This is a genomic window from Rhodococcoides fascians A44A (genome assembly GCF_000760735.1).
Taxonomy (GTDB): domain Bacteria; phylum Actinomycetota; class Actinomycetes; order Mycobacteriales; family Mycobacteriaceae; genus Rhodococcoides; species Rhodococcoides fascians_E.
The window spans coordinates 801716-917058 of record NZ_JMEX01000008.1 but is presented as its reverse complement, the minus strand read 5'-3'; the positions used below and the strand labels follow the sequence as shown (position 1 = coordinate 917058).

Genomic DNA, 115343 nt, shown 5'->3' with positions numbered 1-115343 from the left:
AATGGGGAGGTGGAAGTCGGACAGGTCCGTTCCCGGCCCGACCATCCCGCGGGGCGTCTGTGGATTCTTGAAGTTGACCAGTCCGGCTTCGCGCAACGGGTTGATCGACAGAATCTTGGCGCCGTTCTGCTTCGCCTTCTCCAGCGCGGACAGCATGCGTGGATGGTTGGTGCCGGGGTTCTGGCCTGCGAGGACGATCAGCTCGGCGTCGTACACGTCCTGGAGGGTGACGCTGGCCTTGCCGATACCGATGGTCTCCTGCAGAGCGATCGACGTCGACTCGTGGCACATGTTGGAACAGTCGGGCAGGTTGTTGGTGCCGAACGCACGGGCGAAAAGCTGGTACACGAAGGCGGATTCGTTCGACGCGCGGCCCGAGGTGTAGAAGATCGCCTCGTCGGGGGAGTTCAGGGACCTGAGTTGCTCGCCGATGAGTCGGAACGCGTCGTCCCAGTCGATCGGCTCGTAGAACCGCCCGCCGGGAAGTTTGACCATCGGGTGGGTGATGCGACCTTGCTGGCCGAGCCAGTGTTCGCTCTTGGAGTCGAGCTCGGCGATACTGTGGGCCGCGAAGAACTCTGGCGTCGCGCGGGTCGTCGTCGCCTCTTCGGCAACTGCTTTCGCGCCGTTCTCGCAGAACTCTGCCGCGTGGCGGTGGCCGGGATCAGGGTCCGGCCACGCGCAGCTCATGCAGTCGAAGCCCTCGGCCTGATTGAGGTCGAGGAGGGTCTTGGCGGTGCGCACCGGCCCCATGTGTCCGAGTGCGCGTTTCATCGACACCGCAACGGCGACGGGTCCGGCCGCGTGTGTCTTGGGCTTGTCGATCTTCAGGTCGGCTTCGTCGTAGTCGCGCACGCGGTCCCTTTCCTCGCCGGTGACCGCGACGCCCGCCGGGTCAGCCGAGAAGCTTTCCGACCAGGTCGACGTAGGACTGCTTCGCCGAATCCTGGCTGGTGCCCTCGAGCTTCGCCCAGGCGTCATACTTGGCGCGGTTCACCATGTCCAGTCTTCCCGGACGCTTACCCGTGACGTCGCCGTTCGAACCTTGCTTGTACAACGAATACAGGCTCAGCAGGTCGTCGTTGCTCGGCTTGGAGGTGAGGGTCTTGACGTCGACTTGAGCTTGCTGGAACGACTGATCGAGATCGGACATCTTCACTCCTGGGGCATGTGCGTCGGTGGTGCGGTCGGGTCGATCATGGCACGAGGGTGGAAGCGTCGGAAACCAGTCGGACGCAATGGGCTACGAACTTCTCTCGCGGTGTGCGGACGGTCCCGTCCAGGTATCCGACGAACAGTGCGGTGAGCGCGCCGACGACACCCACGGCAACCAGATGCCTGTCGTCCTCGGAGAGTCCCTTCAGCTGCGCTTCGACCAGGGAGACGAACGTCGGTGCGAGCGCGAGGCCGCTGCCGCTGATGGCGGACTCGGACATCGGTGCCAGCAGCAGGACGCGACCGACGCTGGGCTGGTCGAGGACCAGTTCGACGAACGCGCGCACCGGGGCCTCCGGACTGGTGGCTGGTACCGCGCCGGCGATGGCGGCGCGCGCGAGCTCGCCGACGTGGCCGTACACCGCGCGGATGAACGTGTCGCGGTCGGTGAAGCTCTCGTAGAAGTACCGCTCGGTGAGTCCCGCCGTGCGGCAGACCGCCCGGACGGTGACCGACGGAGCCTTCGGGTCTCCCAGCATCTCGATCCCTGCGTCGAGCAGGGCGTGATAGCGCTGGTACTGCCTGTCCGCGAGGGATTGACTACGCATGTTGTCAATCATAAGCTGACAACATGCGTAGTCAGAATGAGCCGCTCGGACCTGACTCACTCACCTGGAAGTACTTCGGGGACTGGCGGGGCCTGCTCCAAGGCGTCTGGGCGGGGTCGATGCAGAACATGCACCCGGGTCTCGGGGCTGGCGTCGAGCAACACTCCAAGTTCTTCGACGAACGGTGGGAGCGGCTCTACCGATCGCTCTACCCCATCGGCGGCGTGGTGTTCGACGGCGACCGGGCGGAACAGACCGCGCTGCAGGTGCGCGGCTACCACACCGACATCAAGGGCATCGACTCACAGGGCAGGCGGTACCACGCACTCGACCCGGAGACGTTCTACTGGGCGCATGCGACGTTCTTCATGGGCACTGTCCTGACTGCCCAGCACTTCATGGGCGGGGTCAGCGAGGACCAGAAGCGGCAACTTTTCACCGAACACGTTCAGTGGTACCGGCTGTACGGCATGAGCATGAAACCTGTGCCGGAGACCTGGGAGGACTTTCAGCTCTACTGGAAGCGCATGTGCACCGAGGTTCTCGAGGACAACAGGGCAACCCGAGGAGTACTCGATCTGTCGCAGATCGAGCAGCCGCCCCTTGCGACCTGGATCCCCGACGCAGTGTGGGCGGTCATGCGGGTGCCGATCGCACGCGGTGTCGTGTGGATGACGGTGGGAATGTACGACGAGCCGGTGCGTCAGCTCTTGGGCTATACGTGGAACGACCGTGACGAGAAGTTGTTCGAGTTGGTGGGGCGGGGAGTGAATGCGGCGTTCTCGCTGGTTCCGCGCAGGCGCCGCATGCATCCGCGGGCCAGGGCCGGATGGGACCGGGCAACCGGGCGGATCGCGCCGGACAGTCCGCTGGTGCAGACTCCGGCGCGCAACCTACCGCCGGCCAGCGCCGCGGGCGATCCGAGGCACTACCACGGTTAGCCCTCCCACCAGGGGCGCAGGGGTACGTCGGCAGCGCCCTTCGGTCCGAGCTTGACGCCGAGGACCTGGTGCAGCTGAACGACATTGCGCTCGAAGCCGAGACGTGAGCCGGCCATGTACAGGCCCCATACGCGTGCGGTTCCCTCGCCGGCTTCGGCGACGCAGGCATCCCAGTTGTCCACCAGGTTCTTGCACCACGCCTTCAGGGTCAGCGCGTAGTGCTCACGTAGGTTCTCCTCGTGCCGGACCTCGAGGCCCACGTCCTGCATTTCGGTGATGATGCGGCCGGAGCCGGTCAGTTCACCGTCGGGGAAGACGTATCGGTCGATGAAGGATCCGGCGCGGGCGTGACTCCGGTTGTCCGGGCGGGTGATGCAGTGGTTCAACACCCGGCCGCCGACGCGCAGTTTCGACTTGATCGCTTCGAAGTACGCCGGGTAGTTCTGCACGCCGATGTGTTCGGTCAGGCCGATCGAGGACACCGCGTCGAAGTTCGATTCCGGAATGTCGCGGTAGTCGGAGAAGCGAACCTCCGCGAGGTCGGACAGTCCTTCCTCGGCAATCGCCTTCTGCGCCCATGCCGCCTGTTCCTTCGACAACGTCGCGCCGATGGTCTTGACGCCACGGCGTGCGGCGTATCGCACCATTCCGCCCCAGCCGCAACCGATGTCGAGCAGTCGGTCGCCTTCCTTCAGGCCGAGCTTCTCGAACACGAGTCGGTACTTGTTCTCCTGCGCGGCCTCGAGCGAATCGTCCTCCGAGGTGTACGCGGCGCAGGTGTACGTCATCGACGGCCCGAGGACGTACTCGTAGAACGTGTTCGACACGTCGTAGTGGTGGGAGATCGAGTCGGCGTCGCGCGTCTTCGAGTGGCGAAGGCCTTCGGCGATTCGACGCCACCTCGGCACCACTTCCTGCGGAGGAGGTGCGATGGGTCGCAACAGATCCCAGCCGAGCGAGCGAGTGATCGACGCCAGGGTCAGCGCGCCGGGGCGCCGGAAATGCAGTTCGTCGCCCATGACGCGGAGGATGTCGTACGGGTCTCCGGGATGGACGCCGACGGCTTCGAGGTCACCGGAGACGTAGGCGCGTGCCATTCCGAGGTCGCCGGGAGCTGTTGCCAGGTAGGTGGTTCCGCGGGGACTCTTGAGGTTGAGGCCGAGGGTCGCGTCCTCGGGGCCTGCGGCGCTTCCGTCGTACGCGGTGAAGCGCAGTGGGATGTTTCCGTCGGACAGAAGCTCGAGGATCTGAGAGATGGTAAGCTTGTTCGCTCGGTGCGCGTCCTGCGCCGTGGGTTCCTTGAACGTTGTCATTTTCCTTGCACCGCCTTCGAATACAGATCCAGCAATCGGGAATCGGGGTCGTATCGTTTCTTCAGTTCTGCGAGCCTCTCGCCGCCGTAGAGCTCGGAGAACTCGGCTTCGGAGTAGAACGCATCGGAGTAGAGCGACTTGTGGCCGTCGAAATCGGTGACCTTCTTCTCGATGGCGCGGTTGGCCGCACCGTCGGGCTCACCGGGGACGATGGGGACCGAGGACCAGAAGCCGACGTTGACGTAGGTTCGTTTCGGTTCGAGGGGGTAGAGGGGCCACGGGCGCGCAGCGTCGGCGCCGGGAGGGGCCGGCTCGCGAAGTCGCAACGGGCACAACCACAGTGGCTCGATGGGGATTTCCTTCAGGAACCACCGCAGGAACGAGGCCGTGTTCTCGATCGGGACCTCGATGTCCTGAACCACCCGTTCGCGCGGCGGGTTTCCCTTGCGGGCTTCGAGTCGATCGGCGATGTCGTACTTACGGTCGAGCGCGATCAATTTCCAGTAGAAGCTGGACCGGCGGTACTTCTTGGGCCAGAAACGCCTGATCCTGGGGTTCTGAGTTCCGAACGCACGGGAGCACCAGAACCAGTCGGTGTCCCAACGCCACAGGTAATCGGCGATGGTCAGGCGGTCGGTGGTCTTCTGCTGTATCGAACGGTAGTAGATCTCGGACCCGGCGTGGTACTCGCTGACCGGACCGGGAGCGGAAGTCTGGACGCCGAGGGTCAGGTAACTCTCCTCCGGCGTGAACACGACGCCGTCGAGGTACTGCACTCCGATGCCCTCGTAGGAGCGGTCCCGCACGATGTCGTCCATCGTGGCCTGCATGACGTCGAGGTCGTGGAAACGGAGGTGGCGCAACTCCACGTACGGCAGCACGGGCTCGAGCTGGATTTTCAGGCGGGTCGAGTATCCGAGCGTTCCGTAGGAGTTGGGGAAACCCCAGAACAGGTCGGAATTCTCGCCGTCGGGAGTGGCGGTGACGACGGTCCCGCTGCCGGTGAGGATGTCGATCTCCAGGACCGATTCGTGAGGCAGCCCGTTACGGAACGACGTGCTCTCGATGCCGAGGCCGGTGACCGCGCCACCGAGGGTGATGGTCTTGAGCTGCGGTACGACGAACGGTGCCAGACCGTACGGAAGCGTCGCGGCGACGAGGTCCTCGTACGTGCACATTCCGGCGACGTCGGCCGTCCGGTCCTGTGGGTTGACCGTGATGACGCTCGTCAGGCCCGATACGTCGAGGCCGGGGGCCGTCGATGCCGCGCGGGCGCGGAAGAGGTTCGAGGTCTTCTTCGCCAGGCGCACGGTTGCGGAAGCGGGGATGGCGCGGTAACTCTCGAGCAGCAGTTCCACGCCGGCACGATGTGCGGCGAATCCGCTTTCTCGCGGGGCGGGCCTACGTCGGGGAAGAGCAATCGCAGATGGCACATGAAGACGCTATATCCAGGCGTGCCGCGGAGCCACCGAGTATGCGGCCTCGACTGCGAAATTTCACGTAAATGTTGTCGTCGAACGAGGCATTACGGACAAATGTATGCAGCATGCATGTCGTTTGTGCAGCTAAATAAATCCCGGTGAACCCTGTCACACACACTGACATCCTGTTCCCGTCCGGGTCATCGGGAAGGGCAGGATGGAGCGCCAGGACTCACAATTCGCGTCGACCCGAGGAGACACCACGTGGCACAGGTAAGCGCCAGCAGTTCCATCACCATCGCTCAGGCACCCGAGCAGGTGTTGGCGGCACTCGTCGACTACGAGACGGTACGCCCGCGGATCCTCCCCGAGCAGTACCTCGACTACACCGTCGTCGAGGGCGGTCAGGGCAACGGCACCGTCGCGCAGTGGACACTGCAGGCCACCTCGAAGCGGTCGCGCAACGTGAAGGCGACCGTCGCGGTCGACGGCTCCACCATCGTCGAACGCGACGCCAACTCCTCGATGGTCACCACCTGGACCGTTGCCCCGTCGGGAGCTGGCAGCGAGGTCACCACCACGACCGAGTGGAAAGGCGCCGGTGGCATCGGTGGCTTCTTCGAGAAGACCTTCGCGCCGCTCGGTCTGAAGAAGATCCAGGCACAGACTTTGGCCAATCTCGAGCGCGAGGTCCGCTAGTAGGTCGAGAACCGCGGGTGGTCGATGACGACCGATGCGCCCATGATGAGGGCGCGCATCGACCACTCGTAGTTCGAGTCGTCGTCACGCTTCTTTCCGTCGATGGTGCGCGGAATCAGCTTCAGATCCGACCTCGCGAGGACTGCCGCGTCGTCCTCCCGCTCACGTCCCTCGACGTGCACCATCTCCGACAACGCCACCGCGTGCTCCGCGACCACCGTCACGATGAAGTTCGCTTGCTTGGGCGTCAGCTCGTACAACGTCGAATATTCCATCTGCACCTCGTCGATCCGCGCCAGCGCGCCCGGCGATGACGTCCCGATGTCGAGGAGATACCGAGCGATACCTGGATTACGGTGGACCAGGGAGCGCAAACGCAGGCTGAGGTCCATCAGCGATTCCTCGAGCGTGGCGTCCGCGTCAGGGATGGGGAACTCCCATCGAGCGAGGATCTCTTCCGCCACCGCGGTTCTGAGTGCATCCAGGCTGTCGATGTTGTTGTACACGGCGACGATGCTGACACCCAATTCTTCCGCCAATGCCTTGACGGTCAGGTTCGGCAACGTCAGCGAGATGCCCGTCTCGATCAATTTTTCGAGGGTCACGCGGCGACGGCTGGGTCGAGACTCTTGCATATCTGCAGCTTAAGGCGTGTTCACGTGTCGACAGGGGCCGACGTGTGGCAAACTTCGAGCAAAGTTTAGCCTTACTCAAGTCACGGTCGGGGTGAAGGGAGCGGGCTGTGGAGTATCCGCACGGCGTCATCGACGCCGCGGTGCCGACGATGCACACGTTGGCGATCGGCAGGCCACGACCAGGCACGATGCGAATGACGTCGCTTCTGTCGGCCGGGAGCTACCAGCGTGATTGGGACGAGGACGCGATAGCCGAACAGTTGCGATTCCCCGGCGTCGACGAGCGGGATTTTCGTGTCCGACGGTTCGACGCGGCGCACGGCATCGTCGACATCGAGTACACGCCGTCGCACGAGAGCACGATGATGTCGCGGTGGCTGGATTCGGTCGAGGTCGGCACGCGCACGCGAATCGCGCCGATAGGCGCTGGATTCGGACCTCGTTTCGGCGACGGTCGACGTGTGCACATGTTCGTCGACGAACCGTCCATCCCCGCCGCCCGCGCCGTTCTTCGCTCGTGGCCCGCAGGAACGCTCGGCACGCTGTGGGTGGACACCCCTCGGCCGGAGGATGTCGCCGACCTGCCCGACGTGGACGGTGTCAGCGTGATGAGTTTCCACACCGAACTCGGATTCGACCCGCTGGTCACCGCCGCGAGGCGGATGAGGCTGGACAGCTCGGTCACGGTGTGGGGAACCGGCGAGTCCGGTCGGATGGACGAGATCCGAGCCGCGTGTCTGGCCGCTGGGCTGGCGGACGATCACGTCCGCGTGTTCGGCTACTACTCTCGTAGGTGACGTACCCGAACCGAGAGGACATCACTGTGCAACCCGGTGAGCAGCCAGACATCGCCTCGATCATGCAGCAGGCCCAGCAGATGCAGCAGCAGTTGATGGCGGCCCAGGCGGAGATCGCCGACGCAGAAGTGACCGGTCAGGCGGGCGGCGGGCTCGTCACCGCGACGGTGAAGGGAACCGGCGAACTCGTCGGCTTGGTGATCGACCCCAAGATCGTCGACCCGGAGGACGTCGAAACGCTGCAGGACCTCGTCATCGGAGCCATCGCCGACGCGTCGAAGTCGGCGTCCGCGGTCGCAGCGGAGAAGCTCGGCCCTCTGGCGGGTGGCCTCGGCGGTGGGTCGCTCGGCCTACCTGGATTCTGAGGTGTACGAAGGTCCTGTACAGGATCTGATCGACGAGCTCGGCAAAATGCCCGGCGTCGGGCCGAAGAGCGCTCAGCGGATAGCTTTTCACCTCCTCGGCGTCGAACCGCCCGAGGTGGACCGGCTGATCAAAGCGTTGGCGCGTGTACGTGACGGAGTTCAGTTCTGCACCGTGTGCGGCACCGTCTCGGACAAGGAACTGTGTCGTATCTGTGCCGACCCGCGGCGGGATCGGTCGATTATCTGCGTCGTCGAAGAGCCGAAAGACGTTCAGGCCGTGGAGCGTACGCGCGAATTCAAGGGCCGATACCATGTCCTCGGCGGTGCGCTCGATCCACTCAACGGCATCGGTCCGGACCAGCTCAGGATCCGAGAACTTCTGGTGCGCATCGGAAATCAGGACGACGGCGTGGACGTCTCCGAGGTGATCATCGCCACCGACCCCAACACCGAAGGAGAGGCGACGGCGACCTACCTGGCGCGCATGATGCGCGATTTCCCCGGTCTGGCCATCAGCCGGCTGGCCTCGGGTCTCCCCATGGGTGGGGACCTGGAATTCGCCGACGAATTGACTCTGGGCAGGGCGCTGACCGGTAGGAGGTCGCTCCGCGACACGTGAGTGGAGCGGAGCCTGCGCGTCACTCCGCAGGCTCCGTTCTGCTCACGTGCGGCGGAGCCGCTCCCGACGCAACTGTGTGACCTCCGCCAGATCGAGGGGGGCCAGGATGGTCCCGGTCGCCCGCTCGAGCAGGTAATCGGCCAGTTGGGGGTTTCGGGCGAGGACCGGACCGTGCATGTAGGTCCCGATCACGGACCCCTGTACGACGCCTTCGCGGCCGTCGCCGACGCCGTTGCCGACGCCGTGGGTGACCGTCGCCAGTGGACTTGCATCGGGTCCCAGAGTTGTTCCACCACGGTGGTTTTCGAATCCGGAGAGCTTCTCGGTGAGACCGGTGACGACGGGTTCGGTGATGACTTCACCGATGGATCGTGTTTCCTGGGGTGCCGTCGTGACGTCGAACAGGGATATGCCGTCGACCTTTTCGCCGGACGAGGTCTCGTACCAGTGACCGAGTACCTGGATGGCGGCGCAGATCGCGAGCACCGGGACCCCGCGCGCCGCGGCGTTCTGCAGGCCGGGGTACTGCGTCAAATGCCGCGTCGCGAGGCGCTGAGCGGAATCCTCGGCGCCGCCCAGGGTGTAGACGTCCAGCGACTCGGGAACGGGATCGCCCAGGGTGACCTGGACGATCTCGGCGTCGATGTCCCGCATCCTGAGCCGTTGCCGCAGGATCAAAGCGTTTCCGTTGTCGCCGTACGTCCCCATGACATCGGGGAGTACCAGGCCTATGCGGACGGTGGATTCAGACATTGCCGTGCTCCCGTGCGAGTGCGCGCCCGAGGTCGCGGAACGCGGTGTAGTTGGCCAGCACCTCGACTCGCCCTGGTGGGCAGGATGCGATGGCCTTCAGCGGATCTGCGACGGTGGTGTGCTTCGACCCCGCGTACAGCAGGCGCACGCCGAGATCGGTTGCGCGCTCCCCCGATGCGACGACGGCAACGTTCTCGAAGTGTTCGAACCGCACGTCCCACAGCCAGGACAGGTCCTCGCCGTCCGGAACCTGCCCGTTGACGGCGATGACGAGTCCGTCGACGGTCGGGTCGATCATCGACAGTGCCTCCTGCCAGCCTGCTGGGTTCTTCGCGAGAAGCATTCGGACGGAATGAGATCCGTACTGGACCGTGGAGTAGCGACCGGCCACTTCGTCGACTCCCGACGCGGCGGCCACTGCGTCCTGGGGATCCGCGCCCAGCGTCACTGCTGCAGCGACGGCCTGAGCTGCGTTGCCTCGGTTGGCTTTTCCGGGAAGGGACAACGACATCGGTACGACGAGGCCGTCGGGGCCGTACAGGTTGTTCTCGTCGAGCCACCAATCCGGTGTGGGTCGGGCGAAGTCGCTTCCGGTCGAGTACCAGTGTTCGCCGTCTCGGATGATCGGTTCTCCGGTGCGGGGCCACGACACCGAGTCGCCCGCCCAGCCGCCTCCGGCGGCGACCCACACGACGTTCGGGGCGTCGAACGCAGCCGAAGTGACCAACACGTCGTCGCAGTTGGCGATCACGACGGTTTCCGGGTGTCGTGCGAGACCCGCACGCAGTTTGCGTTCGATCATGTTGATCTCGCCGACGCGATCGAGTTGGTCGCGGCTGAGATTGAGAAGTACCACCGCGGCGGGAGATACGGCGTCGCAGACGTGCGGGACGTGCAGTTCGTCCACCTCGAGGGCTGCGAGCGGGGCATCGAAATGTGCGTGCAGTGCAGCGACGATTCCTGCGTCCATGTTGGCGCCGTCGGCTTGAGTCGCCACGTCGCCGAGCGTCCCCAGCGCGGCGGCGGTCATCCGCGTCGTCGTCGATTTTCCGTTCGTTCCCGTGACGACGACGGTGCGACGCCCGGACCCGAGTCCGGTCAGAATGTCCGGGTCGATCTTGAGGGCGACGAGCCCGCCGATCATCGACCCTTTGCCGCGTCCTGCCTTGCGTGACGCCCACGTTGCAGCCTCGGCTGCCCGGAGTGCCAGCCGGCCGCGCGCTCCGATAGCCGCTCTGCGCTCGTCTGCTCGAACCATGCGCCGAGTCTGGCACAAACCTGCCGGTGGATTCTCGTCGGCGTCGACGGTGGCGCGGCCCCCTCGGCGCGGTTGTGAGGCCCACCACGTCTCACACGCGTAAGGGTTCCACGGTGGTCGCGGCGGTCCGTGTCCTTCGCCTGGTCGACATTCCGCCGAGGCACCCGGCGATGACGACGGCTGCTCCCACCATCGACAGGACGCTGGGGGTCTCGTCGAGGAAGATCCAGGCGCCCGCGATGCCGACGACGGGGACCATCAGTGAGAACGGTGCGACGACGCCTGCAGGGTGGCGGCTGATCAGGACCGTCCACAATCCGGATCCGGCGATCGTCCCCAGCAGCACGATGTAGGCGAGTCCGGCGAGCGCAGGCCAACCGTCCCAGCTGAACGCGGTGGCGAGAGCGTGCCATCCGGTGGTCGGACCTTCGACCACAGTGGAGAGGGCGAGCATCGGGATCGGTGGAACGACGCACATCCACAGCATCGAGCGCATCGGTTCTTCCCCGCGGGCGAGGCGGTTGCCGAGGTTGCCGAACGCCCATCCGAGCCCGGCGAGAAGAGTGAGTACGACGGGTATCAGGGACGCGGCTTGGGCGCGGTCGTACCCGATGAGGCACATTCCGGCGACGGCGACGGTGATGCCCAGAATCTGACGCCTGCTGACCTTCTCGCGCAACAGCAGAGCACCGAGGATGATCGTGAACGGTGCGGAGGACTGCAGCACCAGGGAGGCAAGGCCTGTCGGCATTCCGGCGTTCATCGCGGCGAACAGGAACGCGAACTGAAGGAAGCCGAACCCGAATCCGTAGAGCAGGAGCCACTTCACGGGGACGTCCGGGCGGCGGACGAACAGGATCACCGGTACGGCGATGACCAGGAACCGGAGTGCAGCGAAGAAGAACGGTGGGAAATGGTCGAGGCCGATGCGGATGGCGAGAAAGTTCAAGCCCCAGAGCACGGCCACGGTCACTCCGAGGAGGCGGTCACGAGTGGGCACGGGTCCATGGTGGCGGAGTTCAATGCATCAGCACAATCGAATTATTCAGCACTGACAGTTAAGATTCCCTACATGAACGTGGAGCGGTTGCGGATACTCCGGGAGTTCGCCGATCGAGGGACGGCCGGGGCAGTGGCCGACGCCCTGTCGATGACCCCGTCCGCGGTGTCGCAGCAACTGAAGATCCTTGCTCGCGAGGCCGGTGTGCCGCTCCTCGAGCCCGACGGTCGACGCCTCCGACTCACGGATGCGGGTGCCGCACTGGTTCTGCGGGCCGACGAGGTGCTCGGCGCACTGGACCGGGCGAGCGCGGAGATGGCGTCGTACGGTGCATCGCCGCGGGGACGCGTGCGCGTGGCGTTGTTTCCCTCGGGTGCTGGGCTGCTGCTGCCGGGTGTGCTGAATCGGTTGCACGACAGCGGAACACAGGTCGATGCACGCGACGAGGACGTTCCTGCATCGTCGGTGCCTGCGCTGCTGGCCGACTACGACGTCGTACTGACCCATCGCGACGACAGTGCACCCGCCACGGCCGCGCCCCGCCTCGAAGTGCGAACGCTGATGCGAGAGCCCATCGATCTACTTCTACCCCTGACACATCGATTGGCCTCCGAGGAGTCCGTCGACGTGCGCCGGCTCGTGGACGAGGAGTGGATCAGCGTCCGCGACGGGTTCCCGGTGGACGACGTGTTGCTGTCGGTCGCCGCTGCCACGGGCGTTCGGCCACGAGTGATTCAGCGCATCAACGACTTCCGGGTCACCGAGGAACTCGTTGCCCGAGGCCACGGAGTCGCACTGATGCCGCGCTACGCCGTCGGGCACCCGGGTGTGATCACCCGACCGCTGGCAGGTGTGCGTGCGGGCAGGATCTACGAACTCGCGACGAGGCCGAATGCGACGACGCTGCCGGCCATCGCCGCGACAGTGGATGCATTCGAGAAGGAAGCCGCCGCTGTGAGTAGAAACGTATAGCAGGGGCGGCAGGAGCGGAGCGACCCGAAAGCAGGCGAACGCTCACGTGAGGGCTTTGGCTTTGAGCTGCGCGAATTCCTCCTCGGTGATAGTGCCGGCATCCAGGAGTTCCTTCGCGTGCGCGATTTCCTCGGCAGAGGTGCGCCCCGCGACCTGCTTGATGTACTGCTCCTGCTCGTCCTTGGCGTGCTGGAGGGCCCGCACCTGACGCTTGGTCATGTCGCCGCCCTTGACGATGATGTAGACGAGAGCGGTCAGGAACGGCGCGATGATGAGGAACAGCACCCACACAGCCTTGGCCCATCCGGAGCTCTTGTGGTCGCGGAACAGGTCGCCGATGATCGAGAACAGCACCATCAGGTAGGCGACGAAGGCAAAGCTGACGACGATCAACCACAGAAAATCCCAGAAGGAATCCACGATTCGGTGCTCCATTCGGCAGAAGGTCCCCGAATGGTCTCAGGCAGCACCGAACAAGATCATCATCCTCAGCGGGTGAATTGGTCCCGTTCCGCTCCAGCTCACCTGCATCGGCAGGTACAGATGGAGTCATCGGAGCCGGGGGCGGTGGGAAACCACGAGAGCCCCTGCTCCGCCCGAACGGCGGAACAGGGGCCCTCGTGGGTAACAGATGCCGGGTCAGCCGGTGAGCGACGGTGCCGCCAGGCTGGAGCGCACTTCATCGGCGAAATGGCAGGCGGATCGGGATCCGTTGTCACGGGTCTCGAGTGCCGGTTCGTCTGTCGTGCAGATCTTTCGTGCGTGCGGGCATCGCGATGCGAACGCGCACCCCGCGGGCGGGTGTGCGGGATCGGGTGCGTCACCGTCGAGGACCGTTTTCGGGCGGGCACGTTGGATCGCGGGATCGGGTACGGGAATCGCCGAGAGCAACGCGTAGGTGTACGGATGTCGTGGTGACTCGTACACCTGTGCGGCGGTACCGATCTCGACGATTCGGCCCAGATACATCACGGCGATTCGGTCGCTGATGTGGCGGACCACGCCGAGGTTGTGCGAGATGAACAGGCAGGTCAGTTCGAATTCCTTGGTGAGGTGCACGAGCAGGTTGATCACCTCGGACTGCGTGGACACGTCCAGCGCCGACACTGCCTCGTCCGCGACGATGATCTTGGGGTCGAGCGCGAGCGCGCGGGCGATCGCGACGCGTTGCCTCTGGCCGCCGGACATCTCGCCCGGATAGCGAGCGGCGAACTCGGTTCGGAGGCCGACCTTGGTCAGCAACGACGCGACTCGGTCCTCGTAGTCGGACCGGCTGCGCCGATCGAAGATGCGCATGGGCTCCGCGATCGCATTGCCGACGGTCTTGGTCGGGTCCAGCGACGCATACGGGTCCTGGAAGATCATCTGCAGTTCTCGACGCTTGCGACGTAGTGCTCCGCGTCGGAGGTCGAGAAGGTTCTCACCCTGGTAGAGCACTTCGCCCTGTTCGGGTTCTTCCAAGCGCAGGATCGACCTACCGAGTGTGGATTTGCCGGATCCCGATTCGCCGACGATGCCGAGTGTCTCACCGGTCCGAACGCTGACGCTGATGTTGCGCACGGCCTGGACCGTCTCGCGTGGCCGGCCGAAGACGTCCCGCGAACGAACGAACGACTTGGACAGGTTTCGCACGTCCAGGAGGACCTGCTTCTCGGGTGCGGTCATCGGATCTCCTCCAGATCGCCGGGGTCGATGGCGGTGGCCGCCGGGACGGCTTCGATAGGAAGTGCAGGCAGGAGGTCTCCGATCTCGCCGTCGACGACCCGCACGCACCGTGTGCTTCTTCCGTCGCGGATCTCGATCGACTCCGGATGCTTGCTGTCGCATGTTCCTGCCCGAGAATGGCTGCAGCGAGGAGCGAAGCGGCATCCGACGGGCATGTTCTCCGGGCGCGGCACCATGCCGGGAATGGCAACGAGGTCGTCGCCGGGTTTGATTCGCTGCGGCAGAGACGCCAACAGTCCCGCGGTGTAGGGATGCAGTGGTTCGTCGAACACCTCGTCCGCGTGACCGGTTTCCACGGGTTCACCCGCGTACATCACGGTCACCTCGTCGCAGAAGTCCGCCACCACGCCGAGGTCGTGCGTGACCAACAGCACCGCTGTACCGAGGTCGGCCTGCAGCCGTCGGAGAAGCTGGAGTACGCCGGCCTGGACCGTGACGTCCAGCGCAGTCGTCGGCTCGTCGGCGATCAGGAGTTTGGGATCGCAGGCGATGGACATCGCTATCATGGCCCGTTGACGCATGCCGCCGCTGAAGCTGTGCGGATAGTCCTTCGCACGGCGTGCGGCAGCGGGGATGCCGACGAGGTCCAGAACCTCGACTGCTCGTGCCCATGCCTGTTTGCGTGATCTGCCCATGTGCGCGCGCACTGTCTCGGCGATCTGTTCGCCGACGGTGAAGACGGGGTTGAGGCTCGTCATCGGCTCCTGGAAGATCATCGCGATCTCGCGGCCCCTGATGCGGCGCATCTGAGATTCGGTCTTGCCCAGCAGGTCGGTACCGTCGAATTCGATTGTTCCGCCGGTGATCCGGCTGTTGTGCTTGGGGAGCAGTCCGAGCACCGACAACGCGGTGACCGTCTTGCCGGAGCCTGATTCGCCGACGAGCGCCCGCGTACCGCCCGGCTCCAGATCGAGCTGAGCTCCGGTGACGACGGGCGTCCACCCGGAGTCCGTTCTGAACTCCACCTGGAGGTCTCGGATGCTGAGCAACCCGTGGCCGGTCCGTTCGGGCTTTCGTAGCGTGTGGGAAGAGGTCATGACTTCCTCCGTTCCTGGCCGACGGCATCGCGGATCCCGTCGCCGAGCATGTTCAGGGACAAGATGGTGAGCATGATCGCGAGACCGGGGGGAACAACCATCCATGGGCTTTGAAAGCGGTTGTCGAATGCGCTACGCAGCATGGAACCCCAACTTGCAGTCGGCGGTTGAACGCCGAGGCCGAGGAAGCTCAGGCCGGCTTCCGCGAGCAACGCCAGCGAGAGCATCAGCGTGATCTGAACCAGCAGCGGGCTCCTGACGTTCGGCAGTACGTGCATCAGAACCGTTCGAGGAGTGGAGCATCCGACGACCTTGCTCGCCTCGATGTAGGTTTCCTCGCGTACGTTGATGGTGGAACCACGCACCACACGGAACAGTCGGGGCGCCGATGCGGCGCCGACCGCGAGCATCGCGTTGACCAGGCCTGGACCGAAGATGGCAATGATGGCCAGTGCGAGGACCAGTGCGGGAAGAGCGATGAGCGCGTCGGCGATGCGGCCGGTGATCCAATCGAACTTTCCGCCGAGGTAGCCCGCGAGCAGCCCGAGGGGCAGGCCGGTGGCGGCGGCGAACCCGACGGCGATGAGCGGAGCGACCAGCGAGATCTGGGTTGCGTAGATGAGCCGACTCAAGGTGTCGCGTCCCAATTGATCCGTCCCGAGAATGTGACCGTCGGAGAACAGCGGCAGGAATGCCGAAGCCAACTTCTGATAAGCCGGGTCGTACGGGGCGATCCAGGGCGCTGCCACGGCGATCACACCGAGAAGGCCGAGGAACGTCAGGCAGACGACGTTCGTACGCGAACGCAGGATTCGACGGACGAAGATCCTGCCCGGCGACGGGGGTGCGGGCCTCGATTTCGTGCCGGCCGACGAACCGAGACGCCGTCGTGCACCGCTCAGGGGCGCGGAGAGTGGTGTGCTCGTCATGATTGCCTGGCTTTCGGGTTGAAGTACGCGTACGAGATGTCGACGGCGAGGTTGATGACGAGCACGAACAGGGTGATCACGACGACGAACGCTTGGATCACCGGGAAGTCGCGCTCGAGAATGGCCTTCAGTGCCACGGATCCGAGGCCGGGCATCCCGAACACCTGCTCGATGATGACGGCGCCTCCGATGAGCGCAGCCGCCTGAAGCCCGAACACGGTGACGACAGGAACCGCAGCGTTCTTGGACGTGTGCTTGACGATGACCTTCCACCTGGGCAGCCCTTTGGCCGTGGCGGTACGGATGTAGTCCCGTTCGAGCACATCGATGACGCCGGCGCGGGCCTGTCGTGCGATCTCCGCGGCGGTGACGGTTCCCAAGGCGAACGCCGGCAGCGCGAGGTGGGAGAACCATGCCACCACACCTTCGCTGAGCGGTGCGTATCCGGTCGCGGGGAAGAGTCGCAACTGCAGGGAGAAGAAAGTGACGAACAGAAGGCCGAGCCAGAAGCTCGGCATGGAGATTCCCAACGTCGTCAGTCCGGTCAGTGTGCGGTCGATCCACGTCCCTCGGCGCAACCCCGCCATGACACCCGCGAGTACACCGACGACCAGCGACCAGGACAGGGCGACGAACGCGAGAGACAGCGTCACGGGCAGTGCTTCGAGTATCGCGTCGATGTTCTTGTGGCTGCTCAGCAGTGACGTTCCGAAGTCGCCGGACATCAGGTTGCCGACCCAGCTGAAGTACTGCACCACGATGTTCTGGTCGAGGCCGAGTTGAGCTCTGGTCTCGGCGATCTGTTCTGCCGTGGCGTTCTCGCCCGCCGCGACCACTGCGGCGTCGCCGGGAATGAGGTGAATCATCGAGAAGCTCAGAACGGTCACGAGAATCAGCACGGGAATGGCGGCGAGTAGTCGTTTGATCATGAATATCAACACAATTGGAACACCTCGTTCGGATCGAAGGTGGATGTCACTTGCTTACGTCCAAGGTCCGCAGACCGGTGCCACCGGTCTTGTAGAACACGTAGTTTCCGATGTTGCCCTGGCTGGCGACCGATGCCACCGAGTGGCAGAGAACGATCTGCGCCGGCCCCATGTCGAATGCCTCGGCAAGAAGGTCTTCGTATGCGGATTTGCGCTCGTCGACGTCGGTGGAGCGGGCCGTTGCGTCGTACAGCTCCGCCATCCGGTCGGTAGTGAGCCTGCCGGGATTGTCACCGCCACCGGGGAGGTACGCCGACTGTGCGTAGAGGCCGGGATCGGTCCCTCCGCCGTACTGGCCGACGAGTGCATCCGCCTCGCCCGTGACGAACCGGGCACGTGCCTGCGTCGCGTCCATCACCTCGATCCGCATGTCGATACCGACATCGGCCAGATTCTGCTGGACCACCTGGGCGTTGTTCTGGTAGATGGACAAGCTCGGCACTGCTGCGGTGAAGGTGAATCCGTCGGGCAGTCCGGCGTCGTCGAGAAGAGCGCGGGCACGGTCGGGGTCGTAGGAGGACCAGCCGCTGTCGTCCAGTGCGTCGCTGTGCGCGAAGTATCCTTCGGGGTACGGCTGGGCGCCGGGAATGCAGTCACCGGAGTACAGAACTCGCGAGATGGCTGCGCGGTCGATCGCCAGATTCATCGCTTGTCGCACCTGTTTGTTGCCGAACTCGCTCCTGGCGGAGTTCAGGGAGATCCGGGCCATGCTGGTGCTCGCGCCCTCGGAGGTGAAGACCTGCAGTCCGCCGGCCTTCGCTTCCTCCTTCTGCGGGCCCACCACTCCTGTCATCGTGGACTCTCCCGCCTGGAGCGAGTTCATGCGAGTCGCGGTGTCGAGTTGGATGAGAAAGGTGAGCTTGCTGTACCGATAGGCGTCGTCGTCCCAGTAGTCGGGGCGACGCTCGAAGTGGTAAGCGGTACCGGGAATGCTGCTCGTCATCCTGAAAGCGCCTGCGCCGACCGGATTCTGATCCAGGTCGGTGTTTCCGAGCGCCGCGGGTGAGATGAGCATTCCGGGTCGTGACGCCAGAAGCGTCGGCAATGCTCCACCCGGGCCCACCAGGTCGAAGCGGACCGTCGAATCGTCGACCACATCGACGGATCCGATCGTCTTGTCGATCTGTCCCTTGATGGTGGTCTGGGGATCGTTCAGGATTCGGTCGATGTTGACCTTCACGGCTGCAGCATCTACCGGCGTACCGTCCGAGAATGTAGCTCCCGCACGCATTTTCAGGGTGAAAGTAGCGTTCTCCTCGTCCAACTCCCAACTCTCGGCCAGCATGGGTACCGGGTTGCCGTCGGTGTCGACGTCGGTGATCCGATCGTAGATGACGGCAAGTAACGGTAGGTCGTTTTCAGTAACTCCGCGATGCGGATCGAGACTGCTCGGGACGACGATCTGTCCGTACACGACGGTGGCGTCGCGGTCGAGCGCGTTCGCGTCGAATGTCCGCTGGTCGATACCGGCGCACGCCGTCGACACGGCGCACACGGTGAGGATCGCGAGGGCTCGACCGAGAATCGATCTGCGCGACATGTGGAACCTCCGTTTTTCGTAGAGGTGGCCATTCCCCCGGGCTGGGGAGGAAGTGTTCTCGGAAGTTCAGATCGACTGCGAGCCTGAGCTGCCGGGTACTTCGTCGATGTGCCACGCCCCGGGCTGCAGGGCGATTTCTAGAAGGATGTTCTAAAACCTATCCAGTGTCAAGGCTTGGCCCGATCGAGCGATTCGGTCTTGACAAACCGGGCGTGGATACTTCAGGGTCGCACTAGATCGAAGTTCTAGAATGAGATTCGATCCTCCTACGAATCGTAGCTCCGAACTCCTGGAAGGGAAGTCAGGTCATGGTCGATTTCGCCCTGAACGAAGAAGAAGAATTGATGCGCAAGTCGGTGCGCGCATTCCTCGAGAAGGAGGTCATTCCGCTCGAGAGCGAAGTGCTGCGCAACGAGCGCGAAGGTAGGCCGGGCCTCGAGGACGGCGTCGTGAAGGAGCTACGCGCGAAGGCCAAGAAGTCGGGATTCTGGGGGATCAACACACCCGAGGAGTACGGCGGAGCGAACCTCGGACCGGTGATGAGCGCCATCATCGCTGCGGAGGCAGGCAGGACCTTCGTGCCGTTCTCGTTCGGTGGTTCCGCCGACAACATTCTGTACGGCGCGAACGACGATCAAAAGCAGCGGTATCTGATCCCGACGATCGAAGGTGAGCGGCGATCGTGTTTCGCGATAACCGAGCCAGGCGCCGGCTCCGATGCACGAAACATCAAGACCCGCGCGGTCAAGGACGGATCCGACTGGATCATCAACGGTGAGAAGATCTTCATCACCGGAGGTAACGAGGCCGACTTCGTCATGGTGTTCGCGGTGACCGACAAGGAGAAGGGCGCGAACGGGGGAGTCACGTGTTTCATCGTCGATCGCGACATGGGATGGACGTCCACTCCTATCCCGACGATGGGGCAGTGGGGACCGGCTGCATTGTCCTTCGTCGATGTGCGTGTGCCGGAATCGAACGTCCTCGGCGAGGTCGGCAAAGGATTCGACCTTGCGATGAGTTGGATCGGGCAGGGGCGGTACATGATCCCCGCCCGTGCCATCGGTTCGGCGGAACGGCTTCTCCAGATGGCGATCGAGCACTCGAAGAATCGAGTGTCGATGGGGCACCCGATCGCCGAGTACCAGGCAATCCAGTGGCAGATCGCAGACTCGCACGTCGAGATCGAATCCACGAAACTGCTCACGCTTCGCGCAGCGTGGGCGGTGGCGCAGGGCGTCGATGCACGGCATGTCTCGTCGGTCGCCAAACTTCACGGGTCGATCACCGCCAACAACGTCGTCGACCGAGTGCTGCAGATCCACGGCGGGATGGGATACACGAAGGAACTCCCCATCGAACGGTGGTATCGCGAACTGAGGTTGCTTCGAATCTTCGAAGGAACGGACGAGATTCAGCGCCGGACGATCGCGCGGAATCTCATCAAGGGATATGTCAATTCCGACGGCTTCGGGCACTGACGCCGGTGATGCTGGTAATCGAACGCCTCAGTCGAAGACAGGAACTCGTCACATGACCAACCCGACCATCGAAGGCATCGACCTGCGTGCGCTCTTCGAACCCCGATCCATTGCGCTGATCGGGGCGACGGACAAGTCGCCGTGGTCCCTCAACACCTTTCGAAACATCAAGGACAGCGAGTTCGAGGGGAACGTGTACCTCGTCAATCGCCGCAGTGCCGTCGTGCACGGCGAGAAGACCTACTCCGCGCTCGCAGAGTTGCCGGAGGTGGTCGACCTCGTCTTCGTCATGGTTCCCACGACGGTGGTGCTGCCGACGCTGCGCGACGCCGTCGACCAGGGCGTCCGCGCGGCAGTGATCCTGACGTCGGGATTCGGCGAAACGGGTCAGGAAGGCAAGGCGCTCGAAGACGAGATAGTGGCGTTCTCGCGGGCGAGCGGGTTGACGGTGCTGGGTCCGAACGGGAACGGTTTCATCAACGCGGCCGAGGGAATCACTCCCTACGGTCTGCCCATCGGACGCCCGCTCCTGACCGGGTCCGTCGGGTTCGTCCTGCAGAGCGGTGCATTGGCCAGCTCGGTTCTACAGTTCGCGCAGACCAGGAACGTCGGCTTGAGCTTCCTGACCGCCATGGGCAACGAGTCGATGATGTCCGTGACCGACGTGATGGAGTACCTCGTCGACGATCCGGCCACCTCCGTCATCGCGTTGTTCCTGGAATCGGTACGGGATCCGGTCGAGTTCCGTCGGATAGCGCACCGGGCCCTGCACGCAGGCAAGCCCATCGTCGCGCTGAAGATCGGCCGAAGCGCACTGGGCGCGCGGGCTGCACTCGCGCACACCGGGGCACTCGTCGGGGACAACTCCGTCATCGACGCCGCGTTCGAGCAGATGGGCGTCATTCGGGTCAGGTCGTTGGAAGATCTCATCCTCACGGCCGGTCTGATGGCAAGTCTCGGCGGTGGACTGCCCGGACCGCGAATGGGGGTCGTCACGCCCTCCGGTGGGGCCTCGGAAATCATCGCCGATCGCGCCGAGGACGAGGGACTGCAACTACCGACGTTCTCGGCCGACACCACTCACAGGCTGCACGAGATCGTGCCGGACTTCGCCACCGTGCAGAATCCGCTCGATGTGACCGGTTACGTCGTGATCGACCGGACGTTGATGCGCCGCTCGCTCGCGGTGGTCGCCGAGGACGACGACGTCGACTTCGCTGTTCTCCTGTCGGAACTGCCGCGAGTTCCCGGTCCGGACCCGGATGCGGCGTTGACCGCATACGGTGAGTCCGCGAAGAACATTCGCACCACGGCCGTGCCGACGGTCGTGCTCAGCACTGTTCTCACCGACGTCACGGATTACGGCCGGTCGGTGTCGAACTCCGTCGACTTTCCGCATGTGCTCGGCGGCATAGAACACGGTATGACTGCGCTGAGCAACGCTGTCCGCTGGGGAGCGTTGCATCGGGCGACGACGGCCGAGAACGCCGACGTGGCAGTCGATCCCGTGCCGCTGACGTTCGATCGTGAACCGACGGGAATGTGGACCGAGTATTCGGCAGGCAGACTCCTTGCCGAGCAGGGAGTTCCGGTGGTCCCGACGACGCTGGCGTCGACGGCGGAGGAGGCCGTGACCGCGGCAGCCGAGTTCGGTTATCCCGTCGTGCTCAAAGCCGTGGCCGACGGTCTGGGTCACAAGAGCGACATCGGCGGAGTGCGGCTGAACCTGCACGGTCCGGACGCGGTGCGCGACGCTTTCGACTCGGTGACGTCGGCATTGACCGAACTGGGCTCCCGCGGCGTCGCAACCGTCGTCCAACCCCAACGCAGCATGGACGGAATCGAGATGCTCGTGGGTGTCGTCAGGGACCCGGTGTGGGGGTTGACGCTCGCCGTCGGGTTGGGCGGCGTGTGGGTCGAAGTACTTGCGGACGCCGCGGTCAAGGTGCTGCCGGTAACGGAGAACGACGTTCGTCAGGCCATCGAGGGCCTACGCGGAATCACCCTGCTGAAGGGTGCACGCGGCACGACCCCGGTCGACCTCGATGCGCTCGCTCGCACGGTCAAGACGGTCGCCGACGTCGCGGCCGGGCTAGGCGACCGACTGCAGGCGCTCGAGATCAATCCGCTGATGGTGAACGGTTCGCACTGCGAGGCGCTCGATGCACTCATCACCTGGACGGCGACAGACGACGAGAAGGACGAGGAGTTTCGATGACAGGGATCTGTGAAGGCAGAGTAGTGATCGTCACCGGGGCCGGACGTGGCATCGGCCGCGGGCATGCGCTCGAGTTCGCGCGTGAAGGGGCGACTGTCGTCGTCAACGACATCGGAGCCGACGTCGACGGAACCGGCAGTGCGGACGGTCCGGCGGGCGACGTGGTCGAGATGATTCGAGCCGAGGGTGGTCGCGCCCGCGTCGACGGTTCCGACGTGTCGGACGAGGAAGGCGCTCGCCGGCTGATAACCGACACCATCGAGGAATACGGTGACCTCCACGTACTCGTCAACAATGCAGGCATCCTGCGAGATCGAATGTTGACCAACATGACTGCGGCGGAGTGGGACGACGTCATCCGGGTGCATCTGCGCGGAACGTTTCTGCCCCTCCACCATGCCGCGCAGTACTGGAAGCGCCAGTCCAAATCGGGCGCGGCAGTGGACGCTCGGGTGATCAACACCTCGTCGTCGTCCGGGATATACGGGAACGTCGGGCAGGGCAACTACGGGGCGGCCAAGGCCGGTATCGCCAGCTTGTCGATCATCGCTTCGATGGAGCTGGCCCGGTACGGCGTCACCGTCAATGCCATCGCACCCGCGGCGCTCACTCGCATGACCGAGAACCTCGGAGGAAATGCCCGACGGGAGAAGCCCGCACCCGGTGAATTCGATCCGTCCGCGGCGGACAACATCGCTCCCCTCGTCGTCTGGTTGGGCAGCGAGCAGTCGAGTGGCATCACCGGGCGAGTGTTCAACGTTCGAGGCGGCCACATCAGCGTCGCCGAAGGCTGGCATGCGGGACCGAGCGAGGACAAGGGCGCGAAGTGGCAACCAGGCGAACTCGGCGAGGTGATTCCTCGGTTGGTCGCCGAGGCCGCGCCGAACGCGGGCATGAACGGGTCGATACCCGAAGGAGTGCGCTGATGCCGCTCGACGAATCCCTTGTCGGCGTACCGAGCGATCCGGCACGGAGGACCTGGGGATCCAAGGATGCCCTCCTGTACGCGGTGGGCGTCGGCGCCGGGCAGGACCACACCCTGCACGAGCTGCCGTTCGTCACCGAGAACTCGGCCCAGGTCGACCAACGCGTGCTCCCCACGTTCGCGGTCCTGGCTACACAGGCCCCGTCCGGACGTAAGCTGGGGAACTTCGATCCCGCCATGCTGGTCCACGCCGAACAGTCGTTCCACATCGACGGGTTGCTACCGGTCGACGGGGACGTACAGGTCACCTCGCGGGTGGTATCCATGCAGGACAAGGGGAGCGGCGCGCTCGTCGTGGTCGAAGCAGATGCCGTCGACAGCGTGACGGGCGCCCCCGTCGCGTCCACTCGCTCGTCGATGTTCATCAGAGGCGAGACGGTCGGCGGTGGACGGGCCTCGAGTCCGGAGGTGGCGCCCATGCCGTCGGGTGCGCCCGACGCGAAGGTGACCTATGCGACGCGGCCGGAACAAGCGCTCGTCTACCGCCTTTCGGGCGATCGGAATCCGCTGCATTCCGATCCGTCGTTCGCGGCACGCGCCGGATTCGACCGGCCGATCCTGCACGGGTTGTGCACGTACGGAATCACCGGTCGTGCCCTGTTGCACGAACTCTGCGGATCCGATCCAGCTAGGCTGCGCTCGATGGAGGGCCGCTTCACCAAGCCGGTTCGCCCCGGTCAGGATCTGACGGTGTCGATCTGGAACACCGCCGACGGCACGCGCTTTCGAACCGAACTGTCGGACGGAACGGTCGTGATCGACCGGGGAACGGTAGTGGTCGCATGACTGCCGGAACCGACGCGGGCCCGACGCCGGCGCCCGCACCGGAACACGATGTCGGCGACGGCGCCGCATTCTTCGACGGCGACGAGGGACGGTACGTGCCGCGACCACATGCGCGTAGTCCCTGGTCGGAGAACCTCGTGCACGGACGACTCGTGTCGGGTCTGATGGCGAGGGAAGTGGAACGTTCGGATCTGGCCGGCCTGCATCCCGCGCGCATGACCACCGACCTGTTCCGGCCGATCCCGATGCAGCCGATAGACATCACCACCTCGGTCCGCCGATCGGGACGACGGGTGCGCATCGTCGAGGTGCTGGCGTCCGTGGACGGAACGCCGGTGGCGCTCGCCAGCGTGCAAGCGCTGCGGTCCGGAGGTGAGGCAGCCCAGGTGGCGTGGGTGCCGGAGCTGTACAAGGCACCGGCACCCGACTTGCTGCCACCTCCCGAGCGTCGGGCACCACGGCACTTCGGTGAAGTTCGCCGAAGCGGCGACGGTGCACCCACACGGAAGTTCTCGTGGTTCCGCGAGACATGCCCGCTGCTGGAGGGTTCGGCGGATTCTCCGTTCGAGATCGCCTCGATGGCGGCGGACTGGGTCAGCCCGTTCACCAACATGGGTACCGACAGCCTGCAGTTCATCAATGCCGACGTGACGTTGTATCTCAGCCGCCTTCCGATCGGGCCGTGGATCGGTTTCGAGAACCTGGACCACAAGGCGGACAACGGTATAGCGGTGTCGGTGTGCGCTCTGCACGACGTGCACGGCCGCATCGGCACGGCGGCATCGGCTGCAGTTCCTTACTGACCTCACGAACGTACGACGACCGAGAAAAGAGAAACCGATGACCAGTTCCACGGTCCATACTCGGCGCATCTCCGCACCCGCTGCGGCCGCGCGCCCCAAAATGGCGCCGAAACCGACGCCCGAGACCGCCCACTTCTGGGCGTGCGCCACCGAGGAACGACTCGTGGTGCAGCGCTGCTCGAAGTGCCACACGACGTACTTCTATCCGCGCGACCTGTGCCCGTCGTGCAGTTCGGAACGGGTCGAGTGGATCGACTGTTCGGGCCGCGCGACCCTGCACACGTACGTCATCGAACACCGGCCGGGACCGGGGTTCGAGAACGATGGTCCGTACGTGGTGGCCGTCGTCGAACTGGAGGAAGGTCCCCGGATGATGACCAACATCGTCGGCGTGGACCCGGACCCGGACTTGCTGCCGCTCGACCTGCCTCTCGTCGTGCAATTCGAGGACCGCGGCGACGTCAAGGTACCGGTGTTCCGGCCCGAAGGGAGCAACGCATGAGCTCGGGAACGGTCATCGTCGGCGCCGCCGAAACCGATGAAATCGGCGTTCTACCGGACCATTCGACGCTGAAGCTGCATACCGAGGCTGCCCGGAACGCGCTCGCGGACTGCGGCCTGACGATCGGCGACGTCGACGGCATCGCTGGAGTATCCATGCCGGGGCCGTTGTCCGTCGCGCACAGCCTGGGCATCACGCCGCGCTGGATGGACACGACCAGTGTGGGCGGTACGTCCTTTCTGACGCATGTACGCCATGCGGTGGCCGCGCTCGAATCAGGTCAGTGTTCGGTCGTGCTGATCACCCACGGCGAATCGGGGCGGTCACGAGTCGGTGCACCCGCGTACGCACCGGACCCCGCGTCGCTACCGGGACAGTTCGAGGCGCCCTACGGCGTGACCGGGCCGCCGAGTCGGTTCACCCTCCCCTTCCTGCGTTTCATGAAGGAGACGGGTACCGAGGCGCGTCATCTCGCAGATGTGGCAGTGGCACAACGGAAATGGGCAGGCTTGAACCCCCGTGCGAAGTTCCGTGACCCCATCACCGTCGACGACGTCCAGAATTCTCCGGTCATCGCCTGGCCGTTCCACCTCCTCGAGTGTTGCCTGGTCACCGACGGCGGCGGTGCTCTGGTGTTGACGACCGCGGAGAGAGCGAGGGATCTCGAGGTACGACCCGTGCACGTCCTCGGAACCGGTGAGGGGTACGAAGGACCGGGTATCTCGATGATGGAGGATTTCACGTCGTTCAAGGGTTTCAAGAACTCCGGAGCCGACGCGTTCCGATCCGCCGGCCTGTCGACGTCCGACATAGACCACGTCATGATCTACGACGCCTTCGCCCATCTGCCGCTCTACGGGCTCGAGGACCTGGGATTCGTAGGGCGTGGGGATGCCGGAGAATTCGTGCGAGAGGGGAACACCGCTCCCGGAGGAACGTTGCCCGTCAACACCAATGGCGGAGGACTGTCCTACACGCACACCGGAATGTACGGGATGTTCGCGATTCTGGAGTCCGTGCGTCAGTTGCGAGGAACCGCCGCCGCCCAGGTCGACGGCGTACGGACGTCGCTCGTGCAGGGCAACGGAGGTATGTTCGCGGCCGGTGCCACTCTGATACTGGGGGCCGCCTGAGGACATGATCAGTCCGCTTCGACTTGACCGTCCGCCAATTCTAGAATTACGCTCTCCTGACGCAGAAGCGAGACGATGCTGGGGGGACACGATGACCGACAGGGCGGCTTCGGCGACGACGTGGCAGTGGAGCAAGACGGGGGAGACCCAGCGCAAGCTTCTCGACGCCGCGCTGGACGTGTTCGCCGAAGCGGGATTCCTCAACGCCAACATCTCCGACATCGTCGAGCGTGCAGGATCGAGTACCGGCAGTTTGTACCATCACTTCGGCGGCAAGGCCGAGTTGTTCAGTGCCCTGTGGGACAGGCACAATTCGGCGCATCTGGAGCAGGTTCGCTCGTCGGTTCTGGCCGAGCGCAGATCGGGTACGGCAGATCCGTTGGAGTTGTTCTGTATCGGCGCTCGCGCGTTCCTCGCGGGAAGTTGGCAACGCCGGGATGTCGCGCTGGTCTTCCTCGATACCGACGGGCCCCCCGGGTTCGAGAAATTGAGGCGTGACAGGAGGATCGAGTGGATTCGACAGAACTCGGCACTTCTCGGCCCGGGCGACGACAGTGAGCACAGGATCGCCCTGGGGGTGTTGACCGACATCATCGTGGAGTCTTCTCGCGAAGTGGTGTTGAACTGCAAAACCAAGAAGCAGGCGAACGCAGTGGCGGACATCATGTGCGACATGATTCGAAGGATTGCCGCACCCTGACACAGCTCGACAACCAGTACGGCCGGCTTGCCTGTTCTTCAGGCGGGCCGGCCGTATTCGTGTATGTCGTGAATTCTCCTTCGCTGTAGCAATTTTGGCTTTCGTGGCGCTCGAATTCGGATAGATTTTCGAGTACGATTCTAGAAGTTACTTCTGAAAGAGGCCGCGATGTGGATCTCGAACGATGCAGTGTCGAAAGAATCGGTATCGAAGAATGCCGTGCCGGTTCCTGGTGTGGCAACACGGGTGGCGCCGAGGGTCGAGTGGCTTCTCGCCCCGAATGCGGGAGCATGGACCTTCGAGGGCACCAATACGTGGATAGTCGGCGAACCGGACGCCGATGCCTGTGCGGTGATCGACCCCGGACCGAAGGATGCAGACCACATCGAGTCGTTACTTCGGGTCATCGGACGCCGCTCGGTGTCCTACGTGGTGCTGACACACGGTCACAACGATCACGAGGGTGCCGCGCGGGGCATCGTGGATGCCACGGGCGCTCGAATCGTGAAAGCCAGAAAAGAGATGTCTCACAGCAACTTTCCCGACGAACTGGATGACGGGATCGAAGTCCGGTTGCTCCCGACGCCCGGCCACACACGGGATTCACTGTGCGTCTACTTGCCTGCCGACAGAATAGTGTTCACCGGAGACACCCTGCTGGGCAGCGGATCCCCTGTGGTGCACCCGGAACTGCTGCGAGAGATGCTCGACAGTCTGCGAACGTTGCGAGCGCTCGGAGCGTCGACCGCCGTGACCGCACTACCCGGGCACGGTCCCGTTGTCGCGGACTTGGCTGCGTCGGCAGATCGCCGACTGAACGCGCGCAACAGGAGGATTCGACAGGTGCGTGACCTGTTGTCCGAGCGGGAGATGTCCATCGACGAGCTCGTCACCCGGATGTACCCGGAGGTCGAGCACCCCGACGTCCTCTCGGCTGCCCGCAGCTCGATCCTCGCCATGGTCACCTATCTGAACGAGGAATCGGCGCTCGGCCGTACCGTCCTGCAGGACGATGCCCGATGACGGCACGTTCCGATACCGGCGAGGCCGACGCTCGGTGTGAAGCGGAGCAGGACAAGCGCCCGGAACGTGAGGTCATGCGCGATGCATGGCGGACGTTGAGTGTGGTCGCCTTCGCGAGCATGGTGATAGGAATGTCCGGCAGCGCACTGAACGTCGCTCTGCCAACGGTCGCACGACATTTCGACGCCAGTAGTCTTGCCGCCAGCTGGATACTCCTCGCCTACATGCTCACCAACACGGTGTTGCTCGTGGCGTTCGGTCGCATGGCGGACATGTTCGGTCGTAGAACGATGTATCTCACCGGGCTCGCGTTCTACACCGTCGGAAGCATCGCGTGCGGGCTCGCTCCCAATGCCTGGTGGTTGGTGGGTTTCCGGGTGATCCAGGCTGCGGGCGGCGCAATGCTGTTGACCAACAGCGCAGCTCTCGTCACTGCGGCATTTCCGCGCCGTCGCCTCGGCGAGGGAATGGGCATCTATCTTGCATCGTTTTCCATCGCTCAGCTCTGCGGACCGACGCTCGGCGGACTGCTCGCTCAACAGGCAGGTTGGCAGTGGGTCTTCTGGTTCAACGTTCCGATCGGGATTCTCTGCTTGCTGTGGGGATTTATCGCCCTGAAGCCGTCGCCGCGGACCGGTCGTTCGTACTCGCTCGATCTGCGAGGCAACGCCATGATCCTCGTGGCACTGACGTGCGGTCTTGCGGCGCTGTCGCAGGCCACATCGCTCGGATGGTCGCACCCTCTCGTCATCGGCGGGCTGATCGTCAGCGCTGCAATCGTTCCCCTGTTCCTGTGGTTCGAGAAGTCCGTCGACGATCCCTTGATCGATATCCAGTTGTTCAAGCACTGGCCGTTCGGATTCGGGCTGCTTGCGTCGTTTCTCAATTCGATTTCGCAGAGTGGCGTCGTACTGTTGATGGCGTTGTACTTCCAAGCGGTTTCGGGGGTCACACCGCTCGTCGCTGGAGTGATGGTGCTGCCGGTGGCCGTCGCAGCATTGACGGCATCGCTCAGTTCGGGTCCGTTGCAGCGGATCGTGTCGCCGTCGACCCTCGCCGTGACGGGCAATGTCGTGACAGTCGTGGCGCTCGTCGTTCTGTTCGTGGGAACAACTGGCCGAATGCCGCTCTGGGTACTTCTGGTGGGGTTGGCAATCGCGGGTTTCGGTTCGGGTCTGTTCATGCCGTCCAACGCGACAGCGATCATGGGCGACCTGCCCGACGAAAGACTGGGGATCGCCAACGCGATGCGCCTGTTGCTGCAGACAAGTGGATTCGTCGTCGGCACCGCGGTGATTCTGTCGGTCGTGACGAGTGCGCTACCGCTCGACCTGCGCAAGTTCGTGTTCGCGGGCACGATCAGCGAGATCTCGGACTCGGCTGTCGAGCAACTGCTGACCGGATACGGGCGAACAATTATCGCGATGATCGTGGTGGCAATCCTGACAGTCGGAGTCTCACTCTTCGCGCGACACTCGCGCACCGCCGGTCGACGATGACCGGCGGTGCAGCGGAGTCCTACTTCAGCGCCCGGTTGACGGCCGAGACGACGGCGCGCAGGGATGCTGTGGTGATGGAGGTCGCGATGCCCGCGCCCCAGACGGTGACGGCGGTGCCGTTGGGTCCGGTGACGGAGGCTTCGACGTAGGCGGCGGCCTGGGCGTCGTCGCCGGCGGACATGGCGTGCTCGGAGTAATCGAGGACGCTGACGTCGTAGCCGACGGTCGACAGTGCGTCGACGAAGGCTGCGAGCGGGCCGTTGCCGGAGCCGGTGATGTCCTGTTCGACGCCGTCGAGCTTGACCGTCGCGACGATGTTGTCGGTGCCGCCGTCTGTTTCGGCGGCGATGACGCGCTGCTTGATGCGTTCGAGCGGGCGGATCGGCGACAGGTATTCCTGCGCGAAGACGTCCCACATCTCCTTGGGCGAGACTTCGCCGCCTTCACCGTCGGTGATGCGCTGCACGGCCTGAGAGAACTCGATCTGCAGTCGACGTGGCAGTGCCAGACCGTGATCGGACTTCATGATGTACGCGACGCCGCCCTTGCCGGACTGCGAGTTGACTCGGATGACGGCCTCGTAGGTGCGGCCGACGTCCTTCGGGTCGACGGGCAGGTACGGAACCTGCCAGGTGATCTCGCCGATGTCCGAACCCTGCTCGTCCGCAGTGGCTTTCATCGCGTCGAGGCCCTTGTTGATGGCGTCCTGGTGGCTTCCGGAGAACGCGGTGTACACCAGGTCGCCGCCGTACGGGTGGCGCTCGTGCACGGGCAGCTGGTTGCAGTACTCGACGGTGCGGCGTACCTCGTCGATGTTGGAGAAGTCGATCTGTGGGTCGACGCCGCGGGTGAACATGTTGAGCCCCAACGTGACCAGGCAGACGTTGCCGGTGCGCTCACCGTTGCCGAACAGGCATCCCTCGATGCGGTCGGCGCCGGCCTGGTAGCCCAGTTCGGCGGCAGCGACGCCGGTTCCGCGGTCGTTGTGCGGATGCAGCGACAGGATGATGCTGTCGCGCCGGTTCAGGTTGCGGCTCATCCACTCGATCGAGTCGGCGTAGACGTTGGGCGTCGCCATCTCCACCGTTGCGGGCAGGTTCAGGATGATCGGCTTCTCGGGCGTCGGATCGATGATGTCGACGACGGCGTCGCACACCTCTTTGGCGTACGCCAGCTCGGTGCCGGTGTAGGACTCGGGCGAGTACTCGTACCGCCAGTCGGTGTCGGGGTAGTTCGCGGCGACCTCGAGGCATTTACGTGCGCCGTCGGTGGCGATCTTCTTGATGACGTCACGGTCGGCGCGGAAAACGACGCGCCGCTGAAGAATGGACGTCGAGTTGTAGAAGTGGACGATCACGTTCTTCGCGCCCTCGCAGGCGAGGTACGTGCGTTCGATCAGTTCCGGCCTGCACTGAGTCAGGACCTGGATGGTCACGTCGTCGGGGATCGCGCCGTCTTCGATGATCTCGCGGACGAAGTCGAAGTCGGTCTGGCTCGCGGAGGGGAACCCGACCTCGATCTGCTTGTAGCCCATACGAACCAGCAGATCGAACATCCGACGCTTGCGTGCGGGGCTCATCGGGTCGATGAGGGCCTGATTGCCGTCACGCAGGTCGACGGCGCACCACTGCGGTGTTCGGTCGATGACCTTGTCCGGCCACGTGCGGTCGGGGAGCGTGATGGGCTCCACCTCGTCGGCGAACGGGCGGTACCGGTACGTCGGCATCGACGAGTTCTTCTGGGTGTTCCACACGGGCTGATCGCTGGGCGCGGGCCGTGACGGAGGGGTGATGGTGCGCGATCCGGATGTGAATGCGTCGGCAGGTGACATTGGTGTGATCTCCGAGGTTACTGGCTGTACTTGGATATCGACCGGCGCGATGAAACCCCGCGACGGGAAGCCAGTCTGGATCAGACCCCGTCGCGGCGATCGAGGAGAAGCGCGCGCTGCATGGATGCGAGTGTACTACTGCACCTCCACCTCTCACGGCCGGGTTCGCCGATCTCGTGTCAGTCGGGTAAACGACGCAATTCGACGACGGTCAGACCGAGGGCGTCGAACCGAGCCAACATGCCGCGCAGGGCGGTGTCGTCGTCGATCGGCCCGAACATTCGAGTGAACGTAGCGGGGACACGTGCGATCGACAGATCGGGGAACGCGGCCTTCGCACGTTCGGACAGGTCGCCTTCGACGACGAACTCGTACCGAACTCCGTGCGATATGCCGCCAGCGGGTTGAGCCATGTGCCCTCGCTCCACGAAGAGAATCGATGCTTCTCCACCAGCGTCCGCGCCCGGGTCGTCCACTGCATCACCCGTAGCAGATGAATGAATCGCAAGGGGAGCGTCCGTCAGAGCAGCCCGAGTTCGTGGGCGGCGGCGATGGCGTCGCGGCGAGATCGGACTTCGAGCTTGCGGTAGATGCCGCGCAGGTGTGTCTTGATGGTGTTGACGGAGACGAAGTGGTCCGCGGCGATCTGCTCGGCCGTCCGCCATGACGGGAGTTCGCGCAGCAGTTCCAGCTCGCGACGGGTCAGTGCGGCATTCGGTGACCGGTCGACTCCGGCTCCCGAGTGTGGAACCGAGGCGCGGGCGAGGTCCGCGAAGGGCTCGAGAAGCCCGAACCTGCCGTGGTTGTGGGTCAGGACGTCGCGCACGGTGGTGCCCGCTTCCGCGAACGGAAGCAGAATCGACTCCGGTTGTGCGGCGGTCAGGGCAGCGACGGTGGAGTCGAAGGCGCGGGTGGGGTTCTTGCGTTCGACGGCGACAGCGGCGGCTGCGAGCAAGGCGCGGATCGAATTCACCGGGTTCAGGCAGCGCTTGGTGCCGTCGATGACGCGGGTCAGTTCGGCGTCGGCGGCGTCGAGACGCCCGGCTCGGCGGTGCAGTTCGGCCGCCAGGAGGTGGACTTCACCGACCGGACCGAGCCTCCGCGCGGTCAGGTCGACGAACTCCGCGGCGCGATGAAGTTCTCCCTGCCCGAGGTGTCGACGTTGAATCATCGGGGCCAGCAAGGCCTCGAATCCGGGTAGCGCCGGCCGTTCCAGGTCGGCTCGATCACGCTCGCTCGGCGCGGAACGGCCCGGCTCGTCGGATGCGCCGAGGGCCCACCGTGCCCGGCGTCCGTAGCTCGCGATGGCCAGGTCCGGTGAGGTGCAGATCGCGCGCCAGACGTCGTCGGGTGCAGCGTCTGCCGGCGTCAGCCGCACGATGCCGACGAGCAACTCGACCGACTGCGCGACGGCATGCACGGGCGATCCGGTGAGTCCGTGCGTCCGCGAGTAGTGGAGTGCGTCGTGCGCGGCGGTGTGTGCGTCGGTCAATTGTGACGCGAGGAAGTGACTTCCGGCGATCGTCGCCAGGCATGTGAGTGCGGTGAGGTGCAGATGTCCAGCCTGTGCGTGCGCGACGGCGTCGGACAGATGGACGTCCGCGGCGGCGCGTCGTCCGAGATGCAGTTCCGCGAGGCCCGCGACCATCGACGCGTAGGCGTCGAGATCCGGAGACCCTGATTGTCCGATTCCGACGCGCAGGGCCCGGTCCAGCGGCGTCGCCACGGTCCCCGTGTAGAGCGATGCGTGCAGATCGAGGGCCCTGCGCAGTACCTCGGCGCGAGGGTCGCCGAGGCCGTCGCCCGATCGTCGAAGCGCGGACAGGATGCTCACCGCGGGTGCGATCCGGCCGGTTGCCAGGAGAGCGGCCGCGCTGACCAGTCCTGTCCGAACATCGCGTCGAACATCTGCCGGGCTCTGCTCGACGGCGTCGAGTACCTGGGGGCCGTCTCCGCGCAACACCATGCCCAGGCCGGACTCGGACAGTATGTCGACGATTCGTGTGCAGTCGGCGGCGTGCACGCTGTGCTGGAGTGCGAACAACGGGTGGCGAGTGTCGGTGAACCACGAGGACGTGACGCGTTCGAGGTTCCTGATCTGCTCCGCCCCCAGACGTGCGATCTCCGCGCGGAGATAACCGCGCATGAGCGGGTGGTACCGGTAGCCGGTCTCGGGCCCGGGAATGCGATCGACGAGGAAGTTCTGGGCGAGAAGGCCGTCGATGATGTCCTGGCACCGACGGTCACCGGTGAGCTTCTCCGCGAGGTCGGCCGTGAACCAGTCGGGAACGGACGTCTCGATCAGGAACGTCCGGACGTGAGGCGGAAGGTTGGAAAGGACTTCCCCGACGAGGTAATCCGCGACGGTGTGCTGCGTCCCGGTGAATGCGTCGATGACCTCGGACGGCGGTCGCGCGCCCGTCAACGTCATTCCCGCAAGCCGCAGACCGGCCGCCCATCCCTCGGTCCGAACCATCAACTTGGACAGATCGTCCTCTGCGAGAACGGTTCCGGTGCGCGCCAACATCGCGGCAGCTTCGTCCGCGGTGAACGCGATGGCGGCCGGGGAGATGTCGTGCACTCGACCGTCCAGACGTAACTTCTGCAGCGCCAGAGGTGGTTCGAACCGTCCGGCGAGAACCGTGCGGACAGTGCGCGGCGGCCACCGCAGGAAATTGCCGAGCAACGACAGTGCGTCGTCGTCGTGGAGTAGATGCGCGTCGTCCAGGATCAACGTCACCGGACCGTCCACCGTGTCGAGTGCCTCCACGAGCAGCGCACCGAAGCTGCCCGGCGAGCCTGCAGGTGACGGCACCCGTGCCATCGCCTCGCTCAGCTCGTGCGAGCCCGCATGCTCGAACGCCGAGACGACCGACGATCGCAGATGCGCGACATCGTTGTCGGACTCCTCGACGGTCAGCCAGGCCACCGACCCGGCACGCGCACGTTCGTCGGCGCCGATCCAGTCGACCAACAGGGTCGTCTTACCCGACCCCGCCGGTGCGGTCACCAAGGTCACCACCGAGGGATCGGCGTCGTCGAGCATCGTGAGCAGGCGCGGCCGGCTGATCGTGGTTCGAGGACGAAGCGGAATTCTGCTGCGCAGCTCGGGCGGCGTCACCGAGGGCTGCCGAGACGGCGTCGAGAGTGAAGACAGGGGCAACGTGGTCATACACGACCCTCTCCCGACGAAAAAGGCGCATGTGATGCGATGGACTGGCCAATAGTATTCCGGTTCTTGCGATTTCGGGAAGTAACGCTCGATTCGGACACCGTTCGGTTCGCTTTGGAGGGGCTCAGGCGGAAGGCCGTCCGAGGAGAGTCGGCCGATCGGTACCCACCCGCCGAAACCGCCCGTTTATCCGGATGGACTCCACGTTTCACCCTCCTCGCATCGGGGTGACCCGGGCACCGGCGTCGGACGAATATCCTGGATTCGGGGCCGGGCTGGGACGTGAGCGGCCGGGGGAGACGCTCCCGGTGCCCGTCGGCGGACGGAAGACGCAGGTCAGGGGCGCTGTTGCCGTACCACCAGCGCAAGGAGAGGCCGGACCTCGGTAAGGTAGCTCCGGCAAGTTGCACCAATCGAGACGCACCCAAGCAGCGGAGGTACACACGCGTGGCTCTCATCGTCCAGAAGTACGGTGGATCGTCGGTGGCTACCGCCGAACGTATCCGACGCGTTGCTGAACGAATCGTCGAGACCAAGAAGGCGGGCAACGACGTGGTCGTCGTCGTGTCCGCGATGGGTGATACCACCGACGAGCTCCTCGACCTGGCCGAGCAGGTCTGCCCAGCGCCACCCGCGCGTGAAATGGACATGCTGCTGACGTCGGGTGAGCGCATCTCCAACGCCCTCGTCGCGATGGCCATTCATTCCCTCGGTGCCGAGGCACGCTCCTTCACCGGCTCGCAGGCAGGCGTCGTCACGACGAGCGTGCACGGCAACGCCAAGATCATCGACGTCACCCCCGGCCGCGTGCGCGACGCCCTCGACGAGGGTTCGATCGTTCTCGTCGCCGGTTTCCAGGGCGTCAGCCAGGACAGCAAGGACGTCACGACGCTCGGACGCGGTGGCTCGGACACCACGGCCGTCGCCCTCGCGGCGGCATTGAACGCCGACGTCTGCGAGATCTACACCGACGTCGACGGCATCTTCACCGCCGACCCCCGCATCGTTCCGAATGCACGCCACCTCGACACGGTCTCGTTCGAGGAAATGCTCGAGATGGCGGCCTGCGGAGCCAAGGTGCTCATGCTGCGCTGCGTCGAGTACGCACGTCGCTACAACGTTCCCGTACACGTACGGTCGTCGTACACCACGAAACCCGGAACCATCGTCTCCGGATCTATGGAGGACATTCCAGTGGAAGAAGCCATTCTCACCGGCGTCGCACACGATCGCAGCGAAGCCAAGGTCACCGTGGTCGGCATCCCCGACTCCCCGGGGTACGCGGCGAAGATCTTCCGCGCCGTCGCGGATGCGGAGATCAACATCGACATGGTGCTGCAGGGAGTGTCCAAGGTCGACACCGGCAAGACCGACATCACGTTCACCTGCCCCAAGTCCGACGGCCCGACGGCCGTGGAGAAGCTCACCAAGCTGCAGTCCGAGATCGGGTTCGCGCAGGTCCTCTACGACGACCACATCGGCAAGGTCTCCCTCGTCGGCGCAGGCATGAAGAGCCACCCGGGCGTCACGGCCACGTTCTGCGAGTCCCTCGCGGACGCAGGTGTCAACATCGACCTGATCAGCACGTCGGAGATTCGTATTTCCGTGTTGGTCAACGACAATCAGCTCGACGAGGCCGTGCGTGTACTGCACGAGGCATTCGATCTCGGCGGCGACGAAGAAGCCGTCGTACACGGAGGTACAGGACGATGACCGTAGTTGCAGTCGTAGGAGCCACCGGCCAGGTCGGCGCCGTCATGCGAACCCTGCTGGAAGAGCGCAACTTTCCTGCAGACACGGTTCGGTTCTTCGCGTCGGCGCGGTCGGCGGGCAAGAAGCTGCCGTTCCGCGGCGAGGAGATCATCGTCGAGGACGCATCCACCGCCGACCTCGCCGGGATCGACATCGCGCTGTTCTCCGCCGGTGCGACCCTCTCTCGCGAGCAGGCCCCGCGCTTCGCCGCGGCCGGTGCCGTCGTCATCGACAACTCCTCGGCGTTCCGCAAGGACCCCGAGGTTCCCCTCGTGGTCAGCGAGGTCAACCCCGACGCGGCGAAGAACCCGCCCAAGGGCATCATCGCCAACCCCAACTGCACCACGATGGCCGCGATGCCGGTCCTGAAGGTGCTGCACGACGAGGCGGGCTTGCAGCGCCTCATCGTCTCCAGCTACCAGGCGGTCTCCGGCAGTGGCCTGGCCGGAGTCGAAGAACTCGCCACCCAGGCGCGTGCCGTCATCGACGACGCGGAAAAGCTGGTGCACGACGGTTCGGCGGTCGACTTCCCGGCGCCGAACAAGTACGTCGCGCCCATCGCCTTCAACGTGTTGCCGCTCGCGGGATCGCTGGTCGACGACGGTTCCGGCGAGACGGACGAGGATCAGAAGCTCCGTAACGAGTCGCGCAAGATCCTCGGGCTGCCGGACCTGCTGGTCAGCGGCACGTGCGTCCGTGTTCCCGTCTTCACCGGCCACTCGCTGTCGATCAACGCCGAGTTCGCGTCGCCGTTGTCGGTGGAGCGCGCACGGGAACTGTTGGCGTCGGCACCGGGCGTCGAGCTCGTCGACGTTCCGACCCCGCTGCAGGCTGCGGGCAAGGATGCATCGCTGGTCGGTCGGATCCGTCAGGACCCGGGCGTTCCCGAGGGCCGCGGACTCGCGCTCTTCGTGTCCGGCGACAACCTGCGCAAGGGCGCTGCTCTGAACACGATCCAGATCGCAGAACTGCTCGTTTAGGCGCCTTCGGCGCGCGTGAGTGGAAATGTAGGCTCCGGGGCAGGAGCGGAGCCGACGGAGCGACCAGAATGCACCGAATTTCCACTCACAACAGGGGGGTGTCGTGTGAACGAGATGTCACGGCGATCCGCGTTTCGCCTGGCCGTCTTCGGTGTCGTCGCCGCGGCGCTGCCGGCGTCGTCGGCCGTGCGCCGCGCGACTGCGGACGACATCTTCGGCGGCCACAGTCCACTGCTGTTCCATTCGCCGCCCCTGCAGCCGTTCCGCGACGAGCTACCCCGTCTGCCCGTCGTCTCCGGCACTGCCGTCGAGCTGAGGGCGCGAAGCGGATCGCATTCCTTCCACGCGGATCTCGCGCCCGGTCCGACGTTCGGTTACGGCGATCTCGACTACCTCGGGCCGACGATCGAGAGCGTCCAAGGCCAGCCCTGGACGTTGCGCTACAGCAACGACACGGACGGTAATCCGTTGGCCGCCGATGTCGACACCTCCCTGCACGGCATGAGCGAACACGACCGGCACATGACGCCGACCTCGCTGCATCTGCACGGGGCGATCACGCAGCCCGATTCCGACGGGCACTCCGAGATGCTGGTCCGTCCCGGCGAGTCGCTGACCCACAGTTTTTCCGGCCTGAACGACGCGGCCGGGTTGTGGTACCACGATCACGCGATGTCCATGACGCGCATCAACGTCTACGCGGGGCTCGTCGGCGTCAATATCGTTCGTGATCAGCATGATTCGGGGGCAGCGGATAATTCGCTCGGACTCCCGTCCGGCGAGTTCGAGATCCCGCTGGTACTGCAGGAGAAGATCATGAATCCCGACGGATCGATGAGCATTCGGTCCAACATTACTGTGCCGCAGGGCAAGTGGGAGGGCGGCGGAACCGGCGACGTCGGCGTCGTCAACGGAAAGATATGGCCGACGATGGAAGTCGCGCGCGGCCTCTACCGGTTCCGTATCGTCAACGCAGGTTCGTACTCGGTGTGGAATCTGTTCATGTCGGGCCAACAGAGCGCGCAGCGGCTGCAATTCTGGGTCATCGGGAACGACGGCGGACTGCTCGACGCACCCGTTCGAACCGACAGTGTTCGCCTCGCGCCCGCGGAGAGAATCGACGTCCTGGTCGACTTCGGGGCCGCAGAACCCGGCGAGTTGATCGAACTGCGCAACGACGAGCCGCCACCGGCGCAAGCCGCGTCGCTGGGAGCGATACCGATGCCGTTGTTCTGCCAGTTCAGGGTGGCGTCGGGCCGCGGGTTCACCGGCGACGTCATGACCATGTACCGAGGCGGGAAGGGGCAACCTCCGCTTCTGCCCGCGCTGCTTCAGGTGCAGGTGCAACGCACCGTGACCGTGAACCAGCCGTCGGCAGGCCTGTCGTTGGCACCGCCGATGATGACGCTCAACAATCTGCGGTACAGCGACCCGGACATCGAGATGCCCGCGCAGGGAGCCGTCGAGCAGTGGAACATCGTCAACACCACGCTCGAACCGCATCCGATTCACCTGCATCTGGTGCATTTCCGGACCCTCGGTCGTGCTCCGATCGACCTCGCTGCGTACCAGCGCGACAATCCGCGCCCCGACGTCGGGGTCAAATGGGCCCCCGACGTCGAGCGGTACGTCACCGGGCCGCTTGCTGCGCCTGCGCCGTGGGAAGCGGGTGCCAAGGACACAGTGAACACGTACCCGGGGACGGTCACGCGGATCCTCGTCCGGTTCCCCCGCGCCGACGAACTCGGATTCGACCCGGACGCAACGTTTTCCGCCGGGTCCGGCGGGCACCACGGCTCGGCCGAGCTGCAGGGGTACATGTGGCACTGCCACATGCTCGACCACGAAGACCACGAAATGATGCTCCGCTACCGCCTGGTGTGAGGCCTGCCGTGTGATCGTCGACGGCCGATCCAACTGCCGAACTAAAAAGCAGTCTGGACTGTTTGTTGATTTTCGGATACGGTCAGCAGTGTGACCCAGAGCACCGAACTGACCGAACGCCGCACGCAAGCGGAACGCACGGCGGGCACGCAGGCCAAACTGCTCGACGCGGCGATCGAGTGCCTCGTCGAACTCGGCTTCGCGCGGACCAGCACGCAGGAGATCGCTCGACGTGCCGGCGTGTCCCGAGGAGCGCAACTGCATCACTTTCCGACGAAGGAAGCGTTGGTCACCGCGGCCGTCGGCCATCTGGTGGACAAGCGACTCGCAGAAATCCTGGCCGCGAAGCCCGATCCCGAGCGCGGTGTCGAGGTGTTGAGCGAAGCATTCTCCGGCCCACTCTTCTACGCGGCGCTCGAACTGTGGGTCGCCGCCAGGACCGACGCCGCCCTGCACGAGGCGATGCTTCCGCTCGAACGCAAGGTGTCCGAGGCGCTGATGGGAGGTGCGTCCATCGTCATGGGTAGCCGGATGTCCACCGAGAGCATCGAACTCAGCATAGAACTGGCTCGCGGACTGGCCGTGTCGGCCTTGTTCCGTAGCCCCGACGCCGACGCCGCACTCCGGTCGCGGTTGTTGCCCGCATGGGAGCAGAAGGTGATGGAATGGTGATCCCCAGTTCGGTCGATGTACTGGTCGTCGGCGCAGGATTTGCTGGAATAGCCGCGGCCACCAAGGTTCTCGACGCAGACCCGTCGGCGGACGTGCTCGTCATCGAACGTGCTGCCGACGTCGGCGGAACGTGGCGTGACAACACGTACCCCGGGTGTGCGTGTGACGTGCCGACGTCGCTCTACTCGTTCTCGTTCGCGCAGAGCCCCGAGTGGACGCACACGTTCGCCCGTCAGCCGGAGATCTACGCATACCTCAGGGGAGTCGTGGAACGGACGGGTCTGCGCGAGCGCATCGTCACCGAATGCGAATTGCTCGGCGCCACCTGGGATTCCGCATCCTCTCGGTGGAACGTGCAGACGTCGTCCGGCCCGGTGTCGACGCGTGTGCTCGTCGCGGCGACGGGTGCTCTGTCGACTCCGAAACTTCCCGAGGTGCCCGGTATCGAGACGTTCACCGGCGAGATGTTCCACTCCGCGACGTGGAACCACGATCACGACCTGACGGGTAAACGCGTCGCCGTCATCGGCACGGGCGCATCCGCCGTGCAGTTCGTGCCCGAGATCGCCGACCGTACCGAGCGGCTCACGGTGTTCCAACGAACTCCCGCCTGGGTCATTCCTCGGTTGGACCGCACCCTCGGCCGCGTCGAGAAGGCGATGTATCGGCGTTTCCCCCTGTCGCAGAAAGCGGTTCGGGCGGCCATCTACAGCTACCGGGAGGCGTACGTCCTCGGTCTGGCGCGCTTTCCCAAGGTGCTACCGCTGGTGTCGATCGTAGCGAGGACGCACCTGCGTCGGCAGGTGAAGAACCCGGCGAAGCGGGCGGCTCTCACACCGAACTTCGTCATCGGATGCAAGCGGATCCTGCTGTCCAACGACTGGTTGAAGACCCTCGACCGAAGCGATGTCGACCTGGTGGCAAGCCGGCTCGCTTCGATCGGGGAGAACTCGGTCAGCGCGGCCGACGGCACGTCCTACCCGGTGGACACGATCATCTTCGCCACCGGATTCACCCCGACGGAGCCACCCGTCTCCCACCTGCTCGTCGGCGACAACGGGGAGACGCTCGCTCAGAAGTGGGGTGGCAGCCCCAACGCATTCCGAGGCACCACCGTCAGCGGATTCCCGAACCTGTTCCTGATGTACGGGCCCAACACCAACCTCGGCCACAGTTCCATCGTCTACATGTTGGAATCCCAGGCCGAGTACGTGGTGTCCGCGTTGGCGCAGATGCGTGAGCGGGGCATCGGCTCCGTCGACGTCACGGAAACCGCCCAGAAGGAATACAACACGTGGATCCACGACTCGCTGGCCGGAACGGTGTGGAACTCCGGCGGTTGCTCGAGTTGGTACCTGGACTCCGAAGGAAAGAATCCGGTGATGTGGCCGACCTACACGTTCACGTTCCGTAACTCGACCCGGACGTTCGACTTGGACAAATACGAAACGAAAGGATCTGCGAGATGACCCATTTCGACGTTCTTGTCATCGGATCAGGGTTCGGCGGTAGCGTCAGCGCGCTCCGCGCCGTCGAGAAGGGGTACAGCGTCGGCGTGCTCGAATCCGGCCGGCGCTTCGCCGACGATCAGCTGCCGAAGACCAGTTGGCGACTCAGAAAGTACCTGTGGGCGCCCGCCCTCGGATGCTACGGAGTACAGCGCATTCATCTGCTCCCCGACGTTCTCGTCATGGCGGGCGCAGGCGTCGGCGGTGGATCGCTGAACTACGCCAACACTCTGTATCAGCCCCCGAAACGGTTCTTCGAGGATCCGCAGTGGGCAAGCATCACCGACTGGCACCGTGAACTCGGCCCGTACTACGACCAGGCCAAACGCATGCTGGGCGTCGAGACCAACCCCACGATCACCCCGTCGGACAAGGTCATGAAGGAAGTGGCCGAGGACATGGGGGTGGGGGAGACGTTCACCAGCACACCCGTCGGTGTGTTCTTCGGTCAGCCGGGAAGGACCGATCCGGACCCGTTCTTCGGCGGCGTCGGGCCGGCACGGACCGGCTGCACCGAATGTGGATCCTGCATGACGGGATGCCGCGTCGGGGCGAAGAACACACTCGTCAAGAACTACCTCCATCTCGCGGAACACGCCGGCGCACAGATCTTCCCGCTGACGACGGTCACCTCGGTTCGGCCACGCGCAGGGGGAGGCTACGAGGTGGTGACGCGTCGCACGGGCGCAAAACTGCGCCGGGCCGACACCGTCATGACTGCCGACCAGGTGGTCTTCGCGGCGGGTACCTACGGCACCCAGAAGCTGCTGCTGGCGATGAAGGAGACCGGGCAGCTGCCCAAGCTGTCCGACCGGATCGGCGGCCTCGTCCGAACGAACTCCGAGGCTGTCCTCGCCGCAACCGCGCGGGGTCGCGAGATCGACTACACCCAGGGCGTCGCCATCACATCGTCGTTCCATCCGGACGATCACACGCACATCGAACCCGTTCGATACGGCAAGGGCAGCAACGCAATCGGACTTCTGCAGACAGTGCTGAGCGACGGAGGGGGCCGCACGCCTCGGGTGCTGAAGACTCTCGGCGTCGCGCTGCGTCACCCCGGTGCTGCGCTGCGCAGCCTGTCCGTCCGTCGCTGGTCCGAACGCACCGTCATCGCACTCGTCATGCAGACCGACGACAATTCACTGGAACTGGGTTCGAAGAAAGGGCTGTTCGGCAGGCGTCTGACCAGTCGTCCCGGCCAGGGCGACCCACCTCCGCAGTGGATCCCGCAGGGGCACGAGGCAATACGCATGCTCGCGGACAAGATCGGGGGTGACCCGGGTGGCTCCATCGCGGAAATCGTCAACATCCCGATGACGGCGCACTTCCTCGGAGGGTGCGCGATCGGGGAGAACCCCGAGCGCGGCGTCGTCGACGCCTACCACCGGGTCTACGGATACGACGGCCTTCACGTCGTCGACGGCTCAGCAGTGAGCGCCAATCTGGGCGTCAATCCGTCCCTGACGATCACCGCCCAAGCCGAGCGCGCCCTCGCGTTGTGGCCGAACAAGGGCGAGACCGATCAGCGCCCGTCTCAGGGTCAGCCCTACCGCGAGATCAAGCCGACACAGCCACGCTCGCCGGTAGTGCCCGCCTCGGCCCCCGGTGCCCTGCGGCTGCCCCTGACCGTGAAAGGAGCGTGACGTCCCATGTGGAGCGTCAGTGAATCCGAGTCACCCAGAACCGAGTGGCCGCAGAGCCCGCCACCGCCGTGGCCTGCGTCGGTACGCGCCACGATCTGGTGGCATCGCGCGACCGACGAAGGACGCGGACTGCTTCCGCAGAAAGATCTGCCGGTGACCATGGCCATGGTCGTCGACTATCTGGATTCACCGGTCGGCCCGTACCGAGAGATCCTCGCCAGCCCGGTCCTGCGGCGGCCGGGGAAGCTCATCGGCGCGATGCCTCGCATGGCCGTGCCGTTCATCGCCGTCGACTCCGAGACATCCGTGCACGGAGGACGCACACATTGGAACCTCCCCAAGGTGCTCGCACACTTCGGCGGTGACGTGCTGGGGACATCGACGGCCAGCGGCGACGGATGGGCTGTCGACGTCGCCGCACGAGGCGTCGGGCCGCGGTTCCCGATTCGGGGCGGTCTCGGCTTCGCGCAACCCGTCGACGAGGAAGTCTCCCTGGCCGGCGCCTCGCTCAAGGGCAAGGCGAGACTGTGCCGCGTGCAGGTCGACGCGACAGGACCGTCGCTGGGGGACTGGCTGCGTCCCGGTTCCCACTTCGGCCTCCAGATCGTGTCCGGGACCATGTCGACAGGTGCATCGCGGCTGGTGGGTGACATCGAAGTCTGACGGCCGGTGTCATCCGGTCGGTCCCGCTGGCTCCACTCGCGTCTTTTGACTGATTCAAAAAAATGGCCTGAACAGGTTCGAAAACACGCAGACCGGTTATACGAGCGTGATAGACGTTCCGAGTACAGCCATGGCAGTCGGAGCCAGCCCCTCCGACTGTCCTCAGTGAATCTCTCAGGAGGCAGCCCGAATGACAGAACCGGCCACCACCAGCAACTCCGGAATCCCCGTACCCAGCGACGACCAGTCGTTGACGGCAGGAACACAAGGCCCGATCCTTCTTCAGGACCACTACCTCATCGAGAAGATGGCTCAGTTCAACCGTGAGCGTGTCCCGGAGCGCGTCGTGCACGCCAAGGGTGCGGGTGCGTTCGGAGTCCTCGAAATCACCGAGGACATCTCGAAGTACACCAAGGCCGCCGCCCTGCAGAAGGGCGTCAAGACCGAAGCGCTCGCCCGGTTCTCCACCGTCGCCGGTGAGCAGGGAAGCCCGGACACCTGGCGGGACCCGCGCGGATTCGCGCTGAAGTTCTACACCACCGAAGGCAACTGGGACCTCGTCGGAAACAACACCCCGGTGTTCTTCGTCAAGGATCCCATCAAGTTCCAGGACTTCATCCGCAGCCAGAAGCGCATGCCGGACTCCGGGCTGCGCGACCACAACATGCAATGGGACTTCTGGACGCTCTCACCCGAGTCCGCCCACCAGGTCACCTGGCTCATGGGTGACCGGGGTATCCCCAAGAGCTACCGCCACATGGACGGCTTCGGCTCACACACGTACCAGTTCATCAACGACGCCGGCGAGCGTTCCTGGGTGAAGTTCCACTTCAAGACCAACCAGGGCATCGACTTCCTGACCCAGGAGAAGGCCGACGAGCTCGCGGGAACCTCCCCCGATCACCATCGTCAGGACCTGTTCGGTGCGATCTCCGAAGGCGACTTCCCGAGCTGGGACTTCTACATCCAGGTCATGTTGTACGACGAGGCCGAGGGCTACAAGTACAACCCCTTCGACCTCACGAAGGTGTGGTCGCAGAAGGACTACCCGAAGATCAAGGTCGGCAAGCTGACCCTGAACCGCAACCCGGAGAACTTCTTCGCGCAGATCGAGCAGAGCTCGTTCGAACCGTCGAACCTGGTACCGGGAATCGCCGCCAGCCCGGACAAGATGCTGCTCGGACGCATCTTCTCCTACGCCGACGCGCACCGTTACCGCATCGGCACCAACTACGCGCAGCTGCCGGTCAACGCACCCAAGGCCCAGGTCAACTCCTACTCCAAGGAAGGGTCGATGCGGTACTCGTTCAACTCCGCCGACACTCCGGTGTACGCACCCAACTCGTACGGCGGCCCGCACGCGGACACCGCGAAGTACGGAGACGACGGATCGTGGGACTTCGAGCCACGTTTCGTCCGCACCGGATACATCGAGCATCCCGAGGACAGTGACTTCGCACAGGCCGGCATCCTCGTCCGCGAGGTCATGGACGACGATCAGCGAGAGCGTCTGGCGGGCAACATCGTCGGCCACGCACTCAACGGAGTGACCGAGCCCGTGCTGCAACGCGTCTTCGAGTACTGGACGAACGTCGACCCCGACCTCGGCAAGAAGGTCGAGGAAGGTGTGCGCGCAGGCCAGAGTGACGCAGCGCCGACGACCAGTCAATCGCCGACCACCCCCGGCGACGAGGCCGAGAAGGTCTGACGCGTCACAATCGGGAACATCGTCCACGTCCGGGCCGTTGAGCCGAGCGACCGTTGAGAACGTAGGAGGCGCACTCATGACCAACCCCATCAGCAGCACTCTCGATGCAGGTCAGCAGAAGATTGCCGGAGATGCCCTGCAGGGCACCGTCGTCGACCTGATCGACCTGTCCCTCATCGCGAAGCAGGCGCACTGGAACGTCATCGGCAAGAACTTCCGTTCGGTGCACCTCGCGTTGGACGAACTCGTCACCGCAGCACGGGACTTCACCGACGAGGCCGCCGAACGTGCAACGGCGATCGGAGTCAGCCCGGACGGACGCTCGGCCACGGTGTCGGCCACAGCAGGCACCAAGGGATTCGGTGAAGGCTGGACCAAGGACGAGCAAGTGATCGCCGCCGTGGTGGACAACCTTGCCGCAGTGGTGGATCGGCTCCGAGGGCGCATCGCGGACACCGAGGCCGCAGATCCCGTGACGCAGGATCTGCTCATCGCCATCACCGCCCGTCTGGAGCAACTGCACTGGATGTGGCAAGCGCAGGTCGACTGACCGCAACCCTGTGAGCAGGCCCTCTTCCCCATCGGGAAGGGGGCCTGCTCACGTTTCACCCCGGTACGACGCGGGTAGCCGTGGGCAATGACTTCGACTTCAGGCGCAGTCCTGTTCGACATCGACGGCACCCTGGTGGACTCCAACTACGTTCACGTGGACGCGTGGTCCAGAGCGTTCGCCGACGCCGGGGTGACCGTCCCGTCGTGGAGGATCCACCGGTGCATCGGCATGGACGGCGACAAGCTACTCGAATCGCTCGTCGGGTCCTCCGACAGTGCCGCAGCACTCGAAGCGAAGGATTTGCACACCAGCTACTACCAGCAAGCGATCGCGCGGCTGCAAATTCTGCCCGGCGCGCGAGAGTTGCTGCAGCGCATCGACGATGCAGGCCTGACCGTCGTACTGGCCACGTCGGCACCCGAGAACGAACTCGCCCACCTCCGTGACCTCCTCGACGTCGAGGACATCGTGTCCGTCGTGACGTCGTCCGAGGACGCCGACGTGGCCAAGCCGAGCCCCGAGATCGTCGACGTCGCTCTGCAACGCGCAGGCGTCGAAGCCCGCGGAGCGGTCATGATCGGCGACAGCGTGTGGGACATGAAGGCGTCCAGACGCGTCGGAGTGGCAGGAATCGGCGTCCGGTGCGGAGGAGTACCCGACGCCGAATTACGCGCGGCCGGCGCAGAAGCGGTCTACGAGGACCCGGCGGACCTCGTCGAACAACTGACCGACAGCCCCATCGCGAGGTTGACCGCCGTATGAGTCGTCAGGACGGCTACGCAGCAATCGAAGACTACGCAGCGATCGGAGACGGACGGACGGTCGCCCTGATCGCCGACGACGGCCGAATCGACTGGCTTCCCATCCCCAACCTCGACTCGCCGCCCCCGTTCGCCGCCGTCCTGGACGCCGAGCACGGCGGCACCTTCGCGCTCGCCCCCGTCGAACCCTTCTCCGTAGAGCGTGAATTCGTCGAGGGAACCAACGTGCTGACGACGTTGTACACGACCGACACGGGAACTGTCCGCGTCACCGACTCGCTCAACACCGGGGTGGCCGGCAGGCTGCCCTGGGTGGAACTCGGACGTCGCATCGACGGTGTGCAGGGAACCGTCGACATGGCATGGAAGGTAGCCCCGGGAACCATGCTCGGTATCGCGTCCCCGTGGGCGTACGACACCCAGCACGGCACCGTGCTCCGCGCCGACGGCCTGACGATGGCCGTTCGCACCCTCGAGGCGGACGACGTGACCGTCGGAGACCAGATCATCGACGGCACGTTCACGACGGCGCCCGGATCACGTCACCTGATCGGGCTGGTCGGCACCGAGAACGAACCGCTGCATCTGCCCGAGCCCATCAAGGTCGACGAAGGTATCGACCGCACCGTCGGCAACTGGAGGATGTGGTCCGACGAATTCCACTACGACGGACCGTGGAAAGAGCACGTAGCACGCAGTGCCCTTGCTCTGAAACTGTTGCTGCACAGTCCCTCCGGTGCAATAGCCGCAGCCGCGACGACGTCCCTGCCGGAGAACAGGACCGGTGGCAAGAACTGGGACTACCGCTACGCATGGGTCCGCGACACCGCCTACACGATCCGAGCGCTCATCAGGTTCGGTCTACGTGAAGAAGTACACGCCGCAGTGGCCTGGCTGCTGAAGGTCATCCGGCTCAACGATCCTCTCGTCAACGTGTTCTACACGCTCGGCGGCGAACTCCCCGGCGGCACCGAACAACCCGACGTGCCGGGATGGCGCGGCGTCGGACCCGTCGTCAACGGCAACGCCGCCGCAGATCAGTTGCAGCTGGGGATCTTCGGAGACCTGTTCGCGATCGTGCGGTTGTACGTGGACGCAGGCAACGTACTCGACGCCGAAACCGGCAGACTGCTGGCCACCATCGCCGACGAAGCCTGCGACTCCTGGCAGCGCCGCGACGCCGGAATCTGGGAACTCGAGGACGAACAGCACTACACCAGCTCCAAACTGGGCTGCTGGCAAGCGCTCGACTGCGCAGTCCACCTCGCCGAAGAGGGGCAGATCCCCGGCGTCGCCGACAGGTGGCGCGCCGAACGCGGGCGCATCAGGCGCTACGTCGAGGAGGAATGCTGGTCCGAAGAACGACAGGCCTACCTCGCCTACCCGGGAGCAGACGGTCTCGACGCCTCGGTGCTACTGGCCGCGGAGATGGATTTCGATCGGGGAGAACGGCTTTCGTCGACCATCGATGCGTTGGGCCGTGAGCTCGGCGTCGGTCCACATCTCTACCGATACAGCGGCGTCGACAAGGAGGAGGCCACGTTCGTCGCGTGCGGCTTCTGGCGCGTCTCGGCGCTCGCCTGTGTCGGACGCGACGCCGAAGCATCCGAACTGATGGACCAACTCGTCGAGACGTCCAACGACGTCGGTCTCTACAGCGAGATGATCGATGCTTCGGACGGGTCGTTTCTGGGTAACTTCCCGCAGGGCTTGAGCCACCTGGCCCTGGTGAACGCAGCGCTGACGATTGCGCATTCGCACGACGCAACGAACTGACTCGTAGGAACGAGGACGCACACATGGATCTGGGAATCGAAGGCCGCGTTGCGGTCGTGACAGGGGCGGACTCCGGCATCGGTTGGCACACAGCTCGATTGCTTCTCCAAGAAGGAGTCACGGTCGTGGTCACCGACCGGGACGAAGAGACGCTGACGAAAGCAGCAGCCGAACTCGACGCCGCCCCGGACAAATTGTTCGCCTTCGCCGCCGACGTGACCGACGCCGACAGTGTCGCCGAACTCGCCCGGAAGACAGCAGCGGCGGTCGGCGACATCGACATACTCGTTCAATCCGCGGGAGTGACCGGCGCGCAAGGACTCTTCCACGAAATCGACGACGAAGGATGGGCCAGCACCGTCGAAACCGACCTGCTCGGGCCGGTGCGGGTGGTCCGAGCCTTCCTGCCCGCACTGCGGCGCGGTGGGTGGGGACGCATCGTTCTGCTCGCATCCGAGGACGCCGAGCAGCCCTACATCGACGAACTGCCGTACTGCGCGTCGAAGGCAGGAATCCTGTCGCTGACCAAAGGACTGTCCAAAACCTATGCATCCGAAGGTATTTTGGTCAATGCGGTCTCACCCGCCTTCATCCACACCCCGATGACGGACAAGATGATGGACAAACGTGCCGACGAACGCGGCACCGACCGCGACGAAGCAATCGAGACCTTCCTCGACGAGGAACGACCCTTCATGGAACTGAAACGACGCGGCGAACCCGACGAGGTCGCATCCGTCGTCGTGTTCCTCTGCTCGGAACGCGCATCCTTCGTCAACGGCACCAACTACCGCGTGGACTCCGGGTCCGTCGCAACCATCTAGAGGAGGCACCATGACCAACTTCGGCTACACCCTCATGACCGAACAGAGCGGCCCCAAAGAGCTCGTGAAGTACGCCGTCGGCGCCGAGAACGTCGGCTTCGACTTCGAGGTGGCAAGCGACCACTACTCACCATGGCTGTCCTCCATGGGCCACGCACCGTACGCCTGGACCACGCTGGGAGCCGTCGCACAGGCCACCGAACGCGTCGAGCTCATGACCTACGTGACGTGCCCCATCATCCGGTACCACCCCGCCGTCGTCGCACAGAAAGCAGCAACCCTCCAGATCCTCGCCGACGGACGCTTCACCCTCGGCCTCGGCAGCGGCGAAAACCTCAACGAACACGTCGTCGGCGAAGGCTGGCCGTCCATCGACAAGCGCCAGGACATGTTCGCCGAAGCACTCGACATCATCGGCAAACTCCACGCAGGCGGCTTGGTGACCTACGAAGGCAAGCACTTCCGCGTCGACTCCGCACGCATCTGGGACCTACCCGAAGGCGGCGTACCCATCGGCGTCGCCGTGTCCGGTGAAAAATCCATCGCCCGATTCGCGCCCTACGCCGACCACCTCATCGCCGTCGAACCCAACGCAGACCTCGTCGAAGGCTGGGTCGACCACCACGACGGACCATCACGCACCATCGGCCAGATCCCCATCTCCTGGGACCCGGACAAGGACGCCGCCATCGACCGCGCCCACGACCGATTCCGCTGGTTCGCCGGAGGCTGGGCCGTCAACGCAGACCTCCCCACCACCGCAGGGTTCGCAGGCGCAACACAATTCGTCCGCAAAGAAGACGTAGCCGACACCATCCCCTGCGGCCCCGACCTCGACGCCATCGTCGACGCCGTCAAGCCCTACTGGGAAGCCGGCTTCACCGACATCGCCCTCGTTCAGGTCGGCGACGAAACCCAGGAACGCTTCCTCGCCGAAGCCGCAGGCCCGTTGCTGGAGAAACTGCGCGCCGCATCGAGCTAGGTTCCCCCGGTTCCGGACCGAACGTGCCGTTCGGTCACTTCAAGTGACCGAACGGCACATTCGGTCTCGAAACGGAAGTACGCAGACAACAAAAAGACCCTGATTCGTGAACCGAATCAGGGTCTTTGCTGTCGGGGTGGCGGGATTCGAACCCACGACCTCTTCGTCCCGAACGAAGCGCGCTACCAAGCTGCGCCACACCCCGTGTACCGCACGCAGAAGTCTAGCTTACGACTGCCTCGGAACGCGAAACGCCCTCGTCGGACCCCTCTTTTGGGCCCTTTCGGGGTGCTGGAGTGAGTGTCAGCAGTGTCGCTTCGGGGCGGCAGCAGAAACGTGCAGGCGCGTACGGCGACGTACCGATTCCGGCCGAGACGTGCAGCTGCGTGTGCGCGCCCCACTTCGACGGGCCCTTCACACGTGACCGATCGATCTCGCAGTTGGTGACCAGAGCGCCGTAGAACGGAAGGCACAGCTGACCGCCGTGGGTGTGTCCAGCGAGAACGAGGTCGTAGCCGTCCTCGGCGAACTTGTCGAGAACCCGCGGTTCGGGGGAGTGCGTGATACCGAGCCGCAGGTCCGCCAGTGGATTGGGTTGGCCGGCGATGGTCTCGTAGCGATCGCGCTTCAAATGAGGATCGTCGACGCCCGCGGACGCGATGCGCACGCCCGCGATCTCGAGTTCGCGACGGACGTGGGTGACGTCGTGCCAGCCACGCTCGGAGAACGCTGCTCGGAGGTCGCGCCAGGGGAGTGATTCACCCAGAACGCGCTTGTGGTTCTTCTTGAAGTACTTCAGCGGGTTCTTCGGCTTGGGCGCGAAGTAGTCGTTGCTGCCGAACACGAACAGGCCAGGCCTGGACAGGAGCGGGCCGAGAGCCTGGACGACGGCGGGGACGGACTTCGGATGCGACAGGTTGTCGCCGGTGTTGACGACCAGGTCGGGTTCGAGCCGGTCGAGCTCCCGCAGCCAGTTCTGCTTGAGCCGCTGATTCGGCATCATGTGCAGATCGCTGATGTGCAGAACACGCAGCGATGCCGATCCCGGCTCGAGGACAGCCATCGTGGCTTCGCGGAGAGCGAAGGCGTTGCGCTCGATGAGCGTCGCGTACCCGAGGCCGAGCGCTGCAGCACCGGCCGTGGCCAGGGCTGCCGTCTGCAACGGCGCCTGCTCCGCGTTGGCACGGGCGCGTGTCGCGGCGGCACGGAGAGCGTCGGATGCGAGCTGCGACTGCGGGGCGAACGGGAGGGTCCAAGCATTGTTTTTCACGGACACGTTTCCCACGATACGTCAGTACAGGTAATCGACGTGCGGATGCGGACGGCGCCCGCGTAGCGTTCTGGTACATGTCCGAACTGAAATCCCAGCTCCGAGCCGACCTGACCACATCCATGAAGGCCAAGGACAAGCTCCGCACGGCCACGATCCGTATGCTTCTCGCCGCGATCCAGACCGAGGAGGTCTCCGGCAAGGAAGCGCACGATCTGACCGACGAGCAGGTACTGAAAGTCCTTGCCAAGGAGTCGAAGAAGCGCGGCGAATCCGCCGAGATCTACACCGAGAACGGCCGCGGAGAGCTCGCAGCGAACGAGCGCGCCGAAGCGCAGATCATCGACGAATACCTGCCGACGCCGCTCACGGACGCCGAATTGGCCGATGTCGCCGACACCGCCATCGCCCAGGTGGCCGAAGAAATCGGCGAACGGCCTGGGATGAAGCAGATGGGCCAGGTCATGAAGGTCGCCTCCGCGCTGGCTGCGGGTAAGGCCGACGGATCGCGCGTGTCGAAGGCCGTCAAAGACCGCCTCTGACACTGATGCCCTATGTGAGTGGAAATGCAGGCCCTGGCCTACATTTCCACTCACATGCGGCGGAGCCGCTTATCGCGGTGCGGTGATGCCCGGGATGGCGGGAATCTGCAGCCCCGGCGGAATGGCCGGTAGTTCGATGCCCGGCGGAAGTTCCGGCAGAGCCGGAGCAGGCGGGGCCTCCCGCACCGATCCGTCGCTCACGTAGATCGTGATGGTCGATCCCGGGATTGCCGAACCCGACGGGGACACACCCGTCACCGTGCCGCGGGACGCCGAGTTGGCTGTCGTCGCGACCGTCACCTGGAAGCCTGCGCCCTGGAGCGTCGAGGTTGCCGAGCTCTGGCTCTGACCGGTCACGTCGGGAACCTGACCGTTGGCCGACCCACGCACGTACTTCTGGTCGACGGGTGGCAGCTCGACGGGGCCGAAGTTGTTCGCAACGGGGTCGATGGCGTCGTACCAGGTGCGCGCAGGTTCGTTACCGCCGTACAGGTTGCCGGACCCGCACGGACGAAGTGGGAACGAGCAGATCTCACCGGGGGTCGGCGAGTCGCCGTAGGTGTACACGGCTGCGGCGTAGCGGTTGGTGAAGCCGAGGAAGCCCGACGACATGTGAGACTCCGTCGTACCGGTCTTGCCGGACATCGGGAGCGTCCAGCCGACGGATCCCGCAGCCGACGCCGATGTGCCGCCTGCCTGGTCGTCCTTGCTCATCGCGTTCGCGAGAGTGTTCGCCAGACCGGGCTCGACGACCTGCTCGCAGGCCTGCTGAGTCACGGGGACCGGCTTGCCTTCGCGGTCGAACACCGAGTCGATCGGAGTGGGCGGGCACCACTTGCCGCCCGACGCCAGCGTCGCGGCCACGTTGGACAGCTCCAGTGGGTTCACCCAGGTGGGTCCGAGTGTGTAGGAACCGAGGTTCTGGTTCTTCTGGAAGTCGGCCATGCTCTGTTCGTCGAAGCCCGAGGTGTTCGGGTCCGCGTAGGACCGCAGGCCGAGACGAACGGACATGTCGACGACGGGTGCGACTCCGACGGATTCGATCAGCTTCACGAACGCCGTGTTGGGCGACTGGGCGAGCGCATCGGTGATGGAGAGCGACGCCGGGTAGTTGCCTGCGTTCTCGACGCAGTACGTGTTGGCCGGGCAGCCACGAGCACCGCCGTCGCCCAGGCCCTTGACTTCGGCTCGGCGGGGTACCTGCAGGGTGGCGCTGGTTCCGAGTCCTCGTTCCATCGCTGCGGCGGTGGTGAAGACCTTGAAGATCGATCCGGCGCCGTGCCCGACGAGTGAATAGGGCTGCGGCTGAACCGTTTCGTCGGTGTCGGCGTCGAGACCGTACGTGCGGCTGCTTCCCATCGCCAGGATGCGGTGCGAGTCCTGGCCGGGTGCGATGACGTTCATGACCGTGGCGACGCCGTCGAGCGTCGGGCTCGAGTTCGACGACAGCGATGCCTTGGTGGAGTTCTGCACAGCCGGATCGAGCGTGGTGCGGATGAGGTAGCCGCCCTTGTCGATCTGTTCGCGGCTGATACCGGCGTTCGCGAGGTACTGCAATGCGTAGTCGCAGAAGAATCCGCGGTCACCGGCGGCGATGCACCCTCGTGGAAGAGTCTGCGGCACCGGGAGAACGCCGAGAGGTTCGGTTTTGGCCTGGCGGAACTCGTCGGCCCGGTCCGGGATGTTCTGGATCATCGTGTCCAGCACGATGTTGCGGCGTTCGGTGACGCCCTGCTCGTTGGTGTATGGGTTGAGCGCCGAGCTGGACTGCACCATGCCCGCGAGCATCGCGGACTGCTTCGCGTCGAGCTGGCTGGCGTCGATACCGAAATAGGTCTGCGCGGCGTCCTGGATGCCGAATGACGAGTTTCCGAACGGCACAAGGTTGAGGTAGCGGGTGAGGATCTCGTCCTTCGTGAGTTCCTTGTCCAGCGTCAACGCCATGCGGATCTCGCGGATCTTACGAGCGGGCGTCGTCTCGATCGCGGCGCGGCGCTCGGCGTCGGTCTTGGCGACGACGAGAAGCTGGTAGTTCTTCACGTACTGCTGATCCAACGTCGACGCGCCCTGTTCGACCTGGCCGCTCGTGGTGTTGGTGAGGAACGCGCGCAACGTGCCCTGCCAGTCGACGCCCTGGTGCTCGGCGAACCGCTTGTCCTCGATGGAGACGATGGCGAGCTTCATCTCGTTGGAGATCTTGTCGCTCGGTACCTCGAAGCGTCGCTGCTCGTACAGCCACGCGATCGGGTTACCTGCGGCGTCGACCATCGTGGACACCGCCGGGACCGCGCCTTCGACCAATTCGGCGGACACGTTGTCCACCGTGTCCGCAGCCCGATTCGACGCATAGCCGAACCCGCCTGCCAACGGGAACATGACTCCGGCCAACAGCGCACCCGCGAGTGCGGAACATCCGGCGAGCTTCGCCACGGTTTTACCAACTGACACGAGCACAGCGTACGTGGACTACTGCAGCTGGCCCAGAAACGCAGATGATCCCGCCGCTTCCGGGGTGCGCTGTCGAGTCGTTACGGAGCGCGTCTGCTTGTAATGGATCACAGGTCGAGCGAGGAACCGCAGGTCGGGACGGTCGTACCAGAAAGTTGCCTCTCTCGTCTTGCGTTCGTCGCCGGATTTACCTAAATTATGAGCACGGTGTGATTCACATAACACTTGTATATGAATGTGGGGCAGCTCCTAGACCGATGTGCTTCGAGCAGTGGAGATCGAGGTCGAAGCAGCGCCGCAGGGGCTTCTGGAACGTTCAGCAAGGACGTTCGAACTGCAAAGGGGATCCGCAATGCACACGACAGCAGCACCGACGCGGCTAGATGTGGAAGAAGCAGAAGCACGCATTGCGTGGGTAGCGCAGGCGCGGTGCAAGGGCACCGATCCTGACCAGCTGTTCGTACGGGGAGCAGCGCAGCGCAAAGCCGCGACCATCTGCCGGCACTGCCCGGTGTTGATGCAGTGCGGTGCCGACGCGCTCGACAACCGCGTGGAATTCGGTGTCTGGGGTGGCATGACCGAACGTCAGCGTCGTGCATTGCTCAAGCAGCACCCCGAGGTCGACTCCTGGTCGGACTTCTTCGAGACGCAGCGCCAGCAGCAGGCCGCGATCTGAACGGACCTACGCGGACCTGGTGAGTTGATCCGCCACCGCGCGGAGCGCATGCAGGTCCGACACCTCGAACGGGAGGGACGGCACGCCGACGATCGGGACCCGTGGGTGTGCCGAGGTGAACCGTCGGAGCAGGCGCAGTTCGCGAGCGGCCGTCACTGCCCGGGCGGCGTGAATGCGCAGCACCGCGGCGGCGAGCTTCCCGTCGTCCGAGCCCTCCAACTGATCGGCAGCCGTGACGGCGTGATCGGCAGGCAGCGACAACAGCGTCGGGTGCGTCCGGTTCAGGATCAGGCCGGCCAGCGGCATTCCCTCACCGCTCAATCGATCCACGAAGTACGCAGCCTCGCGTAACGCATCCGGCTCGGCCGCCGCGACGACGACGAAGCTGGTGCCGCTCTCGCGAAGCAACTGGTAAGTGCGCGTCGCGCGCTCGCGGAAGCCCCCGAACATCGAGTCGAGCGACTGCACGAACGCCGACGCATCGGTGAGCATCTGACTACCGATCACCGTCGACACGCCGCGCAGGGCCAGGCTCATCGCGCTGGTCACCATCCGCGTCAGGCCGCGTCCCGGCGCCATCAACAACCTGATGAACCGTCCGTCGAGGAACGAGCCGAGACGCTGCGGCGCATCGAGAAAATCCAGAGCATTGCGCGACGGTGGGGTATCCACGACGATCAGATCCCACGTCGAGTCGGACGCGAGCTGGCCGAGTTTCTCCATCGCCATGTACTCCTGCGTTCCGGAGAACGACGAGGCCACCGTTTGATAGAACGGGTTGGCCAGCACCTGCTCGGCTTTCTCCGGCGTCGAGTGCTCGATCACCATCTCGTCGAACGTCCGACGCATGTTCAACATCATGGCGTGCAGTTCGCCCGTCGCCCCGGCAGGCAGTTTCACCGGCTGTGGCGAGTTGTCGAGCTCGTCGACCCCGAGTGCTTGGGCCAGACGCCGCGCTGGATCGATCGTCAACACCACGACCTTGCGGCCCTGCTCCGCCGCTCGAAGCGCCATCGACGCCGCTGTCGTCGTCTTCCCGACGCCACCTGCCCCGCACACCACGACGATGCGGGAGTTGGCACCCCGAAGAATCTTCTCGACGTCGAGTACGGGCGCTGCAGCCTTGCTCATTTCACACCCTGCTCTCTGAGTTCTGCCGCCAGTTCGTACAACCCGCCGAGGTCGACGCCGTCCGCCAGCATCGGCAGGCGCAGTCTCGCGGAATCCAACTCGTCGAGCTGACGGCCACTGTCCACCTGAGCTGCCAGCGTCGACGCGTGCTCGATCGTTTCCGTCAGCAAGCCTGCGAAATCGTCGTCGGACAGGGAAATTCCTGTCTTCTCCAGCCCGGTTCTGAGTGCGGTGACGTCGACGGTTCCGTGTGCCGCGTCGTCGAGCGACTCCTCCGGCAGGTACGTCGGCTCGGTGCGGTTGACGATGACGGTGCCCAACTGCAGATCGGCTGCCTCCAACTCCGTCACGGCATCCGCCGTCTCCTGCACCGGCAACGCCTCGAGCAACGTCACGAGATGTACGACGGTGTCGGCCGAATGCAGCAACCGGACGACGCCCTCGCTCTGCGAGCGGACCGGGCCGCCCTTGGCCAGGTCGGCCATCGCCTTGGTGACATCGAGGAAGTTGCCGATACGGCCCGTGGGAGGTGAATCGACGACCACCTCGTCGTACACGCGTTTCCCGGCTTTGTCGGTGCGGACGACGCACTCCTTGACCTTGCCGGTCAGCAGGACGTCGCGTAGACCGGGGGCGATGGTGGTCGCGAACTCGATCGCGCCGATCTTGCGCATGGCGCGCCCGGCGAAACCTAGGTTGTAGAACATGTCGAGGTACTCGAGAAACGCAGTTTCGATGTCGATGGCCAGCGCGTAGACCTCACCGCCGCCGTCCGCGGACGCCACCCGCGTCTCGACTGGCGGGAGTGGGGGAACGTCGAACAGCTGGGCTATGCCCTGCCTGCCTTCGACTTCCACCAGCAACACTCGCCGACCGTCGGCCGCGAGTGCCAACGCAAGCGCGGCGGCAACCGTCGACTTACCGGTGCCGCCTTTGCCGGAGACGAAGTGCAACCGCGCAGTGTCGGCCTTCTCCGGCCAACCTTCGAAACTCGATGTGACCACAACACGACCATATAGACGAATCGGATGTCACCTCGGCGGAACCGTGCGGTCCGAGGTCGCGGCGACTATCTCGCGTCCTTGATCACGGCGACTACGTCGTCCACGGCCTGCTTCAGAATGTCGACGTAGCGGGCGTGGTCGGGGAAGGTGTCGGGGCACGCAGTCACGCAGATCGTGACCGTGTCGCCCAGGCCGTAGAAGCCGTGGGTGACGGAGCGGGCGGGGCCGAGCATCGGGAAGCCGCCGGAGAAGAGACAGGGCGCCCCGCACAGTTCCAGATCGGTGTCCCCGCGGTCGACACTGACGACCGTCAGGTTGCTCGTCACCGATTCGTGAACGGTGCGCTCACGAGGTGCATGTTTGCGTGCGCGTCTGTCCACAGCGAGAAAGACCGGAGCGGGTACGAGATTCTCGGCTTCGATCCACCGCAGAAGGAGCGGGTCGAGGACGTTCCTGCGTGTCTCGGACAACGACGCCGCGGTTCGTCTTGCGCGATCGGCGATGTCGGGCACGCCGACGTGAAGGTCGACGTCTCCGTTCACGACGCGGTTCTCGGCGGGCCACGACACGTCCTCGGGAAGTCCCATGGGCACGAGCGCGTTCAGTGTGTCCGGGACTGGATCGCCGATGGTCTCGAGGTAGCGCTCGGTGGCGAGGCCGACGGCGGTCAACGCCGTGGTCGTGACACTGAATCGGGTCCCGGTGACCCGAAGTGGAGCACAAGGGATCACATGGGCGACACGGTTTTCGGTGGGCTCGACGTTGCCCACGATGGACGGTCGAAGGACGTTTCGATCGGTGATGGACCCGCGCGCACGCTCGAAGGTACGGCGTGAGCGGCGCGCGGCAAGACGGGCGGCCACCAGACGAAACGGAAGGGCGGCAGCGGCTCCCACCGCCACCGGAACACGCAGGTGAGGCTTGAACAGGCGTGCCTGGGATGGACGAGGGTCGGGCGGCTCCACCGAGAACAGGGCCCGCGCGAGCCGCGTCGCCCCTCGTCCGTCGGTCAGTGCGTGGCTAACCTGAAAGACCACGACCAGTGCGCGCCCCGAGGCGTGCGGTACGTCCTCGACATCTCGTGCCACGTGGACCTGCCAGGCGGCTCGAGTTGCATCGACGGGCGTCTGCACCAGCAGACCGAGTTCGTCGACGACGCCTTCCCATGTGCGAGAATCGAATTGGAGAATCCTCGGAGGTTCGCCGCTTCGGGACCAATACGGGTAATCGAGGTTTCCGGGGATCTCGACGAGACGCTTGTTCAGGTCCGGAATCGATCGGGCACGTACGCCGATGAACTCCGTGATCTCGTCGAACGTCGGGGACGGGAGGTCACCTGTGTCGAAGGTCAGCAGCACGTATTGGTCTCGTGATGTTCTCTTCGAGGCATAGTGAAATGCCGCGTCGAGGATGTCCAGACGGCTCACGGCTTCGACCCTCTCACATGACGCCCGGCCGATACACCGTCGAAGCGTCCGGTCGATCGGACTGCGGCATGACCGCCGACTAGGCTCACCGGCATGAGCGAAAAGATCATCTGGGAGTACTTCACCGCGCCGGTGCTGATTCACGCGACCAAGCAGATTCTGGACAACTACGGTGCCGAGGGCTGGGAACTCGTCACCATCATGTCCGGTCCCAACGGTGGCGACACGTTGGTGGCCTACTTCAAGCGCCCGAAGGCCTAGCGATGGCGTGGAGTGAGCGCTTGGCCGAACTCGGGATCGAGTTACCTCCGGTAGTGCCGCCGCTGGCTGCGTACATTCCCGCCGTGCAGACCGGATCGCTGGTCTACACGTCGGGTCAGCTGCCGTTGGTTTCCGGTGAGCTGACGGCCACCGGGAAGGTCGGCGCGGACGTGTCGGCCGAGGATGCCGCCGACGCTGCGCGTGTCTGCGCACTGAACGCGCTGGCGGCGATCAATTCGCTCGTCGGTGTCGATTCGATCAAGCGCGTCGTGAAGGTCGTCGGATTCGTAGCGTCGGCTCCCGGTTTCACCGGTCAGCCTGCCGTCGTCAACGGGGCGTCGAACGTGATCGGTGAGATCTTCGGTGACGCGGGAAAGCACGCCAGGTCCGCCGTCGGTGTAGCCGAGCTCCCGATCGATGCCCCCGTCGAGGTCGAGCTGATCGTCGAGGTCTGAGCCGTCACACGGCGTCGAGTGCTCGCTGAAGATGGAGCCCGCGGCGAACGGAACAGGGATGCTCGACGCCCCCGGCGATCGACTCGAGGAATTCGTCGAGAAGAACTCGGAAGCAGTCGGTCGCCGGTGTGGAACGGTCCTGCAGTGACAGCACACCGTCGCTGCCGCTGATCTCCACCCGAAAGACCGACGGTTGCACCGGTGTGGCGAGCGACAGGCGTGACGTGCTCAACTTCCCGCCCTCGTGTTCGAGCACCACGGTCCAGGTGTCCGAAGACTCGTCCCGACGGCTCAGCGCCACGCCGGTGATGGGCCCGAGGGTCAGGTCCAGCAGGTCGAAGACGTGCGGCCCGACGTCGAACAGGGCACCGTCGCGTCGACGCCACGGTGAATTCGAGTACTCGCCTCCGAGCACTGCCCCGGACAGCCAGGTCCCGGATGCCGAACTCCAATCCCGTCCGTCGGCCTCGGCGAGAAACTCACGTGTCTCCGGAGCGAACCGCCTGGTCAACGCCACGATCGAGCCGACGCCTGCGTCGGCGACGGCGTCGGCAAGCCGGGTGGCGTCGTCCAGGTTCGACGCGATGGGTTTGTCGAGCACGACGTGTTTTCCCGCCTCGGCTGCTGCGATGGCCAAGCCGGCCTGCACTTCCGGGGGCACGGCGAACGCGACGGCATCCACGTCGGCCATCAGTGTCTCGACGCTGTCGTAGACCGGGGCGCCCATCCCTGCAGCTGCATCGGGGCGGCGGGCCCACACGCCCACGAAGTCGACGGCGGGGTGCGCGGTAAGGGACGGGGCGTGTGTGGCGCGAGCCCATGGACCCGCGCCGACCAATCCGATTCTCATGCTCTTAAAGTACGACTATGACTCTCGCGCACCCGGCATACGGTCAGCTTCGACAGGTCACACCGACGGCAGCGGTTCTGCTCGCCGACAATCCCGGAAAGATGACACTCGACGGCACCAACACCTGGATTCTGCGCGCACCCGGAAGCGATGACGTGGTCGTCGTCGATCCGGGGCCGAAGGACAAGAAGCATCTCGACGCGGTGGCCGCGTCGGGCACTGTGGTTCTCGTGCTGGTGACGCATCGGCACGGCGATCACACGGGTGGGTTGAAGCGGTTCCACAAGAAGACGGGCGCACCGATCCGCGCGTTCTCCGACGAATTCGTCTACGGCAGCACAGCGTTGGTCGACGGCGAGGTCATCGAGGCGGCCGGGTTGAAGATCACCGTTCTCGCGACTCCCGGCCACACAGCGGATTCGTCGAGCTTCGTACTCGACGACGCGATTCTCACCGGGGACACGATCCTCGGTCGCGGCACGACGGTCCTCGATCCCAAGGACGGGACTCTCGCGGACTACCTGGCGTCGCTGGACCGGCTCGAAGCCGCAGGGGCAGGCAAGATCGCGCTACCCGGGCACGGAGCCGAGGTGGCCGACACAGCGGAGGTTGCGCGAATGTACCGAAAGCACCGGCTGGAACGCCTCGAGCAGATCAAAGCTGCGTTGGCGGTACTCGGCGAGGATGCCAAGCCGATGAAGGTGGTCAAGCACGTCTACGCGGACGTGGACAAGAAGTTGTGGCCAGCTGCGCGCATGTCCGTCAAGGCGCAGCTGACCTACCTTCGAGAGAGCTAGCGAGCTCGGCGAGCCAGACGCTCGGAGTCGGAGATCAGCACGCTCTTGCCCTCGAGCCGCAGCCAACCGCGGTGCGCGAAATCCGCGAGTGCCTTGTTGACGGTCTCTCGCGATGCGCCGACGAGCTGAGCGATCTCTTCCTGCGTCAGGTCGTGCGTGACGCGGAGCGAACCGGCTTCCTGGGTGCCGAAGCGCTGCGCCAGCTGGAGAAGCGCTTTGGCGACACGGCCGGGGACGTCGGTGAAGATCAGATCCGCGAGGTTGTTGTTGGTACGACGCAACCGGCGAGCCAGCACGCGCAGAAGCTGCTCGGCGATCTCGGGGCGCTGGTCGATCCAAGCCTTCAGAGCGTCGCGGTCCATGCTGACCGCGCGGACCTCGGTGACCGTCGTCGCGGTGGACGTGCGGGGACCCGGGTCGAAGATGGACAGCTCACCGAACATGTCCGACGGACCCATGATGGTCAGCAGGTTCTCGCGGCCATCTGGAGAACGGCGTCCGAGCTTGATCTTGCCGGAGACGATGATGTACAGCCGGTCACCGGGCTCGCCCTCGTTGAAGACCACATGTCCACGAGGAAAATCGACCGGCTGCAGCTGCTTCGTCAGCGCTGCTACCGCAGAGGGTTCGACTCCTTGGAAGATGCCGGCCCGTGCCAGGACGTCGTCCACTTGCGCTCCTTTTGGGATGTCGCCGGCGTGGTCACCCGCGTCGACGAAAGGCGTTTCTCGCTTACGTGCTCCCGGCGAGCCTGAGGCTCGACGAGCTCACGTCAGTAATCAAACATGACAATTATCTCGGTGAAGTCTACTTCGCCGAGATGGATAACGAGTGATCGGCACCACCGACGTGCCGTGAAGGTTGTGAACTAAACGAATTGTTCAGCCGCTGTTCATCGGAAATGCGACATTTCGGGCTCAGCTTGCGCGCTGATCCGCGAGTTCTTCGGATGCCGGGGTACGACGCTTGCGGCTGTTGAAGCGAGCGAGAGCGTGCGGCATGCCCTCGTTCGCGAGGGTCGCGACTTCGGAGGTGCTGGCCTGATCGAGGAACTCCTGCACTTCTTGTTCGCGGACACCGAGCTTGCTCAAGCGGAACTCCACGCGCTCCATGGCGAGGGCGAACAACATCAGGAGCACAGGGAAGAGCACTACGGCGAGTCCTTGCATACCGAGCAGTAAACACCGAAAAGGTCTCGATAAGAACACAGGGCCGATTCGTTGCAGATTCTTGTCCGTACAGTTGTGGAGTGAAATCGACAGCTCCGTCGGCGCTCGACGTGCGCAAACGCGAAGAGACCGCATTGGGGCTCAAACGCCGAGCGCGACGAATGAACCGAGAGCTCGCCGTCGCGTTTCCGCACGTCTACTGCGAACTCGACTTCACCAACCCCCTCGAACTGGCCGTCGCCACCATTCTGTCGGCGCAGTGCACCGACAAACGCGTCAACATGGTTACTCCGGCGCTATTCGTGAGATATCGCACTGCCAAGGATTACGCCGAAGCCGACAGAACGGAACTTGAGGAGTACATCCGCACCACCGGCTTCTACCGAAACAAGGCGAACTCGCTGATCGGACTCGGATCCGCCCTGCTGGAGAAGTTCGACGGTCAGGTCCCGGCTCGCTTGAAGGACCTCGTCACGCTCCCCGGAATCGGACGAAAGACCGCAAACGTCGTGCTGGGGAACGCGTTCGACGTACCGGGGATCACCGTCGACACCCACTTCGGCCGACTCGTCCGACGGTGGCAGTGGACCGACGAGGAGGATCCGGTGAAAGTCGAGCATGCCGTCGGCGCGCTGATCGAGCGCAAGGAATGGACACTGCTCAGCCACCGCGTGATCTTCCACGGACGCCGCGTGTGCCACGCCCGCAAGCCTGCGTGCGGTGTCTGCGTCCTCGCCAAGGACTGTCCTTCCTACGGCCTCGGCCCGACCGACAAGGTGGAGGCAGCGGCGCTCGTGAAGGGCCCGGAAACGGACCACCTCCTCGAGTTGGCAGGAGTGGAGCCAGAGTCTGCGGAACGATCTGGTGGGGGGCCGCGGTGACGGGGTCTGCGGCGAGGTGGTCGTTGGCGGCGTTGCTGGTGGTCGTGGCGTTGGTCTACGCGATCTGGCCGCGCGGCGACGATCCGGAGCCGGTGACGGGGATGCCCGGGCAGGGTGCGCCGGTCGTCGAGGAGCGGCGGTCCGCGGACACCGCCGAGGCGCTTGCCCCGCTGCGTGAGCGTGCCGGGTTGCAGAGTTGCCCGGCGCCGTCCGCCGAGAACGACTCGTCCGGTCCGTTGGCCGGGATCGTGCTCGAGTGCATCGGTGACGGTTCGCAGGTGGATCTGGGCCGCGCTCTCGCGGGGGCTCCGACGTTGATCAACCTGTGGGCGTACTGGTGCGGTCCGTGCGCGCAGGAGTTGCCGCATCTGCAGGAGTACGCGTCGCAGATGCAGGGACGGGTCACGGTGTTGACCGTGCACCAGGACCGGAACGAGTCGAACGGGCTGACGAAGCTCGCCGATTACGGGGTGACGTTGCCGGGTGTGCAGGACGGGGCAGGGCGCATAGCAGCAGCCGTCGGCGCACCGAATGTGCTCCCCGTGTCGATTCTCGTGGGCGCGGATGGCAATGTCGCCGAGGTGCTGCCACAACCGTTCGACAGTGTTCAGGAGATCGACGACGCCGTGTCCGCGGGGCTCGGAATCAGCCGATGACTCCGCAGTGGTTGAGGAAAGTCGTCGACGCAGCGAGTGGCGAACGAGGCTTGATCGACACGACGGGTACCAATCCGGTGCTCGAACGTACGGCGCCCGACGGCGCGATCGTGCGTGCGGCATCGGTGTTGGTGCTGTTCGGTGGTTCGGAGGATGCGGACCCGACGGCGCAGGGCGGAGTGCCTGCCGATGCGGACGTGCTTCTGACTCAGCGAGCAGCGACGTTGCGTCAACACAGTGGTCAGGTGGCTTTCCCGGGAGGGGCCACCGATCCCGAGGACGATTCGCCGGTCGCGACGGCTCTGCGCGAAGCGGTCGAGGAGACCGGCCTCGACCCGGGAGGCGTCGAACCGCTCGCCACCCTGCCCGGCATCTACGTGCCGCCGTCGAGGTTCGACGTCGTCCCGGTGCTCGCGTACTGGCGCAACCCCAGCGAGGTCGGCGTCGTGGACACCGCCGAGGCCGCGCGGGTGGTGCGCGTGCCCATCCGGTCGTTGATCGATCCCGACAACCGATTCCAGGTCCGACACCCGGCGGGATATCAAGGCCCCGCATTCGCGGTCGACGGGATGCTGGTGTGGGGCTTCACCGGCGGTATTCTGGCAGGCCTGCTCGCGGTGTCCGGGTGGGAACTGGACTGGGACACCGACGACATCCGTGATCTGGAGACGAGTTTGGCCACAGTAGGGGAGGGTCTGGACCAGTGACCGGTTCGACATGGGTCGACATCATCGTCCTCGGCGTCGCGCTGGTGGCGGCATCCTCGGGATGGCGGCAGGGCGCGGTGGCGTCGGCGATGGCGTTTCTGGGTGTGGTGCTCGGTGCGGTCGCGGGCATCCTGATCGCCCCCCACGTGTTGGTTCACGTGGACGGGTCACGTATGCGTGTGCTCGTCGGGATCGCGCTGATCGTTGTGCTGGTGATCGTCGGTGAAGTGTCGGGAATGGTGTTGGGCCGGGCATTGCGCAGCGGAATGCATTCTCGCGGAGCACGATCGGTGGACAGCGTCGTCGGCGCTGGGCTGCAGGCCGTTGCGGTGCTCGCGGCGGCGTGGTTGCTCGCCATCCCGCTGACGTCGTCGTCGCAACCGGAGGTAGCCAGTGCCGTGCGCGGATCGACGGTGCTCGGAAAGGTCGACGACGTCGCGCCCGGGTGGCTTCGCGAGGTCCCCAAGGAGTTCTCCGCACTGCTCGACACGTCGGGTCTGCCCGACGTCATCGGACCGTTCGGCCGCACCCCGGTAGCGAACGTCGACATACCCGATCCGGCTCTGCAGGCCAGCCCCGTCGTGGACCAGCTGCACGAGAGTGTGCTGAAGATCAGCGGTGTCGCGCCGAGCTGCCAGAAAGCGCTCGAAGGATCGGGATTCGTCGTCGCGCCGGAACTGGTGATGACCAACGCCCACGTGGTCGCGGGCACAGACGGAGTCACCGTCGACTCGCTCGGTACCGTCCTCGATGCCGACGTCGTCCTGTTCGATCCCGAGGAGGACGTGGCGATCCTTCGCGTGCCCGGGCTGCAGGCGCCGGTTCTGAACTTCGCTCCCGATCCTGCGGTGTCCGGCGAGAGCGCGATCGTTCTCGGCTACCCGGGCGGCGGTCCGTACACGGCCAGCCCGGCGCGGGTGCGCGAGATGCTCAACCTCAACGGCCCGGACATCTACCGCACCGGAACCGTCGAGCGTCAGGTGTACACCGTCCGCGGCACCGTCCGGCAGGGCAACTCCGGTGGCCCGCTCGTCACCGAGGACGGGCAGGTTCTGGGCTTGGTCTTCGGCGCTGCCGTGGACGACCCAGACACCGGCTTCGTGTTGACCGCAGCCGAGATTGCCGACGAACTCGCGCAGAGCATGAACGCCCCGGTGCCGGTGGGTACGGGAGCGTGCATCGTCTGATGCGGGTCAGCGGAGGCCGGACGACTCCAGGAGCTCCTTCAGCTGATCGGTGACCTCACCGGGCGACTCCTGGTGCGCATAGTGACCGGCGCCGAGAACGGTGTGCAGACGCCGCTGCGGTGCCCATCCGACGTCGCCGTGGACGGTGCGGGCCAGGACGTACGGGTCCAGTTCGCCGCGAATCTGCAGCGCGGGGATGTCCAGCGACGTGTCCATCGCCTTCATGAAACGACGGCCGTCGCCGCGGAACTGGCTGCGGAACGCCCACCGCTGATATTCGAGCGCACAGTGCGCGGCACCGGCGATGCGGATCGCGGACCGCAGCTGGGTCACGGCGTCGGTGCATTCCTCGGTGCCCTGCCAGGCAGGGCTGGTCCGCGACCTGAACAGCTGCTCGACGGCCTCACCGTTCTTCTTCGTCAGGGAACGCTCCGGCACGAGAGGCACTTGATAGCGCAGAAAGAACGGCAGAAGGGCTCGTCGCTGTGCCTTGTCGCGAAGTACCGACCGACGTAGCGCGATCGGGTGCGGCGACCCGACCAGGCCGATCGCGCTCACCATCCTGGGGTGCAACGCGGCCGTGGCCCAGCACACGAGTCCGCCGTCGGCGTGCCCGACGAGTGCAGCCCGCGAATGACCGAGAGCCCTGATGAGGCCGACGACGTCGCCCGCCAGCGTCCATCCGTCGTATCCGCGGGGTGGCTTGTCGCTGTCCCCGTATCCGCGTAGGTCGACGGCGACTGCGCGGTAGCCGGCTTCGGTCAGCGACGTGAGCTGGTGACGCCAGGACCACCAGAAGTCGGCGAAGCCGTGCAGCAGCACCACGAGAGGGCCGTCGGCAGGTGAATCAGCTGCCTCGACGACGTGGAAGCGGATGCCGTTGGCATGTACGTCCCGGTGCGTCCAGGGGCCGGCGAAACGCACCGTCGACGGGTCGGGCTGGCTCATGTTCGGTGCGTGCCGCCGCTACTTCTTGTAACCGGGGATGCCGGGAGTGCTCTCGTGCTGGTTCGGCAGCACCGTCGACGCCTGCTTGAGCGAGTCGATGGTCTTCTCGGGCTTGCGCAGCTTCTTGACGCGCAGGTAGCCGAGGAAGCCGAACAGTGCAGCGACGAGCAGCATGAACACGAAGACGATCAGGAACGCGGCCCACCTGGGCAGCCAGATGTCGAGCGTCTCCGCGGCGAAGAAGAAGAAGAAGAACGCACTGAAGATCAGAACCGCGAGCGCGAGCAGGAAGAACAGGCTGCCCTGCAGACCCTTCTTGATCTCACCGGTGACCTCGGCCTTGGCCAGCTCGACCTCGGCGCGCACCAGCGTCGACACCTGCGTCGTCGCGTCCTTGACCAGGTTGCCGATGCTGCCGGTGCCGGGCGCGCGGTAGTCGACGTCCGACAACGGGATGGACGAGATGGTGTTCGGCACCCCGTCCGGGTAGCCGTTCTTGCCGTTGGCAATGGTGCCTTGGCCGCGATTGGTATCGCTCAACTTCTCGACCCCTCCACTTGCTGGTGCATCGTTTGGTTCTTGCGGCCCTAACACTAGTGCCGACCCATGGTCGTACGCGTCGTGGCTGCAGGAACGACGCATCCGCTGAAATTCTCAGGTTGCTGTCAGGTAACTTCCCAGTTGTACATACCCCCATATATCGAGTGCAATCGCAGGAGCGCAGGCAGTGAGTACTTCCCCGGCCGTCCCAGGTGACGGCTCTGTAGCGGCGGCCCCGGAGGTACCACGGTCTCGTATCGTCGTGGCTTCGATGGTCGGAACGTCGATCGAGTTCTTCGACTTCTACATCTACGCGACCGCCGCGGTTCTCGTTTTCCCCAAGCTGTTCTTCCCGGCCGGGAACGACACGACGGCGTTGCTCGCGTCGTTCGCGACGTTCGGGCTCGCGTTCGTCGCGCGTCCCATCGGGTCCATTCTGTTCGGCCATTTCGGTGACCGCATCGGGCGGAAGGCGACCCTCGTCGGCTCGCTGCTGACGATGGGTGTCGCGACGTTCCTGATCGGTCTGCTGCCGACGTACGACTCCGTCGGCATCATCGCGCCTGCTCTGCTGGCCCTCATGCGTTTCGCGCAGGGTGTCGGTCTGGGCGGCGAGTGGAGTGGCGCTGCGCTGCTCGCGACGGAGACGGCGAAGCCGGGCAAGCGCGCCTGGGCTGCGATGTACCCGCAGCTGGGTGCGCCGATCGGATTCTTCTTCGCCAACGGCATCTTCCTGTTGATCGTCATCCTCACCGGGTACGACGCCGCGGTGTCCGGCAGCGACCATGCCTTCCTGACGTGGGGGTGGCGAATCCCGTTCCTGCTGAGCGCGATCATGGTCATCATCGGCCTGTACGTGCGGTTGAAGCTGGAGGAGACCCCGGTGTTCAAGCTCGCCGTCGAGCGCGGACAGAAGGTCAAGACCCCGCTGGCCGAGGTCTTCAAGACGAGCTGGCGTCAGCTGATCATCGGCACGTTCGTGATGCTGGCGACGTACACGCTGTTCTACATCATGACCACGTGGGTCGTCAGCTACGGAACCGGCAAGGTCTCCGACGTGAACGGTCCGAAGATCACCATCGCCTACACCGATTTCCTCGAGCTGCAGCTGATCGCGGTGCTGTTCTTCGCAGCCCTGATTCCGGTGGCAGGCATCCTCGCCGACAAGTACGGCCGTCGACCCACCCTGATCGTCATCACCGCGGCGATCATCGTGTTCGGTCTGTCGTTCCACTGGTTCGCGGCGCCGGAGAACGCGTCGGCCGGACGCATGCTGGTCTTCATGTGCGTCGGTCTCGGCTTGATGGGTCTCACCTTCGGCCCGATGAGTGCTGTTCTGCCCGAGCTGTTCCCAACGAACGTGCGGTACACCGGTTCGGGAATCTCGTACAACACCAGCTCGATCCTCGGTGCCGCAGTGGCACCGTTCATCGCCACCTGGCTGGTCTCGAGCTACGGCGTCGGATGGGTCGGGGTGTACCTGGCCATCGTTGCTGCACTGACCCTGATCTCGCTGATCGTGATGAAGGAAACCAGGGACCAGCAGCTCGAGAACGTGTAACGCTCGACTGACGAAAATACCCCCGAGATGTGCGGTTCCAGGAGTCCTGGACGCACAACTCGGGGGTATTTTGCAGGAGCGGAGCCTGCGGAGTGACCCATTTGAAAGCGAAAGTGTCAGCGGCCCTTCTTGATTGCCTCGAAGACCTTGGGATCGACGAGGGTGGAGGTGTCGCCCAGGTCGCGGCCTTCGGCGACGTCGCGCAGGAGGCGTCGCATGATCTTGCCGGAGCGGGTCTTGGGTAGTTCGGGGACGATGGAGATCTCGCGTGGCTTGGCGATCGGTGAGATCTCCTTCGACACCTGTGCTTTGAGCTCGGCGATGAGTTCGTCGCCGGTGTTGTCCACTCCGGCACGCAGGATGACGAACGCGACGATGCCCTGGCCGGTGGTCTCGTCGGCGGCTCCGACGACGGCTGCTTCGGCGACGCCGTGGTGGCTGACGAGTGCCGATTCGACTTCGCTGGTGGAGATGCGGTGGCCGGAGACGTTCATGACGTCGTCGACGCGGCCGAGGACCCACAGGGCGCCGTCGTCGTCGTACTTGGCGCCGTCACCGGCGAAGTACCAGCCTTCTTCGGCGTAGCGGGACCAGTAGGTGTCCTTGTACCGTTCCATGTCGCCCCAGATGCCGCGCAGCATCGACGGCCACGGCTGGTCGAGGACGAGATATCCGTTGCCGCCGTTGCCGAGTGGCTTGGCGTCGTCGTCGACGATCTTGGCGGAGATGCCCGGTAGTGGGGTCATCGCCGATCCGGGTTTGGTGGAGGTGACGCCGGGGAGCGGGGAGATCATGATGGCCCCGGTCTCGGTCTGCCACCACGTGTCGACGATGGGGGCGGTGCCGCCGCCGACGACGTCGCGGAACCATCGCCATGCTTCGGGGTTGATGGGTTCGCCGACGGATCCGAGCAGGCGGACGCTCGTCAGGTCGTGTGCTTCGGGGATTTCCTTGCCCCACTTCATGAACGTGCGCACGAGGGTGGGGGAGGTGTAGTAGATCGAGACCTTGTACTTCTCGATGACGTTCCAATGCCGGTGCTCGTCGGGGGAATTGGGGGTTCCCTCGTAGACGACCTGGGTGGCGCGGTTGGAGAGCGGGCCGTAGACGATGTAGGAGTGCCCGGTGACCCAGCCGATGTCGGCGGTGCACCAGTAGACGTCCTTGCCTGCTTTGTGGTCGAAGACGTTGTGGTGGGTGTAGGAGGTCTGCGTCAGGTATCCGCCGGAGGTGTGGATGATGCCCTTGGGCTTACCGGTGGTGCCGGAGGTGTAGAGGATGAACAGTGGGTGTTCGGCCGGGAACGGCTGCGCCTGGTGCTCTGTCGATGCCTGCGCGACGCTCTCGTGCCACCACAGGTCGCGGCCCTCGGTCCAGTCCACCTCGGAGTCGGTGCGCTTGACGACGAGCACATGCTCGACTGACGCGGCAGCGTTCTCGAATGCACTGCCGGCTGCCCCGTCGACGGCGTGGTCGACGGTCTCTTTGATGGGCGCGGGCTTGCCGCGTCGCCACTGGCCGTCGGTGGTGATGACGAGTTTGGCTTCGGCGTCGTCGATGCGTGAGCGCAGTGCGGTGGCGGAGAATCCGGCGAAGACGACGGAGTGTGTGAGGCCGAGGCGTGCGCACGCGAGGATGGAGACGATGGCCTCGGGGATCATCGGCATGTAGATCGCGACGCGGTCGCCGGCGACGAGACCGAGGTCGGTGAGGGTGTTCGCGGCCTGGGAGACCTCGGCGAGGAGATCGGAGTAGGTGACGTCGCGGCTGTCGCCCGGTTCGCCTTCCCAGTGGATGGCGACCTGGTCACCGTGGCCGTCGAGGACGTGGCGGTCGACGCAGTTGTAGGCGACGTTGAGTTCGCCGTCGCCGAACCACTTGGCGACGGGTGCATCGGACCAGTCGAGCACCTCGGTGAACGGGGTGTGCCAGTGCAGCCGGCGCGCTTGTTCGGCCCAGAACGCCAGTCGGTCCTTCTCGGCGTCGTCGTAGAGGTCGGCCGTCGCGTTGGCCTGAGCCGCGAACTCGGCCGAAGGCGGGTAGGTCTCCCCGGCGCCGTTCTCAGTGGCTTCAGGGGTACTGGTCGTCATCTCTGATTGCTCGCTTTCGTCGTCCGCGTAAGGCGCTCGATGCCATCACAGGCAGCCCTTGTGAGGGTAGTCACATGTGAGGGCGGTCGCATCGTTGCAGCGGCGTGCAACCCTCTGATCTGCGGTGATCGGTCGGTTTTCCGCGACGGACGGTATTCAGGACTGATCCGTCGGGCCTGCCCGTTCGGAGGGGCTCTCGAGCGGTGGGAAATGACTTGCCGAAAAGTTTCGATCGTGTTTCGTGCTTACTCGCGAGTCAGCAAAAACTGGGGGAGTTCACATGTTCGTTTCAGGATGTGTCTAAAGTCTGCGGTATTGAGATCGTTGCCACCCCGCACTAAAGGATGTGGCCGGCGGTCGCCCCACAGAACCCCGTGGGCGTGACGCCCGTGGGGAGAAGATCACGGCGAACCCGTGATCGACCGAAGAGAGGATTTGTCTTGCGTAGAACACGCATTGCGACAGCTGCGGTAGCGGTTGTCGTATCAGCGGCGCTGGTCACGGCGTGCTCGTCCGGTGACTCGACGAGCAGCGGAGGGTCGGGAGACGGCTCAGCGATCATCAACGCCTGGAGTGGCGAGCCCCAGAACCCGCTTGTTCCTACGAATACCAGCGAGAACACCGGTGGCCGAGTCGTCGACTCGATCTTCGCCGGCCTGGTCTCGTACACGCCCGAGGGTGGTGTGCAGAACGAGGTGGCCGAGTCCATCGACACCACCGACGGTCAGAACTACACCATCACGTTGAAGGACGGATGGACGTTCACCGACGGAACCCCCGTCACCTCCAACTCCTTCGTCGACGCCTGGAACTACGGCGCGCTGTCCACCAACGCGCAGCTGCAGGGATCGTTCTTCGACCCGATTCAGGGCTACGACGAGGTCGCCGCCGAGAACCCGACCGTCCAGACCATGTCCGGACTGAAGGTCGTCGACGACAAGACGTTCACCATCGAGCTCAAGCAGCCTGAGGCAGCATTCCCCGATCGTCTCGGATTCGCCGCGTACTACCCGCTTCCCGAGGTCGCATACGACGACATCGCGGCATTCGGCGAGAACCCCATCGGCAACGGACCGTACAAGTTCGCCTCCGAAGGTGCGTGGCAGCACAACGTCCGCATCGACCTGATCACCAACCCGGACTACGACGGAAACCGTAAGCCCGCCAACGGTGGTGTCAGCTTCATCCTCTACAGCAACCTGGACACCGCCTACACGGATCTGCTGTCGAACAACGTCGACGTCCTCGACAACGTTCCGTCCTCGGCCGTCACCACGTTCGAGACCGATCTGCCCGGCCGCACGGTCAACCAGCCGTCCGCCAGCATCGAGACGTTCACCATCCCGTCGCGTCTCGCACACTTCGGCGGCGAGGAAGGCGTTCTGCGTCGTCAGGCGATCTCCAAGGCGATCAACCGCGATCAGATCACCGAGCAGATCTTCAACAACACGCGTACCCCGGCCAAGGACTACACCAGCCCGGCCATCGAGGGCTGGACGGATTCGCTCGAGAACGAGTCCAACGTGGAGTACGACCCCGAGGCCGCGAAGGCTCTGTGGGCTCAGGCCGACGCCATCGCACCGTGGACCGGCACCTTCGCCATCGCGTACAACTCCGATGGTGGACACCAGGAATGGGTCGACGCTGTCACCAACAGCATCCGCAACACGCTCGGCATCGAGGCGCAGGGTGCTCCGTACCCGACGTTCGCTCAGCTGCGTACCGAGGCCACCAACCGCACCATCCCGACGGCGTTCCGCTCGGGCTGGCAGGGTGACTACCCGCAGCAGTACGGCTTCCTGGCGCAGAACTACCAGACCGGCGGCAGCTCCAACGACGGTGACTACTCCAACCCCGAGTTCGACCGTCTGCTCCGCGAGTCCGCAGGTGAGACGGACAAGGACAAAGCGCAGGAACTGGTCAACCAGGCTCAGTCGATCCTGCTGAACGACCTTCCCGCAGTGCCGAACTGGTACCGCAACGCAGCCAGCGGCTGGTCCGAGAACGTGACCAACGTGAAGATCGGCTGGGACGGTATCCCGATCTACAACGAGATCGAGAAGAACTGATCTTCTCTTCTTCAGCTCCATGAGACCGAGCAGGGCGGTAGGTCTTTCACCTACCGCCCTGCTCGTGTGCTTGCCCCCTCACTACTTTTCGACGCCCCGGCCTTCTCGGTGACGTCCACCTTCCTCCAAAGGAGGTGATCCGATGCTCTGGTACATCGGACGCCGATTACTTCAGATGATCCCCGTTTTCATCGGGGCGACATTCCTGATCTACGCCATGGTCTTCTTGCTTCCAGGAGACCCCATTGCCGCACTCGCAGGTGACAAGGCCATCAGCCCCGCCGTCGCCGATCAGCTGCGGGCTCGCTACAACCTCGACCAGCCGTTCATTGTCCAGTACCTGCTGTACCTGAAGGGCATCTTCACCTTCGACTTCGGAATGTCGTTCTCCGGCCGTCCCGTCAGCGAAGTTCTCGTGCAGGCATTTCCGATCACCGCCAAGCTCGCCGCGATGGCTCTCGTCATCGAGGGTGTCTTCGGTATCGGCTTCGGTCTGATCGCCGGTCTTCGCAAGGGCAAGCTGTTCGACTCGACCGTGCTGATCGTCAGCCTCGTCATCATCGCCGTGCCGATCTTCGTCATCGGCTTCCTGGCGCAGTTCTTCATCGGCATCAAATGGGGCATCGTCCCGCCGACGGTCGGTGGCAACACCAGTTTCAAGAATCTGCTGCTCCCGGCATTCGTGCTCGGTGCCGTGTCCTTCGCGTACGTGGTGCGCCTGACGCGAACCTCGGTCGCGGAGAACCTGAGTGCGGACTTCGTGCGCACGTCGACGGCCAAGGGCCTGTCCCGCAGCCGTGTCGTGAACGTGCACGTCTTGCGTAACTCGCTCATCCCGGTCGTCACGTTCCTCGGCGCGGACCTCGCTGCTCTGATGGGCGGCGCGATCATCACCGAGGGAATCTTCAACATCAACGGCGTCGGCGGCACGATCTACCAGGCGGTCATCCGAGGTGAGGCGCCGACGGTGGTGTCCTTCGTGACCGTCCTGATCGTCGTCTACCTGATCGCGAACCTCGTCGTCGATCTCCTCTACGCAGCGCTCGACCCAAGGATCCGTTATGCCTGAGTCCACATCTTCGAACGACCGCTCCGTGCGGCAAGCGCGATTCGTCGAACAAGACGAGGTCATCGACGTCAGTCAGACCGATGCGGTGAACATCGACGAGGCGCCCGCCAGCATCTGGAAGGACGCGTGGGTGAGCCTGCGCAAGCGTCCGATCTTCATCGTCTCGGCTCTCATCATTCTGGCCGTCATCGTCGTCGCTGCGTTCCCGTCGCTGTTCACCAGCGCCGACCCCAGGTACTGCAACCTGGACTTCAGCATGCAGGGACCGCAGTCCGGCCACATCTTCGGATTCGACCGGCAGGGCTGTGACATCTACGCACGCACCATCTACGGCGCACGCGCGTCGGTGCTGACCGGTGTCGGAGTCACCTTCCTCGTTCTGGTCATCGGCGTGCTGTTCGGTGCGTTCGCCGGCTTCTACGGCGGCTGGGCGGATTCGCTGCTGTCCCGTCTCACAGACATCTTCTTCGGTGTCCCGCTGATCCTCGCTGCCATCGTGCTCATGCAGCTCTTCACCGATCGCACCATCTGGACCGTGATTCTCGTTCTCGCACTGTTCGGTTGGCCGCAGATGGCGCGCATCACGCGTGGCGCCGTGCTGTCGGCGAAGAACAACGACTACGTCATGGCCTCCCGTGCATTGGGAGTCTCCAAGGTGCGCACCCTGATTCGGCACGTCCTCCCGAACTCGATGGCTCCGATCATCGTCATCACGACGATCTCGCTCGGTACCTTCATCGTTGCCGAAGCCACGCTGTCCTTCCTGGGTATCGGGCTTCCCCCGACCGAGGTGTCCTGGGGCGGCGACATCAGTGCCGCGCAGGTCACCCTGCGTCAGGGATCGACGATTCTGTTCTATCCCGCAGCGGCACTGGCAATCACCGTGCTGGGCTTCATCATGATGGGCGACGCGTTGCGCGACGCTCTCGACCCGAAGGCCCGTAAGCGATGAGCGAACGTACGAAAGACGACGCGATGACCACTGATCCAGGCAGAGCAGAGCAGCCTCTGCTCGACATCAAGAACCTCGAGGTGTCCTTCCAGTCGAATTCCGGTCCGGTACCGGCAGTTCGAGGTGTCAGCTTGACGGTCTATCCCGGCCAGACCGTGGCCATCGTCGGCGAATCGGGATCCGGTAAGTCGACGACGGCGCACGCCATCATCAATCTGTTGCCCGGCACCGGCAAGGTGACCGGCGGCGAGATCCTGTTCGACGGCAAGGACCTGGCCACGGCCAAGGAGAAGGACTTCGTCGAGGTACGCGGCAGTCAGATCGGGCTGGTTCCTCAGGACCCGATGTCCAACCTCAACCCGGTGTGGAAGATCGGTTTCCAGATCGAGGAGGCGTTGGCGGCCAACAACATTGCCAAAGGCAAGGCCGCGAAGGCTCGGGCGATCGAACTGCTCGACGAAGCAGGCCTGACGGACTCGGCGAAGCGTGTCAATCAGTACCCGCACGAGTTCTCCGGTGGTATGCGTCAGCGTGCACTCATCGCGATCGGATTGTCCGCCCGGCCGAAACTGCTCATCGCCGACGAGCCGACGTCCGCGCTCGACGTCACCGTGCAGCGTCAGATTCTCGACCATCTCGAAGGTCTGACGAAGGAACTCGGAACTGCGGTTCTGCTCATCACCCACGATCTCGGTCTTGCTGCCGAGCGCGCCGAGCACCTGGTGGTCATGAGCAAGGGCCGGATCGTCGAATCCGGTCCGGCACTGGAGATTCTGCAGAATCCGCAGCACCCGTACACGAAGAAGCTGGTCGCGGCGGCACCGTCGCTGGCGTCGCAGCGGCTGAAGTCGTCGGCGGTGCGCAAGGAGATCGTCGAGCAAGCCAAGGAGGTTGCCGGGGAGGTCGTCGCCGAGGAGCACGACAGTGCCTTCGAGCCCGCCAAGGACACCGTGCTGGTGGTCGATCATCTGACCAAGCAGTTCAAGCTGCGCGGCGGAAGCCCGTTCAAATCGACGCTCTTCACCGCCGTCAAGGACGTGTCCTTCACGGTCGAGCGCGGTACTACGACGGCCATCGTCGGCGAGTCCGGGTCCGGTAAATCGACTGTGGCGCAGATGGTTCTCGGCTTGCTCGACCCGACCGAAGGAACGGTGAAGTTCGACGGCCGCGACGTCGCCGGGCTGTCCAACAAGGATGCATTCGCGTTCCGGCGCCGGGTCCAGCCGATCTTCCAGAACCCCTACGGCTCACTGGATCCGATGTACTCGATCTTCCGCACCATCGAGGAGCCGCTGCGCACCCACAGCGTCGGCACCAAGAAGGAGCGCGAAGCTCGGGTGCGGGATCTGCTGGACAAGGTGTCGCTGCCGGCCTCGGTCATGCGGCGGTTCCCCAACGAGTTGTCCGGTGGTCAGCGTCAACGTGTGGCCATTGCCCGTGCACTCGCGCTTCAGCCCGAGGTGGTCATCTGCGACGAGGCGGTGTCGGCTCTCGACGTACTCGTCCAGGCTCAGATCCTGTCCCTGTTGAACGATCTGCAGGCAGAACTGGGACTGACGTACCTGTTCATCACGCACGACCTCGCCGTCGTCCGGCAGATCGCCGACGACGTCCTCGTCATGCGCTCGGGTGAAATCGTCGAAGCAGCGAAGACCGACGAGGTCTTCGACAATCCCAAGGAGGAGTACACGCAGCGGCTGCTCGCCGCTATTCCGGGTGGATCCATTCAGCTCGGAGCCTGACCCTCCTGTTCACTCGCACCACCGTGCGTTCACCGCCGACGTCCCGGTCGTGAGCGCACGGTGGTGCGGTGCCGGTGAGAAGAGCACGCGGGTACCGTCGTCACTCGTGACCGATCCACTTGCACCGCTGCTCGAGCTACCGGGAATCGTCGACGCCGCCGAGCGCGCGCGTGATGCTCTCGGCGCTGTTCACCGACACAAGGCCAACCGCCGGGGTTGGCCGGCGACCGCGGCGGAGGCCGCTGTCCGCGCCGCTCGGTCGTCGTCCGTGCTCGACGGTGGCACGATGGACTTCCCCCGTGCAGGCGAGGACGGCGATCCCATTCTGGCCGGGTGCTTGCGCGTCGGGTCCGCGCTCGACGGCGACGCGCTGCAGAACATGCTGCCGGTGTGGAAGCGGGCACCGCTGCAAGCACTTGCACGGCTGCACCTGCTCGCTGCGGCCGACCTCGTCGACGACGACGCACTGCTCGGGCGGCCACGCGACGGCGTCGGGAATCGGTTGGATCTTCTCGCCCAGCTCGTCACCGGGGGTACGTCCGCTCCTGCGCCCGTCGTCGCGGCGATAGTGCACGGTGAGCTGCTGACGTTGAAGCCGTTCGGAACCGCCGATGGTGTGGTCGCCCGCGCAGCGTCGAGATTGGTCGCGGCGTCGTCCGGTCTCGATCCGCACAACCTCGGGGTGCCCGAGGTCAGCTGGATGCGACGTTCGCAGGCGTATCGCGACGGCGCCGACGGTTTCGCGTCCGGCTCGGCGACGGGTGTCGGGAGCTGGATCATCTATTGCTGCGGCGCTCTCGAAGCAGGCGCGGCGGAGGCGACGTCGATTGCGGAGGCCGCCGGCTCCGCAGGCCAGTAGAAACCCCAAAAGGGCGGCGTCGTCGACCGAAGTCGACTTCGCCGCCCCTTAGCACGGACTAACCGGTTACCAAGCGTGCAAAGGTGGGCTGTGGCGATTCTGTGATCGCGAGGCCTCGGCGACGATCCGGTGAAGTAGGAGGTCATCCCTGCAACCGGTGCAGGGTTCTTGCTGCTGCTTCCCGAAACTCGCAGGCCCACAGCGCTTCTGCCCTGTCAGCGGCGCGCTCCGCGTGGGTGCCTGATGTCCGTGCTGGGAATCGCGGTCGGGAGAAACGAACCTTCTCTTCCGGTTCGAACTTGGCCTTCCGTTCTTCCGTACGTCATTTGTACCCTGTGGCGCCGCTCACATCAAGGGGTAGAGGTCATCGTTTTCTGCGGAGTAGTCCGTAGGTGATCGCGCCGGCGGCCAGAGCGCTGAAACCTACTGCGGCACTTGCCGCTACGGTTGTTCCAGATGGTTTCTGGATGCGTGATCGTAGAGACACCGGGTTGGAGAACGTCAGAATCGGCCATCCCGCGGCAGCGGCTTCCTTGCGTAGCGCCCGGTCCGGGTTGACTGCTGTCGGGTGTCCGACGGCGCCCAGCATCGGCAGGTCCGTGATGGAGTCCGAATACGCGAAACACTGTGACAGATCGTAGTTTCGGGACTCGGCGAGAGACTCCATCGCCTCCACCTTGCCCTCGCCGTAGCAGTAGAACTCGACGGTCCCGTTGTAGCGGCCGTCCTCGACTTCCATCTTGGTTGCCGTGGAGATGTCCGCGCCGAGTGCCTCGGCGATCGGCCTGACGATCTCCTCGCCGGATGCGGACACGACGACGACATCGTGTCCGCGCAGTTTGTGATCCGCGATGAGATCGGCGGCTTCGGCGAAGACGAGTGGATCGACTATGTCGTGCAACGTCTCTGCAACGATCGAACGGACTTGTTCCACGTCCCAACCCGCGCACATCGCTGCGATATGAGCGCGCATCCGTTCCATCTGATCGTGGTCGGCGCCGGAGAGCAGAAAAAGAAACTGTGCGTAGCTGCTCTTCAGTACGGCGCGTCTGTTTATCAGCCCCTGATCGAAGAACGGTTTGCTGAACGCAAGCGTGCTCGACTTGGCGATAATTGTCTTGTCCAAGTCGAAGAACGCGGCAATTCTTCCGGCCGGACGAGTGGATTCGGCGTCGTCGATACGGGCGCTGGTGGTCACACTGTGAAGGATAGAGGGCCCAGGTGACGGGAGGGGAGCCTGCAGGAACGACCCAGGTGACGGGAGGGGAGTCCGTAGTGGTCGGGTGGGTGTCAGGGCTACTGGTCGGTACCGGATTTCGGCGAATGTTGAACTTGCAAAGGGCACGTGATGCGGGTGTAGTATCGGTGCAGTCCGACTAGCTCGGACGTGTTCAGCCCGACCCCCCGGGGCTGAACCCGACGACCCTCGCCTCCTCCCCCCCTGGCGAGGGTCGTCCTCTGTTCGGGGCAAGAAATCTGGTACGGGTGTCCAGTAATTCATCCACAACCCCCCGATTCATCCACAATCGCGCACCGCCCCCTGGTGGCGAGCTGATTCCGCGTCCAAGCTTCTGGCCATGGACACCGACCGAACCGGGACGAGACGCATTCGACCGTGCTTGCTGCTGACCGATGATGCTGCCCTGCGAGCAGAAGTTCTGCGGATAGCAGCCGCGGCGGATTGCGTTGTGTTAGAACGGAACTTACCGGTCGGTAAGCCTCCGCTCTCGATGCGACTCGAATGGGAGGACGCCGGTGTCGTCCTGGTCGACGGCAGAGCAGTCCGCCTGTCGCTACCGCGACGAGCGGGAGTTGCCGTCGTCGTCCCCGGTGCTGCGAGCGTCGATCACTGGAGATTGGCCACAGCGCTCGGCGCGTCCGACGTCCTGGAACTGCCGAGCGACGACGGCGCGCTCATCGCGTTGCTCAACGCCGAGCCGGGCGAATCCGCGGGAGACGGTGGAGTCATCACGGTGACGGGTGCGACCGGGGGAGCGGGGGCGTCCACCCTTGCTGCGGCGATAGCCCTCACCGCGTCCTCACGAGACATCCGAACGTTGTTGGTGGACGGAGACGAGTACGGCGCCGGAATGGACTTGCTCCTCGGCTGGGAGTCCAGCCCGGGGCTCCGTTGGCCGGGGCTGACAGTCGAGGCCGGTCGTATCTCCGGCGACGCACTCCGGGGTGCGCTCCCCACCGTCGGACATCTGTCGGTGCTGTCGGCCGGCAGCGTGGCGACCAGAACGCCCGGCGCGGGCCAGGGCGAGGCGTCGACGTCCGCGGTTGTCGACGCCGGACGACGCATCGGCGATCTGGTGGTCTGCGACGCACCGCGCACCATCGGATCCCATTCCGACATCTACCACGACGCGGCGGATCTCGTGGTGCTCGTGGTGACCGCGACGTTGGCGTCGGTGTCCGCCGCAGAGAACGCATCGGCGTACCTCAGCGCCAGGAACTCGAACGTCGGCATCGTCGTCCGCGGCCCCGCCCCGGGTGGGCTCCGCAGCACCGACATCGCCGACGCGTTGAGCCTTCCGCTGCTCGCGAGCATGCGTCCCGAACCGGGGCTTGCCCGACGCGTCGAACGTGGTGGATTGACCCTCTCGGCGCGATCGCCGCTGCGTCGTGCGGCGTCGGACATTCTGGAGACGTTCGCACGTAAGCCTCAGCAGGGACGGTGGGCGGCATGAGCGCCGTCGTGACGGGGGAACTTCTCGACCGGGTGCGGGGCAGGCTTGCCGGCGCGGGTGAGGAACCGACACCGACGACCGTGGCTGCAGCCATCAGGATCGAGGCCGGCGGGGTGCTCAGCGACACCGATCTGTTGGCTGCACTGCGGACTCTGCAGACGGAATTCACCGGCGCCGGACCGTTGGAACCGCTGCTGCGTGACCCGGCTGTCGCGGACGTCCTCGTGACCGCGCCGGACGAGGTGTGGGTGGACCGGGGAGTCGGATTGGAGCGCAGCAGAATCCGTTTCGCCGACGAGACGGCCGTGCGGCGCCTGTGTCAACGGCTCGCGTTGTCGGCGGGCCGACGCCTCGACGATGCTCAACCGTGGGTCGACGGTCAACTGCCCGGGGTCGGTGACGGTTCCTTCGGGGTCCGGCTGCACGCCGTGCTCGCACCGGTTGCGCGCGGCGGCACGTGCCTGTCGTTGCGGGTGCTCCGGCCGGCGACTCAGGGGTTGGGAGCCCTGGCCGAGCGCGGGGCCGTCGATCCGGAGGCGCTGGAGCTGCTGCGCGCTGTCGTGCGGGCCAGGTTGGCTTTCCTGGTGGTCGGGGGTACGGGCGCGGGAAAAACTACGTTGCTCGCCGCGCTTCTCGGTGAGGTCGACGCAACCGAGCGGATCGTGTGTGTCGAGGACGCCGCCGAGCTCGCCCCGTCTCATCCTCATGTCGTGCGGATGGTGGCGCGTGCGCCGAACGTCGAGGGTGTCGGCGAGGTGACCGTGCGCCAGCTCGTGCGTCAGGCACTGCGCATGAGGCCGGATCGTCTGGTGGTGGGTGAGGTACGAGGAGCTGAGGTCGTCGACCTGCTGACGGCGCTCAACACCGGACACGACGGGGGCGCGGGCACCATTCACGCCAATTCTCCCGCCGAGGTACCCGCGAGGTTGGAGGCGCTCGCGGCGCTCGGCGGCATGGGGCGAGATGCGCTGCACAGTCAACTCGGCGCTGCGGTTCAGGTGGTGTTGCACGTGCACAGATCGTCCAACGGCCGCAGGCGATTGAGGGAGATCGCTGTGCTCGTTCCCGACGCGACGGGCCGAGTGGGGGTGCTGCCGGCATGGTCGATCGACGGTACCGCCGGTGGCAGAGCCGACCTGGACGACATGATTCGCCGTCGGATGGACTCGCTGTGACCGCGGTGGGCGTACTGCTCTGCGCAGCTGCGCTTCTGGCCGTTCCCGGTCCGCAGGCTCGCCTTCGATCGCTCCGCACTCCGCCTGTGATTGCCGTGCGGTACCGAGCAGCGATCGTTCCAGTTTCGGCGGTTGTCGGTGCAGTCACCCTCGTGTGGTTCGCGGGAGTGCATGCACTGTTCGCCGCTGTGATCGTCGGGGCCACAGGGTGGAAGCGTCGACGATCCGCAACCGAGAAGAGGAAGTTCCGTACCGAATCCGCACGTTTGATCGATGCACTGGACACCGTCATCGGAGAGCTCGGAGTCGGATCGCATCCTGCGTCGGCGTCGGCTGTCGCGGCGGCGGAAAGCTCCGGCACCGTGGGGATCGCGTTCGAACGCGCCTCCGGACACGCACGCATGGGTGGGCGGGCGCACGATGGGCTGTCGGTACCGGACGCAGCGATCTCCGGCCCACTGTCCATCGTCGCCTCCGCATGGCGAATCGCCGACGACCACGGTCTCGCCCTGGCCCGGCTGCTCGGCGCGGCTCGCAGAGACATGCAGGCGCGCAATCGGTTCCGCGACCGTACCCAGGCATCGCTGGCAGGTGCCCGCGCCACCGGAACCGTCCTCGCGTGCCTGCCGATCGTGGGCGTCGGCCTCGGTCAGGCCATGGGAGCGTCTCCACTGTCGGTGCTCCTCGGAGGAGGGCTCGGCGGCATTCTCCTCGTGATCGGAACGGCACTCGTCTGCGGCGGACTCCTGTGGACGGATGCCATCACCGACAAGGTATGCCGATGATCGGGATTGCGATGCTCTGTGCCGCAGCTGCTCTGATCACTGCACCGGCGGACAGGAGTGCACTCGGGAGGGTAGTGGGGGAGGGCGGCGTCGCCGAGAAGAGCGCGACCACGACCGTCGTCGATCGGCATGCGGTGGCAACGTGTTTCGACATGATGGCTGCCTGCCTCGCCGGTGGACTGTCGGCAGGGGCCGCGGCTCGCGCGGTGTCGACGATGGCTCCACCCGACGTGTCCACCGCTCTGCGAACCACAGCGGATCTGCTCGGTCTCGGCGCCGACCCGGACGATGCGTGGAAGGCAGTCGGTGCGCTTCCTGAGGTGGAAGCGTTGGCGCGCATGGCTCGTCGATCCTCCCGATCGGGTGCGTCGTTCGCGGACGCCGTCGCGGAATTGGCGGACTCCGAGCGCGCGAGCGCCGAGGACGCCGCGGCCGCGGAAGCCGAACGAGCGGGAGTGCTCGTCAGTGGGCCGCTGGGACTGTGTTTCCTGCCCGCCTTCGTCTGTCTCGGCATCGTCCCTGTCGTGATCGGATTGGCGAGCTCGGTGCTCGGAGGTGGTGTCCTGTGACACCACGACTGGAATTCCGGACCGGGTACGCCGGTCCGGACGTCAATGAGGGGGAAGACCATGAAAGCTGTGATGCAACAGGCCAGGACGCGATTGATTCTCGCCGCGGTGAACGACGACGGGATGTCCACCGCCGAATACGCCATCGGCACCATCGCCGCGGCGGCGTTCGGTGCGATTCTCTATACGGTGGTCACAGGCTCGTCGATCGTCGATGCGTTGACCGGGATCATCGATCGCGCGCTCGCCACTTCGGTGTAGCCGACGAGGGTTCGGCGACGGTGGAGGCGGCCATCGCGCTCGCTTCCATCGTCGCCGTCGTCATCACCTGCATCGGTGCGATCACCGCCGTGTCGCAGCATGTCCGGTGCGTCGATGCAGCCAGGGAAGCTGCTCGGCTCGTGGCCCGAGGTGACGACGTATCGGGATCGCTGCTACCTGCGAGAGCCTCGATGTCGGTGAACACCGAGGACGGGATGGTGACCGTTCGAGTCGAATCGTCCACGCTGCTGCCGGGGCTCACCGTCTCGGCCGATGCGGTGGCGGTCATGGAATCGATACCCGAATGAAAGCCGCTCGATTCCAAACACAGGACAAGGGCAGCGTGACGGTGACCGCGGCGTTCGCGTTGACCGCATTGCTGGTGGTGGTGATAGCCGTCGTGCACGTCGGTTCCGCCGTCGGCGCGCGCCACCGAGCACAGTCGGCTGCGGATCTCGGGGCCCTCGCCGCGGCCGGTGCGCTCGATCGAGGCGTCGTGGACGCGTGTGCCACGGGCCGAGACATCGTCGAGCGCGTCGGCGGATCCGTGTCGGCATGCACCGTCGAGGGGTGGGACGTCGTCGTCGAAGTCACTGTCTCGGTGACGCTGGGACGCTTGGGTATCCGTGATGCAATGGCCTCGGCCCGCGCAGGCCCCTGACCGTCACCCCGCAGGCTCCACTCGTGCCCTAACCGCCTCTGCGCATGATCCCGTCGAGCAGGCTGCCGAATCCGTCGTCGGCGGCGGTGACGCCGTTGTCGCGCCGCTCGTCGGTCCGGGCGACGAATGTGGTTCTGGTGGTGACGACGGGTTCGCCTGCAGAGTCGCAGATTTCGTTCCTGGTGACCATGATGTCGCTGCCACCGGCCTGGCGGAACGATTCCAGGCACAGGTCGCTCCCCAGGACATCGCCGGTTCGAATCGTTCTGTGCAGCAGGATCTGCTGGTCGGAGTGCAGAATGTCCTTCAGCCCGTAACCGATGAGGAGGTTCTCGAACAGTTCCGGCAGCACGGCTGCGCCGATGACGGCGACGAACGTGACGGGCGCGATGATGCCGTCGTGTCCCAATTCGTGGCCGGCTGCATCGTCGACGTGGGCGGGGTGGTCGTCGTGGACCGCGCGGGCGAATTCGCGGATCTTCTCGCGTCCGACTTCGTAGGTGAACGTTGCGAAGTGGTGCGCGCCCACCAGGTCCCGGATGGATCGGGGCTCGGACACCTCGTGATCGATCAGCGACACCGTCGACATGGTCACCTCTCCTCGTCTCCTGAAGAGAAGTCCACCATCCGACGGGAAGTTGTGCAGCGAAGCGGTCGAACTCGCCCACAACTTACAAAAGTTGCGGCGCCGTCGTGTGGCCGATCACGACGGGCGAATTGCGGCCACCACGGCATCCAGGACCGTCACAGCGCCGTCCTTGTCGAGGGGGTCGTTACCGTTTCCGCATTTCGGCGACTGCACGCACGACGGGCACCCGGACGGGCACTCGCACGAGGTGATCGCCTCCTTCGTCGCCTCCAGCCATTCGACGATCGCTCGATGTCCCCGATCCGCGAAGCCGGCACCACCGTCGTATCCGTCGTAGACGAACACCGTCGGAAGTCCGGTGTCCGGGTGGAGCGCGGTGGAGACGCCGCCGATGTCCCATCGGTCGCAGGTCGCGACCAGAGGTAGCAGACCGATGGCAGCGTGTTCCGCCGCGTGCAGGGAGCCAGGGAACCGTTCGGCGCTAATTCCTCTGTCCTCCAGCAACTCCGGGGTGATCGTGTACATCACGGCACGGGTGTCGAGCGTCTGCTCCGGCATGTCGAGCTCGATCGAATCGAGAATCTCGCCCGAGTGCAGCCGACGCAGGTAGCCGACGACCTGGTGCGTGACATTCACCTGAACGAGCGCGACGGTGACCTGACCGTGAGTGCGTCGAGAGTGGATGTCGGTGATGGCGATGTCGGTGGTCTCGCGGGCGGACGTGCTCCAATCGGGCTGCTCGGGATGAACGAGAGCCAGACCGTCCTCCAGGTTCAGATCGTCGACGACGAAGCTCTCACCCTGGTGAATGTGTACTGCACCGGGATGCACTGTTGCCGGTGCTTTTCCGGAGTCGACCGTCCCGAGCATCCGCCCCGATCCGCCGTCGACGATGGCAACCTGGGTGCCGGTTCCACCGCGGATGTTCACCGACGCGTGCGGGGCGTACTGCTGGCCGTCCGGCGTGATGAACCAACCGTGCGGTCGCTTGCGTACCAACCCGTCCGCGGCGAGACCGTCGAGCACCGCCTCGGCTCCGAACTCGGCGGCCTCGTCGACCGTGATGGGTAGTTCGGCTGCGGCGCAGAGCATCTGGGGTGCGAGGAGATACGGGTTCGACGGATCGGTGACGGTCGCCTCGATCGGTTTGTCCAACAGGGCGGCGGGATGGTGAACGAGGTAGGTGTCCAGTGGGTCGTCTCGGGCGACGAGGGCGACGAGCGACCCCTCACCTCGTCGACCGGACCGACCCGCCTGCTGCCAGAACGAGGACACCGTGCCGGGGAACCCGGCCACCACCACGGCGTCGAGTCCGGCGATGTCGACACCCAACTCCAGTGCGTTGGTGGTCGCGACACCGAGCAGGGTGCCGTCGGACAGATCGGATTCGAGCTTTCGTCGGTCCTCGGCGAGGTACCCCGCGCGGTAGGCCGCGACGCGGCCGGGAAGGTCCCGGTCGACGTCTGCCAGGAGGCGTTGCGTGCCGAGCGCGGTTACCTCGGCGCCGCGCCGGGAACGGACGAACGTGAGTGTGCGCGCGCCCTCGACCATCAAGTCCGCCATGATGCGCGACGCCTCCGCGCCCGCGGATCGCCGGACTGGCGCACCGTTCTCGCCGGTGATCTCCTTCATGAGCGGGGGCTCCCACAGCGCGACGGTGCGTGGGCCGTGCGGAGATCCGTCGTCGGTCACCTCTTCGCACGGTGCGCCGACGAGCCTCGACGCGGCCGTGCCTGGATTGGACGTGGTGGCGCTGGCGAGGACGAAGGTCGGGGTCGCGCCGTAGCGGGCGCAGATTCGGCGGAGGCGCCTCAGGATCAAGGCGACGTTGGATCCGAACACGCCACGGTAGTAGTGACATTCGTCGACGACGACGTAGCGGAGATTGCGCAGAAACCTGGCCCAACGCTCGTGTGCGCCGAGGATCCCGATGTGGATCATGTCGGGGTTGGTGAAGAGCCACCGGGCGTTGGCGCGTGCCCACTGACGGATCTCGATCGGTGTGTCCCCGTCGTAGGCGCTGGGAAATACCTCGGCCAGTTCCGGTGCATCAGCGCGCAACTCGTCGGTGACGGCGATGGTGCTGCGTAGTTGATCGGCACCGAGCGCTTTCGTCGGTGCCAGATAGAGCGCGGTGCCTCGTGGATCGCCGAGAAGTGTGGACAGGATGGGCATCTGGTATGCCAGAGACTTCCCGGATGCTGTGCCGGTTGACAGGACAACATGATGACCATTGTGGGCGAGAGTTGCCGCGTGCGCCTGGTGTGTCCACGGACGTGCGATGCCGCGAGAACGGAGGACGGCGGCTACTTCGGGCTTCAACCATGTTGGCCAGTCCGTGAATTGGGCCTCGCGACCCGGTAGCTCCGCGACGTGGGTGAGGGGCTGCTCGCCCGACGGAGTACCCGCCAGCACTCGGTCGAGAAGCACCCTGCCGTAGCTGTTCGAATGACCCGTCGGCGTTGGATCTGGTTGGGTCACTACTGCTCTCCATGTTTCGGTTCTGTTGCAGGTGCGTCGCGATGACGTCGCGACCTGCGGGTTTCATGCTATCGGTCGGTCATTCGCACGACGACGGCGCCTCGGCATACGTGCTGGTGAGAGGGGTCGGGCGGCGCAAATCTGCCGGTGAGAAGCGTCAAGATCAACAAAATGTGCGAAAACTGACTTTTTCGACTGTTGGAAACGCGAAAAGCGTGGTTGACTTGAACCGGTCGCAGCTTCTGTGTTCGTTTTCACGCTCGCAGGATCTTATGTTGCGGGCGGTGTGCTTTTGGAGCGTTTCCTGAAGGGGTCTGTGGTTCGGCAACGCCTGTCGGACGCGGGTTCCGCCTGAGGGGGAATTCAGGAAGTACAACGGTCGGAACCGGCCCGGTGGACTGTAAGTGCTGCCCACCGCATCCGGTGTTAGAAAGAGAAGGAAAAGCATGGCACAGGGAACTGTGAAGTGGTTCAACGCCGAAAAAGGCTTTGGATTCATCGCACCAGAAGACGGCTCCGCTGACGTTTTCGTCCACTACTCCGAGATCCAGGGCAGCGGCTTCCGCACCCTCGAGGAGAACCAGCGCGTCGAGTTCGAGGTCGGCCAGGGAACCAAGGGACCCCAGGCAACCGGAGTTCGCGCAGTCTGATCGACACCCGCTCCCCGCGAGCGGAATCGACACCTCTCATCCCCCTATCGCTTTCGGTGCATGCCGAAGCGAAGGGGGATGAGTTGTATCCACGGCCACTGCCGACACTGTCTCCTCGGGTCGTTCCTGCAGGCTCCACTCTCGCTTTTGTTCTACTGTCCACATTGTGAACCAGTTGTCCTTCTTCTCCGCCGAGTCGCTGCCGCCGTCGGTGACCGACTTGAGTGGACTTCTCGCGTCCACCGGGCAGGTGGTTCTGTCGGCGTCCGGTGCTCGCATCTCGGTCGTCGTCGATTCGTCCTGGCGCGCCGAGGCCATCGCGGACCTGATGGCGGAGTGCGGGCTCGTGTCCGAACTCGGCCGGTCCGAGGAGGACAGGCCGCTGGTGCGGACGGCGTCGGTGCCCGAGTTGTCGGCACTCGCGTCGTTGTGGACGAAGGGCGCGGTCAAGTCGATGCCGCCGGGTTGGGTGCCCGGCGCCCGCGAGCTCCGCGCGTGGGTGCTCGCAGGCGGCCGACCGGAAGCCGAGGGCGAACGGTATGTTCTGGGACTGGATCCGCATGCGCCCGACACGCACGCCCCGTTGGCTCAGTCGCTGATGAGAGCAGGGATAGCTCCCACTCTCATCGGCACCCGAGGCTCCAATCCAGGGCTCCGCATCACCGGGCGCAGGCGAATGCTGAGGCTGGTCGAGAACGTCGGACCTGCGCCGGAAAATCCGGACGCACGTACCAGTTGGCCGACCGCCGAGTAAGAAGATGTGAAGCTGATCTGCGAGTATTTTGACGTCGTATGCCACTCTGTTACCAGGCGGACCGGCACGATTGTCGGTTTCGACAGGTAGAAACTGCTCGCGGAGTGGCTCTACAGGACGCAACGAGGAAGGTTCGGCAGCAAGGTGGCAACACGCAAGAACGGCACGGGGGATACCACCACCGGCGGTGCCCAGCCGCGCCGCCTTGTCATCGTGGAGTCTCCGACCAAGGCCAAGAAGATCGCCCCCTACCTGGGGAGCAACTACGTGGTCGAGGCGTCGGTCGGCCACATCCGTGACCTTCCACGCGGTGCCGCGGACGTCCCCGCGAAGTACAAGGGTGAGCCGTGGGCCCGCCTCGGCGTAGACGTCGACCACGATTTCGAGGCCCTCTACGTCGTCTCGCCGGAGAAGAAGGGCAAGGTCGCCGAGCTCAAGAGCCTGCTCAAGGACGCCGACGAACTCTTCCTCGCCACCGACCCCGACCGCGAGGGTGAGGCCATCGCCTGGCATCTCCTCGAGACCCTGAATCCCAAGATCCCCGTTCGACGCATGGTCTTCCACGAGATCACCAAGCCGGCCATCCTCGCGGCCGCTGCCGATACCCGTGAGCTGGACCAGGATCTGGTCGACGCGCAGGAAACCAGGCGCATCCTCGACCGGCTCTACGGCTACGAAGTGTCGCCGGTGCTGTGGAAGAAGGTCATGCCGAAGCTGTCGGCGGGCCGTGTGCAGTCCGTCGCCACCCGGATCATCGTTCAGCGCGAGCGCGACCGAATGGCGTTCCGGAGCGCCGAGTACTGGGACATCTCGGCCACCCTCGATGCCGGGGCAGAGGCGTCGCCGCGCAGTTTCGGCGCGCGGCTGGTCAACGTCGACGGTTCTCGCGTGGCCGCGGGTCGTGATTTCGGTGCCGACGGAAAGCTGAAGTCCGACGGTGTCACCGTTCTGGACGAACCGCGTGCCCGACGCCTCGCCGAGGCCCTTCAGGGCGTGGACCTCACCGTCGCGTCCGCCGAGGACAAGCCGTACACCCGTAAGCCGTACCCGCCGTTCATGACGTCGACGCTGCAGCAGGAAGCAGGCCGCAAGCTGCGGTTCTCCTCCGAGCGCACCATGCGCGTCGCGCAGCGGTTGTACGAGAACGGCTACATCACCTACATGCGTACCGACTCGACGACGCTGTCGGAGTCGGCTATCTCGGCGGCCAGGTCGCAGGCGACCGAGCTGTACGGTGCGGAGTACGTGCATCCGTCGCCGCGTCAGTACACGCGCAAGGTCAAGAACGCCCAGGAGGCGCACGAGGCAATCAGGCCTGCAGGCGATGTGTTCCAGACGCCTGGCCAGTTGCACTCCGCGCTGCAGACCGACGAGTTCCGGTTGTACGAGCTGATCTGGCAGCGGACCGTCGCTTCTCAGATGGCCGACGTGCGGGGCACGACGCTGACGCTGCGCATCACCGGTACCGCGGGCACCGGCGAACAGTGCACGTTCTCGTCGTCCGGCCGTACCATCACCTTCGCGGGCTTCCTGAAGGCCTACGTGGAGAGCGTCGACGACGAGGCAGGCGGTCAGTCCGACGACGCCGAGTCTCGGCTCCCTGCGCTGAAGGAAGGCGCCGCGGTCACCGCGACCCAGCTCGATCCGGACGGCCACACCACCAACCCACCCGCTCGGTACACCGAGGCGTCGCTCATCAAGACCCTCGAAGAGCTGGGTATCGGCCGGCCGTCGACGTACGCGTCGATCATCAAGACAATCCTCGACCGCGGATACGTCTACAAACGCGGCAGCGCACTCGTGCCGTCGTGGGTGGCGTTCTCGGTGGTCGCGCTGCTGGAGGCTCACTTCGGCCGCCTCGTCGACTTCGATTTCACGGCGGGCATGGAGGACGACCTCGACGCCATCGCCGGTGGTCGTGAGCGCCGCGGCGACTGGTTGACGAGCTTCTACTTCGGTGGGGACACCGGGGCCGAGGGCTCCGTCGCGAGGTCCGGTGGCCTGAAGAAGATGGTCGGCACCAACCTCGAGGACATCGACGCTCGCGTCATCAACTCCATCAGGTTGTTCGACGACGATCAGGGCCGCGAGATCCATGTACGCGTCGGGCGCTACGGCCCGTACCTCGAGCGAATGGTGAAGAACGACGACGATCCCGATGGGGATCCGATCTCGCAGCGCGCCAACCTGCCCGACGATCTGCCGCCGGACGAGTTGACCATCGACTTCGCGGAAAAACTGTTCGCGACCCCGCAGGAAGGCCGCAAGCTCGGTGCCGACCCGCTGACGGGTCACGAAATCGTTGCCAAGGAAGGGCGTTTCGGTCCGTACGTCACCGAGATCCTGCCCGAGCCGGAGCCGGAACCGACTCCTCCCGAGCCGGACATCGTGCCGATTCCACAGGACTCGGACGGTGGAGGTGGCACCAAGACCGCAGTGAAGAAAGCTGCGGCGAAGAAGGCTCCGGCGAAGAAGGCTCCGGCCAAGAAGGCGGCGAAGAAGGCCACCGGACCCAAGCCCCGCACCGGTTCTCTGCTGAAGTCGATGGATCTGGCGACCATCACGCTCGAGGACGCCCTCAAGCTTCTGTCGTTGCCTCGAGTCGTCGGCGTCGATCCGGAATCTAAGGAAGAAATCACCGCCCAGAACGGTCGCTACGGCCCGTACCTGAAGAAGGGCACGGACTCTCGGTCGCTGACCGACGAGGAGCAGCTCTTCACCGTCACCTTGGACGAGGCGCTGAAGATCTACTCCGAGCCGAAGCGACGCGGACGGCAAGGTGAAGCGAAGCCACCTCTGCGTGAGCTCGGCACCGACCCGGTCAGCGAGAAGCCGATGGTGATCAAGGACGGCCGCTTCGGTCCCTACGTCACCGACGGCGAGACCAACGCGAGCCTCCGCAAGGACGACGACGTCGCCACCATCACCGACGATCGCGCCTCGGAGCTCCTGGCGGACAGGCGTGCCCGCGGACCGGTGAAAAAAAAGGCAACCAAGAAGGCCGCCACCAAGAAGGCCACCACGAAGGCAACGGCCACCAAGACCGCAGCCAAGAAGACCCCGGCGAAGAAAGCCGCAGCCAAGAAAACTGCTGCCAAGAAAACGCCTGCCAAGAAGACCCCGGCGAAAAAAGCTGCAGCGAAGAAAGCTCCTCCAGCGGACTCCTGATCGCTTCAAACGATGGGGTGCCTGTCGGTCTGCTCGCCTCCATCTGCTCGTATGAACGAACCTTTCGAGCGATGAGGGTGGGCGACGGAACCAACTGCGGCCTCGGTGCGTCCAAGTGGGTGTGGGGAAGAAACTGGTAGTCCTGCTGTGCGTGTTGTTGTCGGTGGTCGCATGTGCTCGGACCTCGCCCGGCAGAGCTGTCGGCCAGGATGCATGGCACGGGCAAGGTCTTGCCGCTGGTGGGTCTACGGGCGGGCAGGCGCCGTCGCCGTCCCCGGCAGCGGTCCCGTCGGCGACCCCGTCGTCCTTCGATCCGTGTGTCCTCGAGGATCTGCAGCTGAGTATCTACGCGGGCGTGGATCCGGCAACCAAGGAACCGTTGCCGGGGGTGGACGGGTGTAGCTGGACGGGCCAGTCCGGGCGTTTCTCGGTCGGGTACAGCGAAGGCGTCGACCGGACTCGGCTCGCGACCACACCCGGAGTCACCGAGTTGAGCGAGTTCGAGGCGGACGGTCAGATGGTGGACAATTTCGTGTTCGAGGGAAACAGGTGCATCTCGTTGGCCGAGATCGATGGCCGAACAGTGCAGTTCACGCTCGCGGAAACGGATTTCGATTCCTTCTGTATACGGCTGAAGGTCGCGACGACACTGATCCTGGAGGACATCTAGATGCGACGATCGGCAGCGCTGGCCATGCTGACAAGTGCGTTCGTGTTGTCCGTCGGGGCGTGCGGTTCCGGTGTCGGCGGGACGGCCACGGCGTCGGACGAGGTCCTCGATGCATCCGAAACAGAGTACGTGACAACGACTTCCGTCGAACCGTCTCCGGAATTCGACCCCTGCGCCTTGCCGGATGCGCTGCTGAGCGATCTCGATCTGGCGGAGGCTCGACCCACTGCGGTCGGAGAGCTCGGGTGTATCTGGGGGAACGACCGTATCGCGGTGTCGGTTCTGGTGTTCGAGGACACGTCGACGCTACCCGACCCGTACACGAGCCCCTCGACCACCGAGGTTCGTACGCTGACCGACGGCGGGTACACCACCTACGCCTTCCTGCTCGACGGCGACACGTACACCACTCAGACGATGACGGCGTCGGGTGCCGTGATGCTGAGCGCGAATCGACTCGGTGTTTCGTCCGCCGAGGAGGTGCGTGCCGGCTCGATCGACGTTTTGCGCGTGGTGCTGCCACACCTGCCGCCGCCTGCGTGATGCGCCGGGCGCGAGGCGTTCGTGTCGCACCGAGCGACTAGGCTCGCTGGCATGGCGGGAGTTTTCGATCGGCTGATCGGCCAAGAGGACGTGGAAGCAGAGCTGACCGCCGCGGCCGTCGGCGCTCGTACCGGGGACTCGGGGTCCGCGATGACGCACTCCTGGTTGTTCACCGGCCCTCCCGGGTCCGGTCGATCCATCGCTGCTCTGTGTTTCGCGGCGGCCCTGCAATGCACCACGGAGGGGTCACCGGGCTGCGGTACCTGCCATCCGTGCACCACGACGATGGCCGGCACCCACGGCGATGTCCGGCGGATCATCCCGCAGGGCTTGAGCATCAGCGTCAAGGAGATGCGGGAGATCGTGCAGATCGCTGCGCGTCGGCCCAGCACCGGGCGCTGGCAGATCGTCGTCATCGAAGATGCGGATCGGCTCAGCGAGGCGGCCGCCAACGCGTTGCTGAAGGTCGTCGAGGAGCCGCCGGAGCGGACGGTCATGTTGCTGTGTGCGCCGTCGACCGATCCGGAGGACATGTCCGTCACCCTCCGCTCGCGCTGCCGCCATGTGCATCTCGTGACGCCCACGACGCCGGCGATCGCGCAGGTTCTGCAGACCCGCGACAAGCTCGATGCGGAGACGGCCCAGTGGGCGGCGTCGATCAGCGGTGGACACGTGGGACGCGCACGGCGACTGGCGAAAGACGAGGACGCTCGTGCCAGGCGCAAGCGGGCCCTCGGCCTCGCGTCGGCTGCAGCGCGGCCCAATCAGGCCTATCTCGCGGCCGAGGAGATGGTAAAGGCTGCGGAGACCGAAGCCGCGGAGATAAGTGCCGCCCTCGACGACGTGGAGATGGAAGAGCTGCGCACCGCGCTCGGCGCAGGCGGCACCGGTAAGGGCGCGGCGGGCGCGCTGCGGGGGTCTGCAGGCGTCATCAAGGAGCTCGAGGCGCGGCAGAAATCGCGGCGTACCCGTAATCTTCGAGACGCTTTCGACCGAGCTCTGATCGACCTCGCCGGTTTGTATCGCGATGCGTTGACCCGCTCCTACGGATCCACCGCTGTGCTCAACCATCCGGACATGTCGGAACAGATCGAACGTATGGCCAGGGGTGCGTCGCCGGAGGCTCTGTTGAAGAGTATCGAGGCAATCCTCGAATGCCGTGAAGCCTTGGCGCTCAACTCCAAGCCCAAGTTCGCCGTCTACGCCATGGTCGCGCAATTGGGTGCAGCGCTGCGCTGAGGCGTGAGATCAGGCCCTCCGCCGCGCCCGCGAAGCCCGAAGATTCGCGATGTTCCCGCAGGTCTTGACGTCGTGCCAGACGCCGCTGTTGTTGCGGGAACGGTCATAGAACGCAGAGCCGCACGGTTCGTTCCTGCAACGCTTGAGTCGCCGCCAGGTGTCCGCGCGTTGAGCCAGCAGAACCTCGGCCCAGATACGCGACGTCACGTACTCGTGGCCGGTTCCAGACGGTCCCAACTGGACGGTTCCCGACGCGTCAAGGGTGAGGACGGCGTCGGCGGGCGCCGTTTCCGGGGGCGTGCCTGCGATGAGGAGTTCGAGCGTCGTGCGCAGTTCGCGTAGTGCCGCGGCGTCGGCATCGCTGAGGTCGTGCCCCATCGCCGCGGATGCCACCGCGCCGTCGGCGAGCAGGTCCGGGAGTCCTTTTGCGTCGATGGCTCGGGTGTTGAGCAGGTTCTGGACGTGAGCGAGGCCGTCGGGGGCGGGGTCGAGGCGGAAGCGCTCCGTCGGCGTCGGCGTCGATGACATAACTCAACAGTATTTGACTATGTCGATCCGGGCAAGTACTACTGACATAGTCAAAAGCATTTCAGATATGTCGAAGGGTGAGTCCGATGGTGGCAATCGAAGGCGCGGTCGTAGTGGTGACCGGTGGGCAGCGTGGGCTGGGCAAATCGATCGTCGACGAGTTCCTGGCGCGCGGCGCGGCGAAGATCTACGCGACGGCCAGGACGCCCAAGCCGACGGATGATCCGCGCGTCGTCGCGAAGCCGCTCGATGTCACCGACCCGGAATCCGTCGCGGAACTGGCTCGGGAGCTGACCGATGTCACCATCGTCGTCAACAATGCAGGCGCCCCGGGATCGGGTCCGTTGCTGGGATCGACACTCGAGGACGTGCGGACCGTGTTCGAGACCAACTTCTTCGGTGCCGTGCGGGTCGCGCAGTCCTTCGCGCCGATTCTCGCGAGCAACGGCGGCGGTGCACTCGTCGACGTGCATTCGGTTCTGTCCTGGGTGGGCGGCGCCGGAGCGTACGGCGCGTCGAAGGCCGCACTGTGGTCGGCGACCAACTCGCTTCGAGTCGAACTCGGCCCGCAGGGGACCCTCGTGACGGGAGTGCATCTGGGTTACACCGACACGGACATGATCGCGGAACTGGACGTTCCGAAGAACGATCCGAAGGATGTGGCGAAAGCCATCGTCGACGGCGTCGCGAACGGGGACACCGAGGTACTCGCCGACGACGTGACCAGGTACTTCAAGTCCGTTCTCGCCGGCCCGGTCGAGGGTCTCGCCATCCCAGCAGGGGCCTGAGGGGAGTCGATTTCAGTTTCGGGCTGATGCTCCGTTAGACTCACCAACGCCGAAAGGCACGCCGCCTTAGCTCAGTCGGTAGAGCATTTCACTCGTAATGAAAAGGTCAAGAGTTCGATTCTCTTAGGCGGCTCGTAAGAGCGAAACCCCTTCCCAATGTCAGTTGGGGAGGGGTTTTGTCGTGCGGGGCGGGGTCTCATCGAGCGTTGTCGAGCAGGTGCTCGGCGAAGGCGCGGGCGGAGGCGAGGTCGGTGTTGTTCGGTCGCCCGCGTCGGATGCCACCGACGAGCTTGAACGGCATGAATGTGTCGAATCCGCGGCAGGAGAAACCTCCGACGACGTCGAAGCCTTTGTGTTCGAGCCGTTCGACGAGTGATGCGGAGAAGCGGAGCCAGCGGGATTCGGCGAGGCCGCTGGTGGCGAAGAGGAACGCGGGTTTGCCGTCCTGGGGTGGTAGTGCCTCGATGTAGGCAACCAGGTCGGAGTGGAACGAGCCGTAGTAGATGCCTGATCCGAAGCCGACGAGGTCGTGCCCGTCGAGGTCGCGGCCGGCGGGATCGGCCGATTCGGGTGAGATCACCGAGGCGCCGAGGACCCCGGCGATGGCGTCGGCGACCTGTCTGGTGTTTCCGTGGGAGACGGATGCGCAGACAAGGATCGGTTCGCTCATGCCTTCGAGCTTAGCGACGGTCGATCCACAGCCGACCGGCCTCGTTTACTCACAGGCGTGTAATTCGCATACACAGCCCCTGAGCAGTGAAAACCTGTCGCTCGCGCACGTTCATCCACACGCCATCCACAGATCGGACAGGTTGGTCCTCGAGATTTCCACAGGTTTGTCCACAGCCTGTTAGTGCATATGTTCGAATGGGCGTCGGGGAGGCGTTCTGTCTACTGTTGCTCTCGAGGCGAAAACGACGGAAAGGGACTTCTGTGGCTCGACCGACCATGGCCGATGTGGCGAAAGCTGCCGGGGTGTCACCTGCGCTCGTCTCGATCGTCATGCGGGGAGTGGAGGGGGCTTCGGAGGAGACTCGTGCGCGGATCAAGTCGATCGCCGATGAGATCGGTTACGTCCCGGACCGTCGTGCGCAGAAACTTCGTCAGACCAGCTCCCGCCTGTTGGGGGTCACGTTCGATCTGCAGCAGCCGTTCCACGGCGATCTCGTCGAGCAGATCTACGGCGTTGCCGAACGCGCCGGGTACGACGTGATGCTCGGTGCAGTCGCGCCCACTCGGGACGAGGCCAGTGCGGTGAAGACGCTCGTGCACGAGCGATGCGAAGCAGCGCTGCTGCTCGGGTCGCGAATGGATGCAACCGAACTCGGTTCGGTCGACCGCGCGGTGCCGGTCGTGACGCTGCTGCGCACCAGCGGCGTCGACGGTATCGGATCGGTGCGCGGTGACGATGTGGCCGGTGTCGGTTCGGCGGTGGAGCATCTGATTTCATTGGGACACAAGCGAATCGCCCACATCGACGGTGGCAGTTCGGCGGGCGCGCAGGACAGGCGCCAAGGCTTCACCGACGCCATGACAAGGCACGGTCTGCCGGCCCCCATCGTCGAGGGTGGTATCACCGAAACCGAAGGCGCACAGGGAATGCGGCAGCTGCTCGACTCGTCCGATCCTCCGACGGCCGTGGTGGCGTTCAACGACAACTCCGCCACCGGAGTACTGGATCACCTGCTCCGTCGCGGTGTCGACGTACCGGGGGACGTCTCGGTCGTCGGATACGACGATTCTCGCTTGGCGCGCATTGCCCACATCCAGCTGACGTCGATCTCTCAGGATGTGGCCGCGCTCGCCGAGGCTGCGGTGCAGGAAGCGCTCGCGCGGATAGCGGGTGAGACTGCGCGCGATGTGGTGCTGGCGCCGGAGCTCGTCCGGCGAAGGACGACGGCACCCCCGCGGCGAGCCTCCGCCTGATCTGTACTTATCGGACATTCAGGTTGGCTCCGTAGGCTTGTTGAAACTGAAAGCGTTCAGGGGGCCATCTGATGGATCGAGCCGACCACAACCAGCACGTCTTCGACGATGCCCACGTCGCAGCCGTGTACGAGTCCTACGCCGCGCCGACCACTGGATTCCTCGACGGCGGCGAGGCCGCTGCACTCGCGCTCGCCGCACCCCACGTTCGAGGTCGACCGGTGCTCGACATCGGTGTAGGAGGTGGCCGAACGACACCGTTGCTGCGGCTGCTCTCCGATGACTACACGGCAGTGGACTACTCACCCAACATGATCGACGCGTTCCGGCGTAGTTTTCCGCAATTCCCGGCTCACGTCGCCGACGCCCGCGACATGCGTCCGATCGCCGATGGACGCTACGGATTGGTGCTCTTCAGCAACAACGGAATGGACACTGTCGACCACGACGACAGACTGTCGGTGATGCGTGAGTGCCGCCGCGTCGTCGCCGTCGACGGCATCGTCGTGGTAGCGACGCTCAACAAGAACGGCCCCGGATTCGGCGAGTCACCGTTCCAGCTCTCGCGCCCCAACCGTCCGATGACGTTCTCGCCGCGCAAGATCGCCGTGTCAGTCGGGCGTCGTGTTCTGGATCCGGCTGGTTCGGTACGCAGAGTGGTGAACTGGCGACGGCATCGGGGTCTGACGGTCGACCACGGTTCGTGGGCAGTCGGTCCGCTCGCTGCACACGACTTCGGGCCGGTCATGCACTTCACGTCGTTGACGGACCTGCGCAGTCTCGTCGTCGGCGCAGGGTTCGACATTCTGTCGATACTCGGCGACGACGGCGCCGCGATCCCGCCCGAGGTGACCGAGTCCACGGTGGACAACTTCACCGTCGTGCTGCGCCCTGCTGGTCGCTCGGTCGGGTAGTCGCAGCGATTTCTACCCAGTCTGCTCGAGTGGATCTACTCATGGCCTGACGGGCTGCCATCTCCTACATTGAACGGGCGATTGTTCTTTTTGTCCGATTCGGTGTGTTCGGGGAGGGTTGTCATGGCAAGGCGGAGAGTTCTCGCGACCAGGTCGGTCGCCGTGGGGGTGGCCGCGGTACTCGCGGTCGGCTGCGCATCGACGACGCAGGGGACGGCACTGTCCGAGGGGATGAGTGCGGTATCGACGGAGAGCAGGTCGATGACCATCGCGCCGCTCTTCACCACCGGAAGCGGCGACGGTGGAGTCGGTGAGGAAATCGTCACGAGGTCGGCGACCACGGACTCGTCGTTTCGCGTCGACTTCTCCGAAGACGAGGTCTCCGGCCTGGGCGACGCCTCGAGGGCGGCGTCGTGGAACGCCGCGATCGTTTCGACGTTGATCATGTCGCAGCCGATGTCCGGTCGCTTCGAGTTCGAGATCAGCGGGCAGATCGACGGTCCCAGCGCGGGCGCGTTGAAGACCGCGGCGCTCATCGCGTTGCAGCGCGACGAACAGATCTCCGACACCGCGACGATGACCGGAACGATCAACGCAACGGGCACCATCGGTCCTGTCGGCGGCATCCCCGAGAAGGTGCAGGCCGCGGGCGCCGCCGGGTACGACACGGTGCTGATCCCACTCGGGCAACGCAACAGCACCGACCGCAACGGAGACAGTGTCGATGTCGTGCGGATCGGGGACCGAGCCGGAGTGAACGTCGTCGAGGTCGGTGATATCTACGAGGCGTACGGGCTGCTCACCGGCTCCGAGTTGGAGGCACCGAGGCTGGAACCGGACACGCGGCTCGACAACCGGGCGTACGACAAGGTCGATGCGCAGTACACCGCCGCGATGGGCCGGTACGACAATGCGCTGACGATGCTGGACACGCTCGACGTGAACATCCTTCGGACGATGATGAACACCGGGCTCCCGGAGACTGCTGCGAAGGCCGCCGACCGGGCTCGAGATCTGCATCGGCAAGGGTCGATAGCCGGCGCGTTGGTCACCGCGCTAGAAGCTGCGGCCGTCATGGAAGCGTCGTATTCGGTGGGTAACTCGTTGACACCGTTGGTCTCTCAGGGTCCGGCGGGTCTGGGCGCATTTGTTGTGCAGGCTACCAACACCGGTCCGGCGGAAGCCGCGTTCTTCTCGTTTCTCGATTCCATCGCCACGTTCGAACCCAAGACCTTGCCCGACGTCGAAGCAGTGGTCAACGCGTACGCGGGCGCCTTCGACGCGCTGACGATCTTCGACTACGCCGCAAGCGAGATCGAGGCGATCGACGGCCGGATCGACACACAACCCATCGATATCGTCGAGTTCGTCGACTATCTCTCGACCCCGTTGATCTTTCTCGAAGCAGCGAAAGCCCAACTGGCAGGTACGAAAGCCGTGTGGGAGGTCGGCCGCGACAATCCTGGCGCCGACATCGACTCGGGCGTCGACCTCGCTCAGGTCGGCGACTTCTTCCGCCGCGGCGCCGACGCCAACCTCGCCGCGTTTCGGACCGGAATGCCCGCCCAGGTGGCGGATCGTACGGGGCGCTCACTGGATTCGGTGATCGGCCAGCTGTCCTACATGGACATCGACGTCGCGGCAGCCGTGCACCAACGGAACGCGCAGCCCGCGATCGAGAAGTATCTCGGAGAGGGAAAACCCAACGGGCAGTACGCGACCATCGGTTACGGCGTCAGCAACTACGTCCGCAATCAGCAACTGGTCGAGAAGTACTACAACAACGCGATCACCGACGACAACCTCCGCGTCACCGGGTTCATGTACGAGAACGCGCTGTCGAACGCTTTCGACCTCGCCCGCGCGCAGTTGTCCTCCGACATCGCGGCACTGCAGGCCGGCGGTACACAACCGGTCATCACCGTCGGGCAGTTCGAAAGCGCAGGCGTCAGGCGTGCGGGCACCCCGCTGGAGCAGTTCAACGCCCTCGGCGCCTACAACAGCGGGTACGTGACGACGAGGCTCATGACGTACCTGTCCTCACCTGGTAAGTGACGATGACCGGAGTGCGCGACTGATTCGGAAGTAGCGCCAGCGGGCATGCCAGGGCGCATGACGAAACTATTGTTCGCTGTGACCGCCGCCGACCACTGGACCCTGAACGACGGAACCAAGCATCCGACGGGCTTCTGGGCCGAGGAACTCGTCGAATCTCACCGCACGTTCGTCGACGCCGGCTGGGATGTCGTCGTCGCGACGCCGGGTGGCAGGGCGCCCGTCGTCGACGAGGGATCGCTTGCGGTCGACGCCAACGGAGGCGACGAGGTGAAGGTCGCCGACCAGAAGAAATACTTGGACTCGATCGAGTCGATACTGCAGAACCCGGCCTCGCTCGAGGATCAGCGGGCATCGGACTTCGATGCAATCTTCGTGCCGGGAGGCCACGGGCCGATGGAGGACCTCGCGGTGTCGACGAGTTTCGGTGCGCTCGTGACCGATTTCCTGAGCACGGGCAAGATCGTGTCGGCAGTGTGCCACGCACCCGCTGCCCTGCTGCCTGCCACGACGTCGGACGGGGGATGGGTGTTCGACGGCTATCAGCTGACCGGTTTCACCGACGAGGAGGAAACCCAGGCAGGTCTGGCGGACAAGGCGCCGTGGCTTCTCGAATCCAGGTTGAAGGAGCTCGGCGCACGGTTCGAGAGCTCCGATCCGTGGTCGCCGCACGTCGTCGTCGACCGCACGCTCTACACCGGGCAGAATCCGGCGTCGACGAAACCGTTGGCGGACAGAGTGGTTCAAGCTCTGTCCTGACAGTGTCCGTCAGCTCGACCGGTGAACGTCGCTCGCGGGTGTTGCTGTGACGATGCGATTGCGGCCCTGTCGCTTCGCGTCGTACAGCGCCCGGTCGGCAGCGTCGAAGAGCATCTCGAGACTGTCGGATCCGTGCGCGAGTCCGATGCTGACGGTCACGCCGTGACCGGCGAAGTGCTCTGTCGCACGCTGGAACTGGCCGATGCGAATGGTGTCTGCGATGGCGTAGGCGTCGAGCTCGGAGACGTCGGTGCAGAACACCGCGAATTCTTCTCCGCCGAGCCGCGCGAACAGGTGACGGCGGCCGAGGTGAGACCGGACGTCGTCGGCGAATCGCTCGAGAGCACCGTCGCCCGCGCTGTGCCCGTACGTGTCGTTGAGGGCCTTGAAGTGATCGAGGTCCATCATCAGGACCGTGGCAACACCGTCGGCGGCGTCGCGGGTCAAACGGTGTGCGCGACGGAAGAACTCGTCCCGGCGTAGGGCGCCGGTCAGGTCGTCGTGAGCGACGGCGTGGCGTAACGCGGTGATGGCTGCGCGCCGCTCGTTGGTCACGCAGGCCACGGCGATCGGGGCGATCGCGAGGAACGACAATCCGATGCTCACCGACAGTTCCACCGGCATCGCGCCGAGGTCCGGGACCCCGATGTGCCCGTCGGCGGTGAGGACGAGCATCCACATCGTCGTCGTCCAGATGAACAGCGATGTGACGAAGACCCCCGTCGTCAACGCGGCCACGACGAGGGCGGGCATGGCGAACGTGATCGCGCCCGAGCCTCCGACCGCCCACACGAGGATCAGGCAGAGCACCAGCAACGCAGCGGCTGGGGCGACCCGCCGCGCGAGTGCGATGACCTCGCCGCGCCGACGGAATCGACGGAGGTCCGCCCTCGTGGGCGCGGTGAGAACCGCAGGCATGACCGCCATGTAGTTGAGGAACTCTCCGGAGAACCAGCGCGCCCATCCGCTCTGCCACGGAGTCGACTCGATGGCCGAGTTCGCGAATCCGCCCGCGACACCGGCGACGGAGGACGCGACGAGAATGACCGCGGCCACCAACGCAAGCGACTGGACACGCGTCAGCCAGGGGCGTTGCTGGCCGATGAGACGGAAGACCAGGAAGCCCGCCGCGACGCCTGCGACGTTGCACAGGTTGAGGACGAGGTTGGAGAACAGTGGACTACCGGTCACCGTGTCGGCGGCAATGTAGCCGAGCGTCGCACTGACCCAGGTGGCGGGCGTTGCGAGGCGCGGTGAGCGAAGCAGTATGCCCAGCAGCAGGGCGTTGGCGGGCCAGAACACGGCCAGCGTGCCCGGAAGGCGAGTTGCGATCCCGAACAGACAGGCGAGAAACACCACTGCGCCGACGAGTGCTGCGCGACGAGTCACGTCGGCAGCGCTGCCGACACGTGAGCTGACGCGCTGCGAATCCATCGAAATGCCCGTTTCTGAACGATTCGTAGGGAAGTTGAATGTTCAGTGTGTCAGAAACGGCGGCGGAACCTCATACCGAGGGGCCTGCCGTCGGGATCGACGAACAGGCGATACGCGACCGCCGCCAGCCGTTGCTGCCACTGCGGAGGCACGTCGATTTCATGGCGGCGAAGTCTGCCCGACGGGCGCGGCGACGCCGACGGTGCCGTGTGCCAGGCGTCGAGACGCGCCGCGCTGCTGCTCACCGCGTCGAAGAACGACGCGGGATCGACGAGGTCTTCGTCGTCGCCCGGCGCGCGGCCCAGGTGCTCGCGGATGAGTTCCAGCCGTAGCTCGCGCGCGAACACCCGTGCTCCGTCGCCGAGACCGGCCGGGTCGACGGGTTCACGAACGTCGCGTTCGTCGTCGACGATCGCGGCCGTCAGCTCGGAGTCGTGAGTCCACGACCGCCGGTTGAAGTTGTCGGAACCGACGGCGGCCCACACGTCGTCGACGATGCACACCTTCGAATGCACGTAGACCGGGATGCCGCGATCATTCTCGAGGTCTAGGACGAGCACGCGGTCACCACCCGCATCGCGGATCACGTCGAGTGCCGCGGAGTGGCCGAGCAGAGCCGACGGAATGGTGATGGCACTGTCGTCGTCGAGATGCTTCGGGACGACGATGACCAGGCGCAGATCCTGTGAGCGTCGCAGAGCGGCGGCGAACACCCGCGCCACGTCCACCGACCACAGGTACTGATCCTCGACGTAGACCAGTTCGCGGGCGCGCCGCAGAACCTTCGCGTACGCGCGGGCCGCGCTGAACTCACCCTGAGTCGCGAACGGATACGCCGGGCGTCTGCGCGGATACGTGCGGAGAAGTTGGACGCTGCAGGTGCCCGCGGCTGCGGGTGCGTCGTGCTGCTCCGGCAGTTCCGACACCTCACGGGTGACGCCGCGGAGAATGTCGGGGATGGCGTGCCACGGCAGGCGGGACAACGCGGCCGGATCCTCCCACCGTTCACGGAAGACGTGCTCGATGTCGCGGACCGCGGGCCCCTGCACCTGCACCTGCATGTCGTGCCACGCGGGAAGTTCGCCGTACTCGGGCGGGAACGGCCGGCTCACGGGGTCGCCGAAATGATCGGCGTCGTCGCGTCGGGCACGCGCGAGATCGATACCACCGACGAACGCGAGGTCGACCGTGTCGGGATCCTGATACCGGACGACGACGAACTTCTGGTGATGACTTCCCAGCGTCAGGACCCGTTGGTCGAGAATCACCTCGCCGCCTGCCTCCTCGAGACGCAACGCCAACTTCCGGTTCTTGGGACCGGTGAAGCCGAGGGTCTCGATGTGCGAGCGCCACACCATGCCCTTGACGATGCCGCCGCGCTGCGCAACCGACGCGAGCGCGTCCTCGACGGTCGTGTCGTCGGTCAGCAGCTGTTCCGGGTCACCGCGCCAATCGGTGAACAGCACCAGGTCGCCCTCGCCCGCGGCGTCCAGCGCGCTCGCCAGAGCCGCGAAATAGGGTTTGCCGTGCACGAGCGGGGTGACCCGGTTGCCGTCCGTCCAGGCCGCGATGCGGGTGTCGGGGTTGCCGCGCTCCTCGGAGCTGAGGAACCAAGGGTGTTCGGAGTCGAACTTCTGGACCTGCTCGTTCAGTGCGGCACTACTGCGGCCGAGTCGCCGAGCGAGCGCATCGATCGTTCGGCGTAGCGGCTGCGGTATCACGAGGGGAAATACTGTCAGAGCAGTCCGACGGGGCGTGTCACGAGGTCGGGTCGAACTCCGGCTGATCGATGATGCGCAGCCACGAACCGTCCGGTTGACGCTGCACGACCTGGGCGCGGGCGCCTGCATTGTCCCTCGGTGCCGTCGAAGTGAGCGCGATGTCGCCGTACACCAGCGTCGGCAGTCCCTCCTCCAGTTCGAAACGAGGCCCGTGCGCGAGCACCGACGCCCACAGTTCACGTATTGCGGCTCGGCCTGTCGTCGTCTGTCCGGCGGGGTAGGCCATGACGGCGTTGTCGGCGTAGAGCGCCGCGACACCGTCGGCGTCTCCTGCGTTGGATCGCTCGACGAACAGGCGGGTGATGTCTTCCGGTGTCATTGCTTTGTCGGTCGTTGCATTGTTTGTCATGGTTTCATCGTCATCACACCGGTACGAGAAGTCCAACAGATAGTTGTGATGAAAGCTAGAATTACAGCTTATGGAACTGAGGCAGCTCGAGTACTTCGTCGCCGTCGCGGAGGAAGCCAACTTCACCCGTGCGGCCGAGCGGGTGAACATCAGCCAGTCCGGCATCAGTGCCCAGATCAAAGCGCTGGAGAAGGAGGTCGGGGCCGAGCTGATCGACCGCAGCAGCAGGGTGGCGCGGTTGACGGTAGCAGGGACAGCTGCCCTGGTACACGCGCGCCGCGCACTGGAATCATCTGCAGCCCTTCGCCATTCCGTCGACGAGGTGCTCTCCCTCGTGCGCGGGAAGGTCGCCGTCGGAATGGTCACCGCATGCACCGTCACACCGCTGTTCGACGCCTTGGCTGCGTTCCACTCCGCGTACCCGGGCGTGGACATCACGTTGGCGGAGGCAAATTCAGACGAGTTGATCGCGCGCGTCCGGTCGGGCGCGCTCGACGTCGCCCTCGTCGGCACCGCTCACGGTCCGCCCGAGGGGCTCGAATCGCTGGTCATGATCACGGAAGGACTGGCGGCGTGTGTACCGCCCGGGCATCCGTTGGCGTCGGCATCGGCGGTGACACTCGGCGAGGTGTGCGCCCACCGGGTGGTGTGCCTGCCGGTGGGTACCGGAATCAGATCCGTGTTCGACGACGCCTGTGCCGCAGCGGATATCACCGCCGACGTCGCGTTGGCCGCCAGTGCGCCGGGAGCTGTCGCCGACTTGGCGGCCAGAGGTTTGGGCGTCGCCATCCTGAGCCGTTCCATGGCAACGGATTTCGAGGATCGGTTGGTCCCGGTACCGATCTCGGACGTGCCTGCCGACGCTGTTCTCGCCCTGACCTGGTCGCCCAGGGCGAGCACGGCGGTGAGAAAGCTCGCCACCTATGTGAGTGGTTGTGTAGGCCCTGGCCTACACAACCACTCACATAGGGGCTAGACGAGTTCGGTGATGTGATCGCGGGTGAAGGCGATGCGCTCGTTCAATCGGCCGGACTCGACCTTGTTCACCCACTCGGCGTCGGCGAGCAGGGCACGGCCGACGGCGACGATGTCGAATTCGCCCCGCTCGAACTGCTCGAACAGCGGCGTCAGGTCGGTCGTTCCCGACGCACCGTCCGGACCCCAGGCGCTGCCGAACTCCTTGTCCAACCCGACCGAGCCGACGGTGATCGTCGGGAGGCCGGTGATTTCCTTGGTCCACCCGGCCAGTCCTCGGGTTGCATCGAGCTCGGGGAACTCGGGAATCCAGTGGCGGCGGGTCGAGGGGTGGAGCACGTCGACCCCGGCGTCGACCAGCGGGGTGAGGATCTTCTCCAGTTCCTGCGGGGTCTGCGCGATCCGAGCGTCGTAGTGATCGGCCTTCCACTGCGAGTATCGGTAGACGATCGCGAAGTCGTCACCCACCTCGGCTCGGATCGCCGCCACCACCTCGGCCGGGAAGCGGGTACGAGCTTCGAGGGATCCGCCGAAACGGTCGTCACGCAGATTGGTTGTCTGCCACAGGAACTCGTCGAGAAGGTAACCGTGCGCGCCGTGCAGCTCGACTCCGTCGAACCCGACGCTCTTCGCGTTAGCCGCTGCGTCGACCCAGTACTGGATCAGCTGGTCGAGGTCGCTGCTCGTGAAGGCGCGGCCCAACGGAGTGCCGTCCAGTGCGATGCCCGACGGGCTGACCGTCGTCACCTCGGGGTTGAGGCGCGGCGAGTCTCCGCGCTGCACGCCGAGGTGCCAGAGCTGCGGGATGATCACCGAGCCCTCGGCGTGGACGGCGTCGACGACGCTCTTCCATCCGTCGAGGCTGTCCTCGCCGTAGATGTGGGGAACTCGGGTGTCCGGGCCTGCCGCGGGGTCGGGGATCAGCGTGCCCTCGGTGATGATGAGGCTCGTTCCGCCTGCGGCCCGCCTGCGGTAGTACTCGGCGACGTTCTCGCGCGGGACTCCGCCGGGGGAGAACGCGCGGGTCATCGGCGCCATCGCGAAGCGGTTACGCAGTTTCAGGGACTTGGTTTCGAACGGAGTGAATAGCCCCGCGGATGCTGTTTCGGTCACGTCGGAGACGAACCGGCCGGGGCGCAGCGGTATTCCACCTCGTCTCGGATGGGGGGATATCGAGGTGATATACCTGGGTGATGAAGGTAACAGGCAAGGTTGCTGTGATCACCGGAGGCGGAGGCGGGATCGGCGGTGCACTTGCCCAGCGGCTCGTCGCGGAAGGCGCGAAGGTCGTCGTGTCCGATCTCGACGCGGCGTCGGCGTCGCGGGTGGTGGAGTCACTGGAACCTGGCTCGGCGGTGTCTCTCGGGGGTGACGCGTCGAAAACCGACGACATCACCGCGTTGATCGCTCTCGCCGAGGACACCTTCGGTCCCGTGGACCTCTACTTCGCCAACGCGGGCATCAGTGGCGCACCGGGCCTCGACGCGACGGAAGCCGAGTGGGATCTGTCCATCGACGTCAATCTGCGCGCGCACATCCGCGCTGCGCAGCTTCTGGTGCCCGGGTGGATCGAGCGCGGCGAGGGCTACTTCGTCAGTACCGCGTCGGCTGCCGGCCTGCTCACACAGATCGGTTCTGCCACGTACGCGACCACCAAGCATGCGGCCGTGGGTTTCTCGGAGTGGCTCAACGTCACTTACGGTGACCGCGGCATTCGCGTCAGCTGCCTGTGCCCCATGGGTGTGAACACCAAGCTGCTGTACGAGGGCAAGGAATCCGGTAATTCGCTCGGGGCGGCGGCTACTGCTGCCGTGCTCTCCGCGGGCGACGTGCTCGAGCCGAGTGACGTCGCGGAGGTCGTCCTCGCTGCGATGGATGCCGAGGAGTTCTTGATTCTGCCGCACCGGAACGTGCTGGAGATGTACCGCAACAAGGGTTCCGATTACGACCGGTGGTTGCGCGGCATGCGTCGCTACCAGAAAGCCCTTCTGGGGCAAGACAACTAAAGGAGCGACGTGTCCTTCTTCGAGACCACCGAGCGCGGCCGGAAGTATCAGCAGGATCTGTTGGAGTTCATGGACTCTCACGTCTACCCGGCGGAGTCCGTCTACGACGAGCAGATGCGCGAGCTCGGCGACCCGCACGGGCAACCCCAGATCATCGAGGATCTGAAGAAGGAAGCCCGGTCGCGCGGGTTGTGGAACCTCTTCCACCCCCACCAGGAGTGGGGGCCCGGCCTGACCAATCTCGAGTATGCCCCGCTCGCGGAGATCATGGGCCGGAGCCTGTTGGCGCCCGAGGCGTGCAACTGCAACGCGCCGGACACGGGCAACATGGAAGTGTTCACGCTGTTCGGAACGGACGAGCACAAGGAGAAGTATCTGAAGCCGTTGCTGGACGGCACTATTCGGTCCGCATTCGCGATGACGGAACCCGACGTCGCCAGTTCCGACGCCACCAACATCGCCATGCGAATGGAACGCGACGGCGACGACTACATCCTGAACGGCCGCAAGTGGTGGACGTCGAATGCGCTGCACAAGAACTGCAAAGTTCTCATCGTCATGGGCAAGACCGAGCCGGATGCCGCCAGCCACCGTCAGCAGTCGATGCTCGTCGTGCCCATCGATGCGCCGGGTGTCACCGTCGTACGGAACCTGCCGGTGTTCGGCTACGTCGATCGCGAAGGTCACGCCGAGGTGCTCTTCGAGGACGTGCGGGTGCCGTCGAAGGACGTGTTGAAGGGGCCGGGTGAGGGTTTCGCGATCAGTCAGGCCAGGTTGGGCCCCGGGCGGATCCATCACGCCATGCGGACCATCGGCGTCGCCGAGCGGGCACTCGAACTGCTGTGCCGCCGTGCGGTATCGAGAGTCACCTTCGGTAAGCCGATCGCGATGCGCGCCAACATCCAGGATTGGATCGCCGAGGCTCGCATCGACATCGAGAAGACGCGACTGTTGACGCTGAAGGCCGCGTACCTGATGGACACCGTCGGCAACAAGGAAGCACGCACCGAGATCGCCGCCATCAAGGTGGCAGCTCCGGAGATGGCACTGAAGATCATCGACCGGGCCATTCAGGTCCACGGCGGCGGCGGTGTGTCCGACGACTTCCCGCTCGCGATGATGTACGCCCACATCCGGACGCTGCGGCTGGCGGACGGCCCCGACGAGGTGCACAAGATGTCGATCGCGCGGATGGAGTTGAAGAAGTACCTCTAGAGGCTTAGGCGAGGCTGTGCTAACTTCACGCGCATGAAGCGGACCGCGATGCGCATGATCATTGCCTCGGTGGCACTTGTGGGCCTCGTGGCCTGCAGCAGTGACTCGGGGGACAGTAGCTCCGCCGGGTCGAACGACAGGACGGTGACAATCGATCACGTCGTCGGCTCGACGACGATACAGGGAACGCCCGAGCGCATCGTGGCCCTCGGGCAACAGTGGGTGGACGCGCTGGCGGAGTTCGACGTCTCCCCGGTCGGGTACATCTCCGCAGGATCTCAGGGAGACGAGCGGAAGCTTTACCCCTGGCAGACGGGCCTGACCGAGGATTCCGTGATGCTCGACTCGACGTCGGTCGACACGATGAACGCGACCCCGCCCGTGGAGGAGATCGCGGCACTGCAGCCGGATCTCATTCTGGTGGCGGGGATCGCATCTCCCGAGCCGTACCAGTCGCTCAGTGAGGTCGCGCCCACGGTTTTCCCCGAGAAGAGCACGGTGGACAGCTGGCAGTGGCAGATCGAAACGCTCGGAAAGATTTTCGACCGTGAGGACGACGCGCAGTCGATCATCGCCGAGGGCGAAGGCTTCACCGACGGCATCGCCGCCGAGTACCCAGGCTTGGACGGCAAGACCGCGGTGCTCGCCCAGTACATCGTCGCCACGCAGCAACTCGTGGCCGTCGTCGATCCCGACGACGGTGCCGCGCAGGTCTTCGACAGCATCGGTCTCAGTGTTCCTGCGGACCTCGCAGCCTCGCCGGAGGCGACGAGCGGCCGGTTGGTCTTCAGTCCCGAACGGATCAACGAACTCACTGCCGACCTGGTCGTCATGCTGCCCAACGGTGGAACCGCCGCCGACCTCCAGGCCCTGCCTGGCTTCGATTCGCTGCCCGCGGTAGCGAGCGGCGGCGTCTCGGTGCAGGACTACGCCACGGTGGTCGGATTCAATCTGCCGTCCAAGGCGTCGATCGAGTACTCGGTGGACAAGATTCGTCCCCAGCTCGAGGCGGTAGGCGGCTAGCTAGCTCCCCCTTGTGAGTACTTATATGTAGGTCAGGACCTACACAAGCCTCACAAGGGGGCGGTACTCACGTGGGTTCTAGAGGTGAATCACCCCTCGCATGTTCTTGCCGTCTCGCAGATCCTGGTACCCCTCGTTCACCTGCTCGAGTGAGTACGTGTTGGTGATCAGCTCGTCGAGCTTGAGCTGGCCGGCGTCGTAGAGGCGCAGCAGCCGGACGATGTCGTACTGAGGGTTCGCGGAGCCGAACAGTGTGCCCTTGATGGTCTTCTGGTTCAGCGTCAGATCCGTGCCGGAGACGTGAACGGTCAGCGCCTCGGGGTCGGCGAGACCGGTGATGACGACGGTGCCGCCCTTGCCGATGGCGGCTGTCGCTGCCTGGACCACTTCCTCGTCGACGGTGCCCACGAGAATCAGGGCCTGATCCGCGCCCTGGCCCCAGGTGAGCTCGGTGAGCTTCTCCTGGGCGCTGGCGTAGTCGCCGAAAGCATGTGTCGCACCGAACTTCAACGCCTGGTTCCGCTTGAATTCCAGCGGGTCGACGACGAGGACGTGCTTGGCGCCCGCGTGCACGGCGCCCTGCACCGCGTTGATGCCGAGACCACCGATGCCGTAGATGATCACCGAATCACCGGCCCGCACACCACCCGCGTACACGGAGGTGCCCCAGCCCGACGGCACGCCGCATCCGACGAGAACCGCTGTCTCCAAGGGCAACCAGTCGTCGATCTTCACGACGGAGTGTTGCGAGATCGTGGCGCGCTCGGCGAACGTTCCCAGCATGCACATCGCGCCGAACTCGGTTCCCTTGCTGTCGCGACGCCGGAATGAGCCGTCGGGCATGCAGCCTTCGAGAATCGTTGCGCCCATGTCGCACAGGTTCTGTCGGCCCGTCGAACAGTAGCGACAGGTACCGCAGTTGGGGATGAACGAACAGACGACGTGATCGCCGGGCTTGACCTTGGTCACACCGGGCCCCACTTCCTCGATGATTCCGGAGCCTTCGTGCCCACCGACGATCGGGAAGCGCGGTGGGAGGTCGCCGTCGAGCAGATGGAGGTCCGAGTGGCACAGGCCGGCAGCGACGTACTTGATCAGGACTTCGCCCGGCCCGGGTCCGTCCAATTCGAGTTCGAGGATCTCGAACGGCTTGTGTGCTTCGAAAAGTACTGCAGCTTTGGTCTTCACGAAAGATCTCCTAGCGGTAGATGGACTTGAACTGCTGGAAGTTGCCGAGGGCGTCGGGGCCGAGTTCGCGGCCGATGCCGCTGTCCTTGACGCCACCGAACGGTGAACCCGGGTCGACCATGTAGCGGTTGATGCCGATGGTTCCGGTGCGAATCTGCTTGGCGACGCCGTACCCTCGTTCGTCGTCGGAGGTCCAGACGGTGCCGCCGAGCCCGAAGTCGGTGTCGTTGGCGATGCGGATGGCGTCCGCTTCGTCGCCGTACGGGATCACCGACAGCACAGGCCCGAAAATTTCCTCCTGGGCGATGGCGTGATCGTTCTCGACGTCGGCGAACACCGTCGGCGACACGAACCACCCGCGATCGAGATCGGACGGACGGACACCTCCGGTGACCAGCCGGGCACCGTCGCCACTGCCCTTCGCGATGTAGCCCTCGACTCGATCTCGTTGCCGCTCACTGGCCATCGGACCGATCTGTGTCGCCGGATCCAGCGCGTCGCCGACGGCGAGTGATTGTGCGAATGCTTCGAGCACGCCGACCACCTCGTCGTATCGACTGCGCGGCGCGAGCACTCGGGTGCCGAGGAAACACGTCTGACCGTTGTTGAGAAACGTTGCACCGAAGAGGTCTTCGCCGATCTTCGCAAGATCGAGTTCGGCGTCGTCGAGAACGATCGCCGCGGACTTTCCGCCCAGTTCCAGGGTGACGGGCCGCAGTAGTCGTCCGCAGGTCTCGGCGATCGACCGGCCGGCGGCAGTGGATCCGGTGAATGCAACCTTGTCGATACCCGGGTGCGATACGAGGTAGGCGCCCACCTCGCGCCCGCCGGGAACGATGTTGACCACCCCGGGCGGAATGCCCGCCGCCATGACGGCTTCGGCGAACGGAACCGAGTCGAGGACGGTTTCCGGTGACGGCTTGATGACGATGGTGCACCCGGCCGCCAGAGCGGGTGCGTGCTTGAACGCCGCGAGAGTCTGCGGGAAGTTCCACGGCGCGATGGCACCGACGACGCCGATGGGTTCCCGACGCACCGTCGTCGTGCCGCCGAGAAGGTGCGGGTGCGATTCCTCGAACGTCGCCGTTCTGGCAAGCCCGGCGTAGTACCTGACGACCGCGACGGGAAAGCCTGCTTCGAGCTGCAGGGCGATCGAAATCGGCATGCCGTTCTGCGCCGAGACCGTGCGGGCTATCTGCTCACCGCGCGCTTCGAGTTCGTCGGCGAGCCGGTCCAGAGCGTCGGCGCGGGCCGACGGCTCCCACTGACTCCAGCCGCTCGGATCCTCGAACGCGCGACGGGCGGCCGCGACGGCTGCGTCGACGTCTGCCTCCTGCGCCTCCGGAACCGAGCCGATGATCTGTTCGGTACTGGCCGACCGTACGTCGATCCTCGCCGACGAACTCGGGGGTGCCCACTCGCCGCCGATGAACAGCGATGCCGCGTGTATTGCCGTATCTGTACTCATGCATAGATCGTGACCCGCATCACGCCGGGTGAGTGTTCAAAAACTGTACGTTCTCCGCGCGGTTCTCAGTGGATGCCGAGTTCCTTCATTCGCTTGTACAGCGTGGTGCGGCTGATTCCGAGGCTGTCCGCGGTGGCGGCTTTGTTGCCCCCGCACCGAGCGAGTTCGTGCACGATGGCATCTCGCATCGCAGCGTCCAGAGCTGTCAGACGACTCGACGCACCCCGCGCACCGGGCCTGACCAGATCGTGTTCGCTGATGTCGCCGACGGACCTGCGGGCTGCCGCGCTCATCACTTCGTCGCGTAGTTCGCCGATGTTGCCGGGCCAATCGTGATCGATGAGAGCGCGCATGGCGTCCGGGGTGAACCGGGCACGGGAGCCGATTTCCGCGAGCATCCCGCGGACCAGGTCGGGAATTTCGTGACGCCTGGACCTGAGCGGAGCGAGCTCGACGGTGTCCGTGCACAACGACAGCAGTTGGCGGTGCTCCGCCGTCGACGTGTCCCGGATGGAGCTGGACAGTGCGAACCATCCACGCGCCGACTTCAACAGGGCATGCAGTCGGTGCGCGACGGGTGCGTCGGCCAGGTGAATGTTCTTCACCACGACATCCGTACCGGCCGTCACCTGCGTTTCGACGGATGCGAGCCACGCCGCGGGTGTCGTCGTGACGAGATCGGCGGCGTCGAACCATCGTGGCGCGCGGGCGGCAGTCAGCCTGGCCAGTGTCGTCGACTTGCCCGTTCCCGGTTCGCCGACGACACACAGGGGTTGGGACGCGGCGGCTGTCGACGTACGACGCGCGGGCTCGTCGAGCACATCTATCTCGAGGACGACGCCGGTGCCGGACACCGGCCTTTCCCATCGCACGAGTGCCCGGGCTCCGGAGTTCAGGACGACGGAGTCGATGACTCCGCTGCGACGGATCGACTCGTCCGTCAGCGACCGCAGCGCGGCGTGGTCGACGGTGTCGATGACGGCGGCTGCGGACGTGTTCTCGAGCAGAAGTTCGTCACCGATCGCGACGACGGGTGCGCCGCGCCGCCGAGCCGACGCATGTTGGAATGCCTGGAAGAGCCGTTGCTCGCCGCTGCGCGTCTCTTCCAGCAACCGCCCCTGGATGTCCTGCGCGGAATGCGCGAGCATCGGCTGGAGCAGCGGGTTGTCCTCGGATTCGAGGAACGTGATGTCGAGGACGCCCTCGATGCGTTTGGTGATCGGATGGATCAGCGGGTGGCCGTAGCAGCTGAAGCCCTTCATCGACTCCATGTAGTGCTCGCTGCCCCGAACGGCCAGGGGTTTACGGAGTTCGAACGACGTCGAGATCGAGTTGGTGCCCGACGCCTCCTCGGTGAAGGATCGGCCGACGACGGCGCCGACGCCGAACACGACGTCGCGCAGTGTTCGCGTGCCGAAGCGGAGATCGACGAGCCGGGCGTCGCGGTCGGCGAGCAGTACGCAGTAGCCGGAACCGTCGAGCATGCTTTCCATGCGGTCGAGGATCGGGTCGGCGGCGGCGAGGAGACGACTGCGCCGGTCCACGTCACGTAGAGCGGATTGTTCGAGCGAGTGGGCGGGTTCCAGCCCGCTGGAGGCAGAGCGTTGCCACGACAATGCGATCTGCTCACGCACCACACCGTGCTCCTCGTTGTCCCTCGTGACACGAGGCTAGCGCAGAGGCACCGCCCCGCGGGTAGCGTTTTCGGCATGGCTTACAGATACCTCGGCAACAGTGGACTCAAGATCTCGGAGATCACCTACGGAAACTGGCTCACTCACGGTTCGCAGGTCGAGAACGATGTCGCGACGCAGTGCGTGCATGCCGCCCTCGATGCGGGGATCACGACGTTCGACACCGCGGACGTCTACGCGAACGGCGCCGCCGAAACCGTGCTGGGTGAGGCGCTGAAGGGCGTTCGGCGTGAATCGTTGGAGATCTTCACCAAGGTGTACTTCCCGGTCGGGCCGAAGGGGCCCAACGACACCGGACTGTCCCGCAAGCACATCTTCGAGGGCATCGACGCGTCTCTCCGACGGCTGAGCACCGACTACGTCGACCTCTACCAGGCTCATCGTTTCGACTTCGAGACTCCGCTCGAGGAGACCATCGCTGCGTTCGGGGACGTCGTCCGTCAGGGCAAGGCCCTGTACATCGGGGTGTCGGAGTGGACGGCCGATCAGCTGCGCCGGGGTCAGGCGCTGGCCCGCGAGAACGGTTTCTCCATCGTCTCCAACCAGCCGCAGTACTCGGCGTTGTGGCGAGTCATCGAATCCGAGGTCATCCCGACGTCGAAGGAACTGGGCATCTCCCAGATCGTGTGGTCGCCGATCGCTCAGGGTGTTCTCACCGGCAAGTATCTGCCCGGTCAGCCGCTGCCCGAGGGCTCGCGCGCCACCGACGACAAGGGCGGCGACAAGATGATCCAGCGCTACCTCAACGACGAAACACTCACTCGCGTTCAGGAATTGAAGCCGATCGCCGAGTCGCTCGGCATCACGATGGCTCAGCTCGCGGTCGCCTGGGTACTGGCGAACGACAACATCGCCGCCGCCCTGGTCGGTGCGTCACGCCCCGAGCAGATCGCCGAGAACATCAAGGCGTCGGAAGTCACCTTGGACGCGGACGTGCTGAAGAAGATCGACGACGCACTCGCCGGATCGATCGAAACCGACCCGGCGAAGACGCAGTCACCCGAGACGCGCCTGGTGTAAAGCGCTCACGAACGGAAGACGTTCAACGCTTCGGCCTCGTCGACCGGACCCTCGACGGTGATGTCCACGTCCGCTGCGCCGACGACCTCGGCG

Annotated in this window: 109 protein-coding genes and 2 tRNA genes (2 of these 111 running past the window's edge); 68 read left to right on the top strand and 43 right to left on the bottom strand. The window is 65.0% G+C overall.

The genetic code is table 11. From position 1 onward, the window contains the following. The 3 genes in view from BH95_RS16655 to BH95_RS16645 are tightly spaced (at most 43 nt apart) and all read right to left on the bottom strand, a layout consistent with a single transcriptional unit that may run on beyond the window. Positions 1 to 855: the 5' portion of an FdhF/YdeP family oxidoreductase gene (locus BH95_RS16655; RefSeq protein ID WP_037183193.1), read on the bottom strand. 1500 nt of this gene lie to the left of the window's left edge; 855 of the gene's 2355 nt are visible here — the first part of the coding sequence; its start codon is at positions 853 to 855; its stop codon lies off the left edge, out of view. 40 nt (positions 856 to 895) lie between these two features. Further along, positions 896 to 1153 carry an acyl-CoA-binding protein gene (locus BH95_RS16650; RefSeq protein ID WP_026347392.1) on the bottom strand — a complete coding sequence of 86 codons (258 nt, stop codon included), beginning with the start codon at positions 1151 to 1153 and terminating at the stop codon, positions 896 to 898. A gap of 43 nt (positions 1154 to 1196) precedes the next feature. Further along, complete coding sequence (locus tag BH95_RS16645; RefSeq protein ID WP_037183190.1) at positions 1197 to 1775, bottom strand: TetR/AcrR family transcriptional regulator; 579 nt, start codon at positions 1773 to 1775, stop codon at positions 1197 to 1199. A gap of 11 nt (positions 1776 to 1786) precedes the next feature. Here BH95_RS16645 and BH95_RS16640 point away from each other — a divergent pair, with 11 nt between their 5' ends. Beyond that, positions 1787 to 2704, top strand: coding sequence for an oxygenase MpaB family protein (locus BH95_RS16640; protein WP_080738027.1), 918 nt, complete (start codon positions 1787 to 1789; stop codon positions 2702 to 2704). On the opposite strand, the gene BH95_RS16635 is transcribed toward BH95_RS16640, so the two are convergent. Both BH95_RS16635 and BH95_RS16630 read right to left on the bottom strand, forming a co-directional pair. After that, complete coding sequence (locus BH95_RS16635; protein WP_037108397.1) at positions 2701 to 4017, bottom strand: class I SAM-dependent methyltransferase; 1317 nt, start codon at positions 4015 to 4017, stop codon at positions 2701 to 2703. The genes BH95_RS16640 and BH95_RS16635 overlap by 4 nt on opposite strands. Then, on the bottom strand, positions 4014 to 5438 hold the full coding sequence (locus tag BH95_RS16630) for an FAD-binding oxidoreductase (RefSeq protein ID WP_230621072.1): 1425 nt from the start codon (positions 5436 to 5438) through the stop codon (positions 4014 to 4016). Before BH95_RS16630 ends, BH95_RS16635 begins: the two co-directional genes overlap by 4 nt. Positions 5439 to 5702: 264 nt before the next feature. Here BH95_RS16630 and BH95_RS16625 point away from each other — a divergent pair, with 264 nt between their 5' ends. Then, the gene (locus BH95_RS16625) at positions 5703 to 6137 is read left to right on the top strand and encodes an SRPBCC family protein (protein WP_019662910.1); all 435 of its coding nucleotides are present in this window, start codon (positions 5703 to 5705) and stop codon (positions 6135 to 6137) included. Here the strand turns inward: BH95_RS16625 and BH95_RS16620 are convergent. After that, positions 6134 to 6772, bottom strand: coding sequence for a TetR/AcrR family transcriptional regulator (locus BH95_RS16620; RefSeq protein WP_230621045.1), 639 nt, complete (start codon positions 6770 to 6772; stop codon positions 6134 to 6136). The genes BH95_RS16625 and BH95_RS16620 overlap by 4 nt on opposite strands. A gap of 107 nt (positions 6773 to 6879) precedes the next feature. On the opposite strand from BH95_RS16620, the gene BH95_RS16615 reads away from it, so the two are divergent. Genes BH95_RS16615 through recR form a run of 3 tightly spaced genes read left to right on the top strand, consistent with a single transcriptional unit; the run spans position 6880 to position 8553 of the window. Further along, positions 6880 to 7569: a siderophore-interacting protein gene (locus BH95_RS16615; protein ID WP_019662912.1), complete on the top strand. Its 690-nt coding sequence runs from the start codon at positions 6880 to 6882 to the stop codon at positions 7567 to 7569. A gap of 26 nt (positions 7570 to 7595) precedes the next feature. Further along, positions 7596 to 7934 (top strand): YbaB/EbfC family nucleoid-associated protein, encoded by a 339-nt coding sequence (locus BH95_RS16610; RefSeq protein WP_026347394.1) that lies wholly within the window; start codon positions 7596 to 7598, stop codon positions 7932 to 7934. Between the two features lies 1 nt (position 7935). After that, positions 7936 to 8553, top strand: a complete 618-nt coding sequence (recR, locus tag BH95_RS16605) for a recombination mediator RecR (RefSeq protein WP_026347395.1) — start codon at positions 7936 to 7938, stop codon at positions 8551 to 8553. Between the two features lie 42 nt (positions 8554 to 8595). On the opposite strand, the gene BH95_RS16600 is transcribed toward recR, so the two are convergent. The 3 genes from BH95_RS16600 to BH95_RS16590 form a co-directional block, all read right to left on the bottom strand. Continuing rightward, positions 8596 to 9306, bottom strand: a complete 711-nt coding sequence (locus BH95_RS16600; RefSeq protein ID WP_026347396.1) for a type 1 glutamine amidotransferase — start codon at positions 9304 to 9306, stop codon at positions 8596 to 8598. Continuing rightward, positions 9299 to 10564, bottom strand: coding sequence for a Mur ligase family protein (locus tag BH95_RS16595; RefSeq protein WP_037183183.1), 1266 nt, complete (start codon positions 10562 to 10564; stop codon positions 9299 to 9301). Before BH95_RS16595 ends, BH95_RS16600 begins: the two co-directional genes overlap by 8 nt. 91 nt (positions 10565 to 10655) lie before the next feature. Beyond that, entirely contained in the window at positions 10656 to 11564 is a 909-nt protein-coding gene (locus BH95_RS16590; RefSeq protein WP_037183180.1) for an EamA family transporter, read from the bottom strand. A gap of 72 nt (positions 11565 to 11636) precedes the next feature. On the opposite strand from BH95_RS16590, the gene BH95_RS16585 reads away from it, so the two are divergent. Next, positions 11637 to 12536, top strand: a complete 900-nt coding sequence (locus BH95_RS16585) for a LysR family transcriptional regulator (RefSeq protein ID WP_019662918.1) — start codon at positions 11637 to 11639, stop codon at positions 12534 to 12536. Between the two features lie 42 nt (positions 12537 to 12578). Here BH95_RS16585 and BH95_RS16580 read toward each other — a convergent pair whose 3' ends face one another. From BH95_RS16580 to BH95_RS16555, 6 genes are all read right to left on the bottom strand, one after another. Then, the gene (locus BH95_RS16580; protein WP_019662919.1) at positions 12579 to 12971 is read right to left on the bottom strand and encodes an SHOCT domain-containing protein; all 393 of its coding nucleotides are present in this window, start codon (positions 12969 to 12971) and stop codon (positions 12579 to 12581) included. 204 nt (positions 12972 to 13175) lie between these two features. Continuing rightward, positions 13176 to 14201: an ABC transporter ATP-binding protein gene (locus tag BH95_RS16575; protein WP_033190085.1), complete on the bottom strand. Its 1026-nt coding sequence runs from the start codon at positions 14199 to 14201 to the stop codon at positions 13176 to 13178. Continuing rightward, positions 14198 to 15298 carry an ABC transporter ATP-binding protein gene (locus BH95_RS16570; protein WP_052060072.1) on the bottom strand — a complete coding sequence of 367 codons (1101 nt, stop codon included), beginning with the start codon at positions 15296 to 15298 and terminating at the stop codon, positions 14198 to 14200. Before BH95_RS16570 ends, BH95_RS16575 begins: the two co-directional genes overlap by 4 nt. After that, positions 15295 to 16227 carry an ABC transporter permease gene (locus BH95_RS16565; protein WP_020111007.1) on the bottom strand — a complete coding sequence of 311 codons (933 nt, stop codon included), beginning with the start codon at positions 16225 to 16227 and terminating at the stop codon, positions 15295 to 15297. The genes BH95_RS16570 and BH95_RS16565 overlap by 4 nt, the downstream gene beginning before the upstream one ends. Further along, on the bottom strand, positions 16224 to 17156 hold the full coding sequence (locus tag BH95_RS16560; protein ID WP_020111006.1) for an ABC transporter permease: 933 nt from the start codon (positions 17154 to 17156) through the stop codon (positions 16224 to 16226). The genes BH95_RS16565 and BH95_RS16560 overlap by 4 nt, the downstream gene beginning before the upstream one ends. 46 nt (positions 17157 to 17202) lie before the next feature. Further along, positions 17203 to 18756, bottom strand: coding sequence for an ABC transporter substrate-binding protein (locus BH95_RS16555; RefSeq protein ID WP_052060071.1), 1554 nt, complete (start codon positions 18754 to 18756; stop codon positions 17203 to 17205). Positions 18757 to 19064: 308 nt separating this feature from the next. Between BH95_RS16555 and BH95_RS16550 the strand changes: the two genes are divergently transcribed. The 10 genes from BH95_RS16550 to BH95_RS16505 all read left to right on the top strand — a co-directional run bounded on the left by BH95_RS16550 (position 19065) and on the right by BH95_RS16505 (position 29886). Further along, positions 19065 to 20237, top strand: coding sequence for an acyl-CoA dehydrogenase family protein (locus BH95_RS16550; RefSeq protein WP_020111004.1), 1173 nt, complete (start codon positions 19065 to 19067; stop codon positions 20235 to 20237). Positions 20238 to 20289: 52 nt separating this feature from the next. After that, on the top strand, positions 20290 to 22455 hold the full coding sequence (locus BH95_RS16545; RefSeq protein ID WP_033190087.1) for an acetate--CoA ligase family protein: 2166 nt from the start codon (positions 20290 to 20292) through the stop codon (positions 22453 to 22455). Then, positions 22452 to 23381, top strand: coding sequence for an SDR family oxidoreductase (locus tag BH95_RS16540; RefSeq protein WP_033190088.1), 930 nt, complete (start codon positions 22452 to 22454; stop codon positions 23379 to 23381). The genes BH95_RS16545 and BH95_RS16540 overlap by 4 nt, the downstream gene beginning before the upstream one ends. Next, positions 23381 to 24226, top strand: a complete 846-nt coding sequence (locus tag BH95_RS16535) for a MaoC family dehydratase (RefSeq protein WP_020111001.1) — start codon at positions 23381 to 23383, stop codon at positions 24224 to 24226. The genes BH95_RS16540 and BH95_RS16535 overlap by 1 nt, the downstream gene beginning before the upstream one ends. Continuing rightward, on the top strand, positions 24223 to 25029 hold the full coding sequence (locus BH95_RS16530) for an acyl-CoA thioesterase domain-containing protein (RefSeq protein WP_052060070.1): 807 nt from the start codon (positions 24223 to 24225) through the stop codon (positions 25027 to 25029). Before BH95_RS16535 ends, BH95_RS16530 begins: the two co-directional genes overlap by 4 nt. A gap of 37 nt (positions 25030 to 25066) precedes the next feature. Further along, positions 25067 to 25531 carry a Zn-ribbon domain-containing OB-fold protein gene (locus BH95_RS16525; RefSeq protein WP_208601175.1) on the top strand — a complete coding sequence of 155 codons (465 nt, stop codon included), beginning with the start codon at positions 25067 to 25069 and terminating at the stop codon, positions 25529 to 25531. Continuing rightward, the gene (locus BH95_RS16520) at positions 25528 to 26664 is read left to right on the top strand and encodes a thiolase C-terminal domain-containing protein (protein WP_020110998.1); all 1137 of its coding nucleotides are present in this window, start codon (positions 25528 to 25530) and stop codon (positions 26662 to 26664) included. Before BH95_RS16525 ends, BH95_RS16520 begins: the two co-directional genes overlap by 4 nt. A 91-nt stretch (positions 26665 to 26755) precedes the next feature. After that, positions 26756 to 27364: a TetR/AcrR family transcriptional regulator gene (locus BH95_RS16515; RefSeq protein WP_020110997.1), complete on the top strand. Its 609-nt coding sequence runs from the start codon at positions 26756 to 26758 to the stop codon at positions 27362 to 27364. 168 nt (positions 27365 to 27532) lie between these two features. After that, the gene (locus tag BH95_RS16510) at positions 27533 to 28387 is read left to right on the top strand and encodes an MBL fold metallo-hydrolase (RefSeq protein ID WP_052060069.1); all 855 of its coding nucleotides are present in this window, start codon (positions 27533 to 27535) and stop codon (positions 28385 to 28387) included. Beyond that, positions 28384 to 29886: a DHA2 family efflux MFS transporter permease subunit gene (locus BH95_RS16505; protein WP_037183179.1), complete on the top strand. Its 1503-nt coding sequence runs from the start codon at positions 28384 to 28386 to the stop codon at positions 29884 to 29886. Before BH95_RS16510 ends, BH95_RS16505 begins: the two co-directional genes overlap by 4 nt. A 19-nt stretch (positions 29887 to 29905) precedes the next feature. Here the strand turns inward: BH95_RS16505 and leuA are convergent, their stop codons facing one another. The 3 genes from leuA to BH95_RS16490 form a co-directional block, all read right to left on the bottom strand. Continuing rightward, positions 29906 to 31717 (bottom strand): 2-isopropylmalate synthase, encoded by a 1812-nt coding sequence (gene leuA, locus BH95_RS16500; RefSeq protein ID WP_019662920.1) that lies wholly within the window; start codon positions 31715 to 31717, stop codon positions 29906 to 29908. 179 nt (positions 31718 to 31896) lie between these two features. Further along, the gene (locus BH95_RS16495; protein ID WP_019662921.1) at positions 31897 to 32130 is read right to left on the bottom strand and encodes a hypothetical protein; all 234 of its coding nucleotides are present in this window, start codon (positions 32128 to 32130) and stop codon (positions 31897 to 31899) included. 107 nt (positions 32131 to 32237) lie between these two features. Further along, positions 32238 to 34889, bottom strand: a complete 2652-nt coding sequence (locus BH95_RS16490) for a LuxR C-terminal-related transcriptional regulator (protein ID WP_244165002.1) — start codon at positions 34887 to 34889, stop codon at positions 32238 to 32240. A 447-nt stretch (positions 34890 to 35336) separates the two neighbouring features. Here BH95_RS16490 and BH95_RS16485 point away from each other — a divergent pair, with 447 nt between their 5' ends. From BH95_RS16485 to BH95_RS16425, 13 genes are all read left to right on the top strand, one after another. Next, positions 35337 to 36602, top strand: coding sequence for an aspartate kinase (locus tag BH95_RS16485; RefSeq protein WP_019662923.1), 1266 nt, complete (start codon positions 35337 to 35339; stop codon positions 36600 to 36602). After that, positions 36599 to 37621, top strand: coding sequence for an aspartate-semialdehyde dehydrogenase (locus BH95_RS16480; RefSeq protein WP_019662924.1), 1023 nt, complete (start codon positions 36599 to 36601; stop codon positions 37619 to 37621). Before BH95_RS16485 ends, BH95_RS16480 begins: the two co-directional genes overlap by 4 nt. Before the next feature lie 114 nt (positions 37622 to 37735). Beyond that, positions 37736 to 39505: a multicopper oxidase family protein gene (locus tag BH95_RS16475; RefSeq protein ID WP_037185176.1), complete on the top strand. Its 1770-nt coding sequence runs from the start codon at positions 37736 to 37738 to the stop codon at positions 39503 to 39505. Positions 39506 to 39595: 90 nt separating this feature from the next. Beyond that, complete coding sequence (locus BH95_RS16470; protein ID WP_019662926.1) at positions 39596 to 40177, top strand: TetR/AcrR family transcriptional regulator; 582 nt, start codon at positions 39596 to 39598, stop codon at positions 40175 to 40177. Beyond that, a complete protein-coding gene (locus BH95_RS16465) occupies positions 40171 to 41646 on the top strand; it encodes a flavin-containing monooxygenase (protein WP_020110991.1) in 1476 nt (491 codons plus the stop codon). The genes BH95_RS16470 and BH95_RS16465 overlap by 7 nt, the downstream gene beginning before the upstream one ends. Further along, positions 41643 to 43331 (top strand): GMC oxidoreductase, encoded by a 1689-nt coding sequence (locus tag BH95_RS16460; protein ID WP_037164354.1) that lies wholly within the window; start codon positions 41643 to 41645, stop codon positions 43329 to 43331. The genes BH95_RS16465 and BH95_RS16460 overlap by 4 nt, the downstream gene beginning before the upstream one ends. 6 nt (positions 43332 to 43337) lie before the next feature. Next, a complete protein-coding gene (locus BH95_RS16455) occupies positions 43338 to 43994 on the top strand; it encodes a hypothetical protein (RefSeq protein WP_037183178.1) in 657 nt (218 codons plus the stop codon). A 190-nt stretch (positions 43995 to 44184) separates the two neighbouring features. Next, complete coding sequence (locus tag BH95_RS16450) at positions 44185 to 45702, top strand: catalase (RefSeq protein ID WP_037183177.1); 1518 nt, start codon at positions 44185 to 44187, stop codon at positions 45700 to 45702. Positions 45703 to 45778: 76 nt separating this feature from the next. Next, positions 45779 to 46252, top strand: a complete 474-nt coding sequence (locus BH95_RS16445) for a Dps family protein (protein ID WP_019662931.1) — start codon at positions 45779 to 45781, stop codon at positions 46250 to 46252. Positions 46253 to 46339: 87 nt separating this feature from the next. Continuing rightward, positions 46340 to 47017, top strand: a complete 678-nt coding sequence (locus BH95_RS16440; RefSeq protein WP_019662932.1) for an HAD family hydrolase — start codon at positions 46340 to 46342, stop codon at positions 47015 to 47017. Next, positions 47014 to 48792, top strand: coding sequence for a glycoside hydrolase family 15 protein (locus BH95_RS16435; RefSeq protein ID WP_019662933.1), 1779 nt, complete (start codon positions 47014 to 47016; stop codon positions 48790 to 48792). The genes BH95_RS16440 and BH95_RS16435 overlap by 4 nt, the downstream gene beginning before the upstream one ends. A 23-nt stretch (positions 48793 to 48815) precedes the next feature. After that, positions 48816 to 49616, top strand: coding sequence for an SDR family NAD(P)-dependent oxidoreductase (locus BH95_RS16430; RefSeq protein ID WP_019662934.1), 801 nt, complete (start codon positions 48816 to 48818; stop codon positions 49614 to 49616). A gap of 10 nt (positions 49617 to 49626) precedes the next feature. Beyond that, on the top strand, positions 49627 to 50598 hold the full coding sequence (locus tag BH95_RS16425) for an LLM class F420-dependent oxidoreductase (protein WP_037183175.1): 972 nt from the start codon (positions 49627 to 49629) through the stop codon (positions 50596 to 50598). A 131-nt stretch (positions 50599 to 50729) separates the two neighbouring features. On the opposite strand, the gene BH95_RS16420 is transcribed toward BH95_RS16425, so the two are convergent. Together BH95_RS16420 and BH95_RS16415 are read right to left on the bottom strand one after the other, a co-directional pair. Next, a tRNA-Pro gene (locus BH95_RS16420) sits at positions 50730 to 50803 on the bottom strand. A gap of 18 nt (positions 50804 to 50821) precedes the next feature. Continuing rightward, a complete protein-coding gene (locus BH95_RS16415) occupies positions 50822 to 51760 on the bottom strand; it encodes a metallophosphoesterase (protein WP_170947552.1) in 939 nt (312 codons plus the stop codon). A 185-nt stretch (positions 51761 to 51945) separates the two neighbouring features. On the opposite strand from BH95_RS16415, the gene BH95_RS16410 reads away from it, so the two are divergent. Continuing rightward, positions 51946 to 52410: a GatB/YqeY domain-containing protein gene (locus tag BH95_RS16410; protein ID WP_019662937.1), complete on the top strand. Its 465-nt coding sequence runs from the start codon at positions 51946 to 51948 to the stop codon at positions 52408 to 52410. Between the two features lie 69 nt (positions 52411 to 52479). Here the strand turns inward: BH95_RS16410 and BH95_RS16405 are convergent, their stop codons facing one another. Beyond that, entirely contained in the window at positions 52480 to 54840 is a 2361-nt protein-coding gene (locus BH95_RS16405; RefSeq protein ID WP_020110986.1) for a penicillin-binding protein, read from the bottom strand. A 370-nt stretch (positions 54841 to 55210) separates the two neighbouring features. Between BH95_RS16405 and BH95_RS16400 the strand changes: the two genes are divergently transcribed. Further along, the gene (locus tag BH95_RS16400) at positions 55211 to 55534 is read left to right on the top strand and encodes a WhiB family transcriptional regulator (protein ID WP_026347399.1); all 324 of its coding nucleotides are present in this window, start codon (positions 55211 to 55213) and stop codon (positions 55532 to 55534) included. Positions 55535 to 55540: 6 nt separating this feature from the next. On the opposite strand, the gene BH95_RS16395 is transcribed toward BH95_RS16400, so the two are convergent. The 3 genes from BH95_RS16395 to BH95_RS16385 all read right to left on the bottom strand — a co-directional run bounded on the left by BH95_RS16395 (position 55541) and on the right by BH95_RS16385 (position 59096). Then, positions 55541 to 56665: an ArsA family ATPase gene (locus tag BH95_RS16395; RefSeq protein WP_020110985.1), complete on the bottom strand. Its 1125-nt coding sequence runs from the start codon at positions 56663 to 56665 to the stop codon at positions 55541 to 55543. After that, on the bottom strand, positions 56662 to 57669 hold the full coding sequence (locus BH95_RS16390; protein WP_037164328.1) for an ArsA family ATPase: 1008 nt from the start codon (positions 57667 to 57669) through the stop codon (positions 56662 to 56664). The genes BH95_RS16395 and BH95_RS16390 overlap by 4 nt, the downstream gene beginning before the upstream one ends. A gap of 65 nt (positions 57670 to 57734) precedes the next feature. Next, positions 57735 to 59096 (bottom strand): wax ester/triacylglycerol synthase domain-containing protein, encoded by a 1362-nt coding sequence (locus BH95_RS16385; protein ID WP_037164325.1) that lies wholly within the window; start codon positions 59094 to 59096, stop codon positions 57735 to 57737. A gap of 93 nt (positions 59097 to 59189) precedes the next feature. Between BH95_RS16385 and BH95_RS28580 the strand changes: the two genes are divergently transcribed. Both BH95_RS28580 and BH95_RS16380 read left to right on the top strand, forming a co-directional pair. After that, positions 59190 to 59357, top strand: a complete 168-nt coding sequence (locus BH95_RS28580; protein WP_094620701.1) for a DUF4177 domain-containing protein — start codon at positions 59190 to 59192, stop codon at positions 59355 to 59357. A gap of 2 nt (positions 59358 to 59359) precedes the next feature. Further along, positions 59360 to 59812: a RidA family protein gene (locus BH95_RS16380; protein ID WP_026347400.1), complete on the top strand. Its 453-nt coding sequence runs from the start codon at positions 59360 to 59362 to the stop codon at positions 59810 to 59812. Between the two features lie 4 nt (positions 59813 to 59816). Here BH95_RS16380 and BH95_RS16375 read toward each other — a convergent pair whose 3' ends face one another. Next, positions 59817 to 60662 (bottom strand): Gfo/Idh/MocA family protein, encoded by an 846-nt coding sequence (locus tag BH95_RS16375; RefSeq protein ID WP_037183172.1) that lies wholly within the window; start codon positions 60660 to 60662, stop codon positions 59817 to 59819. Between the two features lie 17 nt (positions 60663 to 60679). Here BH95_RS16375 and BH95_RS16370 point away from each other — a divergent pair, with 17 nt between their 5' ends. Next, positions 60680 to 61459, top strand: coding sequence for an MBL fold metallo-hydrolase (locus tag BH95_RS16370; RefSeq protein WP_019662946.1), 780 nt, complete (start codon positions 60680 to 60682; stop codon positions 61457 to 61459). Here BH95_RS16370 and BH95_RS16365 read toward each other — a convergent pair. Continuing rightward, positions 61456 to 62130 (bottom strand): Crp/Fnr family transcriptional regulator, encoded by a 675-nt coding sequence (locus tag BH95_RS16365; RefSeq protein WP_019662947.1) that lies wholly within the window; start codon positions 62128 to 62130, stop codon positions 61456 to 61458. The genes BH95_RS16370 and BH95_RS16365 overlap by 4 nt on opposite strands. Positions 62131 to 62376: 246 nt before the next feature. Beyond that, complete coding sequence (locus BH95_RS16360) at positions 62377 to 62628, bottom strand: hypothetical protein (RefSeq protein WP_019662949.1); 252 nt, start codon at positions 62626 to 62628, stop codon at positions 62377 to 62379. 80 nt (positions 62629 to 62708) lie between these two features. Between BH95_RS16360 and nth the strand changes: the two genes are divergently transcribed. Genes nth through marP form a run of 4 tightly spaced genes read left to right on the top strand, consistent with a single transcriptional unit; the run spans position 62709 to position 66059 of the window. Next, complete coding sequence (nth, locus tag BH95_RS16355; protein ID WP_037183169.1) at positions 62709 to 63509, top strand: endonuclease III; 801 nt, start codon at positions 62709 to 62711, stop codon at positions 63507 to 63509. Continuing rightward, positions 63506 to 64165, top strand: a complete 660-nt coding sequence (locus tag BH95_RS16350; RefSeq protein ID WP_033190098.1) for a TlpA family protein disulfide reductase — start codon at positions 63506 to 63508, stop codon at positions 64163 to 64165. The genes nth and BH95_RS16350 overlap by 4 nt, the downstream gene beginning before the upstream one ends. Next, a complete protein-coding gene (locus tag BH95_RS16345; protein ID WP_019662952.1) occupies positions 64162 to 64872 on the top strand; it encodes an NUDIX hydrolase in 711 nt (236 codons plus the stop codon). The genes BH95_RS16350 and BH95_RS16345 overlap by 4 nt, the downstream gene beginning before the upstream one ends. Then, positions 64869 to 66059 (top strand): acid resistance serine protease MarP, encoded by a 1191-nt coding sequence (gene marP, locus BH95_RS16340; protein ID WP_037183166.1) that lies wholly within the window; start codon positions 64869 to 64871, stop codon positions 66057 to 66059. The genes BH95_RS16345 and marP overlap by 4 nt, the downstream gene beginning before the upstream one ends. A gap of 6 nt (positions 66060 to 66065) precedes the next feature. Here marP and BH95_RS16335 read toward each other — a convergent pair whose 3' ends face one another. After that, on the bottom strand, positions 66066 to 67007 hold the full coding sequence (locus BH95_RS16335; protein ID WP_019662954.1) for an alpha/beta fold hydrolase: 942 nt from the start codon (positions 67005 to 67007) through the stop codon (positions 66066 to 66068). 18 nt (positions 67008 to 67025) lie between these two features. Beyond that, positions 67026 to 67547, bottom strand: a complete 522-nt coding sequence (locus tag BH95_RS16330) for a phage holin family protein (protein WP_019662955.1) — start codon at positions 67545 to 67547, stop codon at positions 67026 to 67028. A 187-nt stretch (positions 67548 to 67734) separates the two neighbouring features. On the opposite strand from BH95_RS16330, the gene BH95_RS16325 reads away from it, so the two are divergent. Continuing rightward, positions 67735 to 69108, top strand: a complete 1374-nt coding sequence (locus BH95_RS16325) for an MFS transporter (protein WP_170949318.1) — start codon at positions 67735 to 67737, stop codon at positions 69106 to 69108. Positions 69109 to 69224: 116 nt separating this feature from the next. Here the strand turns inward: BH95_RS16325 and acs are convergent, their stop codons facing one another. Then, positions 69225 to 71198 carry an acetate--CoA ligase gene (gene acs, locus BH95_RS16320; protein WP_037183162.1) on the bottom strand — a complete coding sequence of 658 codons (1974 nt, stop codon included), beginning with the start codon at positions 71196 to 71198 and terminating at the stop codon, positions 69225 to 69227. Positions 71199 to 71638: 440 nt separating this feature from the next. Here acs and BH95_RS16315 point away from each other — a divergent pair, with 440 nt between their 5' ends. From BH95_RS16315 to BH95_RS16295, 5 genes are all read left to right on the top strand, one after another. Next, a complete protein-coding gene (locus BH95_RS16315) occupies positions 71639 to 73267 on the top strand; it encodes a peptide ABC transporter substrate-binding protein (RefSeq protein WP_019662958.1) in 1629 nt (542 codons plus the stop codon). A 142-nt stretch (positions 73268 to 73409) separates the two neighbouring features. Further along, the gene (locus BH95_RS16310) at positions 73410 to 74336 is read left to right on the top strand and encodes an ABC transporter permease (RefSeq protein ID WP_019662959.1); all 927 of its coding nucleotides are present in this window, start codon (positions 73410 to 73412) and stop codon (positions 74334 to 74336) included. Further along, a complete protein-coding gene (locus BH95_RS16305; RefSeq protein WP_019662960.1) occupies positions 74329 to 75288 on the top strand; it encodes an ABC transporter permease in 960 nt (319 codons plus the stop codon). Before BH95_RS16310 ends, BH95_RS16305 begins: the two co-directional genes overlap by 8 nt. Further along, positions 75285 to 77030 (top strand): dipeptide ABC transporter ATP-binding protein, encoded by a 1746-nt coding sequence (locus tag BH95_RS16300; RefSeq protein ID WP_037183159.1) that lies wholly within the window; start codon positions 75285 to 75287, stop codon positions 77028 to 77030. Before BH95_RS16305 ends, BH95_RS16300 begins: the two co-directional genes overlap by 4 nt. 106 nt (positions 77031 to 77136) lie before the next feature. Further along, positions 77137 to 77889, top strand: coding sequence for a hypothetical protein (locus tag BH95_RS16295; RefSeq protein ID WP_026347403.1), 753 nt, complete (start codon positions 77137 to 77139; stop codon positions 77887 to 77889). A 364-nt stretch (positions 77890 to 78253) separates the two neighbouring features. On the opposite strand, the gene BH95_RS16290 is transcribed toward BH95_RS16295, so the two are convergent. Next, positions 78254 to 79087: an HAD-IB family hydrolase gene (locus BH95_RS16290; protein WP_019662963.1), complete on the bottom strand. Its 834-nt coding sequence runs from the start codon at positions 79085 to 79087 to the stop codon at positions 78254 to 78256. Between the two features lie 379 nt (positions 79088 to 79466). Between BH95_RS16290 and ssd the strand changes: the two genes are divergently transcribed. From ssd to BH95_RS16255, 7 genes are read left to right on the top strand one after another with little or no spacing between them, the layout of a single operon-like run. Beyond that, positions 79467 to 80582 (top strand): septum site-determining protein Ssd, encoded by a 1116-nt coding sequence (gene ssd / locus BH95_RS16285; RefSeq protein ID WP_080738025.1) that lies wholly within the window; start codon positions 79467 to 79469, stop codon positions 80580 to 80582. Further along, positions 80579 to 81757, top strand: coding sequence for a TadA family conjugal transfer-associated ATPase (locus BH95_RS16280; protein WP_170949319.1), 1179 nt, complete (start codon positions 80579 to 80581; stop codon positions 81755 to 81757). The genes ssd and BH95_RS16280 overlap by 4 nt, the downstream gene beginning before the upstream one ends. Further along, positions 81754 to 82542, top strand: coding sequence for a type II secretion system F family protein (locus BH95_RS16275; protein ID WP_019662966.1), 789 nt, complete (start codon positions 81754 to 81756; stop codon positions 82540 to 82542). The genes BH95_RS16280 and BH95_RS16275 overlap by 4 nt, the downstream gene beginning before the upstream one ends. Continuing rightward, positions 82533 to 83111 carry a type II secretion system F family protein gene (locus tag BH95_RS16270; RefSeq protein WP_019662967.1) on the top strand — a complete coding sequence of 193 codons (579 nt, stop codon included), beginning with the start codon at positions 82533 to 82535 and terminating at the stop codon, positions 83109 to 83111. The genes BH95_RS16275 and BH95_RS16270 overlap by 10 nt, the downstream gene beginning before the upstream one ends. A gap of 60 nt (positions 83112 to 83171) precedes the next feature. After that, positions 83172 to 83372 carry a DUF4244 domain-containing protein gene (locus BH95_RS16265; protein ID WP_019662968.1) on the top strand — a complete coding sequence of 67 codons (201 nt, stop codon included), beginning with the start codon at positions 83172 to 83174 and terminating at the stop codon, positions 83370 to 83372. A gap of 20 nt (positions 83373 to 83392) precedes the next feature. Next, positions 83393 to 83680, top strand: a complete 288-nt coding sequence (locus tag BH95_RS16260) for a TadE family type IV pilus minor pilin (RefSeq protein WP_037183153.1) — start codon at positions 83393 to 83395, stop codon at positions 83678 to 83680. Further along, positions 83677 to 84033: an Rv3654c family TadE-like protein gene (locus BH95_RS16255; protein ID WP_019662970.1), complete on the top strand. Its 357-nt coding sequence runs from the start codon at positions 83677 to 83679 to the stop codon at positions 84031 to 84033. The genes BH95_RS16260 and BH95_RS16255 overlap by 4 nt, the downstream gene beginning before the upstream one ends. A gap of 28 nt (positions 84034 to 84061) precedes the next feature. On the opposite strand, the gene BH95_RS16250 is transcribed toward BH95_RS16255, so the two are convergent. Then, entirely contained in the window at positions 84062 to 84622 is a 561-nt protein-coding gene (locus tag BH95_RS16250; RefSeq protein ID WP_033190227.1) for an FAS1-like dehydratase domain-containing protein, read from the bottom strand. A gap of 114 nt (positions 84623 to 84736) precedes the next feature. Further along, positions 84737 to 87052 carry a DEAD/DEAH box helicase gene (locus BH95_RS16245; protein ID WP_019662972.1) on the bottom strand — a complete coding sequence of 772 codons (2316 nt, stop codon included), beginning with the start codon at positions 87050 to 87052 and terminating at the stop codon, positions 84737 to 84739. A gap of 497 nt (positions 87053 to 87549) precedes the next feature. On the opposite strand from BH95_RS16245, the gene BH95_RS16240 reads away from it, so the two are divergent. The 6 genes from BH95_RS16240 (at position 87550) to BH95_RS16215 (ending at position 94127) form a co-directional block, all read left to right on the top strand. Continuing rightward, a complete protein-coding gene (locus BH95_RS16240; RefSeq protein WP_005248460.1) occupies positions 87550 to 87753 on the top strand; it encodes a cold-shock protein in 204 nt (67 codons plus the stop codon). 166 nt (positions 87754 to 87919) lie between these two features. Next, a complete protein-coding gene (locus BH95_RS16235) occupies positions 87920 to 88507 on the top strand; it encodes a hypothetical protein (RefSeq protein WP_019662973.1) in 588 nt (195 codons plus the stop codon). A 144-nt stretch (positions 88508 to 88651) separates the two neighbouring features. Continuing rightward, positions 88652 to 91675, top strand: coding sequence for a type I DNA topoisomerase (topA, locus tag BH95_RS16230; RefSeq protein ID WP_037183150.1), 3024 nt, complete (start codon positions 88652 to 88654; stop codon positions 91673 to 91675). A 115-nt stretch (positions 91676 to 91790) separates the two neighbouring features. After that, positions 91791 to 92345, top strand: a complete 555-nt coding sequence (locus tag BH95_RS16225) for a DUF3558 domain-containing protein (RefSeq protein WP_244165000.1) — start codon at positions 91791 to 91793, stop codon at positions 92343 to 92345. Further along, positions 92346 to 92888 (top strand): DUF3558 domain-containing protein, encoded by a 543-nt coding sequence (locus tag BH95_RS16220; protein ID WP_037183144.1) that lies wholly within the window; start codon positions 92346 to 92348, stop codon positions 92886 to 92888. Positions 92889 to 92939: 51 nt separating this feature from the next. Next, positions 92940 to 94127, top strand: coding sequence for a DNA polymerase III subunit delta' (locus BH95_RS16215; protein ID WP_020110965.1), 1188 nt, complete (start codon positions 92940 to 92942; stop codon positions 94125 to 94127). 9 nt (positions 94128 to 94136) lie between these two features. Here BH95_RS16215 and BH95_RS16210 read toward each other — a convergent pair whose 3' ends face one another. After that, a complete protein-coding gene (locus BH95_RS16210; RefSeq protein WP_037183142.1) occupies positions 94137 to 94655 on the bottom strand; it encodes a CGNR zinc finger domain-containing protein in 519 nt (172 codons plus the stop codon). 86 nt (positions 94656 to 94741) lie between these two features. On the opposite strand from BH95_RS16210, the gene BH95_RS16205 reads away from it, so the two are divergent. Both BH95_RS16205 and BH95_RS16200 read left to right on the top strand, forming a co-directional pair. Then, positions 94742 to 95443 carry an SDR family oxidoreductase gene (locus tag BH95_RS16205; RefSeq protein ID WP_020110963.1) on the top strand — a complete coding sequence of 234 codons (702 nt, stop codon included), beginning with the start codon at positions 94742 to 94744 and terminating at the stop codon, positions 95441 to 95443. Between the two features lie 60 nt (positions 95444 to 95503). Then, positions 95504 to 95576: transfer RNA gene (locus tag BH95_RS16200), tRNA-Thr, on the top strand. Between the two features lie 63 nt (positions 95577 to 95639). On the opposite strand, the gene BH95_RS16195 is transcribed toward BH95_RS16200, so the two are convergent. After that, positions 95640 to 96113 (bottom strand): flavodoxin family protein, encoded by a 474-nt coding sequence (locus BH95_RS16195; RefSeq protein WP_037143282.1) that lies wholly within the window; start codon positions 96111 to 96113, stop codon positions 95640 to 95642. A 278-nt stretch (positions 96114 to 96391) separates the two neighbouring features. Here BH95_RS16195 and BH95_RS16190 point away from each other — a divergent pair, with 278 nt between their 5' ends. From BH95_RS16190 to BH95_RS16175, 4 genes are all read left to right on the top strand, one after another. Continuing rightward, entirely contained in the window at positions 96392 to 97369 is a 978-nt protein-coding gene (locus tag BH95_RS16190; RefSeq protein WP_033190113.1) for a LacI family DNA-binding transcriptional regulator, read from the top strand. Between the two features lie 71 nt (positions 97370 to 97440). Further along, entirely contained in the window at positions 97441 to 98283 is an 843-nt protein-coding gene (locus tag BH95_RS16185; protein WP_037183139.1) for a class I SAM-dependent methyltransferase, read from the top strand. Positions 98284 to 98406: 123 nt separating this feature from the next. Beyond that, positions 98407 to 100338: a S16 family serine protease gene (locus BH95_RS16180; protein WP_244164998.1), complete on the top strand. Its 1932-nt coding sequence runs from the start codon at positions 98407 to 98409 to the stop codon at positions 100336 to 100338. A gap of 57 nt (positions 100339 to 100395) precedes the next feature. After that, positions 100396 to 101097 (top strand): type 1 glutamine amidotransferase domain-containing protein, encoded by a 702-nt coding sequence (locus tag BH95_RS16175; protein ID WP_019662984.1) that lies wholly within the window; start codon positions 100396 to 100398, stop codon positions 101095 to 101097. Positions 101098 to 101106: 9 nt separating this feature from the next. Here BH95_RS16175 and BH95_RS16170 read toward each other — a convergent pair whose 3' ends face one another. From BH95_RS16170 to BH95_RS16160, 3 genes are read right to left on the bottom strand one after another with little or no spacing between them, the layout of a single operon-like run. Continuing rightward, a complete protein-coding gene (locus tag BH95_RS16170) occupies positions 101107 to 102531 on the bottom strand; it encodes a GGDEF domain-containing protein (protein WP_037183133.1) in 1425 nt (474 codons plus the stop codon). A gap of 50 nt (positions 102532 to 102581) precedes the next feature. Beyond that, positions 102582 to 104252 carry a phospholipase D family protein gene (locus BH95_RS16165; RefSeq protein WP_019662986.1) on the bottom strand — a complete coding sequence of 557 codons (1671 nt, stop codon included), beginning with the start codon at positions 104250 to 104252 and terminating at the stop codon, positions 102582 to 102584. A 37-nt stretch (positions 104253 to 104289) separates the two neighbouring features. Next, positions 104290 to 104661 (bottom strand): YybH family protein, encoded by a 372-nt coding sequence (locus BH95_RS16160; protein WP_230621049.1) that lies wholly within the window; start codon positions 104659 to 104661, stop codon positions 104290 to 104292. 70 nt (positions 104662 to 104731) lie between these two features. On the opposite strand from BH95_RS16160, the gene BH95_RS16155 reads away from it, so the two are divergent. After that, positions 104732 to 105637 carry a LysR family transcriptional regulator gene (locus BH95_RS16155; RefSeq protein ID WP_037183130.1) on the top strand — a complete coding sequence of 302 codons (906 nt, stop codon included), beginning with the start codon at positions 104732 to 104734 and terminating at the stop codon, positions 105635 to 105637. Here BH95_RS16155 and BH95_RS16150 read toward each other — a convergent pair. After that, positions 105634 to 106749 (bottom strand): NADH:flavin oxidoreductase, encoded by a 1116-nt coding sequence (locus BH95_RS16150; RefSeq protein WP_033190118.1) that lies wholly within the window; start codon positions 106747 to 106749, stop codon positions 105634 to 105636. The two genes, BH95_RS16155 and BH95_RS16150, sit on opposite strands and share 4 nt — an antisense overlap. 80 nt (positions 106750 to 106829) lie before the next feature. Here BH95_RS16150 and BH95_RS16145 point away from each other — a divergent pair, with 80 nt between their 5' ends. The 3 genes from BH95_RS16145 to BH95_RS16135 are packed head-to-tail and all read left to right on the top strand — an operon-like array spanning position 106830 to position 109880. Continuing rightward, a complete protein-coding gene (locus BH95_RS16145) occupies positions 106830 to 107642 on the top strand; it encodes an SDR family oxidoreductase (RefSeq protein ID WP_019662990.1) in 813 nt (270 codons plus the stop codon). Between the two features lie 9 nt (positions 107643 to 107651). After that, on the top strand, positions 107652 to 108857 hold the full coding sequence (locus BH95_RS16140; RefSeq protein WP_037183128.1) for an acyl-CoA dehydrogenase family protein: 1206 nt from the start codon (positions 107652 to 107654) through the stop codon (positions 108855 to 108857). 33 nt (positions 108858 to 108890) lie between these two features. Continuing rightward, complete coding sequence (locus BH95_RS16135; RefSeq protein WP_244164996.1) at positions 108891 to 109880, top strand: ABC transporter substrate-binding protein; 990 nt, start codon at positions 108891 to 108893, stop codon at positions 109878 to 109880. A 78-nt stretch (positions 109881 to 109958) separates the two neighbouring features. Here the strand turns inward: BH95_RS16135 and BH95_RS16130 are convergent, their stop codons facing one another. The 3 genes from BH95_RS16130 to BH95_RS16120 all read right to left on the bottom strand — a co-directional run bounded on the left by BH95_RS16130 (position 109959) and on the right by BH95_RS16120 (position 114173). Further along, positions 109959 to 111068 (bottom strand): NDMA-dependent alcohol dehydrogenase, encoded by a 1110-nt coding sequence (locus BH95_RS16130; RefSeq protein ID WP_019662993.1) that lies wholly within the window; start codon positions 111066 to 111068, stop codon positions 109959 to 109961. Between the two features lie 10 nt (positions 111069 to 111078). Then, positions 111079 to 112536: an aldehyde dehydrogenase gene (locus tag BH95_RS16125; RefSeq protein ID WP_019662994.1), complete on the bottom strand. Its 1458-nt coding sequence runs from the start codon at positions 112534 to 112536 to the stop codon at positions 111079 to 111081. Between the two features lie 65 nt (positions 112537 to 112601). Further along, positions 112602 to 114173 carry a sigma-54-dependent Fis family transcriptional regulator gene (locus BH95_RS16120; RefSeq protein WP_020110947.1) on the bottom strand — a complete coding sequence of 524 codons (1572 nt, stop codon included), beginning with the start codon at positions 114171 to 114173 and terminating at the stop codon, positions 112602 to 112604. 72 nt (positions 114174 to 114245) lie between these two features. On the opposite strand from BH95_RS16120, the gene BH95_RS16115 reads away from it, so the two are divergent. Then, a complete protein-coding gene (locus tag BH95_RS16115) occupies positions 114246 to 115250 on the top strand; it encodes an aldo/keto reductase family protein (RefSeq protein WP_037108571.1) in 1005 nt (334 codons plus the stop codon). 5 nt (positions 115251 to 115255) lie between these two features. Here BH95_RS16115 and BH95_RS16110 read toward each other — a convergent pair whose 3' ends face one another. After that, positions 115256 to 115343, bottom strand: partial view of a nucleoside deaminase gene (locus BH95_RS16110; RefSeq protein ID WP_037183121.1) — the 3' portion only. It continues 338 nt past the right edge of the window; 88 of the gene's 426 nt are visible here — the last part of the coding sequence; its start codon lies beyond the right edge, outside the window — the gene reads right to left on this strand; its stop codon occupies positions 115256 to 115258.

Coding starts and splice junctions, on each gene's coding strand:
- BH95_RS16650 (WP_026347392.1), bottom strand. CDS start 1,153: ATGTCCGATCTCGATCAGTCGTTCCAGCAAGCTCAAGTCGACGTCAAG.
- BH95_RS16645 (WP_037183190.1), bottom strand. CDS start 1,775: ATGATTGACAACATGCGTAGTCAATCCCTCGCGGACAGGCAGTACCAG.
- BH95_RS16640 (WP_080738027.1), top strand. CDS start 1,787: ATGCGTAGTCAGAATGAGCCGCTCGGACCTGACTCACTCACCTGGAAG.
- BH95_RS16635 (WP_037108397.1), bottom strand. CDS start 4,017: ATGACAACGTTCAAGGAACCCACGGCGCAGGACGCGCACCGAGCGAAC.
- BH95_RS16620 (WP_230621045.1), bottom strand. CDS start 6,772: ATGCAAGAGTCTCGACCCAGCCGTCGCCGCGTGACCCTCGAAAAATTG.
- BH95_RS16600 (WP_026347396.1), bottom strand. CDS start 9,306: ATGTCTGAATCCACCGTCCGCATAGGCCTGGTACTCCCCGATGTCATG.
- BH95_RS16595 (WP_037183183.1), bottom strand. CDS start 10,564: ATGGTTCGAGCAGACGAGCGCAGAGCGGCTATCGGAGCGCGCGGCCGG.
- BH95_RS16585 (WP_019662918.1), top strand. CDS start 11,637: ATGAACGTGGAGCGGTTGCGGATACTCCGGGAGTTCGCCGATCGAGGG.
- BH95_RS16580 (WP_019662919.1), bottom strand. CDS start 12,971: ATGGAGCACCGAATCGTGGATTCCTTCTGGGATTTTCTGTGGTTGATC.
- BH95_RS16575 (WP_033190085.1), bottom strand. CDS start 14,201: ATGACCGCACCCGAGAAGCAGGTCCTCCTGGACGTGCGAAACCTGTCC.
- BH95_RS16570 (WP_052060072.1), bottom strand. CDS start 15,298: ATGACCTCTTCCCACACGCTACGAAAGCCCGAACGGACCGGCCACGGG.
- BH95_RS16565 (WP_020111007.1), bottom strand. CDS start 16,227: ATGACGAGCACACCACTCTCCGCGCCCCTGAGCGGTGCACGACGGCGT.
- BH95_RS16560 (WP_020111006.1), bottom strand. CDS start 17,156: ATGATCAAACGACTACTCGCCGCCATTCCCGTGCTGATTCTCGTGACC.
- BH95_RS16555 (WP_052060071.1), bottom strand. CDS start 18,756: ATGTCGCGCAGATCGATTCTCGGTCGAGCCCTCGCGATCCTCACCGTG.
- BH95_RS16550 (WP_020111004.1), top strand. CDS start 19,065: ATGGTCGATTTCGCCCTGAACGAAGAAGAAGAATTGATGCGCAAGTCG.
- BH95_RS16545 (WP_033190087.1), top strand. CDS start 20,290: ATGACCAACCCGACCATCGAAGGCATCGACCTGCGTGCGCTCTTCGAA.
- BH95_RS16540 (WP_033190088.1), top strand. CDS start 22,452: ATGACAGGGATCTGTGAAGGCAGAGTAGTGATCGTCACCGGGGCCGGA.
- BH95_RS16535 (WP_020111001.1), top strand. CDS start 23,381: ATGCCGCTCGACGAATCCCTTGTCGGCGTACCGAGCGATCCGGCACGG.
- BH95_RS16530 (WP_052060070.1), top strand. CDS start 24,223: ATGACTGCCGGAACCGACGCGGGCCCGACGCCGGCGCCCGCACCGGAA.
- BH95_RS16525 (WP_208601175.1), top strand. CDS start 25,067: ATGACCAGTTCCACGGTCCATACTCGGCGCATCTCCGCACCCGCTGCG.
- BH95_RS16520 (WP_020110998.1), top strand. CDS start 25,528: ATGAGCTCGGGAACGGTCATCGTCGGCGCCGCCGAAACCGATGAAATC.
- BH95_RS16515 (WP_020110997.1), top strand. CDS start 26,756: ATGACCGACAGGGCGGCTTCGGCGACGACGTGGCAGTGGAGCAAGACG.
- BH95_RS16510 (WP_052060069.1), top strand. CDS start 27,533: ATGTGGATCTCGAACGATGCAGTGTCGAAAGAATCGGTATCGAAGAAT.
- BH95_RS16505 (WP_037183179.1), top strand. CDS start 28,384: ATGACGGCACGTTCCGATACCGGCGAGGCCGACGCTCGGTGTGAAGCG.
- leuA (WP_019662920.1), bottom strand. CDS start 31,717: ATGTCACCTGCCGACGCATTCACATCCGGATCGCGCACCATCACCCCT.
- BH95_RS16495 (WP_019662921.1), bottom strand. CDS start 32,130: ATGGCTCAACCCGCTGGCGGCATATCGCACGGAGTTCGGTACGAGTTC.
- BH95_RS16490 (WP_244165002.1), bottom strand. CDS start 34,889: ATGACCACGTTGCCCCTGTCTTCACTCTCGACGCCGTCTCGGCAGCCC.
- BH95_RS16480 (WP_019662924.1), top strand. CDS start 36,599: ATGACCGTAGTTGCAGTCGTAGGAGCCACCGGCCAGGTCGGCGCCGTC.
- BH95_RS16475 (WP_037185176.1), top strand. CDS start 37,736: ATGTCACGGCGATCCGCGTTTCGCCTGGCCGTCTTCGGTGTCGTCGCC.
- BH95_RS16465 (WP_020110991.1), top strand. CDS start 40,171: ATGGTGATCCCCAGTTCGGTCGATGTACTGGTCGTCGGCGCAGGATTT.
- BH95_RS16460 (WP_037164354.1), top strand. CDS start 41,643: ATGACCCATTTCGACGTTCTTGTCATCGGATCAGGGTTCGGCGGTAGC.
- BH95_RS16455 (WP_037183178.1), top strand. CDS start 43,338: ATGTGGAGCGTCAGTGAATCCGAGTCACCCAGAACCGAGTGGCCGCAG.
- BH95_RS16450 (WP_037183177.1), top strand. CDS start 44,185: ATGACAGAACCGGCCACCACCAGCAACTCCGGAATCCCCGTACCCAGC.
- BH95_RS16445 (WP_019662931.1), top strand. CDS start 45,779: ATGACCAACCCCATCAGCAGCACTCTCGATGCAGGTCAGCAGAAGATT.
- BH95_RS16440 (WP_019662932.1), top strand. CDS start 46,340: ATGACTTCGACTTCAGGCGCAGTCCTGTTCGACATCGACGGCACCCTG.
- BH95_RS16435 (WP_019662933.1), top strand. CDS start 47,014: ATGAGTCGTCAGGACGGCTACGCAGCAATCGAAGACTACGCAGCGATC.
- BH95_RS16430 (WP_019662934.1), top strand. CDS start 48,816: ATGGATCTGGGAATCGAAGGCCGCGTTGCGGTCGTGACAGGGGCGGAC.
- BH95_RS16425 (WP_037183175.1), top strand. CDS start 49,627: ATGACCAACTTCGGCTACACCCTCATGACCGAACAGAGCGGCCCCAAA.
- BH95_RS16410 (WP_019662937.1), top strand. CDS start 51,946: ATGTCCGAACTGAAATCCCAGCTCCGAGCCGACCTGACCACATCCATG.
- BH95_RS16400 (WP_026347399.1), top strand. CDS start 55,211: ATGCACACGACAGCAGCACCGACGCGGCTAGATGTGGAAGAAGCAGAA.
- BH95_RS16395 (WP_020110985.1), bottom strand. CDS start 56,665: ATGAGCAAGGCTGCAGCGCCCGTACTCGACGTCGAGAAGATTCTTCGG.
- BH95_RS28580 (WP_094620701.1), top strand. CDS start 59,190: ATGAGCGAAAAGATCATCTGGGAGTACTTCACCGCGCCGGTGCTGATT.
- BH95_RS16380 (WP_026347400.1), top strand. CDS start 59,360: ATGGCGTGGAGTGAGCGCTTGGCCGAACTCGGGATCGAGTTACCTCCG.
- BH95_RS16375 (WP_037183172.1), bottom strand. CDS start 60,662: ATGAGAATCGGATTGGTCGGCGCGGGTCCATGGGCTCGCGCCACACAC.
- BH95_RS16370 (WP_019662946.1), top strand. CDS start 60,680: ATGACTCTCGCGCACCCGGCATACGGTCAGCTTCGACAGGTCACACCG.
- BH95_RS16360 (WP_019662949.1), bottom strand. CDS start 62,628: ATGCAAGGACTCGCCGTAGTGCTCTTCCCTGTGCTCCTGATGTTGTTC.
- BH95_RS16345 (WP_019662952.1), top strand. CDS start 64,162: ATGACTCCGCAGTGGTTGAGGAAAGTCGTCGACGCAGCGAGTGGCGAA.
- BH95_RS16335 (WP_019662954.1), bottom strand. CDS start 67,007: ATGAGCCAGCCCGACCCGTCGACGGTGCGTTTCGCCGGCCCCTGGACG.
- acs (WP_037183162.1), bottom strand. CDS start 71,198: ATGACGACCAGTACCCCTGAAGCCACTGAGAACGGCGCCGGGGAGACC.
- BH95_RS16310 (WP_019662959.1), top strand. CDS start 73,410: ATGCTCTGGTACATCGGACGCCGATTACTTCAGATGATCCCCGTTTTC.
- BH95_RS16305 (WP_019662960.1), top strand. CDS start 74,329: ATGCCTGAGTCCACATCTTCGAACGACCGCTCCGTGCGGCAAGCGCGA.
- BH95_RS16300 (WP_037183159.1), top strand. CDS start 75,285: ATGAGCGAACGTACGAAAGACGACGCGATGACCACTGATCCAGGCAGA.
- ssd (WP_080738025.1), top strand. CDS start 79,467: ATGGACACCGACCGAACCGGGACGAGACGCATTCGACCGTGCTTGCTG.
- BH95_RS16280 (WP_170949319.1), top strand. CDS start 80,579: ATGAGCGCCGTCGTGACGGGGGAACTTCTCGACCGGGTGCGGGGCAGG.
- BH95_RS16270 (WP_019662967.1), top strand. CDS start 82,533: ATGCCGATGATCGGGATTGCGATGCTCTGTGCCGCAGCTGCTCTGATC.
- BH95_RS16265 (WP_019662968.1), top strand. CDS start 83,172: ATGAAAGCTGTGATGCAACAGGCCAGGACGCGATTGATTCTCGCCGCG.
- BH95_RS16255 (WP_019662970.1), top strand. CDS start 83,677: ATGAAAGCCGCTCGATTCCAAACACAGGACAAGGGCAGCGTGACGGTG.
- BH95_RS16250 (WP_033190227.1), bottom strand. CDS start 84,622: ATGTCGACGGTGTCGCTGATCGATCACGAGGTGTCCGAGCCCCGATCC.
- BH95_RS16240 (WP_005248460.1), top strand. CDS start 87,550: ATGGCACAGGGAACTGTGAAGTGGTTCAACGCCGAAAAAGGCTTTGGA.
- BH95_RS16220 (WP_037183144.1), top strand. CDS start 92,346: ATGCGACGATCGGCAGCGCTGGCCATGCTGACAAGTGCGTTCGTGTTG.
- BH95_RS16215 (WP_020110965.1), top strand. CDS start 92,940: ATGGCGGGAGTTTTCGATCGGCTGATCGGCCAAGAGGACGTGGAAGCA.
- BH95_RS16210 (WP_037183142.1), bottom strand. CDS start 94,655: ATGTCATCGACGCCGACGCCGACGGAGCGCTTCCGCCTCGACCCCGCC.
- BH95_RS16205 (WP_020110963.1), top strand. CDS start 94,742: ATGGTGGCAATCGAAGGCGCGGTCGTAGTGGTGACCGGTGGGCAGCGT.
- BH95_RS16195 (WP_037143282.1), bottom strand. CDS start 96,113: ATGAGCGAACCGATCCTTGTCTGCGCATCCGTCTCCCACGGAAACACC.
- BH95_RS16190 (WP_033190113.1), top strand. CDS start 96,392: ATGGCCGATGTGGCGAAAGCTGCCGGGGTGTCACCTGCGCTCGTCTCG.
- BH95_RS16185 (WP_037183139.1), top strand. CDS start 97,441: ATGGATCGAGCCGACCACAACCAGCACGTCTTCGACGATGCCCACGTC.
- BH95_RS16180 (WP_244164998.1), top strand. CDS start 98,407: ATGGCAAGGCGGAGAGTTCTCGCGACCAGGTCGGTCGCCGTGGGGGTG.
- BH95_RS16175 (WP_019662984.1), top strand. CDS start 100,396: ATGACGAAACTATTGTTCGCTGTGACCGCCGCCGACCACTGGACCCTG.
- BH95_RS16170 (WP_037183133.1), bottom strand. CDS start 102,531: ATGGATTCGCAGCGCGTCAGCTCACGTGTCGGCAGCGCTGCCGACGTG.
- BH95_RS16160 (WP_230621049.1), bottom strand. CDS start 104,661: ATGACAAACAATGCAACGACCGACAAAGCAATGACACCGGAAGACATC.
- BH95_RS16155 (WP_037183130.1), top strand. CDS start 104,732: ATGGAACTGAGGCAGCTCGAGTACTTCGTCGCCGTCGCGGAGGAAGCC.
- BH95_RS16145 (WP_019662990.1), top strand. CDS start 106,830: ATGAAGGTAACAGGCAAGGTTGCTGTGATCACCGGAGGCGGAGGCGGG.
- BH95_RS16135 (WP_244164996.1), top strand. CDS start 108,891: ATGAAGCGGACCGCGATGCGCATGATCATTGCCTCGGTGGCACTTGTG.
- BH95_RS16125 (WP_019662994.1), bottom strand. CDS start 112,536: ATGAGTACAGATACGGCAATACACGCGGCATCGCTGTTCATCGGCGGC.
- BH95_RS16115 (WP_037108571.1), top strand. CDS start 114,246: ATGGCTTACAGATACCTCGGCAACAGTGGACTCAAGATCTCGGAGATC.